The sequence below is a fragment of the Neisseria subflava genome, from assembly GCF_024205745.1.
In the GTDB taxonomy this organism is placed as follows: domain Bacteria; phylum Pseudomonadota; class Gammaproteobacteria; order Burkholderiales; family Neisseriaceae; genus Neisseria; species Neisseria flavescens_B.
Genome location: NZ_CP073117.1, coordinates 1,149,021 through 1,264,363, shown reverse-complemented (window position 1 = coordinate 1,264,363; position 115,343 = coordinate 1,149,021). Strand labels below are relative to the sequence as shown.

Genomic DNA, 115,343 nt, shown 5'->3' with positions numbered 1-115,343 from the left:
TCCAGTCTTTGCTGAACACGCCGCCGCGCAGGAGGAATTCATGGTCAGCTTTGAGGGCGGCCAGTGCTTCTTCCAAAGAGGCGCAGACGGTTGGGACGAGTGCGTCTTCTTCCGGTGGCAGGTCGTACAGGTTTTTATCTGCAGGATCGCCCGGGTGGATTTTGTTTTGAATACCGTCCAAACCGGCCATCAACAAAGCGGCAAATGCCAAGTATGGGTTGGCAGTCGGATCAGGGAAACGCGCTTCGATGCGGCGTGCTTTGCTGCTGTTCACGGACGGAATGCGGATGGAAGCGGAACGGTTTTTGGCGGAATATGCCAGTTTGGTCGGCGCTTCAAAGTGCGGCACGAGACGTTTGTAGGAGTTGGTGGACGGATTGGTAATCGCGTTCAGGGCTTTGGCGTGTTTGATAATGCCGCCGATGTAATAAAGGGCGGTATCGGACAAACCGGCATAGCCGTCGCCTGAAAACAGGTTTTGACCATCTTTCCAAATGGATTGGTGAACGTGCATACCGCTGCCGTTGTCGCCCATGATGGGTTTAGGCATGAAGGTGGCGGTTTTGCCGAAGTTGTGGGCAACGTTTTGAATCACGTATTTCATGTCTTGGGTTTGGTCGGCGCGTTTAACCAAAGTGGCAAAACGGGTACCGATTTCCATTTGGCTGCCGGTACCGACTTCAGAATGATGGACTTCCACTTCGATGCCGAGCTCTTCCAAAACATTGACCATGGCAGAACGCAGGTCTTGGCCGCAGTCAATCGGCGCAACAGGTGCGTAACCGCCTTTGACGGTAGGGCGGTGGCCGGTGTTTTGACCGTCCAAATGCAGGCCGCTTGACCATGCGCCGCTTTCGGAAGTGATTTCGTAACGGGTTTTGTGCATATCGGTTTCAAATTCTACGCCGTCAAAAACGAAGAATTCAGGCTCGGGGCCGAAATAGGCGGTGTCGCCGATACCGGAAGATTTCAAATAGGCTTCGGCGCGGCGTGCGATAGAACGAGGGTCGCGGTCATAGCCTTGGCCGTCGGCCGGATCGATAACGTCGCAAGTAAAGACAACGGTGGTATCGTCATAGAAAGGATCGACGAAGGCTGTAGACGCATCGGGACGCAACTGCATATCGGAAGCCTGAATACCTTTCCAACCGCCGATGGACGAACCGTCAAACGCTTGACCGTTTTCGAACCATTCTTCGGGATCGTCGAGGACGATACGTGCGGGGATGGTAAAGTGGTGCTGCTTGCCTTTGGTATCGGTAAAGCGCAAATCTACGAAGCGGGCTTTGCTTTCTTCAATCAGTTTTACAGCGTCTTTGATGGACATCTTCAGCTCCTGAGGGAATGGGTTTAAGTTGTTATTCTACCACGGTAAGGCCGTCTGAAATACATCAGGGCACCCGTTTTTACGCAATGAAATATAGTTTCAGACTGTTTAATTGTCAACAATTTTACATTACGCTTTCTTAACATAAAGACCGCTATAATAAGCACTCTTTTCTTTTGTTTTTTCAGACCCGTTTTATGAACAACACCCCGCGTTACGCCGTTTTCGGCAATCCCGTTGCACACAGTAAATCGCCGCAAATCCATCAGCAATTTGCGCTGCAGGAAGGTGCGGCCATCGAATATGGACGCATTTGTGCCGAAATCGGCGGTTTTGCCGAGGCTGTTGCAGCGTTTCGCGCCGAGGGCGGGCAAGGTGCGAATGTAACCGTTCCATTCAAGCAGGAAGCTTTTGCACTGGCGGACGAACATTCCGAACGCGCTTTGGCTGCCGGCGCGGTCAATACGCTGGTGTGGTTGGAAGACGGCAGAATACGCGGCGACAACACTGACGGTATCGGTTTGGCCAACGACATCACGCAGGTTAAAAACATTGCCATCGAGGACAAAACCATTTTGCTTTTGGGCGCAGGCGGCGCGGTGCGCGGCGTGATTCCGGTTTTGAAAGAACACCGCCCTGCCCGTATCGTCATTGCCAACCGTACCCACGCCAAAGCCGATGAATTGGCGCAGCTTTTCGGCATTGAAGCCGTCCCGATGGCGGATTTGAACGGCGGTTTCGATATCATCATCAACGGTACGTCCGGCGGCTTGAGCGGTCAGCTTCCTGCCGTCAGCCCTGAAATTTTCCGCGACTGCCGCCTTGCCTACGATATGGTTTACGGCGAAGCGGCGCAGGCGTTTTTGAACTTTGCCCAAAGCAACGGTGCGGCCGAAGTTTCAGACGGCCTGGGCATGCTGGTCGGTCAGGCTGCCGCTTCTTACCATATTTGGCGCGGATTTACGCCCGATATCCGCCCTGTTATCGAATACATGAAAGCCCTGTAACCATGTTCCGCATCATCAAATGGCTTATTGCCCTCCCCATCGGCATCTTCATTTTCTTCAACGCTTATGTGTACGGCAACATCATTACCTACCGCGCCGTCGCGCCCAGCAAAACTGCCTTCATGTCCATGCGCATGAGCCAATTTGCAAAAGAAGGCCGCGATGTCGAGCTGGATTACCGCTGGGTGCCTTACGACCAAATTTCCGTCAACCTCAAAAAAGCCCTGATTGCTTCCGAAGACGCCAACTTTGCCGAACACAGCGGCTTTGACTGGAACGGCATCAAATACGCCATGAAACGCAATAAACAAAGCGGCGAAGTCAAAGCCGGCGGTTCGACCATCAGCCAGCAACTGGCAAAAAACCTGTTTCTCAACGAAAGCCGAAGCTACATCCGCAAAGGCGAAGAAGCGGCGATTACGGCGATGATGGAAGCCGTTACCGACAAAGACCGCATTTTTGAGCTGTATCTGAACTCAATCGAATGGCACTACGGCGTATTCGGCGCGGAAGCGGCATCCCAGTATTTCTACAAAAAACCTGCCTCCGCCCTCACCCGCCAACAAGCCGCCAAGCTCACGGCGCGCGTTCCGGCTCCGCTGTTTTACGCAGACCACCCTAAGAGCAAACGGATGCACAACAAAACCAATATCATCCTGCGCCGCATGGGTTCGGCAGAATTACCTGAAAGCGATATGGATTAATTAAAAAGGCCGTCTGAATATTTCAGACGGCCTTTGTTTTTAAGCTTTCTCTTCCGGCTCCGGTACGTCAAACACTTGGCGCAGGTAAGCGAGGAAGGTGTTGTTGGTAGTCATGGTTTTGCCCGGGGAGTCAGAGAGCTTGGCAACGGATTGGCCGTTACACTCGACAAGCTTCAAGACAATATTCAAAGGCGTATGTCCCAAATCATTGGTCAGGTTGGTACCGATACCGAAACTGGTTTTGAAACGGTCTTTGAAGTATTGGTGCAACGCCCATGAACGCTCAATATCGAGGCCGTCTGAAAAGGTCAGCATTTTGGTGCGGCTGTCGATTTTGAGTTTTTTGTAATGCTCGTAGGCTTTGTCGCCCCAAACATAAGGATCGCCGCTGTCGTGGCGCAGGCCGTCAAAGAGTTTGGCGAAGTACAGATCGAAGTCGCGCAAGAAGGCATCCATGCCGACCACGTCGGTCAGTGCGATACCGAGGTCGCCGCGATATTCGTGTACCCAGCTTTCCAGCGCGGCTTTTTGGAAATTGCGCAAACGTACGTCCAAGGCTTGGAAGGCTTGGAGGAACTCGTGCGCCATGGTGCCGATTGGTGTAATGCCGATTTTTTTGGCCAGATAAACATTGCTGGTACCGCGCACAATGTCGGGAGCGGCTTCTAATAAGGTGCGGATAACGTGTTCCTGCCATGCAAGGGTGTAGCGGCGGCGCGTACCGAAATCAGAAATAAGGAACGGCGGATCATTCGGATTTTGTGTAGCTGCAATTTCTTTCAGCTGTTGTGCTTTGGCCTGCAAACGGCGCTCGCCTTCTTCAATGACGGCAGGCGTTTCCAAGCGGCGGAAATAGAGTTCGTTGACGATGGCAAGAATGAAAATCTCGAAGAACATCGCCTGTATCATTGGGCCTTCGATGCGGATATTCAGACGGCCTTGATCGTCGGGGTTGACTTGGACGAAGCGGCGTTGGAGCTGGAAAAGTTCGAGATAATCGACAAAGTCGCTTTTGATAAAGCGCAGACTGCGCAGATAGTCGAGTTCGTCATGAGTGAAGCGCAGCTGGCACAGGGCGTCGAGTTCGCGTTCCAAGTCTTCTTGAATATCGGCCAGAGGATACACCATCTCTTTGTTGCGGCAACGGAATTCGTAGAGGCTGTGGGTTTGCGGGAATTGATGCAACACGACTTGCAGCATGGTGAATTTGTACAGGTCGGTATCAAGCAGGGATTGGATAATGGGCTGATAAGCAGGCATAAGTTTTCTCTGAGTAAACGTGGGCTTGATGAGGATATCGATTTTAATAGGAAAGGCCGTCTGAAAGAAACCTTATTCAGACGGCCTTTATCTTATTTAATCCAACTGCGCTACGGAAACCGGCAAAGAACGGATGGCAGACAACATCGTGCTGGCATCTTTTTGCTGTTTGCGGAACGCGGCCATATTGGTCGGGGTCAATTTCGGCGTCGGCAGAGCGACGGTAGTCGGGTTGACCGGCTGGCCGTTGACGCGTGCTTCGTAGTGCAGGTGCGGACCGGTCGAACGGCCGGTTGTGCCGACAAAACCAATCACTTCACCGGCACGGACTCTGCCGTCGGCAGGGCTGAACGCGCTCATGTGGCCGTACAGGGTTTCCACACCGTTGGCATGTCGAATCATCACGGTATTACCGTAGCCGCCTTTCCAACCTTTGAAAATCACTTCGCCGTCGGCAGCGGCCTTAATCGGCGTACCGGTCGGCGCGGCATAGTCGATACCGGTGTGCATACGGACGGTATGCAGGACCGGGTGGACACGGTAGCCGAACGGGGAAGAAATGCGCGTGTATGCAACAGGCTCGGTATTAAAGCCTTCTTTTTGTTGCAGGGACTTACCGTTTTGGTCGTAGTAGCTACCGCTTTCTTCGTCGCCTTTGCCTTGGCTGTAATAATAGGCTTGGTAGGTTTTGCCGTCTTTAACCACTTCAGCCGCCAAAATATCGCCGACCGCCATTTGTTGGCCACGGAAATACATGCTGTTGTACAAAAGACGCACGGTATCGCCTTCGCCCAAGTCACTCATATTGAACGAATCGGCAAAGATTTCTTTGAGCTGGATATACACTTCGGAAGGAATTTCGGCACGGAGCATATCGCCGATGGCGGAAGTACGGATTTGCACGGAGCGCAGGGTCGGCATGGTTTTCATGTCGATTTCGGCATTGGAGATGCGCCATTTGCCTTTGACTTTTTCCAAAGCGACCAAGTTGCGTTCCAATTCTTCATCGGTAAAGAATTGAACGTCGGTCACTTGGCCTGAAGAATCGATGCGGATGTTGACGGATTGGTTGGTCCGCAGGTTTTTCATGTCGAGGTTGGCATTGTTTTTCGCCATGATTTGCTTGATGTCTTCTTGGTTGACACCCATGCGCGTCAAAACGTCTGCCAAAGAGTCACCGGCTTGGACAACTTCTTGCACCCAATAGCTGGATTGATAGGTATTGGTTTCCACATAAACGGCAGGCAGCTCTTCGGAAATACGCTCGACTTTGAAATCGGTCTGTGCTGGTTGAGGGTCGGTAATGGCGTATGCAGTCATGATGCCTGAAGCCGGCAGCAGAAACGCTAAGAGGGTTGCTTTGAATCGAGTGGAATATTTGTTTTTAATCACGCGTTATCCTTAATGGGGCGGTCTGTTTTTTTAAAGTTTGCAGAATGCCGGCACATCCGGCCTGCCGCGACCGCCTGCTGGTTTAAACAGTTTTGGGGATAAAGGACTTTGAGTCTTTTTTTCCGATCTGAAAATCAGGTTTTCATTCGGAATGAATGAGGTTGTGTTTGAGATTGACGTTATTATCAGGGCTATTGTGTTGATTTACACCCTGTTTTTCTGAAATTTACGCCTTGCATTCTAGCATGACAGCCCGTTTTTTCCAAACCGGCCGTCTGACCGGCTCTTTTTCAGGGCGTAAAAGCAAGGTTCCGAAACGCATCATTTGTCGCGTAAAATAACGGTTTTCCTATCTATTTGCGCTTATGAAGCTGACCCTCGCCCTCCCCTCGCTCAACCGCTTTGCCGACGAATCCATTCCTGAGCTTACCTTACCTGCTTTTAACCGTCTTTTGCGTTACGGCATATTACGCAAAGAAACACTCAGGCCGTCTGAATTTTACGGCCGCCATTTGTGGAACGGCAGCCTCATTACCCAAGTGCAACGTTTACGCCACACAAGCCAAAAACACACAGCCGCTTTTGCCTCTCCGGTTTGGCAACAAATGGGCATGCACCATGTCAACATTATCAGCGGCGAGTTTATCGGCATCCAAACAGAGGAGGCGCAACGGTTATGTGCGGATTTGTCGGCGTTTTATCAAGATAAAGATTGGCAATTCAAGCCGCTTTGCGAAAGCATGTGGCTGCTCAGTATGCCGGAACTTGAAGATTGGGGTGCGGAATGTGTTTTGGATGTGTGCGGGCAGCCGGAAATGGACGGTCAGGCACACGGCAAAGATGCGGTGTCTTGGTTGGCCATGCAGACGGAAATCCAAATGTTTCTCCACACGCATCCGATTAACCAAGCGCGTGAACAACAAGGCTTGCCGGAAATCAACGGTTTGTGGCTGTGGAATGATGCGGACGGTACACAATCTGCGGATATCGTCGCCTCAGACAGCGCATGGGCGCGTTTTTCGGATACGCCCAAACTAGATGCGCCGTATGATTTGAAGGCTTGGTTTGAGATGGTTCAAGAAACAGGCAATACGGTTTCAGACGGCCTTATTTTTTTGGACGACTTGGTTTCCACCTTACAGACAGGCGATGTTTGGGCATACAAAGATATTTTGGAAAGCTGGGAAACCCGTTGGTTTGCGCCTTTATGGGACGCACTCGCTTCAGGCCGTCTGAAAACCGTGTGCATTGCTACAGACGGCGAAAACGGCGGCACGCTGGAAATCGGCCGCCGTTCCAAATGGGCATTTTGGCGCAAAGCTAAAACGTTTAACGGATCGTGGTAAGCGGTGTTAAGCCTCCAATGCCTCCAATTTGGCAGAAATTTTGTCCCATACATCCTGCAACGGAATCGCTTTCAACAGACGTGTCGGATCGTTGGTATCGATACTGTCAGGATGGGGCAATTTGGCATAATCGCCGGCATAAATGACTTCCGCTTGCTCGGAATACGGACGCCATTTATCCACCCATGACGCACCAAACAAAGCGATTTGCGGTTTATCCAAAGCAGCGGCAATGTGCATCGGTGCGGAATCGACACCGACAAACAGTTTGGCGCCCTCAATGGCCGCCGCCAATTCACGCAAACTCAAGCATCCGGACAACACATATACTTTTCTGCCTTCCGGAATATTCAGACGGCCTATAATTTCCTGAAGCATGTATTGTTCGACAGTGTCGGGAGAAGCGGTCAACACGACATTCTGCCCACTGTTGAGCAGAAGCTGTACGATGGCGGCGTTTTTGCCGTCTTCCCAACATTTGAAATGCCAACGCGCACCCGGGTGCAGCAACACATAATCTTCGCCGTTCCAACCCTGCTCACGCAATTTCTGCCGCATGCTTTCCCTTGCATCTTGTGCCACCCAAAGGCGTACCTTCGCATCGGCTACGTCTTCGGGCTGGATAAGCGGCGCAAGGATATTCAACTGGTTTTCAACGATATGATGGCTGGGATCCAGCTCATGGTTGATAAAATCATGACAGAAACGCCACCAGAAACCGTCACGCTTGATGCAGTCCAAACCCACGCTGCAACGGGCGCACAGTTTGGCGATTATTGCCGCGCGCCATTGGTCGGACAGGTTGAAAGCCCAGTCGTAATCGCGCGCCTTCAGCTTTGAAAAAAGATTTTTCTCACACGCCAACTGCTTGAATACGCCCAGCTTCTTCCAATTTCGATCAATGGTAAAAATCTGCGCAATCTGCGGATTATCGGCAATCAGCTGCTCCGTACCGGCGTATACCAGCATATCGATTTCGCAATCAGGGAAACGGGTTTTCAGCGCATCGACCACCGGCGTGCTCAAAAGCACATCGCCATGATGGCGCAATTTGATGATCAGAATACGTTTGGGTTGGGCTAAAGACATACAAAACTTTCAGACGGCCTGTTGATTGGTTGCTATTGTAAAGCGGAAAACAGGTTTCATAAAATACAAAACAGGCCGTCTGAAAGCTATCCTGCTGATTCATCGCTATAAAATCCGCACAAGCCATGCAATTTATATTACAATCCGCACCCCGTGGTTCGAAAACCTCCCACATTAAAAAACTAAGGAAACCTCATGTCCCGCAACAACGAAGAGCTGCAAGGTATCTCCCTTTTGGGCAACCAGAAAACCCAATACCCGAGCGAATACGCACCTGAAATTTTGGAAGCGTTCGACAACAAACATCCCGACAACGACTATTTCGTCAAATTCGTCTGCCCCGAGTTCACCAGCCTCTGCCCGATGACCGGCCAGCCCGACTTTGCCACCATCTACATCCGCTACATTCCCCATATCAAAATGGTGGAAAGCAAATCACTGAAACTCTACCTCTTCAGTTTCCGCAACCACGGCGACTTCCATGAAGACTGCGTCAACATCATCATGAAAGACCTCATCGCCCTGATGGATCCGAAATACATCGAAGTATTCGGCGAATTCACACCGCGCGGCGGCATCGCCATTCATCCGTTTGCCAACTACGGCAAAGCAGGCACAGAGTTTGAAGCTTTGGCACGCAAACGCCTGTTTAAACACGATGCACAATAATCCCGTTCAGACGGCCTAACCGCCCTTTTTATTGCGCGACTTTATTTATTGCACGGTCTCGCAAGGCTTCATGCCGTCTGAAAAAACTTCCGAAAGATTTCCATGTACGAATTTACTGCCGCACAGCAGAAGAAAGCGCTCTTCTGGCTGGTGCTTTTCCATATTTTTATTATTGCCGCCAGCAACTATCTGGTACAGTTCCCCTTTCAAATTTTCGGTATTTTTACCACTTGGGGCGCATTTTCCTTCCCCTTTATCTTCCTCGCTACCGACCTGACCGTGCGCATTTTCGGCGCGCCGTTGGCGAGACGGATTATTTTTTGGGTGATGTTCCCCGCCCTGCTGCTCTCTTACGTCTTCTCCGTCCTCTTTCATGACGGCAACTGGACAGGCTGGGCATCGTTAACTGAATTTAACATCTTCGTCGGCCGCATCGCATTGGCCAGCTTTTCCGCCTATGCGCTTGGACAAATCCTCGATATTTTTGTGTTCAACAGATTACGCCGTCTGAAATCATGGTGGATTGCCCCCACCGCTTCCACCGTGGTCGGCAACGCTTTGGATACGCTGGTGTTTTTCGCCGTTGCCTTTTACGCGAGCAACGATGAATTTATGGCGGCAAACTGGCAGAGCATCGCATTTGTTGATTATCTGTTCAAACTTGCCATCTGCACCCTCTTCTTCCTGCCTGCCTACGGCATCGTATTGAGCATCTTGACCAAAAAACTGACTTCCTTAAACGTCCGTCAAGAAATGCCCGAATCGGTTTTAGCCAAATAAACAATAGATAAAAAACAAGGCCGTCTGAAACTTTAATCGTTCAGACGGCCTTTTATGTTTTAAACAATTAACCGGTTAATTGTTTGGTAATCAGTTTTTTCAGCGGCGGGAAGTTATTGCTTGCACGCAATACCAAACCGCGCAACAGTTTCGCCGGAGCAGTTTCATTGGTAAAGAGTTTCAGCAGCATATTAGTGCCGTGGTAAATCGGATGGGCGTGGAACATATGCTTGGTGCTGTATTTTTCCAGCAGGCTCTTCGCACCAATATCCTGACCGCGTTGCTCGGCTTCGAGAACCAATTTAGCCAAAAGATCGGCACTTGCCAGACCCAAGTTGAAGCCGTGCGCAGTAACCGGATGCATACCGACTGCGGCATCGCCGATCAACGCGCTGCGTTTGCCATAGAACCGTTGGGCAATCATACCGACCAAAGGATAATTGTGAATGGTGCTGACCAATTCCATATCGCCCAAACGGCCTTTGAGTTGCTCTTTCACGCTGGCTGCCAATTCTTCCGGCGACATGTTTTTAATCGTTTCGGCTTTATCGCTGTCCACCGTAATCACTGTATTGGTCAAGTGTTCTTCCAAAGGCAGCAATGCAATGGTACGGCCGTAGTGGAAGCATTCATATGCAGTATGCAGGTTGGACAAAGTATGCTTCATGCGGCACACAAACATGGTACGGCTGTAATCGTGCATATCGGAAGAAATGCCCAATTGACGGCGCGTTTGCGAGAAGCGGCTATCGGCGGCCAACAACAGACGGCCGGTCAATACTTCGCCGCTTTCCAAAATAACTTGCGCCTCATCGTCAGAAGTTTTGACTTCTTTAACATTGGTGCCGGTCAGAATTTTCACGTTGTTCAATTTGGACACGACTTCATAAGCGGCTTTGCGGATATTGTGGTTGGAGATCAAATAGCCCAAGCAGTCCGCAGGCTCGCCGCGCGCCTGAGTCGGTTGCGGGAAATGGAGCTGGTAATCGGAATGACCATTCAACACTTTGGCATCGCGCAAAGGATAAATTTCGTCTTTTGGAATCAAATCCCACATACCCAATCGCTGCATGATTTCGCGCGACAGATGCGTCAGTGCGATTTCACGGCCGTCATACGGCGGATTTTGCAACACTTCTAAAGGACTTCTTTCAATCAGGGTTATGTTCAAACCGCTTCCGGCCAACTCTGCGGCAAAACTTAATCCGGCAGGGCCTGCGCCGACGACGAGAATATCACTGTGTAAGCTCATGGGAGGAATTCCTTGTATTCAACTGATACGGATTTTTTCAGACGGCCTTAAGTTTACTGTGTTTAGCTACAAGAGGGTAAATCAAAGGCATTTGATAGATTATATAGAAAGAGTTGATAGAATAAAACAAAGGCCATCGATTATAAGCACGTTTTTACTTTGGCCTTAATATAAATCAAGCTTCACGACATACAGATTTTATCAAACAGACAAAACCGTCAAATAAACAAAAACCGCATTCCGAAAAGGAATGCGGCTTTCAATCGTAAAACGATTATTCTTCAGAACCGGTGTAAGGACGGATGCTGACGGTTTTACGGTTCAGCGCGCCTTTGGTTTTGAATTCAACGTAACCGTCGACTTTAGCAAACAAAGTGTGGTCTTTGCCCATGCCTACGTTGTCACCTGCGTGGAATTTAGTACCACGTTGACGAACGATGATAGAGCCTGCCGGAATCAGCTCGTTGCCGTAGGCTTTAACGCCCAAGCGTTTGGCTTCTGAATCGCGACCGTTGCGGGTGCTACCGCCTGCTTTTTTACTTGCCATTTGTAATACTCCTGAACTTACTTGAAATTAGGCGATTGCCACGATTTCGATTTGGGTGAAATTTTGGCGATGGCCTTGGCGTTTTTGGTAGTGTTTGCGACGACGCATTTTGAAAATACGTACTTTCTCGCCACGACCATGAGCAACGACTTTAGCTGTTACTTTTGCGCCTTCGATAAAAGGTGCGCCTACTTTTACAGATTCGCCGTCAGCAATCATCAAAACTTCAGTCAGTTCGATTTGGCTGTCGAGTTCGGCTGGTATCTGTTCTACTTTCAATTTTTCGCCAACGGAAACTTTATATTGTTTACCGCCGGTTTTTACGACCGCGTACATACTCAACTCCATGAGAATTAGGTTAACATTCCGCACACCATGTGCGGAACGAGCTATTCTATTTCTATTTGCCTGTTTTGTCAAAATTTATTTTATTTACAAGTGAAAAGGCCGTCTGAAAGATATGTTGCATGCTTTTTAACTGATATAATCACGCGCTGGATTGCTGATATCTTTATGCAACGTTATTACCCCGACCGAATGTACGGGTTTAAACAGATTCATTGGAGCCCCGCTCCGTTTTGTCAACAGAGAATGTTTTATGCTCGAAAACCTGCCTTACTTCCAACGCCACCTGCCCGATGACCTTGCCAAAGTTAATGCGGTCATCAACCAAGCTGTTCAATCCGATGTCGCGCTGATTTCGCAAATCGGCACATACATCATCAGCGCGGGCGGTAAACGCCTGCGTCCGATTATTACCATTTTGGCAGGCAAAGCAGTCGGGCATGACGATGAAAAACTGTACTCGCTGGCAGCAATGGTGGAATTCATCCACACCTCCACCCTCCTGCACGACGATGTCGTCGATGAAAGCGAGTTGCGCCGCGGCCGTAAAACCGCAAACAACCTCTTCGGCAACGCGGCGGCTGTTTTGGTCGGCGACTTCCTATATACACGTGCCTTCCAACTGATGGTTGGTTCGGGCAGCATGCGTATTTTGGAAGTGATGGCAGACGCGACCAACATCATCGCCGAAGGCGAAGTCATGCAGCTGATGAACATCGGCAATACCGATATTACCGAAGAGCAATACGTCCAAGTTATCCAATACAAAACAGCAAAACTGTTTGAAGCGGCAGCGCAAGTCGGCGCAATTTTGGGCAAGGCTTCCCCCGAACACGAGCAAGCCTTGAAAGACTACGGTATGTACGTCGGTACGGCTTTCCAAATCATTGATGATGTATTGGACTATTCAGGCGAAACCGAAGAAATCGGCAAAAACGTCGGCGACGATTTGGCAGAAGGCAAACCTACCCTGCCATTGATTTACCTGATAAGAAACGGCTCCGAGCAGGCAGCCAACGATGTGCGCCACGCTTTGGAAAATGCCGACCGCAGCTATTTTGAAAAAATCCACGACTATGTCGTCAACTCCGACGCTTTGCCGTATTCGATTTCCGAGGCGAAAAAAGCCGTCGACAAAGCCATCGCTTCATTGGACGTGTTGCCTGATAGCGAAGTCAAAGAAGCCATGATTCAACTGGCAAAAGAATCCTTGGCCCGAGTATCTTAATCCGATGAATTTCAGCTTTGTCCCTTTGTTTCTGGTTACGCTGATTTTTTTGGGCGTTGTCAGTAACAACAACTCGATTACGATTTCGGCGGCCGTCTTATTGCTGATGCAGCAAACCGCTTTGTCGCAATACATTCCCTTCGTGGAAAAACACGGCTTGCAAGTGGGCATTATTATACTGACCATCGGCGTATTGAGTCCGCTGGTTTCAGGCAAAATACAGATTCCGCCGCTGTCCGAGTTTCTCAATTTCAAAATGATTGCCGCCGTCCTTATCGGCATCTTCGTCGCTTGGCTTGCCGGACGCGGCGTTCCATTGATGAGCGAACAGCCTGTTTTGGTAACCGGATTATTAATCGGCACCGTCATCGGCGTTGCTTTTGTCGGCGGTATCCCGGTCGGCCCTTTGATTGCCGCCGGCTTATTGTCTTTTTTTGCCGGAAAGGTTTAAAATCCCCTCCTTTAACGCCTCGCCATAGTTCAACGGATAGAACGTATGCCTCCTAAGCGTAAAATACAGGTTCGATTCCTGTTGGCGAGGCCACAGTTTCAATAAAAGCCTTTCATACTTTGAAAGGCTTTTTTATTATCAATAAATAAAGGCCGTCTGAAACTTTTCAGACGGCCTGAGACCTTTGCAAAATTCCTTTTCCCCCAAACAGCCGAAATCCAAACACAGGTTTTCGGCTGTTTTTGTTTCGAATATCCACTGATTCTACTCAGACACCCCCTTAATCCCCCTTGGATACCTGATCAATCAGGCATCCGGCCGCCTTTTAGGCAGCAACAGGCGCACTTAGCCTGTTGGCGGCTTTCAAAAGGTTCAAACACATCGCCTTCAGATGGCTTTGCGCACTCACTTTGAGCAGCCCGAAATAGGCTGCCCGCGCATAGCGGAATTTACGGTGCAGCGTACCGAAGCTTTGTTCGACCACATAACGGGTCTTCGACAAATATCGGTTGCGTTTGGTTTGCGCTTCCGTCAGCGGATGTTTACGGTGGGCTTTGCGCATAATGCCGTCCTGCAGTCGACGCTCTTCCAGATATTGACGGTTTTCCTCACTGTCATAGCCTTTGTCGGCATAGACGGTTGTACCTTTGGGCAAGCCTTCCAACAAAGGCGACAGATGTTTGCACTCATGGGCATTGGCGGGGGTAATGTGCAGTTTCTCGATATAGCCTTCCGCATCGGTACGGGTATGTTGTTTGTAACCGAGTCTGTAGAGGCCGTTTTTCTTTATCCAACGGGCATCGCTGTCTTTACTCGGTGTGGTTTGGCCGCTGACTTGTCCTTCCTCGTCGACTTCTATGGCCTGGCGCTGTTTGCTGCCGGCGGTCTGGATAATGGTGGCGTCAATGACGGCGGCGGATGCTTTCTCTACTTTTAGGCCTTTTTCGGTCAGTTGGCGGTTAATCAGTTCCAGCAATTCGGACAGGGTGTCGTCTTGCGCCAGCCAGTTGCGGTAGCGGCATAAGGTGCTGTAATCGGGGATGCTCAGTTCGTCAAAACGGCAAAACAGGTTGAAATCGATGCGGGTGATGAGGCTGTGTTCGAGTTCGGGATCGGAGAGGCTGTGCCATTGTCCGAGCAGGATAGCTTTGAACATGGACAACAGGGGATAGGCGGGACGGCCGCGGTGGTCTCTAAGGTAACGGGTTCTTTGACGATTCAGGTATTGTTCGATCGGCTGCCAATCAATCACCTGATCCAACTTCAATAGTGGGAAACGGTCGATGTGTTTGGCGATCATGACTTGGGCGGTTTGCTGGAAGAAGGTGCTCATGAGAAATCCCCTAAATGTCTTGGTGGGAATTTAGGGGATTTTGGGGAATTTTGCAAAGGTCTCGGCCTTTTCATTTTGCCAAACCGTTAACCCGGACGACCATCCGAACGCGGACGGATCAACCAAGGAATATATTTCCATGCGTACAACAGCAGAGATACGGCGAACAAAGCGGCGGAGCAACGGATACTGTGCGTGTATGCCGTACCGCTCACAAAGGTAGCCAAAACACGGATAACCGTTGCGGCAATCATCAGCCAAAAGGCGACAGGAACCACTTTAGGCGGCGGATAAATAGAGTTGCCGGTATGGCCAAGCGCAGTTCGTGCCATCATACCCAAAGTCAGCACGCCGATACCGCCAACGCCGATAAGGTGTACGCCCAGATTCAAGAAGCTTGGAATCCAATAAGAAATACCGACCGCAATCAAGCCCAAGCCTGTAAACAGATAGCCGGCAAACAAAATCCAAAGCATAGGCTCTTTCAGTACGGCTTTATACCACCAACGGTACACCTGCACGGTAAAAATCGCACCGGCAGCAATAGAGAACAAAGCGGCCAATCCCGGCAATATGTTATGAGCCATCATCATAGCAATCAGCATAGGCAGCCAAAGCGATGCGTGCGCTACCCATTGAGGGCTGGGAATTTGCGGCACGTTCAAACGTTTGGACGTAAAGAACGAGATAATCCGCATACCGATCAAACCGATAAAACCGGCCACCATAATCAAACCGGATTGCAAACCGGTCATCAACGCAATGGCATCAAACGGCTGCATTTTCATATGGAACGCAAAATGGGTGCCGCCCAAAACAAAAATAGCAAATACGGCAACATAGTTGCGCTTATTTTGAGAACGGATTACCGGCAAAGCCATGCACACCGCGCCATACCAGAAAAAGATCGTGCCGAATATGCCGCTTGCCGTTGCACCCCAGCCGGGAATAAACACACACAAACGCGCAAGCAGCCAAAATGCGGTCAAACCTGCCAACGCCTTACCGCGCGTGGGCGGCTGGCCAGTCCAAGTTGCCACGGCCGTCAGCAAGAATGCAATGACAACCAATCCGGCGTAGCCCCAAATCATTTCATGGGCATGCCAATAAAAACCCGGCAACTCAGGCGTACCCTGATAGCCAAAGCCCCAAAGCAATATAGACAATGCGCCATACAAAGCCGCCAACGAATAAAACGGGCGGAAGGCCATTGCCCATACAGGATGTTTGAACAAATCGCTCATGGTGGTTCCTTCAATTTTTATATCATCATAAGACAGCAACAGAGGCCGTCTGAAACTTTTCAGACGGCCATCGATTCCCTTCCCTATCACACATTCTCAGGTAAAGGCAAAAAAGGTTCAATCGCAGGAAAAAGCTCGCGCTCCTCAAAACGCGCATGATCACGCAAAGTTACCGCAAAATCCTTATTCCATGATTCATTCATATATTCAGGATGAGCCATCATCGCACGCAGCTTGGCATGATCGCCTTCAAAACGCTGCCTCAACGCCGGATCAACCTTATCCCAATACGGCGCAAACATGGTTTCCTCTTCCAAAAAATGTGGCTCAAGTTCCGCAAAATGAGAATCCAGCTCCGCTTGATGGCTTTGCTCCGGCGTACGTAGAACACGGACGCACAACGACAGCGAGCCATGATGCTCACGGGAAAGTTCTATTAATGCAGGGTGGCGTTTCAAGGGTTTCATAAGTTCGTTATAATGGCAACAGTTTGTCAAACTGGATTAATTTAAATGTTTCAGATATTATGAAACCCAATCCCACATAAAGTCAAACAACCCTTTACCAAACACTACCCTTTTGACATATAAGAAAAAAATATTCAAAGAACCAGCCATGTATCTGACCCAACATACCGATTACGGATTGCGCGTATTGGTTTATACCGCCATCAATGATGACACCCTCGTCAATATCAGCACCATTGCCGAGACTTACAATATTTCCAAAAGCCATTTAATGAAAGTGGTTACCTCATTAGTCAAAGGCGGATTTCTGGTCAGCGTGCGCGGCAAAGGCGGCGGTTTGCGCTTGGCGGATGTTCCTGAAAAAATCAACATCGGCGCAGTCGTCCGCCATCTTGAGCCGATGCAGGTTGTCGAATGCATGGGCGACAACAACGAATGCCTTATCACCCCATCCTGCCGACTAACCGGCATCATTACCGGCGCCATCAAAGCCTTCTTCAACCATTTAGATCAATACTCCCTGCGAGATCTTCTGGACAAACCAACCTACGACATACTCTATACCCCGCGTATCCCCATCAACGAAATACGCAAAATGGTTGATTAAGTCTTCAGGTCGTCTGAAAAATAGTCCAGCTATATCGAAATAATCATCAGCCTCTCAACATAGGGCATGTGGTATTACTCGGAAAAATAAAAAATACCGTCTGAAATTAAGATTTTCATACGGCATTGATTTACAAAACACTCTACAGCTTAAATAAACGACTTTCATTTGATAGGTTAATTTTTATACCAAATATGTCGAATATAAGACAACAGAAAAACATAAAATAAGAATAATCATAGCAACCGTAAAATTTATTCTTAATATTTTCAGATAAAATTTATTGGATATTTTTTGTATTCCAAACAGCACCCTGAAAAATTTAAATTGCATAATTCCAATAAATAGATATTCAAAAAAACCTATATTCCAACCCTTCACAAACCAATAAATGCAAAAATGCCCGGAGCCAAAAGCCTCGGGCATTTTTAATATTTGGTGGGTCCGGTGGGTTTCGAACCCACGACCAAGGGATTATGAGTCCCCTGCTCTAACCCCTGAGCTACAGACCCGTCAAGAGTAAAAGCGGATTATAGCATAACTTGTTGCTTGTTCAAGATGCCGGGCAAATGTTTCAGACGGCCTGTTGGTTTTCTATTTGGGCATTATGCCGATATGCCCAATGCTTCCCAAACTTTCAAAGCGTCCGATGTTGCTTTGACATCGTGAACACGGATGATTTGCGCACCTCGGGCGACAGTGGCCAAAGCGGCTGCGACGCTGCCGTGTACGCGTTTGGCGGCATTTTGTTCGCCTGTCAGCTCGCCGATCATACTTTTGCGCGATATGCCGATCAGGAGTGGGAATCCGGTTGCGTCCATCAATTCAGGCAAATGTTGTATCAGGGTAATGTTGTGTTGCAGGTTTTTGCCGAAACCGAAGCCGGGGTCGAGCGTGATGCGTTCAGGGGCAATGCCTGCTCGAACGCATTCTGCCGCGCGTGCTTTTAAATAACGCGCGACTTCTTCGACGACATCTTGATATTGCGGATTCAGCTGCATGGTTTTGGGCAAGCCCTGCATGTGCATGAGGCACACGCCTGTCTTCGGCTGTTGCGCCAATAATGCGACTGCGCCTTCATCACTCAATGCGGCAACATCGTTGATAATATCGACGCCGCCTTGCGCCAAGGCTTTTTCCATGATTGCCGTGTGGCGCGTGTCCAAGCTGACGGGAACATTCCACTTGGCCACTTCCGCCAAAACCGGCTGCACTCTGGCCCATTCTTCTTCGAGAGAAACACCATCCGAACCCGGGCGGGTAGATTCGCCGCCGATATCAAGAATATCCGCGCCGTCTTTCAGCAGCTGCTCGGCATGTGCCAATGCTATTGAGACATTTTGCGAATAGGTGCCGCCATCGGATAATGAATCGGGGGTCAGATTGACGATGCCCATGATTTTCGGTTTGTCCAAGGCGATTTCAAATCGGCCTGCCTGCCAAATGCGTGTGTTCATAATGCGTCCATTGATGAAATAATAGGATAGAGGCTGTCTGAAATTTTTCAGACGGCCTTTAGGTTTTGACTTCAAACAGTCAATTACATTCCGCCGTAATTCGGCCCGCTTGCGCCTTCGGGACAAATCCAAGTGATGTTTTGCGTCGGGTCTTTGATGTCGCACGTTTTGCAGTGTACGCAGTTGGCGGCATTGATTTGCAGGCGCGGGCTGCCGTTTTCTTCGACGATTTCATATACACCAGCCGGACAATAGCGGGTTTCGGGCGAGGCGTATTCTTTGTAGTTTACGTCTATCATGACCTGCGGATTTTTCAGCACCAAATGGTCGGGCTGGTTTTCTTCGTGCGCAAGGTTGGCAAGGAACACGCTGCTCAAGCGGTCGAAGGTCAACACGCCGTCGGGCTTCGGATAATCAATCGGTTTGCATTCGGCTGCTTTTTTGAGCTGCTCGTTGTCTTTGCCGTGATGTTTCAAAGTCCACGGGGCTTTGCCTCTGAAAATCATCTGGTCGATACCGGTATAGATTGAGCCGAGGTAAACGCCCCATTTGAATGACGGACGGACATTGCGCGCGGCGTAAAGCTCTTGATACAGCCAGCTTTGTTCAAAACGTTGCTGATAATCCACTGCCTCTTTGCCGCTGTCGAAGCTTTCCACTTCTTCAAGGTTTTCCAACAAGGGGAACACGGCTTCTGCGGCGAGCATAGCGGATTTCATCGCAGTATGAATACCTTTGATACGCGGCATATTGAGGAAACCCGCCGCATCGCCGACCAAAACGCCGCCTTTGAACGAGAGTTTCGGCAGGCTTTGCAAACCACCTTCAATCAGCGAACGCGCGCCATACGCGATACGGCGGCCGCCTTCAAAGGTTTTGCGGATTTCAGGATGGGTTTTGAAACGTTGGAACTCTTCAAACGGCGACAGATAAGGGTTTTGATAATCCAAACCAACCACAAAGCCGACAGCGACTTTGTTGTCGTCAAAATGATAAATAAACGAGCCGCCGTAGGTTTTGCTGTCTAGCGGCCAGCCTGCACTGTGCATGACCAAACCGGGCTGATGTTTTTCAGACGGCACTTCCCAAATTTCTTTAATGCCCAAGCCGTAAGTTTGCGGCTCGCTGTTTTGGTCGAGCTTAAATTGTTCAATGACTTGCTTGGAAAGCGAGCCGCGACAGCCTTCGGCAAATATGGTTTGCTGCGCCCAAAGCTCCATGCCGGGCTGGAATGAATCGGTCGGTTCGCCGTCTTTACCTACGCCCATATTGCCGGTTGCAATGCCTTTGACCGAACCGTCTTCGTGATAAAGCACTTCGGCGGCGGCAAAACCCGGATAGATTTCCACGCCTAAATTTTCCGCCTGCTCTGCCAACCAGCGGACAACTTCGCCCAAGCTGGCGATGTAGTTCGCATGGTTGTCAAAATTAGGGGTAATCGGCAGGTTGAACGCTTTTTTCTCGGTCAGGAATACAACCCTGTCCTTCGTCACTGTGCGTGTCAGCGGCGCGCCTTTTTCTTTCCAATCAGGAATCAGCTCATTCAAAGAAATCGGATCGATGATGGCACCGGCAAGCGAGTGCGCACCGGCCTCCGAACCTTTCTCCACCACACAAACGCTGATTTCGCGTCCATTCTTTTCGGCAAGCTGCTTGAGTTTGATGGCGGCGGACAAACCCGACGGGCCTGCGCCGACAATCACGACATCATATTGCATACTGTCGCGTTCGATGGTTTCTGTCATGGCGGTTCCTGTATTGTCGTTATTGAATTTAATCCGCTAATTATACAGCCTGGACATATAGTTACCAAATACAACAAAAGGCCGTCTGAAACTTTACTCAAATTTCAGACGGCCTTTACTGTGTTCAAAAGATTATTGCGCTTTGGTTTCCGTTACAAAACCGATTTTGCTGATACCGGCTTCGCGCGCCGCTTGCAGGGCTTGGTTGACGTAATCGTATTCAACCGTTTTATCCGCCGCAATTGCCACAATCACATCTTCGTTTTTCGCTTTAGCCTCTTTCAGCTTGGCGGTTACCGTTGCCAAATCCACTTTGGTATCCGAATCGCCGCCAACGACATAAGCACCACTGGCATCAATGCTCAAACGCAAAGGATCTTTAGGCTGCTGCTTATCCTCTTTTGCTGCTTTTTCCGAAGCAGTCGGCAACTCCAAAGGAATCGAGTGGGTCAGCACCGGCATGGTAATCATAAATACAATCAGCAACACCAGCATCACGTCCACCAAAGGTGTAACGTTGATATCCGACATCGGCGCATCATCGCCGGAATTCATTGATCCGAAAGCCATGGTTTAATCCTTTTGGTTCAGAAGGCGGACATGCAGGTCATGTGCAAATGCGTCCATATCTTGCGCGATGGTTTTTGTACCGCGATTAAGGAAGTTGTACGCCAATACGGCCGGAATCGCCACAAACAGGCCAACAGCAGTCGATACCAAAGCTTCGCCAATCGGACCGGCGACCGCAGCAATGCTCATTTGGCCGCTTTCGCTGATGCCGATCAGGGCATGGTAAATACCCCAAACAGTACCCAACAGGCCGATAAACGGAGCTGTTGCACCAATAGAGGCCAAAGCGGTCATACCGTAGTCGAACTGGCGCATGGTTTGGGTCAAACTGTTACGGATGTGAACGACCAAGTATTCGTTCAAAGGCAATTCGTCAATCAGCGATTCGCTCGTCGTTTGACGGTAGTTTTGGTATGCGCGCAGAGACTCATCGGCAACACTGCTCATCGGTGCTTCTACCGCTTTGGCTTTTTGTACGGCATCAGCCAGCGTAAACGCATTCAGCATCAACTCTTTTACCTGAGCATTGCCTTTTTTCGCTTTGCGGTATTTGATGCAGCGGATCACAATGACGCTCCAAGTTACCACACTCATCAACAACATCAGGACAAATACACCAATCAGTACCACATCACCTGATTTGAAAACTAAACTTAAATCCATAATCTTTCCAAGTTAAAAATAAAATTAAAATTTCTATCGGGTCATTTAAAATCATTTCCCAACAGCATATATTTTCTAATCAATCAGCTTAGGCCTAGATACTTATTCGAGCGTGAATTTGACAGGTACTTTAAATTCAGTCCAAACGCTTGCATGACAGCTACCATCTTTAACGGCTTTACGCGCTGCATTATCCAGACGATTATAACCACTTGATTTATTCACACTGATTGAATCCACTTTACCGCCGGGACCAACCAAGACTTTCAAAACAACCAAGCCCTCTTCACCATTTTCAGTGGATAGTGAAGGATACGGAGGTCTTGGAATATGGCAGGTTCCTTTTGCAGGATTGCCTTTACTGCTGCCAACACCTGTACCACTGCCACCACCTCCGCCACCTGTGCCGGAGCCATGTTCGCCTTTCGCACCGCCGCTGCCGGATCCGCTGCCTTCGCCACGGCCGCTGCCTGTACCTTTCGTACCGCCGCCGTTACCTTTTCCTTCTCCACCCAAGGCTTTGCCTTCACCGTTACCTTTACCGTTTTCCGCAGTATTCGGTCCGGTTTTGCTGCCTGAGTATTCAGATGCTTTGGGAGATGGTTTAGGTTCCGCCTTCGGCTCTGGTTTTGGTTCAGGTTTTGGCTCGGGCTTCGGTTCAGGTTTGGGTTCCGGCTTAGGCTCGGGCTTAGGTTTTTCGATAGGTTTCGGTTTTTCCTTTTGCTGTACGATATCCGCTTTTTCTTTTTTCGTTACCACAGGTTTGATAACGGGTTTAGGCGGCTCGACAGGCTTAGGTTTGGGCTTCGGCTTGGGTTTTGGTTGTTCGGGGGTAGGCTCGGGGGCGGCAGGTGCACCTTCGCCTTCAGGGCTGCCGTCGCCACCGCCGAAATCGCCCAAATCGACAAATTCAATATTCGCCATTTCGACAGGAGGCGGTTTGTGCGCGTGCCATAAAAGTGCAACCAAGCCGACGTGAATCAACGCAACGGAAGTCACGACGGCTGGAGTTAAAATTCGTTTTTTATCCATAATTCCGTTATGTTAATAGCAACAATTCCCGTTTGCAAGTCGTTTTACAGTCAAAATAAGCATTAATGCTTATATAGAAAGTTTATAGACCTGCTGTTTTAAAGGCTGCATATCATAATATGATATTAGCTCTCATTACTAATATTATCAAACAAGCGGTCGTCTGAAAAGATAAACGGTATTGCAAAAGCCATCGTCTCTTACAATCTTTATGCCATCCGCACATCAGACCAATATTGAAACCTCATCAGACCGATAAAAATTCAAATGGTTTCAAACCATCTGTATTTTTATCCATAAAACATCAGGCCGTCTGAAAACATTCTTTCAGACGGCCTGACTCAAACAAAATCATTTTTTCCGTTTCGCCCTTGGGTGCGCTTCATCATAAACGCGCGCCAAATGGTCGAAATCCAGCTTGGTATAAACTTGCGTAGCGGAAAGATTGCTGTGTCCCAACAATTCCTGCACAGCGCGGATATCGCCCGATGCCTGCAAAAGATGGGTTGCATAGCTGTGGCGCATCATGTGCGGCGAGATATGGCTGGCACTGCCCACGCGCACCGCCCACGCCTGCAGGCGTTTTTGGATTTGACGTTGCCCCAGCCTGCCGCCGTTCTTATTGGTGAACAAGGCCTGCTCGCCCACTTTGGCAATACGCACTGCCAGATAATCACGCAATGCCGCAATGCTTTTAGCCACCAAAGGCACTTGCCGCTGCTTGCCGCCTTTACCCTTCACACTGACCCAGCCTTCGTCCAAAACGATACCGTCCAGATTCAAACCTTGTATCTCGCTCAAGCGCAAACCGCTGCCATACATCAATTCAAACATGGCCTTATCGCGCACGTCCAACTCGTCATCAACAGGCGCATGGTCAAGGATATAGTTTAAAGGTTCTTGCGGCAGCGCTTTGGGCAGGCGTTCGGGCAGGCGCGGCGCTTTCATATTAAATGTCGGGTCGCTTTCCATGACTTCTGTCTGCACCAGCCAACTGCAATACTGCCGCCACACCGACAATTTCCGCGCCAAGCTGCTTTCGCTCAAGCCCTTTTGCGACAGCTTTTTCAATACCGCCACAAAATCACGGCGCGTCGGCAGGCCGTTTTCAAGATTATCGGGCAACAGGCGCATCAACTCACTCAAATCGCGCCGATAAGCGGAAACGGTATGTTCCGACTTGCCTTGTTGCAGCAAGGTTTTCAGATAGCGTTCAAAATGGAGCGCAAAATTGTTTGATTCCGCCATTTCAGACGGCCTCCAATACCGTTTTCAATGCCGAAGGCAAACGGCAGACGCGCTGTTTGCCATAATCGAAACACACCATGCCTGTCTGCACTTTCGCCAGCACAAGGCCGTCTGAAATCCTGCGGATACGGTACAGCAAAGAAAAGCCCACACCGGCCACGCCCGACGCTCCCATTTCCACCGACAGCTCATCGCCATGATGGCCTTGCGCCAAATACTGCACCGCCGCATCCGCCATAATCAGGCCTGCCCCTCCGGCGTCCATTTCACTCCAACCCAGCTTCGCCAGCCAACGCATCCTCACTTCATGGCACAAACGCAACACCGCATCGTTCGCCAGATGACCGCCATAGTTCACATCTCCCACCTGCACCGTCAAGGCCGTCTGAAACAAAGGCTTATCACACTCGGCCACCGAAATCCTATCCATTTTGCACACCCGTTTTCAATACCACGCCATTATAAACCGAGACCCTGTTCGTTAATATATAAAAACAATGTAGCAGCTTGTAGTTTTTCATTTCAAAAAACATTATAATTTATCGGATAAATTTACCCTTCACTACTTCAGGAGCTCCTCATGGCACTCGTATCCATGCGCCAATTATTGGACCATGCTGCCGAAAACAGCTACGGTCTGCCCGCATTCAACGTTAACAACCTCGAACAGATGCGCGCCATCATGGAGGCGGCCGACCAAGTCAACGCCCCCGTTATCGTTCAAGCATCCGCAGGCGCACGCAAATACGCAGGTGCCCCATTCCTACGCCATCTGATTTTGGCCGCAGTCGAAGAATTCCCGCACATCCCCGTTGTGATGCACCAAGACCACGGCGCATCTCCTGATGTGTGCCAACGCTCTATCCAACTGGGTTTCTCCTCCGTGATGATGGACGGCTCGCTGATGGAAGACGGCAAAACTCCGTCCACCTACGAATACAACGTCAACGCCACCCGTACCGTGGTTAACTTCTCCCACGCTTGCGGCGTGTCTGTTGAAGGTGAAATCGGCGTATTGGGCAACCTCGAAACCGGCGAAGCCGGCGAAGAAGACGGCGTAGGCGCAGTGGGCAAACTTTCCCACGACCAAATGCTGACCAGCGTCGAAGATGCCGTACGTTTCGTTAAAGATACCGGCGTTGACGCATTGGCTATTGCCGTCGGCACCAGCCACGGCGCATACAAATTCACCCGTCCGCCCACAGGCGATGTATTGCGTATCGACCGTATCAAAGAAATCCACCAAGCCCTGCCTAATACCCACATCGTGATGCACGGCTCCAGCTCCGTTCCGCAAGAATGGCTGAAAGTCATCAACGAACACGGCGGCAAAATCGGTGAAACCTACGGCGTACCGGTTGAAGAAATCGTCGAAGGCATCAAACACGGCGTGCGCAAAGTCAACATCGACACCGACTTGCGCCTCGCCTCTACCGGTGCCATCCGCCGCTTCATGGCAGAAAACCCATCCGAATTCGACCCGCGCAAATACTTGAGCAAAACCGTCGAAGCCATGAAACAAATCTGTCTTGACCGCTACCTCGCATTCGGTTGCGAAGGCCAAGCAGACAAAATCAAACCGATTTCTTTGGAAAAAATGGCAACCAAATACGCCAAAGGCGAATTGAACCAAATCGTTAAATAATCCGTATATCGGATTCACACTAAGGCCGTCTAAAAACTTGGCAATAAGGTTTCAGACGGCCTTAGTTTTTGAGAAATTTATAGTAAAATCTTCCACCGACCACACATCAAAACACATCGAAAGCAAACATGAAACTCGCCGTTATTCTGCCGGCCTATTGTGCCGAAGCTTATTTGCCCGAATGCTTGGATTCGGTATTGAATCAAACATTCCGCGACTTTTTCGTCATCGCCATCAACGATGCTTCAACAGACAAAACCGGCGAAATCCTCGAGGCTTACACAGCCAAAGATTCACGTTTACAGGTTTTCCATCTTCCGGAAAATAAGGGCGAGCCGTTTGCCTGCCAATTTGCCATGGATATGCTCAAAGACGTAGAGGTCGAATATGTGGCACGAATGGACGCGGACGATATTTGCGCCTTGGATCGTTTTGAAAAACAGATTCAGTTTTTAGACAGCCATCCCGAAATCGATATTGTCGGCAGCCAAGCCACCATCTTTTTCAACGACCAAACCGGAAGAGAACCCGTTTTAAGCGACCTCCCCCTGCTCGACAAAGACATTAAAGCCTTTCTCTCCTTTGCCGCCCAAAACATGTTCAACCCCACAACCATGTGGCGGCACGACAGTATTAAAAACCTCGGGATAAACTACACCGCGACAGAAACTGCGCCCGATTTCCATATGTGGGTGCAATGCGCCCTACATGGAAAAACCTTTGCCAACCTGCCCGAGCCTTTATTGTCTTACAGGATACACACCGCTCAAGAAAGCAAAAAAAGAGACAAAATCAACAGATCCGTCCAATACACCATGGAATTATGGTTCAGCCACCTTTTCCCTGAATTAAACCCAGTAGAAGTCACTCTCTTAAGTCGAATCTTGCATGAAAAGCAACTGCGTTTAACCACCGAAGAACTGAAAACCATTTTTGCCGCTTATGACAGAATCAGCAAAGACCGCAGCATCTCTTTGTTTGGCGAAGACCGCAATACGTTGTTCGGTATGATAGACCAGTTCTTCAATTTCTTAAAAAGCCGGTTGAAATTCACTTAAATCATAAAAGGCCGTCTGAAACCTCGGTTTCAGACGGCCTTTATCTATTTCAATATCAATCTAAATCAGAACAAGCCGTGAATCACTCCTTCTGCGTCCACATCGATTTTCTCGGCAGCCGGAACTTTCGGCAGACCCGGCATTTTCATCATATTGCCGCACAATGCAACGATGAAGCCTGCACCGGAAGAAACGGTAATGCCGCGTACGGTAATGCGGAAGCCTTCGGGGCAGCCCAAAAGTTTGGCGTTGTCGCTCAAAGAATATTGGGTTTTCGCCATGCAGACCGGCATTTTGTCCAAGCCCAGTTTTTCCAGTGAAGCGATTTCGGCAGACGCTTCCGCGCTGAAATCAACATCTTCCGCGCCGTACACTTTTTGAGCAATCGCACGGATTTTGTCTTTAATGCTCAACTCAACATCGTAGGCAAAGCCAAAGTTATTCGGTTGATTTTCGATGGCGTTGACAACTTTGTGCGCCAAGTCTGCACCACCTGCGCCGCCTTTGCCCCATACTTCAGTCAAAGAAACTTCAACGCCGTGTTCCGCGCAAGCTTTTTCAATCATAGCCAACTCGGCATCAGAGTCGGATACGAAGCGGTTGATGGCAACCACCACAGGCAGGCCGAATACGTTTTTCAGATTGGAAATGTGTTTCAAGAGATTAGGCAGACCTTTTGCCAAAGCGTCGAGGTTTTCTTCGCCGAGGTTGGCACGTTCTACGCCGCCGTTGTATTTCAACGCGCGGACAGTGGCGACAACGACAGCCGCATCAGGTTTCAAATCTGCCAGACGGCATTTGATGTCGCAGAATTTTTCCGCACCCAAATCCGCGCCGAAGCCTGCTTCGGTTACGGCGTAATCGGCAAGGTGTTTCGCCAGTCGGGTGGCGGTAACGGAGTTGCAGCCGTGGGCGATGTTGGCGAACGGGCCGCCGTGTACAAAGGCCGGCGTACCTTCGATGGTTTGCACCAAGTTAGGCTTAATCGCATCTTTGAGCAATGCCGCCATCGCGCCATTCGCTTTCAAATCTTTGGCGTAAACGGGGCTGCCGTCTTTGGCGTAGGCGACGAGGATGTTGCCCAAACGCTCTTTTAAATCGCTGATGTCTTTAGCAAGACAGAATACCGCCATCACTTCGGACGCAACGGTAATGTCAAAACCGTCGGGACGCATCACGCCGTCAACAGGTTTGCCCATGCCGTCGATGATGTTGCGCAACTGACGGTCGTTCATATCGACCACGCGACGCCACAGCACGCGTTTCGGATCGATGTTCAACTCGTTGCCTTGGTAGATGTGGTTGTCGAGCATGGCGGCGAGCAAGTTATTCGCCGCGCCGATGGCATGGAAGTCTCCAGTAAAGTGCAGGTTGATGTCTTCCATCGGCAAAACTTGAGCATAGCCGCCGCCTGCCGCACCGCCTTTAACACCAAACACCGGACCCAAAGAAGGCTCGCGCAGGGCGATAACCGAGTCTTTGCCGATATGGCGCAACGCGTCCGCCAAACCGATGGTTACAGTGGTTTTACCTTCGCCCGCCGGAGTCGGGTTGATGGCGGTAACCAAAATCAGACGGCCTTGTTTTTGCGGCAGTTTGAACGCTTCGGCAGGGTTGATTTTAGCTTTGTAGTGACCATAGGGCTCGATGTTGTCAACGTTCAAACCCAGCTTGGCGGCAATTTCACCAATCGGGCGCATGGTGGAAGACTGGGCAATTTCAGCATCGGTTTTGAAGCTCATGATTTTCCTTTATTGAGAGAGGGAAAGGCCGTCTGAAACAATACCATTAAAGACAGCTGGAAGAAAAAGAATATTAGTTCTATTATAGCGTTTTCCAAAGACAAACCGCAGTGAAAATTTTGATATTTCCTCAACAAGCGGATTCATATTGTCAACAATTTGAAACAAAGGAATAAAACATGAGCAGCAACGCATGGCTGTTTTGGGCATTGGCATCGGCAGGCTTCGCCTCATTGACTGCCATTTTTGCCAAAATGGGTTTGCAGGGCATAGATTCGGATTTCGCCACCTTTATCCGCACCTTGGTCATCCTCGCCGCTTTGGTACTGTTTTTAACCTACACCGGCAAATGGCAGGGCGTGAACGGCTTTACCGGCCGCAACTGGACATTCCTCATCCTATCCGGCCTCGCCACCGGCGCCTCTTGGCTCGCCTACTTCAAAGCCCTGCAACTGGGCAACGCCTCGCAAGTTGCACCCGTCGATAAATTCAGCCTGGTCTTAGTCGCTCTGATGGCTGTCGTTTTCTTAGACGAACGCCCAAGCACGCAGGAGTGGGTAGGTTTAGGCTTGGTAACCGCAGGCGTATTGACTTTGGCTTTGAAACGATAAAGATTGGGACATCAAAAAAGGCCGTCTGAAAAAATTCAGACGGCCTTCGTTTCAAACAATCAGCTCAATATTAATTTGAACCGACTTTGATTTTTTGCCACAAGTTGACAGACAGTTTTTTCGCATCTGCGCTCATTTGAGGCATGACGAAACCGTCTTTCATATCTTGCTCGTTCGGGAAAATAGAACGTGTGTTCACCAGCTCGGCAGGCATTTTTTCGCGTGCAGGTTTGCTGGCCGGCGCGAAGGTTACGGCGATACCGTTTTTCGCAGCCACTTCGGGATCCAGCGTGTAGTTGATGTACTTGTGGGCATTGACGACGTTTTTCGCATCGGCCGGAATCAGCCAAGATTCAATCCAGAAGCCCATGCCTTTCGGAGTCAACACTTCGATGCCGACATTGTTTTTCACTTCTTCAGAACGCGCTTTGGCCAAATTCAAGTCGCCGCCGTTACCTGCCGCCAAGCAGATGTCGCCGCGCGCCAATTCGTCAATGATGGAAGGGCTGAAACGTTTCACGTCAGGACGGATGGTTTTCAAAACTTCCGCCGCCGCTTTCAAATCTTCAGGATTCGAGCCTTTAGGATCTTTACCCAAGTAGTTCAACAAGATTGGGAACATTTCGCTCGGAGTATCCCACAAAGCGATACCGCAAGATTTCAGCTTATTGGTGTATTCAGGTTTAAACAGCAAATCCCAGCCGTTTTCAGGCAGCTTGCCGCCCAAAAGCTCTTTACCTTTCGCAGTAATCGCCAAAGTGTTCACACCGGAGAAATAAGGAACGGCGTATTGATTGCCCGGGTCGGCGGTTTCCAACATCTTCAGTAATTCAGGGTCGATATTTTTGTAGTTCGGAATCAGATCCTTATTAATTTTTTGGTATGCACCTGCCTCAATTTGGCGCGGCAGGAAGGCAATACCGGGCACAACCAAGTCATAGCCGGATTTACCGGTCAGCATTTTGGCTTCCAGCGTTTCGTTGTTTTCATACAAATCGTAAGTCAGCTTCAAATTATTGGCTTTTTTGAAGTCTTCGACTGTACTTTCGTCAACGTAGTTTGACCAGTTGTAAATATTCAAAGTATCGGTAGCGGCTGCCTCGGCATTGGCAGCAGGCGCGCTGCCTGCTTGAGGTTGCTCGGCTTTTTTCTCGCCACCGCCGCACGCGGCCAAAGACAATGCGGCCAATACGGCTAATACAGATTTTTTCATACGGGCAGATTCCTGATGAAAGAGTGGTTAATGTCAATAAATAAGAAACCCTGCACCCCATAAACACCCCGGCGCAGAGTTAGGCTATTGTAATGGAAACGTAAGCAAACGAAAAGCAATATCCATCTGATTTTTATTGAAATAAGGCAAAGCAACATCATCTTTTTCCCAAAAGCGTTGCACCGGCTGTCGTTTTTGGGCAAAATACGGCTGATTTGCGCGCGTTTATAGAGAAAAAGCTTGCACACAAGGAAATCTGTCTTTAAAATTGCGCGTTTACAGAATTTATTTTTCAGGAGATATTCAATATGGCAAACAGCGCACAAGCCCGTAAACGTGCCCGCCAGTCGGTTAAACAACGCGCCCACAACGCCAGCCTGCGTACTGCATTCCGTACCGCTGTGAAAAAAGTGTTGAAAGCAGTTGAAGCCGGCGACAAAGCTGCTGCTCAAGCAGTTTACCAAGAATCCGTTAAAGTCATCGACCGCATTGCTGACAAAGGCGTATTCCACAAAAACAAAGCAGCCCGTCATAAAAGCCGTCTGTCTGCTAAAGTAAAAGCTTTGGCTTAATACTGACGCAGATGCCGGAAATCCTGACAACCAAAGCAGGATAATCGAGCTGATACGATGCCCCTGAGGTCTTGCCTTTCAGGGGCATTGCCGTATTCACAATTCAAACCGACTGAATAAACCATTTACCCTCTCATCAGGCCGTCTGAAAAACAACGGAAACTCTCATGAACAAGATGTTGAAACATTCCCTAAGTATCGGATTCATTGCTGCCGCCCCACTGGCCGCCGCCGATACCGCCGCCCTACACTGCACCACCATTCAAGACAATGCCACCCGTTTGGCGTGTTACGACAACATCTACTCGGCGCAATTCCCCCCTCAATCCCCACTGCCGCAAGCGCAAACCGAAACCGCCAAAACACCGGTTGACCTCGAACAAAGCGTCCGCAAGAGCATTGAGAAAAAAGAAGCGGCCATCGTATTCGACAACCCTACCCATCCGAATATTTCAGACGACGTATTAAGCGAAACTGCCGACAGCTACACGCCTTTAAGCCTGATGTACGATTTGGATAAAAACGACACACGCGGCCTGTTGAGCGTACGCGAGCATAATCCTATGTACCTCATGCCCGTTTGGTACAACAGCAGCCCCAACTACTACCCGGAATCCCCCAGTCGCGGCGTAACCACGCAGGAAAAATTCAGCGAGCAGAAACGCCTCGAAACCAAAATGCAGGTTTCCTTCAAAAGCAAGATTGCCGAAGATTTATTCAAAACCCGTGCCGATGTATGGTTTGGCTACACCCAAAAATCCGACTGGCAAATCTTCAACCAAGGCCGCAAATCCGCACCGTTCCGCAATACCGACTACGAGCCCGAAATCTTCATTACCCAACCCGTTAAAGCAGACCTGCCTTTCGGTGGCAAACTGCGTATGGTTGGCGCAGGTTTTGTTCACCAGTCCAACGGTCAAAGCCGCCCCGAATCCCGCTCATGGAACCGGGTTTACGCCATGGCAGGCATGGAATGGGGCAAGCTGACCGTCATTCCTAGAGTTTGGATGCGCGCCTTCGACCAAAAAGGAGATGACGACGACAATCCGGACATCAACAAATACATGGGCTACGGCGACTTGAAAGTCCAATACCGCTTCAACGATAAGCAAAATGTTTATTCCGTCCTGCGTTACAACCCCAAAAGCGGACGCGGTGCCGTTGAAGCTGCTTATACCTTCCCAATTAAAGGCAAACTCAAAGGCGTTGTCCGCGGTTTCCACGGCTACGGCGAAAGCCTGATTGACTACAACCACAAACAAAACGGCATCGGCTTCGGCCTGATGTTCAACGACTGGGACGGAATCTAATTCCCCCCATATTGTTCAGACGGCCTGTGCAATCAAGGCGGCCGTCTGAAACAATAAAACAAAACAAGCCATTCGTTTAAAATACTCGTTTCCTAGCGCCCAAACGCGTATAATGCAAAGTTTGGGCAAAACTTGCCGGAATGAAACAAAGATGACAGAAGCCGCAGCCGAAAGCGGAAAAATCGCCAAGGCTTTAAAGAAATACCTGATTACAGGCGTACTGGTTTGGTTGCCGATTGCCGTAACCATCTGGGCGATGACCTACATCATATCCGCCGCCGACAGACTGATCAGCCTATTGCCGGAAAGCTGGCAGCCCCAGCATTTCTGGGGATTTAATGTACCCGGTTTGGGCATTGTTGCCGCCACCGTCGTCTTGTTCGTTACCGGCGTATTTGCCGCCAACGTTTTAGGCAGACGGATTCTCGGCGCGTGGGACAGCCTTTTGGGACGCATTCCCGTCGTCAAATCCATCTACTCCAGCGTTAAAAAAGTTTCCGAATCCCTACTCTCCGACAGCAGCCGCTCGTTCAAAACCCCCGTACTGGTTCCCTTTCCGCAACCGGGCATTTGGACGATAGCCTTTGTTTCCGGCCATATCCCCGACAAACTCAAAGGCAGCCTGCCGCAAGATGACGACTATATTTCCGTTTACGTCCCAACCACGCCCAACCCGACCGGCGGCTATTACATCATGGTTAAAAAAAGCGACGTTCGCGAGCTGAACATGAGTGTGGATCAGGCATTGAAATATGTAATTTCGCTGGGCATGGTGATGCCGGACGACTTACCGGTTAAAGCCCTACCCGCTCAAAAACCGTCTAAAGACGGTGATACCGAACATAACAATTAAGGTCTTCTTTTTTCAGACGGCCTTTCCTTCTTTTTCAAATTGAACAATATAAAAAGGTGATTTTATGCGTACCAACTATTGCGGCCTTATCAGCGAGCAATACTTAGACCAAACCGTTACCGTCAAAGGCTGGGTACACCGCCGACGCGACCACGGCGGTGTGATTTTTATCGACCTGCGCGACCGCGAAGGCATCGTTCAAGTCGTTATCGACCCTGACACTCCGGAAGCATTTGCCGCTGCCGATTCTTCCCGCAACGAATACGTTTTGAGCATTACCGGCCGCGTACGCAACCGTCCTGAAGGTACCACCAATGACAAAATGATTTCCGGCAAAATCGAAATTCTTGCCAAAGAAATCGAAGTCTTGAACGCTGCCGCTACGCCTCCGTTCCAAATCGACGATGAAAACATCAGCGAAAACGTTCGCCTGACCAACCGCGTTATCGACTTGCGCCGTCCTACTATGCAACGCAACCTGCGTCTGCGTTACCAAGTCGCTATGGGCGTTCGCCGCTACTTGGACGCACAAGGCTTCATCGATATCGAAACTCCGATGCTGACCCGCTCCACTCCGGAAGGCGCACGCGACTATCTCGTACCAAGCCGCGTTCATCCGGGCGAATTCTTCGCTCTGCCGCAATCTCCACAATTGTTCAAACAATTGCTGATGGTGGCCGGTTTCGACCGTTACTACCAAATTACCAAATGTTTCCGTGACGAAGACTTGCGTGCCGACCGCCAACCTGAATTCACTCAAATCGACTTGGAAACCTCGTTCCTGAACGAGGATGAAATCATGGACATCACCGAAGGCATGGCCAAACAAGTCTTCAAAGATGCCTTGAACGTAGATTTAGGCGACTTCCCACGCATGCCTTACTCTGAAGCCATGTTCTACTACGGCTCTGACAAACCGGATATGCGCATCAACCTGAAATTTACCGAGTTGACCGACCTGATGAAAACGGAAGAATTCAAAGTCTTCCGTGGCGCAGCTGACATGAAAGGTGGCCGAGTGGTCGCTCTGCGCGTGCCTAACGGCGCGAAATTCAGCCGCAAAGAAATTGATGAGTACACTAAATTTGTCGGCATCTACGGCGCGAAAGGTCTGGCATACATCAAAGTAAACGATGTGAGCAACCTCTCCAACGGCGAAGACAGCGGCCTGCAATCTCCAATCGTGAAATTCCTGTCCGAAAACGCCCTGAAAGAAATCATTGCGCGTACCGGCGCGCAAAACGGCGACATCATCTTCTTCGGTGCGGACAAAACCAAAGTCGTGAACGAAGCCATCGGCGCATTGCGCATTAAAGTCGGCTTGGAACACGGCAAAGACAACGGCTACTTCGTAGACGAATGGAAGCCTTTGTGGGTGGTCGACTTCCCAATGTTCGAATACGACGAAGAAGCTGACCGCTACGTTGCCGTACACCATCCGTTTACCGCTCCTAAAGAAGGTCATGAAGACCTGATGGTTTCCGACCCTGCAAACTGCTTGGCCCGCGCCTACGACATGGTATTGAACGGCTGGGAAATCGGCGGTGGCTCTATCCGTATCCACCGCGCAGACGTACAAGAGAAAGTATTTGCCGCGCTGAAAATCAGTCCTGAAGAGCAACAAGAGAAATTCGGCTTCCTCTTGGACAACCTGAAATTCGGTGCGCCTCCTCACGGCGGCCTTGCATTCGGTCTCGACCGTCTGGTTACCCTGATGACCGGTGCCGAATCTATCCGCGACGTGATTGCCTTCCCGAAAACACAACGTGCACAATGTCTGCTGACAAATGCACCTAATGTGGTCGACGACAAACAACTTCGCGAGTTGGGCCTGCGTCTGCGTCAGAAAACAGTTGAAACAAAAGAAGCATAATTTACCGGCTTAACCTTTAAAATATCAAGGCCGTCTGAAATTTTTGAAATTTCTTTCAAATTTTTCAGACGGCCTTTCTACATTTTAGTCGTTTATATATAATCAACCCGCAAACTGTTTTATTTTAAATGTTCACTTTAATGACGTTAGGGTGTGAAAATTAACCGTTTGTAATAAAAACAAACAAATAATCTTCGCAAGCAATATCATAGCTGTTATACGATAAAGGAACCTGACAATGTTTCTAATACTAACGGGGCTGATACTGACTTTTTTTGTTACATTGCTTATTATTACTTCAATTATTCATAAAAAACAGTTTGCCTACAACACACACCAAGACTATAACTATCCCTCCCTTCCCTCTACCGCGCATGCTACCCTCAAGGGTGGCAGCCTGACTTTACCCGCTGCTATCAGCGGACAAGATACCGTTATTGCCAAAATCCGTATCAAATCCACTTGGGCAGGATTGCTGGTATTGCCTTTTGTGGAAACCATTTCATCTAAAGGCAAATGGAAGCAATATTTCGAGTACGGTGCAAAAGGCGTGCGCTATATCAATCTGAGCGATACTTTCTCCGACAGCGACAAAACCATCCGCCTGGAAGGCAAATACCTAACCTTGCCCGACCAAGAAATCGAACTCTCTGTTTATCCGCGTGAAAACCTCGACGGCAAAAAAATCCTTGTCCTCGCGCCTCATGCTGACGATGCTGAACTCAGCGCATACGGTTTGTACGAAAAACACGCCGCCAATTCAATGATCTGCACCTTAACCGCCAGCGAAGGCGGCAGCTTCCACTATGGCAATCTTTACGGCCAATGCGACTGCGACACTCAGGCACAATATCTGCAAAAAGGCAGGATGCGCGTTTGGAACAGCCTGACCGTTCCCCTTTTAGCCGGAGTGCCGTCTGAAAATATCCTGCAACTGGGCTACTTCGACAGCACATTGACCGCCATGCGCCAAAATCCGGAAAAAGAGATTAAATCGACCAAAATCGATACGACCGACGTCGACATTTTCCGCCGTGCCAACACCTCCTCATTGGCGCAACAACTCAAGCCCGGCTCAACCTGGAACAGCTTGGTGGACAATCTCGGCTACCTGATAGAAACATTCCAGCCGGACATTATCGTGTCGCCTTCCCCCAATATTGACACGCATCCCGACCACCAACACACAACGCTGGCCGCCATCGAAGCCCTGCGCAAAATCAATTACCGCCGCGGCAATCTGTTTTTGCACACCATCCATTATCTGAGCGACGACTTCCCAATCGGCAAAGTAGGCTCTTCCCTCAGCCTGCCACCGCTTGCCGAACAGCCGTTTTACTTCCAAAGCATCTATTCCCATCCTTTGGACAAAGAGGAGCAAAACCGCAAACTCCTCGCCCTTGACGCCATGAACGACATCCGCCCCAATTCAGACGGCTATATGCGTTGGAGCACCATGATATTCAAAGGCCTAAACAAACTGCGGCACCACGTCCTCCACATCGACAAAGACTTGGTCAACCGCTTTGTCCGCAGCAACGAATTCTTCTATAGCGTCCCCATTACCGACCTGTACCAAGAAGAGACGCTGAAAAAAATCACCTATCAGGGCAAAGCCCAATAAACCATAAAGGCCGTCTGAAAAGATGTTTCAGACGGCCTTTATCACACCCAATCAAAACAACAAAATCACCGCATTACAAACGAAAAACACCAAGCCCAAATCCAAACGCGACAACCCAAGTTATAATAAAACCCTTCCCATACGCCCCACATCATCATGCCGATTTACTTCATCGCCGATTTGCACCTGAGCGAATCCCATCCTCAGTTGACCGCTCTCTTCCAAAAATTTATCCAAGAAAAAGCCGCCCGCGCCCAAGCCGTGTACATCCTCGGCGACCTTTTCGATTTTTGGATCGGCGATGACGAAAACAGCCCTTTGGTGCAAACCATCAAGCAAACCATCCGTAGCCTGACCGAGCGCGGCGTCGCCTGCTATTTTATCCATGGCAACCGCGACTTCCTCATCGGCAAAACCTTCGCCCGCGATACCGGCATGACCTTACTGCCCGAGTACACCGTGATTGACCTATTCGGCATGCCCACCCTACTCTGTCACGGCGACACCCTCTGCACCGACGACCATTCTTATCAAAAATTCCGCCGTACCGTCCATCAAAAATGGCTGCAACGCCTGTTCCTGCTCCTGCCGCTCACACTCCGACTGAACATCGCCACCAAAATCCGCAAGCAGAGCAAACAGGACAAGCAACACAAAACTGCCGACATCATGGACGTCAATCCAGCCTTTACCCACGAAACCGTCCAACGCTTCCACACGCCCCTGCTCATCCACGGTCATACCCACCGCGAAAACATCCATCGTAACGCCGATTACACCCGCATCGTACTCGGCGACTGGCGCGACAATTACGCCTCCATTCTCGAAGTCGATGCCGAAGGCTACCGTTTTATCGCCTTATAAAACATCAGGCCGTCTGAAAACCGGTTTCCCGATTGTTCAGACGGCCTGACTGACAAACATCCTCAAACGGTTTACGCAAACCAACCGCGTATCCGCTCCAAACCACCAAAGCGCACACACGCATCCGCATTCGCTTCGGTTTTCGGTTTCGCCCGATAAGCAATGCCGAATCCCGCCTCCCGTATCATCGGAATATCGTTCGCACCATCACCCATAGCCACCACCTGCCACGAAGCCAAACCCAGACGTTCACGGTATTCACGCAATAAATCCGTCTTAGCCTGCGCATCGATAATCCGCCCTTTCAGACGGCCTGTCAGCTTGCCGTTTTCCACTTCCAACACATTCGCAAAATGGAAATCTAAGCCCAAACGCTGTTGCAGACGTTCCGTAAAGAACGTAAATCCGCCCGACACCAGCATAAACTTCACATCATTCCGTTTGCACTCTTCCAACAAAAATTCCGCGCCCAGCGACAGCTGCAACACATTCTCGTACACCTCTTCCAACACGCGCTCGTCCAAACCGGCCAGCAAAGCCACACGCTTACGCAAAGACTGCTCAAAGTCCAGCTCGCCGCGCATCGACTGCTCCGTAATCGCTGCCACCTCATCCTTCAACCCGACACCGGCCGCAATCTCATCCACACACTCAATCGTAATCAGCGTCGAATCCATATCGCTGACAATCAGTCCCAAATCAGCAAAAGCCACATCCGGCAACACCGCGCCATCTATCTGCTGCGCAATCAACGCCGCACGCATCTCGTCCGTCAATTCAAAATCATCATCAACCGGCACACGCAACACCGACTTCCCTGATGGCGCAGACACCAAACCGCCAAATGCCGACCAGTCGCAAGCGCCCAAATCCCCATGTTGCAACACCAAAACTTTCTTCATCTCATTCTCCTCATACCCCAAGACCTTTACAAACATATCGGGTACACATTCAGTCTAAAACAACGAAACCGTATTTTTGCAAAGGCCTTAAAAAACCAAAACAGCATTATAGCCGAACAACCCCGGCAATTTTCAGACGGCCTGTAAACAATTCAACTAGAGCTACCAATACCAATCCCTGCATCAACTAAACAAGTCATGACTCAAAAATTTGATTTAGGACAAGCTGTTTAAAAAACTTTGCAAGCAACAGACAACTTGTTATTGCTTTTTCTTACAGTTTCGATATAGTTCTTTATGGCTAGTTTGGCACTACCCCTTATATCTAGCTTTCATTGCATTACCACCTCCATTCGTTGCCAACGGCTCCCTTTCCGATGGCAACCTTTTTTTGACCCGATGGGTTGACAATATTAAAATTGAATCAAATAAAATGATTCGAGGATTTATATTTAATTATTAAAACAAAACGGCTTATAAAAAATAACGGCTCAATTTAAACAGATATTGCTGCCAATATTTAAAAACAAACAGACCTTTCTTTATCAAGGACCTCATAAAATGCATCATTCTAAGAAACTATTCAAACTAAGCACACTTGCCCTCTACCTTGCTGCATTACCCCAAGCCGCACAAGCTGCCGAAGAGATACAACAGGCTGAAGTGGAGCAAGTTACCGTAGTGGGTAAAAACAAAAGCCTGCGCACTGAAAGTCAAAACAGCTACACCGTATCCGCCCTGCGCTCAACCACAGGGCTGGTGCTCTCTCCGCGGGAAATTCCCCAATCTGTCAGCGTCATTACTAAAAAACAAATTGAAGACCAGGGCATCACCGACTTAGAAGGTGCGTTGCAAAACGCTACGGGCATCAATGTTTTCAAAAGCGGCGGACGCACGCATTTCATGTCGCGCGGCTATTTTATCGAACAGTTTGAAGAAGACGGCATTGCCACGCAACTCGGCTCTCCCGGCGGATTCGGCTTAGGCGGCCCGGCCGGCGACCCGACCAGTGCAACTGATATGGCAATGTACGACCACATTGAAGTGGTGCGCGGTGCGGCAGGTTTGACACAGGCAAACAACGAACCCGGCGGCACGGTAAACGCCGTCCGCAAAAAGCCGACTGCAAAACGCCAGCTTTCCGCCGATTTGATGGCAAACTCATGGGGCAAAGTAAACAGCGTCTTTGATGCATCCGGCACCTTAAGCCAAGAACACGGCCTACGCGGACGCTTTGTCGGCTCGGTTGGCAGCAACAAAACCTTCAAAGACCAATCCGGTGGCCGCGACGTCCTTCTGTATGGCGTAATGGACAAAGACATCGGCGACAACAGCAAACTTACTTGGGGCGCAAGCTATCTCAACCAAACCGAAACACCCGATCCGGACGGCCTGCCTATGCGTGCAGACGGCAAAGAGTGGAAACGCAGCCGCTATCTGGGTGCGGATTGGAACGAAGCCCGCCTGAAAAAATACAATCTTTTTACCGAGTTTGAACATTATTTCAACGACAACTGGAAACTGAGCAGCAAGTTGGACTGGCGTAAGAACACCAGTTCAAAAGAATATTACACGCTGGGCGGCACAGGTAACGGCATCGGTACAGACGGCCTGGGAACCACATACAGCTTCGACCGTTACGATGCTGGCAACCGCCAGTTCACTTTCCAAAACAACCTGACCGGCCGCATCTTTGCTTTCGGCCAAAATCACGATCTCTTCTTCATGCACAGCTATTCCAAAGAGAACGTGAACTCAAGCAACCGCTGGTTTGATGACAGCAGTACCTATGACGCAGATGCCTTTAACGGCAGCGAAAAAGCCAAACCCGATTGGGATTCCGCCACAGCCAAAGCCCGTGGCGGTGACGGCCGTTATACTACCCATGCCTTTGGTTTGGGCGCGCGCATCAATCCTACCGACAAACTGCACATCATCGCAGGCGGACGCTATACCAGCTGGAAACGCGACTTCTATTGGGATCGCGACCTCAAAGACGGGGTAGCAGGTTCATCAGACTCGCTCAAACGCAACCGCTTCGTTCCTTATGCCGGCATCACTTACGACATCACGCCTAAACAAAGCGTTTACGCCGCCTATACGTCCATCTTCAAACAAACGATGAACCGCGACTACAACGACAACCTGCTGCCTCCGATTATGGGACGCAACTACGAACTCGGCTGGAAAGGCGAATGGAACGAAGGCCGTCTGAACACCTCGGTCGCCCTCTACCGCACCGACAAAGACAACAACAACCAACGCGTCAATGCCAAACCGCACGCCTACTGGGAACCGCTCAACCAAAGCAGCCGTGGACTGGACGCCGAAATCTCCGGCAGCCTGAGCGACCGTTGGCAAGTTTACGCAGGCTACACCTTCAACCGCAGCACCAACCGCAGCAGCGTTACCGGCAATGTTGAATCGCGCCAAAAAGGCTACAACTTCAGCAGCCATACGCCGAAGCATATGTTCCGCCTCTACACCAGCTATGTCCTGCCGGTGGATGACGGCAAATGGACGGTCGGTCTTGGCTTGAAGAGCAGCAGCAAAACCGCCAATTCCTACGGCTCCATCAAGCAAGGCGGCTACACCATTTGGAATACCAACGTCCAATACCGTCCGAGCAAAAACCTGCAACTGGGACTGGCAATCAACAACCTGACCGACAAACGCTACTACGAAAACCAATACAGCCGTGCCGCCAACAGCGGCAACTTCTACGGCGAACCGCGCAATGCCGTGTTCAGCCTGAAATGGAAGATGTAGTCCGTCTGCGGTAGCAAAATTTTAAAAAAAACAATAACTAAATCATATTCGGCAATCTACCCGACCTGCTCCTGACAGACAGGGAACAATTGCCGTTGTTGTAAAAGTAAGGGGTCGTCTGAAAACTGCCGTTTGAGTTTTCGGACGACCCCTTTTTCCATAAAAACCTCTTAACCCCCACCTGAAGGAGCTGTAATGAACCATCCGATTCGTTATGCCTACCTGCTTGCCGCCGTCCCGCTGCAACTTTCCGCCCAAACCACCGAACAGACGGAACATGTTGACCTGCCCACCGTTAACGTAATCGGACAAAGCCGTACTGCTTCGCGCGACAGTTATACCGTGCCGGTCATGTCCACCGCCACCGGCCTGCCGATCTCCCCAAAAGACACGCCGCAATCCGTCAGCGTCATTACGCGCAAACAAATGGACGATTCGGGCGCGACCACGCTGGAAGAAGCGTTGAAAACCACCACAGGGCTGAATATTTACAAACAGGGTTTCCAAACCCGCTTTCAATCCAGAGGCTTCGACATCGCTCAGATCAGCGAAGACGGTGTCAATTCGACTGTCTGTACCATGTGCGGCAATAATCCGCACGATGCCAAACAACTGACCGATACCGCACTTTACGACCGCATCGAAGTCGTGCGCGGAGCAACAGGTCTGCGTAAAGCGCAAAGCGAGCCGGGCGGCAGCATCAATGCCATCCGCAAACGCCCGACCGCTGCGCCGCTGCTTGAATTTGATGCAACTGCCGACCGCTTCGGCACGCTGCGCTCTTCCGCCGATGTATCGGGATTTCTCAGTCACGACAATGGCTTGCGCGGGCGCGCGGTTGCCGTACTTGAAAAAAATAAAAGCTGGCGTAAAAACAGCGACGGCAATAAAGGGATCATTTACGGCGTTATCGACAAGCAAGTCGGTGAAAACGATATGCTGACGTTGAGTGCGATGTACCACCGTGAAAAAGATGTACCTTCCCTGTTCGGGCTGCCTGCCAATCCCGACGGCAGCGACCTACGATTGCCGCGCGACAGCTATTTGGGTGCGAACTGGAATCGTGCGGATTACAAAAAAGCCAATATATTCGCCGAATGGAAGCACTATTTCGGCGATCGTTGGAATCTGACCACTTCCGTTGATTACCGCCGCAACAAATCCGTTACCGAATATGGTTACGTCCCGCAGCGGCAAAATATTTCGCCCGCAGGCACATTGAGTGACGGTTATACTGGCAGAAGCGATCGCAACAACAGTCAATGGACTGTGCAAAGCGATTTAGAAGGAAAATTTGATTGGTTCGGCCGCGAACATGAGTTTTACGCGGGCTATGAATACACCAAAGAAAAATTCGATAATATGTGGAGAGGCACACCCTTGAAAGATGGCAACTATCCTGTTTTTTCTTGGACGGGTGATGAAATTGCCAAACCTGATTGGAACACGACCCGCAATCTCGAAATTCGTAAAACCGTTCCCGACACCCACACAGCGACCATAGCCACCCGCCTGAACATTGCTGATAAATGGCACATCCTGCTCGGTACAAGTTACAGCCGCTGGCGGCAATCACAATATCTGTCATGGATGAAAACCCCCGACAGCCACTATAAAAAAGGCCGTTTCATCCCCTACGCAGGCATTACCTACGATATCACCCCGCAACAAAACCTATATGCCAGCTACACCAGCATTTTCAAATACTCGGGCGATTATTACGACATCAATGACAAGCTCTTGCCGCCTGTAATGGGCAACAGCTACGAAATCGGCTGGAAAGGCGCGTGGAACAACAACGGGCTGAACACCACCCTCTCCTTGTTTCAAACCGAAAAACACAACCAACCCACAGATACATGGTTGGGTAAAGACCTTGCAACGGGCAATATCCGTCCTTGGGTACGCGGCGACCGCGCCATCTACACGCCTGTACGCATGGAAAGCCGCGGTATTGATGCCGAAATTGCCGGCAACATCACCGACGACTGGCAGATTTTTGCGGGCTATACCTTCAACAAAAGGCGTTATACCTCCACTGCTGCCGCCAAAACCGCAGAGCGCAACGGTCGCGGGGTCGATTTCAGCCAGCACACGCCCCAACATATCTTCCGCCTCAATACCATGTACCGCCTGCCCGGTGCGGCGCACAAATGGACGGTGGGCGGAGGTGTGAACGTCCAAAGCAAATCCAGCCCGATTATGGTGAACGGAGAGAAACAATATTTGGGCGGTTACGCCGTTTGGCATGCAACCGTACAATACGAGCCCTCCAAACACACCAAGCTCAGCCTGAAAGTCGACAACCTGACCGACAAACGCTATTACGAAAGCTATGCCCACCGCGCTACCTACCAAGGACATTTCTACGGACAGCCGCGCAATGTAACCTTGAACTTCAAGTGGAAGATGTAGCCATTGTATGAAGCGAGGTCGTCTGAAAACACAATCCGGCTTTCAGACGACCTCTTACCCCTGCCGTCATACCCGTTCATACCGACATGACGGCATCGGTATTTTCATTTGAACATCTGCAAACAGTCGTCTAAAACCCATCAGGAAACAAAAGTTTCGGATAGCGTGTCTGATACCGTTACCCCGCCAATGTAGATTTTCAGACAACCTCCCGTTATTTGTACCAACACACCATCCATGAACATCCTCAAAAAATTCTTTTACCTTGCCCGCCCTTTTTGGTCGGGGGCACACGGCCGCCTCCAATGGCTGATGCTCGCCGTTTTGATAGGGTTTACCCTATTCTCCATCACCATCAGCGTTTGGATTGCCGCATGGGACAAACGCTTCTACGACGCGCTGGCCGCGTTTGACGGCGCATCTATGCCTTCGCTCATTGTCGAATACCTCGGCTATATGGCGATGGTTATCGGCTGTATCGTTTGTGCCGACTGGCTGCAAAAACGCCTCATCTTCCGTTGGCGTACCCATCTGACCGAGCAATTTCAAAAAAACTGGCTCGAAGGCCACAAACACTATCGCCTGCGCCTGACCGGCGAACCGGACAACCCCGACCAACGTATCGCCGAAGACATCTACCTCCTTGCCGACAAAAGCATCAGCCTCTTTCGCTCCTTCATCAATAATATTGCCAAATTCAGCGCGTTCGTCGCCGTACTGTGGACGCTCTCCGGCGTACAGACTTTCAACATCGGCGGATACAGCATTACCGTTTACGGCTACCTTGTTTGGGTTGCACTGATTTATTCCATCTTCAGCACCATCATCGCCCATCTTGTCGGCCGAAACCTGAAAAACCTCAACATCGACCGCCAACACCGAGAAGCCGACTACCGCGCAGCCCTTTTACGCGTGCGCGACCATGCCGAACAAATCGCCTTCTACAACGGTGGCGAAGCCGAAACAGGCCGTCTGAAACAGCGCTACCTCCGCATCCGCGACAACTGGCGACGATTGACCAACTGCGAATTTCGCCAAGAAACCTTTTGGGCGACCTATGTGCGCATCAGCATCTTCATCCCCATCCTCGCCACCCTGCCCATGTACCTCGCCAAAACCATGACCTTCGGCGACATGATGCAGACCCGCACATCGTTTGCCCGCGTCCAAGACAGTTTCGGCTGGTTTACTGACGCATACCGCCGCCTGATTGAATGGGCGGCAGTCGTCGAACGGCTTTCCGATTTTCAGACGGCCTTGGAACAAGTAGAACAGGAAGGCAGAAGCACCGCCCGCTCAACGTCCGCATCTGCCCCAACTTTAAACAACCACCGCCACAGCGGCATCCTCGCTCTGCAAAACCTCACCATCCACACCCAAATCGGCAGCCCCCTGCTTACCGACATCAACCTCGAAGCCCACGCTCCCGAATGGGTATTACTCGAAGGCAGAAGCGGCATCGGTAAATCCACCCTGCTGCGCGCCCTCGCAGGCTTGTGGCCGTATTACCAAGGCAACTTCGCCCTCGAAGGTAGCCGCCTGTTCTTCCCGCAACGCCCTTACCTACCTGCGGACACATTGCGTCAAACTGTCAGCTATCCCTATACGGCCTGCCAAGACGACCATTTGATTCAAACCGTCTTGGAACAAGTCGGCTTAAGCAGCCCCACGGGTAGGTTGCACACGTTGATGAACGATTTGGACACTTCATACGAATGGCACGGCATCCTTTCCGGCGGAGAGCAGCAACGCCTCAGCCTCGCCCGCGCACTGCTGCACAAACCGCAGATCCTGTTCCTAGATGAAGCCACCAACCAGCTCGATGACGAATCCGCCTTGATGTTGATGCAGACCCTCAAGCAACATTTGCCCGATACTTTGGTCATCGGTATTAGCCACCAATCCAAGATTCAAGCCCTGTTTGATAGCTCTCTGAATTTGAATGAAAAAATTATTTAAATGTTAAAATGTGCAAAACGCTTGCTTTCAATCCTAACAAGGGATATAGTACTAAGTAACTAGTTCTTATTGATGAGAGCTACTCCTTGGATACTTGCCTCCGGTTCTCCAACCCGGGGGCGTTTTTTTGCGTTTTTATTTTGTGTTTGTATGAATAGGATAAAGACGGAATATAAAAGGTTTTAAAAACACGAGGCCTATAATCTTTATAAAAGATTGACTATAAATAAAAAACACCAATCTCAAATCGATAGTCAAATAAAACCGCAAACCGCGTTTTCCCAAACTTTCAGGCCGTCTGAAATCCTCTCTTCAATATCGTTAATCCCATATTTCAGACGGCCTGTTTAACCCTCTATTGCAAAGCTTGGCACAAGCACCGCTGACCGACGGCAATTAATTACTATATAATCAAACGCATTGTTACCCTACAAAGGAGCCACACCATGACCACAAAAATTAAAATTGGTATCGTCGGTGCAACCGGTTACACAGGCGTTGAATTGTTACGCCTTCTCAGCAGCCACCCCAACGCAGAAGTCACTGCCGTCACCAGCCGAAGCGAAGCCGGTATTGCGGTTGCCAACTACTTTCCCAGCCTTCGAGGCATTTACGACCTTGCATTCCAAACGCCTGAAGATGCCGGGCTTGACCGTTGCGACCTCGTATTCTTCGCCACGCCCAATGGCGTGGCCATGAAAGAAGCACCGGCCCTTGTGGAAAAAGGTGTACGCGTGATTGACCTGTCTGCCGACTTCCGCATCCACGACATCCCCACATGGGAACAATGGTACAAAATGACCCATGCCGCGCCGCAACTCGTTTCCCAAGCGGTGTACGGCTTGTGCGAACTTTACAAAGACGACATCGCCAAAGCCATGTTGGTGGCCAATCCGGGCTGCTACCCTACCTGCGTTTCCCTGCCCTTATTGCCACTGCTTCAGGCTGGCCGTCTGAAGGCCAACGCGCCTTTAATTGCCGACTGTAAATCCGGTGTTTCCGGTGCAGGCCGAAAAGCCAGCACCCACGCCCTATTGTGCGAAGCTGGCGACAACTTCAAAGCCTACGGCGTCGGCGGCCACCGCCATTTGCCAGAAATCCGACAAACTTTGTCCGGACTGCAAGACCATGTTTCAGACGGCCTAATTTTCGTGCCACACCTTGTTCCGATGATACGCGGCATGCATGCCACCCTGTATCTGCACCTGCAAGAACATACCGATCCTGAAGCCTTGCTGCGCGAATATTACCGCAACAGTCCTTTTGTTGATATTTTGCCTTCAGGTTCGACACCTGAAACCCGCAGCGTGCGCGGCGCCAACCTTTGCCGTATCAGCGTTCAAAGAGCGCCCAATCAAGACGATGTGTGGATTGTTCTTTCCGTCATCGACAACTTGGTTAAAGGCGCAGCCGGTCAAGCCGTGCAGAATATGAACATCATGTTCGGCCTGCCCGAAACCACCGGCCTGACTAATGCACCATTGATGCCTTAATATCATCTTATTGAAAACACAAGGCCGTCTGAAACTTTGATCGTTCAGACGGCCTTTATCGATTCATTCACAAACATCACTCATACACCACGCCGGCAAGCATTTCTTCTTCATTCAAGTTGCCGTACTGTTGCTCCCAATCATGGGTAGCCTCCACCATATCGCATTCTTTGGCAAAAGCCAGCAGCCTGCCATCCATCTGATCCAGACTCAAGCTGCCCAAGCGTTCGCATTCCGAAGCCGTCAGATTACCGTCCGCCTCATGCGCCTCCGAAGATCCGAAAGGCAGAGCAAAAAAACCCAGTACCAACGCCAGCAGCACCCAAAAAATATTTTTACGCGAACGAGTCATTTCACACCTCTCATCATAATCATATAGCAGGTCTAAATCAGAAAAACTAAACCAAATAAAATTAAACTAAGAAAAATCGAATAGAAAATTAGAAATATCGATTTATATAAGACAAAACGAATAGTACTAAGAAAAAATAGAATACGCAATACTTTTTCTTAGATGAAGTAATTTTTTTCTTACAATTTTATAAAAACTAAGGTAAAATACACTCAAATCGTCCAAACCATATAAAAAACATACCTCCATAAAGGCATAAACATGGATACCTTTAAAGACCGCCTGGCTTTCTTATGGAAAGATGAAGCCCGCCAAGCCAAAATTGCCGCCGACATCGATATGACCATCGCCGGATTCAGCCGTATCTGGAACGAAGGCGGCCTGCCGAAATCGGAAACGCTAAAAAAAATCAAACAACTTAAAGGCTGCAGCATAGACTGGCTTTTGACAGGCGAAGGTTCTCCCTTCCCCGATTCCGAAGCCCCAAAAGCCACGGCAACTGACACACTGGGCAACCCTGTCGACATAGACGAATTTGTCTTCGTACCGCGTTACGACATCCAGGCCGCGGCCGGACACGGCCAGCTCGTCGGCGATGAGCAACCCATATTTGCCATGGCGTTCCGACGCTATTGGATTGAAAATTATGTAACGCGAGACATCAAAAACCTTTCCGTTATCTCAGTCAAAGGCGACTCGATGGAAGGCGTACTGAATGATGGCGACACCATCCTCATCAACCACGGCCAAACCACACCGCGCGACGGCCTCTATGTTTTACGCCTCAACGAAAACCTTTTGGTCAAACGCCTGCAACTGATACCCGGCGGCATCGTCAACGTCATTTCTGCCAACGAGGCCTACCCTACTTTTGAAATCGACTTGAAAAACCCGACCGACGACGTTGCCATCATCGGCCGTGTAGAATGGTTTGGCAGAAGCATCTAAATCTGACATACTGGTGCTTGAAATTTCTGCCATGCCCTCCATGTAAGCTGGCAGACCCTGTCTGCACAAACTTGCCTTGACTAACGGTTTGCGCGACAATAGTAAAAATATTCATATAAAAGGAATCACATCATGTCAGACGAAAGCCCTATTATCTTTACTGACAGCTGCTGCACCAAAGTTGCCGACCTGATTGCCGAAGAGAACAATCCCGATTTGAAATTGCGCGTATTCGTCAACGGCGGCGGTTGCTCCGGCTTCCAATATGGTTTTACCTTTGATGAAATCAAAAACGACGACGATTTTGAAATCCAGAAAAACGGCCTGACGTTCTTGGTTGACCCGATGAGCTACCAATATCTGGTTGGTGCGGAAATCGACTACACCGAAAGCCTGCAAGGTTCTCAATTCGTCATCCGCAATCCGAATGCAGAGACAACTTGCGGTTGTGGCTCATCCTTCTCCGTATAAACAATCCGTTTTTGCCATAAAAAACAGGCCGTCTGTATCTTCAGACGGCCTTTTGTGTGAATTTATTTTAAACAATATCAGATTTACCTTATAATAATAATATCGGGCGTGAATATTTACTCTACAATAGACATAACATTGGACATGCATATTGCCATATAAATAAAAAATTATTGTCCAGCCGATTAACGACACAAAGGCAAACCGTATTTGGTCTGCCTGAGACTGCAGCCTCTGTTATGGCTCGTATCATAAGCCAAAACAGCTCAAACACAATAACAAAACCTTAGGCTAAACCCATTTGGTTGACGCAGTCGAAATACTCATGGGATATCAATGAGCAAACAAGAAAAATTTTTCGACGTATACGTTTCCTATCCGCCGAACACGGATAGGGAGCGCATCCATGCCTGCCTGTATGACAACCTGCCTGAAAACGAAGTCGAGAGCCTGATTCAAGCCTTGGCTGAGCGTCCGCAAGCCATTGTGGCCGAGAAATGCACCCAAGACGAGCGCGAAAATGCGCAGCATTACTTCAGCTATTTGGGTTTGGACGTTATCGTCCGTCAAGCTATGGAATTGGAAGCGGTTGAAGAAGAACCCGTATTGGCAGTCAACACTCCCGACCCTATCCAATGCCCCGTCTGCATGACGATTATTGATGAATTAGACGCACAGGAATGTAAAACCTGCCACTTTGATTTGACAGAGAAAAATGAGCTGGCTATCCAGCGCAAGCGCATTGAATGGCAGGAAAAAATCTCTTTCGAGCATAAAAAACAAACCGAAATTGCCCACAAGCTCAAATACGAACGTGAGCAGGAAGAGAAAAAGCTGCGCAAAAAAATCCGTGCCGAATTGGAATCTCAACTACGCGAAGAATTAGGCCAAAATCCTGAACTGGCTGCACTTGCAGCGAGGAAGAAAACACAGTTTCTGCTTACAATGGCTATCGTATTCGCCGTTTTGAGCCTGCTTGCACTCGGCTATATCGCTGCAAAATTCTTCTAAACTGATTCAAAAACTTAAGGCCGTCTGAAAACAGATTTTCAGACGGCCTTTTATTTCCTTATTGATTGAATCATTTCAATCAAGCCTCTTGCACATCAACGTCCACCGACCATCTGATTTTACCGTCGCGATTTTGCTGCAACACCTGCACCCACAAACTCACGGCGCGGTGCAAATCCTGTCGGGATGTCGATTCGAGGAATATTTGCGCGCGTTCGCGTTCGGCGAGGCGAACCATCAGCATCGGGGCGGCGCCGAACTGTGAGACGCTTTCGGGCAACAGCGGGGCAAGGGTTTCTTTGGCGGCGTTGAGAAATTCCATCGCATCAGCAACACGCGGCGCATCGGCACGGACGGCGGTCTGAAAACCGAAAGGCGGCATAGTAAACATTTGCCGCTCGTTCAATTCGTTTTCGGCAAATACGGCGTAGTCCTGCGCTTTGACGGCGGCGAAGACGGGATGCTCGGGCAGTTGCGTCTGTATCAACACCTTGCCGGGTTTGTCGGCGCGCCCCGCCCTGCCGGACACTTGCATCAGCTCGGCGAACAGCCTTTCCGGCGCACGAAAGTCCGCGCTATACAGGCTGCCGTCGGCGTTCAATACAATAACAAGGTTGAGCCGCGCGAAATCATGACCTTTGGCGAGCATCTGCGTGCCGACCAGAATGTCGATTTCGTTGTCGGCAATGCGGCGGTACAAATCCGCCCAATCGTTTTTGTGCGCAGTGCTGTCCCTGTCAACGCGGACGATGGTTGCTTTAAGGAGAAAGGCGCGCAGGGTTTCTTCGACGCGCTGCGTGCCGTGGCCGACGGCGGTCAGGTCTTGGTTGCCGCAGTCGGGGCATTTGAACGGGATGGGTTCGCGGTGGTCGCAGTGGTGGCAGCGCAGTTGACGGGCGCGTTGGTGCAACACCATTTTGGCGGAGCAATTCGGACAGCCGAAGGTATGGCCGCAGTCGCCGCAAAACAGCGCGGGCGCGAAGCCGCGCCGGTTGAGGTACACTAGCGACATGCCGCCTGCTTCAAAGTTCTGTTTCAAAAGCTGCAAAGCTTGCGGCGAGAAACCGTTGTCAAGTTTCAGACGGCCTACGTTGAGAATTTCTACTTGCGGCAGTTGTGCGGAAACATGGGCGCGCTCGGTCAGTTGCAGCAGGCGGTACGCGCCGCTTTGCGCCTTGTGCCAACTCTCCAAGCTGGGCGTGGCACTGCCCAATATGATGGGACAGCCGCTCTGTTTCGCCCGCCACACCGCCAAATCTCGGGCGTGGTAGCGCAATTCGTTGTCCTGTTTGAACGAGCCGTCGTGTTCCTCATCGACCACAATCAGCCCGACATCAGGCAAAGGCGTGAACACCGCCAGCCGAGTGCCGATCACCAGCTTCGCCTGCCCCAACATCGCGCGCAAATAATCCTGCGTGCGCTTGCCTGCCGCCATTTGGCTGTGCAACATAGCGGTCGGCACGTCGGTAAAACGGTCTTCCACCCGCTTCAAAAGCTGCGGCGTGAGGTTGATTTCGGGCAATAGAAACAACACCTGCCGCCCCTGCGCCAACACTTTCGCCATCGCATCGAAATACACTTCGGTCTTGCCGCTGCCGGTAATGCCGTACAGCAAAAACGGCTGAAATTTACCAAAGGCCGTCTGAATTTCATCGGAAGCCTTCTGCTGGTCGGCATTTAATACAAATTCAGAGTGCGAAGCCTGCCCATTGCACGATCTTAAAACGGGCTTTGCCGCTTCCGTCGTTTCAATCCAGCCTTGTTCCGCCCAATCTTCGATTAATTTCGCCGCCTGCGCGTTCACCTGCTTCAACGCCGCCATCGTCATTCCGCCCGACAGCAACGCGTCCCATAAAGCCGCTTTTTTGTTGAACCGAGCCGGCGGCGGCGTTTGCGCCCTGCCCGCTTCGTTCAAAGCGTAAAACAACGGTGGCTGCGGCATTTCCACCGCGCGTGTTTCCTTCAAACCTTGCGGCAATGCGGCAAATACTGCCTGCCCGGTCGGATAGTGGTAATAACGCGACGTAAACGCCAACAAATCACGCCAGCTTTGAGGCAACGGCTTTTCTTCCACAAAGGCCGTCTGAACACTCAAAATTCGCGCCGTATCCATATCGGGCGCAATATCCGTTTCCCACACAATCCCGACAACGGTTTTATTGCGAAAAGGCACAAGCACCCGCGTTCCCGGAGGAAGCGGCTCAGAATAGGAATACGTCAAAAGGCCGTCTGAAAGCGGCACGTTTACGGCAATACGGTGGTAGAACATACAAACAATCAAATTATTTTTTCGTATTTTAACAGCCGAAAGCTATTTTCAGACGATAATTTGAGCCTGAGTACAATGCAGACATGACAGAGGTTTGATACAATGCCTTACTTTCAACACACGCAAGTCTCTCGCATGAAAACCAAGTTAATCAAAATCTTAACACCGTTTGCCGTCCTTCCTTTGTTGGCATGCGGTCAACCTGCCGTATCCAACGCCAACGCGGCGCCTGCACCGGCTGCCAAAGCGGAAGCGCCTGCCGACAAATCTGTTGCCGCTTCTTTGAAAGCGCGTTTGGAAAAAGTCTATGCCGCCCAGGATTTGAAAGTTTTGAGCGTCAGTGAAACACCGATTAAAGGCATTTATGAAGTTGTCGTCAGCGGCAAACAAATCATCTATACCGACGCCAAAGGCGACTATATGCTCGTTGGCGACCTTATCAACGTCAACACGCGCCAAAGCATGACTGAAGAACGCGCCGCCGATTTGAACAAAATCGACTTCGCTTCACTGCCTTTGGACAAAGCCATCAAAGAAGTGCGCGGCAACGGCAAACTGAAAGTCGCTGTTTTCTCCGATCCGGACTGCCCGTACTGCAAACGCTTGGAGCATGAATTTGAAAAAATGACCGACATCACGATTTATACCTTCATGATGCCGATTCCAAGCCTGCACCCTGATGCCGCGCGTAAAGCCGAGCTGTTGTGGTGTCAACCTAATCCGACCCAGGCATGGATCGACTGGATGCGCAAAGGCAAACTCCCAAGCGGCAAAGCAAACTGCGAAAACCCTGTTGCTGAAACCACTTCATTGGGCGAACAATTCGGCTTCAACGGCACACCGACCGTGGTCTTCCCTAACGGTCGCAGCCAAAGCGGTTACAGCCCTATGCCTCACCTCAAAGAAATCATCGAGAAAAACCAGTAATACAGGGTTTAATCTCCATAAAGGACGCTTTACGCGTCCTTTTTTCATGCGGCCCGCCATCAACTGCCTTCAGACGGCCTCGGATACAGACAAATACAAAAAAGGACGTGTCCAACACGTCCTTTTTTCCCTTTACCTTACAGGTAGAATTTTTCAATCACTTTCAGGTTTTCATCCAATTTGTACACCAGCGGCTGACCGGTTGGGATTTCCAAGCCCATGATGTCTTCGTCGGAAATGCCTTCGATGTGTTTTGCCAACGCACGCAGGGAGTTACCGTGTGCCGCAACCAATACACGTTTGCCGCTCAAGATGGCCGGAGCGATTTGGTCTTCCCAGAAAGGCAGGACGCGCTCGAGGGTAACTTTAAGGTTTTCGCCATCAGGTACGACATCGCTAGGCAGATTGGCGTAGCGGCGGTCGTTGTGGGCGGAGTGAGGGTCTTTAGGATCCAGCAGCGGAGGCAAGGTGTCGTAGCTGCGGCGCCAGATGTGGACTTGTTCGTCGCCGTATTTTTCTGCGGTTTGTTTTTTATCCATACCTTGCAGCTGACCGTAGTGGCGCTCGTTCAAGCGCCATGATTTGATTTGTGGAACAAACAGTTGGTCGGATTCTTCCAAAACGATGTTACAGGTTTTGATGGCACGGGTCAGAACGGAAGTAAAGGCGATGTCAAACTCATAGCCCTTCTCTTTCAGCTTTTTACCTGCTGCCGCGGCTTCTGCCAAACCTTGCTCGCTCAGCTTGACGTCGCGCCAGCCGGTGAAAAGGTTTTTCGCGTTCCATTCGCTTTGTCCGTGACGGATGAATACTAATTCCATGATGGTTTGCTCCAATAAAGTTTGGGAAAGGGTATTTATATCACACTTTGCCGTCGCGCTGATAACGCCGGCGGTTTCTTTTGATATGTTGCAAGTTTGCTTCTAGTCTTCAGACGGCCTTGTCGGAAGGTAAACGTCAAAACGCGTGCTTTTGCCTGTGTATTGATAAGCAGGTTTGCGCCCGTCGAGAAATTCGCCCAAGCGCGGGCGTTTGACGACAATGCGTTTTTTGGCGGTATTCAACGCTACATCCAGAAGCTCGGCTTCGTCTTGTGCCGCACCGACCAAGTCGTGAAAGTAAGCCATTTCTTTTTTCACAGCGGCGGTTTTGCGGCGTTCCGGATACATCGGGTCGAGGTACACCACATCGGGTCTGCCTTTTCGCGCGGCCAATTCCTGCATTAAATCACTGGCATTGCCGAAGTACAAAGTAATGCGTTGGGCAATCTCCCGTGTCTCTTCACTTTGCCTTGCCCTGTTGAGGCCGTCTGAAAGTAGACAGGCAACGGCGGGATTTTGTTCAAAAGTGTGTACATTCAAACCCAACGAGGCAAGCACAAAACTGTCGCGTCCCAGTCCGCCGGTAGCGTCCCAGACAGTCGGTTGCGCAGTATGGTTGACTGCTTTGGCAATCAACTCGCCTCCGCCTTTAGTGCGCCGATAATGGGCGGTACCGCCATCAAAATCAACGCGGACACGGCCTTTTTCACCGGCGCGGCACAAGCTGATGCCGCTTTCGTCAGCGATAAGGAAACTGCCTTCTTCAGGCTGCCGGTCGATAACGGTCAGCCCGAAAGGCGCGGCAAGGCTGCGAAGTTCGACAGATGCGGTTTCGTCAAAATAAATCTTGTACATAAGGCTTATGTTTCAGACGGCCTTGAAAACTCAGGCCGTCTGAACGTTTTAATTGATGTCCAAGCGTTCCATGCGGTAGCGCATGGAGCGGAAGCTGATGCCCAAAAGTTTGGCGGCCTGGGTACGGTTGTAACGAGTTTGCTGCAAAGCCTGCTCGATGATGCTGCGCTCCACTTGGTCGAGGTAATCCTGTATCTGCATGGTCCGCGGATCAAACGGCGGAATGGGGCTGTGATTGAGTGTAGTTTCGCGTGCGTCAGGTTCGGCAATATCATCAAAAGAGAAGCCGCTGCGTTCAGCCTTAACCTGTGGGGCGTTTTGAATCTGCAAGTCGTCCACTTGTATCACTTGGCCGACCGTCAGCGCGACAGCGCGTTCGAGGATATTTTCCAACTCGCGGAAGTTGCCGGGGTAGCTGTAATGCAACAGGGCTTCTTGGGCTTTGGGACTGAGTTTGTAGGTTTGATTGCCGTGACGGTGTTTGTACAGCAAATACAGAATCAGCGCGCCCAAGTCTTCGCGCATTTCGCGCAAAGGTGGCATATGCAGGGAAACTACGTTGAGGCGGTAATACAAGTCCTGACGGAATGCGCCGCTTTCAACCAAGGCTTCGAGATTTTTGTGGGTTGCACAAATAATGCGCACATCCACAGTGGTTTCCCGCGCATCGCCGATACGGCGCACAGCTTTTTCTTGAATGGCGCGCAGGAGTTTGACCTGCATGGCAAGCGGCAAATCAGCAACTTCATCAAGGAACAAAGTGCCGCCGTCAGCGTGTTGGAAAAAACCTAAACGGTCTTGATCCGCGCCGGTAAAGCTGCCTTTTTTGTAGCCGAAAAATTCGCTTTCCATCAGGTTTTCAGGAATGGCTCCGCAGTTGACGGCAATAAATGGTTTGTCAGCGCGGTCGGACAGCTCGTGAATCGTGCGCGCCGCCTGCTCTTTACCCGTACCGGACTCGCCGGAGATATAAACAGGAACAAGGCTGTGGGCCAATCTGCGAATCAGGTGGCGCACTTCGACCATTTGCGGCGAAGTACCCAACAGGCGCGGCATATCGTCCTCGCCTTCCAATATAGGTGCATCTTGTTGCAGAGCAGGATTGATGCTACCAGCCGAAAAACGCTCTTTTAAGGAATTGAGCCCTTCTGGAACAGTCAAAGGCCGGTTAAATTCGCTCTGTACACTCTTAGGAGGCGTAACGACAGGCTTGGCCGGCTGAGGTTCGGGTTTATACAGGGCGGCAGAAACAGGCGCAGGCTGCGATTTGACTTTTTCAGACGGCGTGGGTTCGGCAGTATTGTCGGAAACCGATACTGCCGATTTAACCAATGAACGCAACTGCGACAGCGTAATCGGTTTTTGCAGATAATCAAATGCCCCTGCTTTCAAGGCTTCAACGGCTTGGTCGGCATTGCCGAAAGCCGTAATCACGGCGACGGGCGTGTCAAGCATCAGTTCATCAATGTATTGGACCACCTCGAGGCCGGAGCCGTCGGGCATACGCATATCGGTCAACACCAGCGAATAATCGTTGTTGTCCAGCTTGTCTTTGGCCTCTTCAACACCAGCCGCAGTATCGACGCGCAGACCCATTTTCATCAGGGTCATTTCCATTAGGTCGCGGATGTCTGCCTCGTCATCGACAACCAAAACCGGCTCTTGCAATTTATTCATCCTGCGCTTGCTCCTTCGGTAAAATCAGTTCAAACCCGTTCATTTCAGGGTGATAATGTAGCTGCCCCATATTGGCATGTGCCAACTCGCGTGCGACGTAAAGCCCCAAGCCGGTACCTTGTTTTTCGGTGGTGTAAAACGGCTCGAACAGATGATTTCGTACATCGGGCGGCACGCCTTTGCCGTTGTCCGCCACTACGATAGAAATATGCATCCTGCCGCTAGAGCGGATAAGAACGGTAATGGCGTTTTCGTCCTGACGGCTGTGTCGCCAAGCGTTGTTGCACAAGTTCCACATCACTTGCTGCAAATGCATGGGGTCAACCAATACGGTCAGGTTGTTGCCGTCCATATTCATGCGTAGACAACCGATGGCATCGGGATTGTTCAAGGTAAATTCCTGCTTGAACTCCAACCAGAATTTCATCAGATTAATCGGCTGGCGGCTGATGTTGTCTCGTTTGTTAAGCAGGGATACATCTTCCAACATCTTGTCGATGCGTTGGATATTGCTGTCGATGATGTTGTAGAGCTTAGCCTTGAGCGGATCTGCCTCGTCGCCCTCTTGCAACAAATCGCTGGCATGACGGATGGCGGACATCGGGTTACGGATTTCGTGTGCAAGATTGGCAGTCAACTGTCCGAGCGAAGTCAGCTTGGTGGACATGGCCTCCGCAGCCACTTCACGCAATGAGCGGACGTACAACATCAGCAGCTCGGTTTGCTCCTGAATCAGCGGAACGGCACGGACGTGCATGGCGTGTTGGAAAATATGGATATCGGTTTCAAAAGGTTTGTCGGGTTGACGCTGCCAGCGTGCCACCAGTTCGCCAAACACGATTTCCTGCTGATCGATAATCAAGCTGGGGAAATAGATTTTTGCCTGCTTGTTAAACAGCCACACGCGTTGGGTCGCATCAATCACCACAACCGCTTCCTGCACGCGGTTCAAAACCAAATGGTTCAAACCGCTGATACGGCGGTAGGCCAGTTGATGGCGGCTGGCGGACTCTGTGGCCTGCTCCAAATAACGGGCGGCAAACGATGTCAGCATCGCCACCAGATAGCCTGCGCCGATCAGCATCAAAGAATTCAACATTGATTTCGCGTCCCAATTAAACGAATCGAAACGCATACTGCCGTCTAAAAACAGGTTCAAAATAAACAACATTGCCGTATAACCTGCGTACAGCATGGGATAATGGCCATAACTGAGCAGACACGACGTGGCGACAAACGGCAAAACCAAAATCCCGAAACCGGAAGCCGTACCGCCGGAGATATACACTAAAACCATCATCATGGTGATATCGACCACGGCGCTGGCATTGGGCAAATCCAAAGACTGCCACTGCCAGCCCGGGCGGAACACAGAGAGCATAATTAGGAAGAAATACAGCGTTACCCAGATATAAAACTCAATGTCCGGCAACGAAACGCCAATCAGGTTGCCGCCCGTGTAGCTGCCGAAAGCGTGCAAAACCAAAAGCGGTAAGACGATGGCTATTCGGGCAATGTTGATTACACCGGGAATCCGCTCCCTCAGATTACCCAGTTCTTGAAAATTGGCTCTGTTCATAAGTGAACCTTTTTTTATTATCATGCAATGTCGTATAAATTTAATTTATTTAGATATATTTGTTCTTGTTTCAGAACAAACTTTTCAGACGGCCTGAGATTTCCAATACCTTGCCTTTTTTACCGCGTTTACCGTCAATATCGGCAATACGCAGTTTTTCCTGATGTTCTGCACCGCGTCGGCCGACCGATACAACGGTAAATTCAGGAGAGGTCGTTACCATGATGTGTTCCAAAGATGCACCCTCGGCCAACGACATCAGCTGCAAACCGCGGCCTTTAGGCATGACTTTGAGTTCGCCAATGGAAAACGCCAAGAGACGGTGGTCGCTGCTGGCCAGTACGACTTTGCAGTCAGGATTAATCAGTGAAGAAGCATAGACGGCAACCGGCGGCAGGACGGTTTCGCCGCTATCCACGGTCATGACCACTTTACCCGCTTTCACGCGTCCGACCATATCGGCCAACTTGGTAATGAAGCCGTAGCCACCACTGCCTGAGAGCAGGTAATGTTGTTCGGGCTGGCCGGTGAGCATGGCGACGGGTTTCGCGCCGTTTTGCAACTCGATTAACGATGAAACCGGCACACCATCGCCGCGTCCGCCGGGGATTTCGGCGGCATCGAGCGTGTAGGTTCTGCCCAATGAATCCAAGATGACAACGGGTAAAACAGTGCGGCCTTCGAGGGTTTGTTTGAGGCGGTCGCCTTCTTTGAACGCAGTCTGGCTCAAGTCGAGGTTGTGTCCGGCTCGGCTGCGTATCCAGCCTTTTTCCGACAGAATCAGCGTGATCGGCTCATCGGCGGTAGTCTGCGTCAACACGGCGCGTCCGGCCTCTTCCACCAGCGTGCGGCGTGCGTCGCCGAACTGCTTCATGTCCGCTTGCATCTCTTTGATAGTCAGCTTGCGCTTTTCGTTTTCGTCGCCCAAAAGGATATTCAGACGGCCTTGTTCTTCGCGCAACTCGTTCAATTCTTTTTCGAGTTTGAAACCTTCCAAACGCGCCAACTGGCGCAGGCGGATTTCCAAAATGTCTTCTGCTTGGATTTCGGTCAGTCCGAACGCCGCCATCAGGTCGGCTTTCGGATCGTCTGATTCGCGGATGACTTTAATCACTTCATCAATGTGCAGAAAGACTTTCAGACGGCCTTCGAGGATGTGCAGCCGTTTTTCCACTTGGTTCAAACGGAATTTCAGACGACGTGTTACGGTCACGACGCGGAAATCCAACCATTCCTGCAAAATCGTTTTCAGGTTTTTCTGCGCGGGGCGGTTGTCCAAACCCATCATTACCAAATTCATAGACACATTGCCTTCCAGCGAAGTCTGTGCCATCAGCGTGTTGATGAAGGTGTCGGTATCGATGCGGCTGGATTTCGGCTCGAACACCAGTCGCACGGGATGTTCGCCGTCGGACTCGTCGCGCACGCGGTCGATTAAATCCAGCATCAGCTTTTTGGTGTTGAGCTGGTCTTGGTTCAGCTGCTTTTTGCCCGCTTTCGGTTTCGGGTTGGTCTGTTCTTCGATTTCGGCAAGGATTTTGGCTGAATTGGCGTTCGGCGGCAGCTCGGTCACAATCACGCGCCATTGTCCGCGCGCCAGCTTCTCGATTTCGTAACGTGCACGCACGCGCACGCTGCCCTTGCCGGTTTCGTAAATCCGGCGCAATTCGTCCGCCGGCGTGATGATTTGACCGCCCCCGGCAAAGTCGGGCGCGGGGATGTACTGCATCAGGTCGGAGGTTTCCAGCGTCGGCTTTTTCAACAACGCAATCGCCGCCTGCGTGACTTCGTTCAAATTGTGCGACGGAATTTCGGTCGCCATTCCCACCGCGATGCCCGACGCGCCGTTGAGCAACACCATAGGCAGGCGGGCGGGCAGGTGCAGCGGTTCGTCAAACGCGCCGTCGTAGTTCGGCACGAAATCTACCGTCCCCTGATTGATTTCGGACAACAGCAATTCCGCAATCGGCGTCAGCCGTGCTTCGGTATAACGCATCGCCGCCGCCCCGTCGCCGTCGCGCGAACCGAAGTTGCCGATGCCGTCGATCAAGGGATAGCGCAAGGTAAAATCCTGCGCCATGCGAACCATCGCTTCATAGGCAGAACTGTCGCCGTGCGGGTGGTATTTACCTAAAATCTCGCCGACCACGCGCGCGGATTTCACCGGCTTCGCCCCCGCCGTCAAACCCATATCGCGCATGGCAAACAAAATGCGCCGTTGTACAGGCTTTTGGCCGTCTGAAACTTCAGGCAGCGCGCGACCTTTAACCACGCTCATGGCGTATTCGAGATAGGCGCGTTCAGCGTATTGACCTAACAGCAGGTAGTCTTCGCCGATAGGAGATGGGCTTGGAGCGGAAATGTGTTCTGTCATCAGGATGGTAAAACGAAATAAATTAAAGAAGGATATTGTAAAGCAAAATCGGTAGTCATAGCCAATTTGAGTGATGAACGGTAGTGCAGCGACAATAAGGCTTACCGAATCAGGTCAGCAAATGGAATCCGTTTCGACAAAAAAGGCCGTCTGAAACCCTTTCATGTTTCAGACGGCCTTTTCATTTTGGTTTTAAATCAAAACTTCATTATTCTGCAGTAGCCGGTTTGGCCGCAGTTTTAATGGTTAAGGTCAACGCGGCGGCGATGGCAAGGAAAACACCGGCAAAAGTCATCGCGTTGGCAGGGTCTGCGCCAAGCAACTTCTCATAAACTTTACTAAAAGTAAGAGTTTGAATAAACATCGGAATAACGATCATCATGTTGACGATGCCCATATACACACCGTAACGCTCTTTCGGAATGGAATTTACCACAATCATAAACGGTACACCCATCATACTTGCCCAACCGACACCAAAACCAATCATTGGAACAAACATTAAGTATTTATTACCGATGTGCGGAATGCTAAGCAAGGCCAGTGCGGCAAGGGTTACGGCAAAGGCGTGAACATATTTGGCGGCGTATTTGCGTGCCATCCACATCAAGCCAAAAGCAGAGATAAAAGTTACAACATTATAGAAACCATTTACCAAACCGGTCCATGCAACCGCCTCCTGATAAGCAACCTTATCAGCAGAGTTGGAATCCCAAACAGATTTAACAAGACTGTGTGAAATGTATTGCCAATAAATAAAAAGTGCATACCATTGGAAAAGATAAACTGAAGCAAGCTGCCACAAAGGTTTAGGCATTTCTTTGATGGCACTAAAGATCTCTTTGACGGCATGAACAGGACCTCTTGGCTGAGCTTTAATTGCTGCCATTTCTTGAGGTGAAGGTTCACGTTCAGGAGTAGTTAATACAGTTACTAGGACAGAACCAATAGAGCAAACCGCACCAATATAGAATGAGCCAAACACCCAATACGGAATACCCACTTCAGAAGTTTGGTTCAACCAACCAACTTGTTTAAGGAGATAAAGAGAAATGTTAGCAAGGGTAATACCCAAACCGGTAAACACAGACTGCATCAAGAAACCGGTGGATTGCTGATTCTCAGGAACCGTATCGGCAATAAATGCACGGAAAGGTTCCATTGCGGTGTTGTTACTGATGTCCAAGAGCCACAGCAGCAATACAGCCATCCACAAGGCAGTAACGTGCGGATACAAGAATAAGCATAAACTGCAACCGATCGCACCAATTAAGAAATACGGACGGCGGCGCCCCAATCCCGGTACCCATGTTCGGTCGCTCATTGCACCAATAATAGGTTGTACGATTAAGCCAGTAACCGGGCCAGCCATATTAAGGTAAGGCAATATGCTGGGATCTGGGTTAAGAAAGTTGAAAATCGGATTAATCGCAGTTTGCTGCAACCCGAAGCTATATTGAATACCGAAGAAACCGAAGTTCATCAGCATAATCTGGCGAAGTGTCATCGCCACTTGTGGGGAGATTTTCATAGGAAGGCTACTCCTGGGTAATAAACTATGGAAACAACAAACTCCAATTTCAGCGGTATGACGCTTTTATTATATTTGGGCTGCCCTTTTTACTGAGGCAACTCCGTTTTCAGACGGCCTTTATTTTGACCGTTTGCATGATTCTTATTTTGATGTGTGTTTGTGTTGTTTAAAGCTTATTTTCAGGCCGTCTGAAACTATTTATTAATCACAGACTGACGCCAGATGGTTTCCCCAACGACCTTGACTGGCTGAACCGCGCCGGTCGGGTGTTCAATGTGTTGAAACAGCAAATCCGCCGCCATCGCGCCCATGCGCAAATAGGGCAACTCGGTACTGGTCAACGGCGGAAACAGCGTTTCCGCAATCGCGCTGTGGTTATCATAGCCGGCAACCGAAACTTGCTCGGGAACCCGCACGCCGCGCGTCCTCAAAATTCCGTACACGCGCACCGCCATTTCATCGTTGCCGCAACAAATTACCGTCGGCGGAAGCGGCAAAGACAGCAGCTTCAAAATAGCCGAAATCAAAGACCCGCTGTCGTTGCTGAAGTCAGGATAACCAGTTTGTACCAAATCAGGATCGAAGACAATATCCGAATCAGCCAAAGCACGGCGGTATCCGGCCAATCTCAAACGCGTCGCTTCCACGCCCGGCTGCAAAGTCACATAAGCAATCCGTTTGTGTCCACTTTGGATAATCCGGCGCACCAAGCCATACTGCCCTGCTTCGTCGTCCGGCAAAACCGCAGGTGTACCCGCCGAATCAAAGCAGTTGACCAACACCATCGGGCAACGGTTGGGCACTTCCGGCAGCAATACTTCCTGATGGAAACCTGCCACATATAAAATCCCCTCGGCACGATGCTCCATAAAGGTACGGATTAGCGGCTCCATCTGACCGGGCTGCCCCGGCTTATTGTCGATGTCGGCAATCATCAAAATCTTGCCTTGTGCGCGAATCTGCTGCTGAATGCCCTTAATCAAGAACATATCCGGCATACCGTGTCCGCCCGTACTCTCACCTGTCCGCGAAATGGCGCCGGTAATCAGACCGACCAATCCGGAACGGTGTGACCGCATAATCCGCGCCGCAGAAGACGGGATATAGCCCAAAGCAGCAATCGCTGTTTCTACTTTGGAACGGGTTTTATCACTGACCGGCGCATCGCCGTTAATTACCCGGCTGACCGTCTTGGGAGATACCCCGGCATAAGCAGCAACATCATAAATTGTAGCCATCTTACGGACCCGCCCCGACAAGATTTCAATAATGTTACATAGGATAACACAGCAGACATCGGTGTCATACCCCCTTTTTTACAGAAACTTGATGATAATCAACCGTTTCTATTGCATTTTGCATACATTTCTTAAACAAAACCGACCCTACTATCTCCCAAAAGTTGTTCAAATTTGTTAAACTACAAACAACTACAAAAAGCAGAAAATAGATACCCTGCTTGTTTACCGTTACATACTAAGGAAACGAAATGTCCGCATACTCAGACGCATGGCAGGCTTTGGAAGCCCATCATGCCGATACTCAACACGTTACCCTGCGCGAACGCTTCGCTGCAGATGCCGAACGTTTCAACAATATGCACGAAATTCTGCACGGTTTGTTATTTGATTACAGCAAAAACCGCCTAGATGAAAACACCCTTGATTTATTGTGCCAACTGGCCGAAGCAGCCGATTTGCCACAATATATGCAGGCCATGAGCAGCGGTGAAAAAATCAACACCAGCGAACACCGCGCCGTCCTCCACACTGCCCTGCGCCTGCCTGCCAATGCCAAACCTGTTTACGTTGACGGCGAAAACATCGTGCCCAATATTCATCACGAACTCAACCGCGCACTCGAGTTCGCACGCCAACTTTTAGACGGCACGCACGCAGGCATTACCGGCAAACCGATTACCGACTTGGTTCACATCGGTATCGGCGGCTCCGATTTAGGACCGCGCATGGCCACACAGGCGCTGCAGCCTTATTGGCAAAACATCCGCGTCCACTTTGTCAGCAATTCCGATGATGCCGACTTGACCCAAACCCTTCTCGGCCTCAACCCCGAAACCACCGTATTCAGCATTGCCAGCAAATCGTTCCGCACACCGGAAACCCTGCTCAATGCCTATGCGGCGCGTACTTGGTATCGCGATGCAGGTTTGCCCGATTCCGGCATCTACCGCCACTTCTGCGCCATTTCTGCCGATGTGGCCGCCGCCCAAAACTTCGGCATCTCCCCCGACAAAGTCTTCGCCATGTCCGACTGGGTCGGCGGCCGCTATTCTGTCTGGTCGCCCATCGGCCTGCCATTGATGGTTGCCGTCGGTGAAAAAGCATTCCGCAAAATGCTGGCTGGCGCACACGCGATGGATACCCACTTCTTCGAAACGCCATTCCGCCACAACATTCCCGTCCTGATGGCGCTCATCAACGTTTGGTACAACAACTTCCAACATTCAGACGGCCAAACCGTTGTCCCATACAGCCACAACATGCGCCTCTTCACACCATGGCTCAACCAGCTCGATATGGAAAGCCTCGGCAAACAGCGTACTTCAGACGGCCAACCCGTTTCCTGCACCACTGGCGGCATTGTCTTCGGCGATGAAGGCGTCAACTGCCAACATGCCTACTTCCAGCTTCTGCACCAAGGCACGCGTCTGATTCCCGTCGACTTCATCGTCCCCATGACCACAGTCTACGGCAACCACCGCCAACACCGCTTTACCGTTGCCAATGCCTTCGCCCAAGCCGAAGCGCTGATGAAAGGCAAAACCTTAGACGAAGTGCAAATCGAATTGGCCGCCCTACCCCAAGACGAACGCGACCGCCTTGCACCGCAAAAAGAATTCCCCGGCAACCGTCCGAGCAACAGCCTGCTCATCGACAGCCTGACGCCTTTCAACCTCGGCATGCTGATGGCTGCTTACGAACATCGTACTTTCGTTCAAGGCGTGATTTGGCGTATCAACCCCTTCGACCAATGGGGCGTGGAATACGGTAAAGAGCTGGCCAAAACCATCGAACCCGAACTCGAACGCGGCACGCCTGCACACGACAGCTCCACCAACGGTCTGATCGCCTTCTACCGCAACTGCAACGCAAGATCGAAGGCCGTCTGAAAATAAAATGCCCGTAAGACAAGCATATCTGCCTGTCTTACGGGCATTTCAAAACCTAATCGGCGGTAAGAATGAACCGTTAAAGCACCGCACTTTTAGACAAAAGTAGCTAGATTTTGATATAAAAAAAGGCTAAATCGATAATGACTTAGCCTTTTTCATCAGACTTGATTAGTTGTTTGTTGTTAATGCGCCTAAATCTTTATCAACTAAGAACAAACCTTTACCATCTTCACCAAGAAGATTTAATTTATCCAAAATTCCACTGAATAATTTTTCTTCTTCATGTTGTTCAGCCACATACCATTGTAAGAAGTTAAAGGCAGAGTAGTCTTTCTCTTCAAAAGTTCTACCAACTAATTCATTGATTTTAGAGGTAATTAACTTTTCATGTTCATAAGTTAATTCAAGTACTTGTTTCAATGATGAAAATTGATGAGGTGGTTCATCAATTTGTGTGATGATAGCCAATGCGCCGGTCTCATTTAAATAAGTGAAGAGTTTACGCATATGCTGCATTTCCTCAGCCGCATGCTCTGATAAAAATTTTGCAGCTCCTTCGAAACCTTGTTGTTCGCACCAGGCGCTCATTTGTAAATATAAGTTAGAAGAATAAAACTCTAAATTCATTTGATCATTTAATAGTTTAATCACGCTATTTGATAACATTTTATTTCTCCTATTCTTATAAAGTTTTTAATTCACGATCAATGTAGTAGAGCGCTGTACCACTTTCACCAAGAAGTTTGAATTTATCAACAATACTGTTAAATAATTTTTCTTCTTCATGCTGTTCAGCTACATACCATTGTAAGAAGTTAAAAGTAGAGTAATCCTTTTCTGCAAAAGTACTCTCAACTAACTCATTAATTTTAGATGTCACTAGTTTTTCGTGTTCAAGTGTTGTTTCAAAAACTTCTTTTAATGAAGCGTAATCGTGTTTAGGGGCGTCAATTTTACCTAACAAAGGCATTCCACTGGTTTCGCTCACATAAGTAAACAACTTTTGCATATGTTCCAATTCTTCATCGGCATGACGAAGTAAAAATGCTGCAGCGCCTTCATAACCATGTTTATGGCACCATGCACTCATTTGCAAATAGACATTTGATGAATACAACTCGAGATTAATTTGTTCGTTTAATTTTGCTGTAATTGACTTACTTAGCATAACTAACTCCTTTTCTTAATGCGGTTAATAGATGTATCACAATACAAAATTTGTATTTGCGGATGAATTTTACTCATTTTATTGAGAATAGTCAATTTTATTTTATCAATTTTTATTGTAACCCATTAATTTAAAAGGATTTTATAAATAAATCATTCTCATTCTCATTTGGTTCTATTTAATGAAATGAGTTATCAATATCGCCTTTGCCTAAATTCTCTAGAGAAATGATGAGGTGTTGGAAGGAGAATCGTAGATTTCCAAAGTTTTTTGCTCTCACTTATCAACTCCAAAATACTGGATAAATAGAAAACATGAAAATTCAATGTTTTTTATAGAATTACGCATCAAAGCGATATAGTTTCAAAGTAGGTTATCCTTAATATTTGAATGTGACAATTACCATTTATTATTTAACATAATATACATATTGTTGAAAAATCTACTGGTTAACTTCAATCAGGGAAAGCATGAAGAAGTTAGGAAGTTGGTTGGAAAGTTGATTAGGGTAGATTTTATTCAAATGAAAGACTAGGCTATGAAATCAAAATTTGTGTATAAGTTACTGGTAATTTCAAAGTACCTGTACATTTTAATTTGTATATCAATACCAATCGTTTTTATTTATGAAAGCTACCAAGGAGATAATGTTGATTTTATGATTTATATTCATGCTTTTATTATTTTTTCCATATTGGGTGTATTGACTCAATATTCTACATCTAATTTTTTTGAAAAGGAAAAATAACATGATTGAACTATCCATTGAGGATCTGGAACTAATTTATGGAGGAGGCTTAGGAGAGAGAATCCTTCAAGGAGGAGCAAATGGTGCAGGTATTGGTCTGGGTGTCGGTATAGCTTTTGGCAGTATTCCTGCCGGACCAGCTATTATGGTCGGTGGCACAATTGGTGCTGCTGTTGGTGCTGCAACTGGTATGGGTGTTGCAGCATATGAGTATTACCAAGAAACTCAGCCTAAAGGGACAGTAACGGTCGGTCCGATTTCTGCTTTTGCTGTGGACAAATCAGGAAACGGCTACACTGACGGCACAAATTACCACTGATATTTCTCATCGTTCAAACGATCTCTAGGGGTCGTCTGAAACTTTCTTAACTTCAATTTTATGAATACACCCAAGCAACCCTTCTTCCGTCCTGAAGTCTCCGTTGCCCGCCAAACCAGTTGTTCCAACAAAAGGCCGTCTGAAACTTAATTTGTCAAAGTTTCAGACGGCCTTTATTCAATAAAGATAGCAGAAGTTAATTCGCCATATCCCCATCTTTGCTACAATATCCCTTTTCTTTTTTATTGATTCCACTATGACAACCGCACCCCAACCCAGCACTATGCAGCGAATTTTCTCGCGCAAAATGCTGATCTGCATTTTCACAGGCTTCACTTCGGGGTTGCCGCTTTATTTTCTATACAGCCTGCTTCCGGCATGGCTGCGTAGCGAACACATTGATTTGAAAATCATCGGCCTATTTGCATTGATTGGTTTCCCCTACACTTGGAAATTCATCTGGTCCCCTCTATTGGACACCGTACGCCTGCCATTTTTAGGTTTACGGCGCAGTTGGATGCTGATTACCCAAATAGCACTCCTATTGCTTTTGGCTTCCTATGCATTTGTCCGACCGCAAGAGCATTTATCCATCATCTTAGGCTTAGCTTGTGCTACAGCATTCTTCTCTGCCAGCCAAGATATTGTGATTGATGCATTCCGACGCGAAGTACTGTCAGATGAAGAATTGGTATTAGGCAACTCGCTGTATGTGAATGCCTACCGTATTTCTTCATTAATTCCGGCCTCATTAAGTCTGATTTTGGCCGACAGATTGCCTTGGTCAACCGTCTTCATCATTACTTCCCTGTTTATGATCCCAGGTTTACTTGCGACCTTATTCATAGCGCGCGAGCCAGATCACTCAACTCTTGAAACCAAAGGCTTAAAAGAAACCGTTATCGAACCATTTCACGATTTCTTTACCCGACAAAGTGTAAAGCAGGCTTTGACTATTTTGGCGTTCATCTTACTGTATAAACTGGGCGACAGCATGGCAGTTGCTTTGGCTCAACCGTTTTATCTCGATATGGGCTTCTCTAAAACCGATATTGGTCTGATTGTAAAAAACGCAGGTTTATGGCCGGCTGTAATTTTTGGCGTTATCGGCGGCGTTTGGATCACCAAACTCGGGGTTAATCGTGCCCTGTGGTTATTCGGTTTGGTACAGTGGGTCACCATTTTAGGCTTTGCATGGCTGGCAAGCTTCGGACATTTTGACCATGTCGGAGCATCGGAACGAATCTTTTTGGCGGTTGTAATTGCGGCTGAAGCAATCGGCGTCGGCTTAGGCACAGCAGCGTTTGTCTCGTATATGGCGCAACAAGCCAATACGGCATTTACGGCCACACAATTAGCCCTTTTTACCAGCCTTTCCGCTGTACCGCGTACATTCATGAATGCAACGGCAGGCTATCTGATTGAAGCGATGGGTTACTTCAATTTCTACTGGCTATGTTTTGCTTTGGGCATACCGGGCATGTTGCTGCTGTTTAAAGTGGCACCATGGAATGGCGAAAAAGCAAACAGTTAAACTCTTCTTTAAATCCTTAAAAACAAAAGGCCGTCTGAATGTTCAGACGGCCTTTATCATACAAAAACTTTATTCGGCAGCAGGTTTGACAGTACTGCGGACATCACCGCTTTTTTCTTTATGTTTCAAAACAGCGCGGTCGAGCTTATCCATCAAAACATCAATCGCTGCGTACATATCCTGTTCGATTGCTTCAACGTGCAAATCTTTGCCTGCCAGATGCGCATCGGCTTCGGCTTTTTGATTGACTTTTTCCACCGAGAGTGTAATGGTCACGGAGATGATGTTGTCGGCGTGGCGATTGATTCGTGCCAACTTGTCGGAAACATAGTTTTTGATGGCTTCGGTAACATCAAAATTCAGACCGGTGATTTTCAGATTCATGATACAGCTCCTTCGGTTGATTAGTCCGTCAAAACGGATCGGAATATATCTACTCGGTAAATTTTCGTTTGTGTGCCGGTGGTATGTCTAATGATTCTCTATATTTAGCAACTGTACGTCTGGCGATTTCAATGCCGCGTTGTTTTAATAATTTGACGAGGGTCTCGTCCGAATAGGGTTTGCTGCTGTCTTCACTTTCAATCAGCTGGCTTAATACGGCTTTGATTGCGCCTTGGCTGAACCCTTCGCCGTCATCATCGGCATTCACTGCCTGTGTGAAGAAATAGCGTAACGCAAACAGGCCGCGCGGGCAAGACAAATATTTCTGATTGGCAGCGCGCGAGATGGTGCTTTCCGCCAAACCCAATTCGGCGGCGGCATCTTTCATCAGCATGGGCGACAGGCCGATTTCTCCGAAGATGAAAAAATCTTCCTGATTTTTGACGATATACTCGGCAAGGCGGAGAACCGTGCTTTTCCGCAGCTCCAAAGAATCAATGCGCTGTTTGGCTTCACTGATTTTTTCCTTCCACTCCGGTGCGCCCTCTTCCGCCGATTTCATCAGGTCGCAATATTCCTGATTAAGCTGCAGCTTCGGCCAAGCCGCCTCGTTGCTGATGACTTCCCAGCCGTCCTTGCCCTCTTTGACCCAAACGTCAGGCTGAATATAAGGCGTAGGCGTGGCAGAGGCGAAACCGTAGGCCGGATAGGGATTGAGCCCGGCAATCATATCGAGTGCAGCTTCTATGGTTTCGCTGTCGGTATCGGGATAGAGTTTGCGGAAACGCAGAACGTTTTGTTTGCGGTTTTTGCCTAAATCTTGAAGCGAACTTTGCACCAAATGCGCGGCCATTTGTCTGGCCGGAGAAGCCGGCAAACGCATCAGCTGCAGCATGAGCGACTCGGTCAAATCGGCTGCCGCCACACCGGGCGGATCAAAGGTTTGCAATACATCCAGCGCGTTTTGCAGGGCTTCTTCGTCCAGCATCCATTCCAACGGCGTGTGGTCGATGATTTCTTCGAGGCTGTCGGTGAGGTAGCCTTGTTCGTCCAAAAAATCAATCAAGACATGAACATAGGCCGCTTCCACTTGCGAGAGCGGATGCTCGCACACTTGGGCATGCAGATAGTGTTTGAAGTCCTCTTCTTCGGCGATGTTGCTCCAAATATCTTCGGCATCGTCGCCGCTCAACTGCTGACCAGAGCGCGGCATGGTAACGGCACGGTTGAGCCCGCTATCGGCAAACTCTTCGGTTTCCGGACGCTCAAGCAGAGGATTGTCTAATAACCAGTCTTCCACTTCGCGCTCAAGCTCAAGACCCGACATTTGCAAGATGCGCAGAGACTGCTGCAGCCGCTGGTTGAGCTGCTGGGTCTGTTTGAGTTTAAGGACGAGTGAAGACATAGTGTTTTTTCGAAGTGTATGGATAGTTTTTCAGACGGCCTTTGTACGGAGGGCCGTCTGAAAAACTAGGTTATCGGTATTATATTTGTATTCTTAGTAATTATTTCAATATTTACAGATACCCTCAATTGAAATGAGAGCCTCGTGTGAAACCGGTTTTACGATTGCCGTCAAATATGCATTCAATATTTGAAATTTTCACCCAAGTAAACCGAACGGACTTGTTCATTGTTGACCAAATCATCCGGCTTGCCTGAAGCCAATACCGTACCGTCGCTGATAATGTAGGCACGGTCGCATATGCTGAGGGTTTCGCGCACGTTGTGGTCGGTAATCAGTACGCCGATACCGCGTGATTTGAGAAACTCGATGATTTTCTGAATATCGATCACGGCAATCGGGTCAACGCCGGCAAAAGGTTCGTCCAGCAAAATGAAACGCGGCTGCATGGCCAACACACGCGCGATTTCTACACGGCGGCGTTCACCACCGGACAAGGACGGCGCAGGGTTGTTGCGCAGGCGCTCGATGTTCAAATCGGCCAACAGTTTTTCAAGTTCGGCATCGATGCGGCTTTTGTCCTTCATGCTGATTTCCAAAATGGCGCGGATATTTTGTTCCACGGTCATTTTGCGGAAAATCGAGGCCTCCTGCGGCAGATAGCCGACGCCGAGGCGGGCGCGTTCGTGAATGGGCAGGTGACGCAACTCTTGTCCGTCCAGCATCACGCTGCCTGCATCGGCGGCAATCAGACCGACAATCATGTAAAAGCTGGTGGTCTTACCCGCGCCGTTGGGACCGAGCAGGCCGATGACTTCGCCGCTTTCGATTTCAAGGGAGAAGCTTTTGACGACTTGGCGTTTTTTGAAACTTTTTTGCAGGTTTTGAACCACAAGACGGCTGTTGTTTGCGCTCATATTCTGTTGACTTTCGATATTGACCTCAGGCCGTCTGAACCTTTTTCAGACGGCCTTTTTGTGTGTTTTCTTATTTGTTTCTCTGCGTGCTGGACGGCTGGATGACAACGCTGACGCGGCCGGATTTGGCGGCGGATTTCACACCGGATTTGGCGCTGCCGTTGATGGTGTAAACCTCGGTTTTGGTGTTGTAAGTGATGACCGCACCTTCAGCCACATCGCCGCCGCGCTGTACTTTGGCATTGCCGGTCAGGGTAACCAGACTGGCTGCGGAAGAATACGTGACGGTATTGGCTTGGCCGTTGACCACGCCTTTGCCGCCGTCCAACTCTTGGCTGAATTTGACGGGCGAGCCGGTTGCTTTCATCAACTGCTCGCTTTTGTCGTTGCGCGAAACGGTCACGCTGCCGGCGCGGATATTGAGCGTGCCTTGTTTGATGATGACGTTGCCGGAAAAAGTGGTACTTTGGTTGTTTTGGTCAAGCGAGCCTTGGTCGGCTTCGATTTGAATCGGCTGCTTGCTGTCGCTTTGCAGGGCAAAGGCCGGGCTGGCGGCAAAAACGGCAACAAGGGCTAAGGTTTTACAAATTTTTTGTATCATAAATTGTGGCTTTCACTTTGGAAGGGAAATTCAGCAAACCGGTTTTGTGGTCATAAGTCATGCCGTTTGCCTGACCGCCGGACTGTCCGTATTGGAAAGTAACGGGGCTGTCGGTATGGGCGTATTGCGCTTCGGTATCGACATTCAAACGTTCGGTTTTGACGATGCCGGCCAAACGCTTGGCATCTGCCGCTTTGTTTAAGACAACATTCTGTTCAAAAACGACTTTCTTGTTTTGAATATTGTACACAGCCTTGTCGCTGCCGACTTCGTACAGCAGGCTACCGTCGCGGTAAAACGAAAGATGCGGTTTGTCCAAATGCACGTCCGCGCTATTCGGATATTGGACGGCATCGACCGCGCTCAGGTTTTCTTTCAGACGGCCTTCTTGGTCAAAACGTTTGCCGTTGATGCCTTTCATCGAATATTGCGGCTCATTCGGATTGAGGACGACTTCTTCGACCTGCACTTCGCTGATGCGGCCGAGCCACGCCGCCAATGCGCCGAGTGAGACGGCCAACACCAGCGGAAAGGCGATTCCGTAACGCCATCTGATTTTCATCGTACATACTCTTTCAAAGCAGGTTCAAGCGTACCTTGCGCCTGCATAATCAAATCGCACACTTCACGCACCGCGCCTGCGCCGCCGGAACGCCGAGTTACATAATGGGCGTATTGCAAAGTAAACCAATGCGCTTCGGGGACGGCGGCCGCCAATCCGCAACGCACCATCACGGGCAAATCGACAACATCGTCGCCGACAAAGGCGCACTCATGCTCCTCCACACCGGCCTGTTCGCGTAATTGGGCGTAGGCGGCACGTTTGTCATGAATGCCTTTGAAGTAATAGTTGATACCGAGCTGTTTCACGCGGATACCGACGGAAGGCGCATCGCGGCCGGTAATAATCGCTGTTTGCACGCCACTGGCCTGAAGCATTTTCAAACCGTGTCCGTCCAAAGTGTGGAACGATTTGATTTCTTCGCCGTTGTCGCGGATAAAAATACGGCCGTCAGTCAAAACGCCGTCCACATCCAGTATCAGCAGTTTGATACCTAAAGCGCGTTGTTGCAGGTCGGAAGAGAGGTTTTGCATAAGGTTTCCTTATTTCAGACGGCCTATTCTAGCATAAGGCCGTCTGAAAACGTTTTTGCCGTCGTTTCAGACAATTCGTGCCATCAATAAATCGTGCATATTCAGCGCGCCAATCAGCACGCCGTTTTCTTCGATTACCAGCAAACCGTTCACATGGCCGCTTTGCATAGCTTTCAAAGCTTCAGTGGCAAGGTGGTCGGCGGAGATGGTTTTCGGCGAAGCGTGCATGATGTCGTCCACTTTCAAACCGGCAAAGCTGTCGCGTTCTTGAAACAGACGGCGCAAGTCGCCATCGGTAAATACGCCTTTCAGACGGCCTTCGGCATCGGTTACCGCCAACATGCCCAAGCCTTTTTCACTCATGCGGACAATGGCTTCTTTCAACGGCGTACCCAACAAAACGGCAGGCAGGGCTTCATCTTTATGCATGATATCCGCCACACGCAGCAACAGGCGTTTGCCTAAGCTGCCGGCCGGATGGCTTAAAGCAAAATCATCCGGCGTAAACGCACGCGCCTGCAATAAAACCACCGCCAGCGCATCGCCCAACGCCATCACGGCGGTCGTACTGGAAGTCGGTGCCAAACCGAGCGGACAGGCTTCTTTGGAAACCGCCGCGGTAATATGGATATCGGCATGGCGCGCCATGGTGGAAGTCGGATGAGCAGTGATACAAATAAGCGTGATGTTTTTGCGTTTCAACGCCGGAATAATCGCCGCAATTTCATCGCTTTCGCCGGAGTTGGAAATGGCAACCACGACATCGTGATCCACAATCATGCCCAAATCGCCGTGCGCCGCTTCGGCAGGATGGACGAAAAACGCAGGCGTGCCAGTGGAAGCCATGGTTGCCGCCATTTTGCGGCCGATGTGTCCGGACTTGCCCATGCCGGTAATGACGACCCTGCCCTTGCAGTGCAACAACGCTTCCGCCGCACGGACAAAATCATGGTCTAAAGCCGCCGCAATTTCACGCAAACCTTCGGCTTCCGTATCCAATACATCGCGCGCCCAGTCGAGATAAAGTATGTTTTCCGCCATCAAAGCCACCTTTCGTGCTTGAATTTAGGTTTGTTTTGCCCAAATTAATCGGCTGTAAACTGTTCAAATTCATCGAATCGGCGTAGCATTATCGCCACTTCACAAACAAACCTATTATGTAAAAGGAATCAGAGATGACTATTTTATCGGACGTTAAAGCATTAGGACAACAAATCTGGTTGGACAATCTCTCCCGTTCGCTGGTACAAAGCGGCGAATTGGCAGAAATGCTGAAGCAAGGTGTGTGCGGCGTAACTTCCAATCCTGCCATTTTCCAAAAAGCCTTTGCCGGAGACTCCCTGTACGCCGATGAAGTAGCCGCGCTCAAACAACAAGACCTGACCCCGAAACAACGCTACGAAACCATGGCGGTTGCCGATGTGCAAGCCGCTTGCGACGTATGCCTTGCCGAACACGAATCCACCGGCGGCAAAACCGGCTTCGTCAGCCTCGAAGTTTCGCCTGAATTGTCCAAAAACGCACAAGGCACGGTTGAAGAAGCGCGCCGCCTGCACGCCGCCATCGGCCGTAAAAATGTCATGATTAAAGTACCGGCAACCGACGAAGGTATCGAAGCGCTTGAAACCCTTGTTTCAGACGGCATCAGCGTCAACCTGACCCTGCTCTTCTCCCGCACCCAAACCCTCAAAGCCTATGCAGCCTACACGCGCGGCATTGCCAAACGTTTGGAAGAGGGACACGACGTTTCCCATATCCAAGTTGTCGCCAGCTTCTTTATTTCCCGTGTCGATGCTGCATTGGACGCCACCCTGCCCGACCATCTCAAAGGTAAAGTTGCCATTGCGCTGGCCAAAGCCGCCTATCAAGATTGGGCGCAATACTTCGGCAGCAGCGAATTTGCCGCACTTGCCGAAAAAGGTGCCAACCGCGTACAACTTTTATGGGCATCTACCGGCGTGAAAAACCCTGCCTATCCTGACACGTTGTACGTTGACAGCCTGATTGGCGCCCATACCGTCAACACCGTTCCCGATGCGACACTCAAAGCCTTTATCGACCACGGCACCGCCAAAGCCACGTTGACCGAAGGTGTAGACGAAGCCCAAGCGCAGCTTGCCGAAACCGCCAAACTCGGCATTGATGTCGAAACTTTGGCAACGCGTTTGCAGGAAGACGGTTTGAAACAATTTGAAGACGCTTTCGCCAAACTGCTGGCTCCCTTGGCTTAAGCAGATTAAACAGACGGCCGATTGAAACTTAAATCATTTTGAAAAGTCTCAGGCCGTCTGAAACCCAAATTCGGGCGTGTACGGCACGCCCTTTTCTATCACGATTTGAATACCGTGCAGGCATACTGCCCCTGCCCTACACAAACACCCTGCCATGTATATAGGACGTTTCGCCCCCAGCCCTACCGGCCTGCTTCATATCGGCTCCCTGCTGACCGCCGTCGCCTCCTATGCCGACGCGCGCGCCCATCAGGGCAAATGGCTGGTCCGCATTGAAGACCTTGACCCCCCGCGCGAAATGCCCGGCGCCGCTGCCGACATTTTGCGCACGCTTGAGGCTTTCGGTTTTGAGTGGGACGGCGAAGTCGCCTATCAAAGCCGCCGTTACGACCTGTATCAAGACACACTCGACCGCCTCAAAACAGCCGGGCTGGTGTATCCCTGCTACTGCAGCCGCAAAGACTGGCAGGCGGCGGCAACACATGGCGCAGACGGGTTTGTATATAACGGCCGTTGCCGCAATCCTCAGCAAAGACCCGATACGCAAAACAAAACTCCGGCATGGCGCATTCAAGTTCCCGATCGCGTAATCGGTTTTTCAGACGGCATTGTCGGACATTACGCACAAAATCTGGCACACGACATCGGCGATTTTGTCCTGCTTCGTGCCGACGGCTATTGGGCATATCAGCTTGCCGTGATTGCCGACGATGCCGATCAAGGCATAACGCATATTGTCCGCGGTCAAGACTTGCTCGTCTCTACGCCGCGCCAAATCTACCTGCAACAATGCCTCGGCGTTCCTACACCGGCCTACGCCCACCTTCCGCTATTGACCAACAACCAAGGGCAAAAATGGTCGAAACAAACCCTTGCCCCGGCTTTGGATTTGAATCAAAAAGAACAGCTTCTCCGCCAAATCCTAACCTACCTCAACCTACCTGATGCACCTACCGTGAACCATCCTCAAGAATTGCTCGATTGGGCGGTGGTACACTGGCAAATGGCCAAAATCCCCAAATCGTCCATTATCACGGACTGAATTAGCACGATTACAACAAAATTACTCTAGGTATTACAATATTTCATAAAATTATGTAAGTAATCTTCCGATCCATCCCAAACCATGCCCAAGAAGCGAAAAATCATGTATATTTCAAAAATTTCCTAAAATTGTCACAAACTGATAATTTCAAGGTTGTAACAACATACGGCTGACGCGTTATTGAGGATGACAAAGCGCGACAGATCTCCCACGATACAACAAAAAGAATACCGCTATGCCAAGTGCCATTATTGTAGAAGACGAAGTATTAGCAGCAGAACGCTTACGTGTATTATTGGAAGAGTGCAACGTCGTACTGCTCAACGTCTTTCACCATGCCATGCCAGCATTGGAGTGGCTGAGCGTCCACGAAGTCGACATCGTCTTTGCCGACATCGGTATGCCGGAAATCGACGGTCTCGAATTTGTCGAACGCATTAAGCGTACCGCCAAGCGCCAGCCGGAAATTGTATTCACCACAGCCTACGAAGAACACGCCCTGCGCGCGTTTGAGCTGGCTGCCGCAGACTATCTGCTCAAACCGATCAAAATGACTCGTCTGCAAACCGCGCTTGACCGCATCATCGAGAAAAACCGCGAAAAAGCAGACAGTTTCACTCATTTCAAAGTGTACAACCGCGAGCGTATGGTTGAAATCCCATGGCAACAGGTGCGTTATCTGATGGCGGAACACAAAACCGTCTATCTGTTTACCGGCGACGGCCATAGCTACGAATTACCGAAGACATTGGTTTACTGGGAAGAATTGCTGGGCGATAAAGTCATCCGCATCCACCGCAATGCCCTCGTCTTCCGCCACACCCTCGACAGCCTGATTCGACTGGACGATGACGAAAACGACGAATCCGCATCCACATGGGGCGCAAAAATTCTCGATATTCCGACCCCGCTGCCCGTCAGCCGCCGACAACTGTCCACCCTGCGGAAAATCATTAAAAACAGCATCTAACAATGCATTCCTTGACTGGCTCTTTTTAAATCAAAGGCCGTCTGAAAATATCTTTTCAGACGGCCTTTTAACTTCTCAGCCAAATGGTAGAAATTTAAAAAAGAATAGTTCAAATCTGTCGTTTAGCTCTGTCCAAGCTTTCAATTTGATCAAACCCTGTTATGTCCACAAACAAACTTTTCCATTTTTTAATCCAGCATCTCTCATTACTGCCTCTCAACAAAAAAGGCCGTCTGAAAAATTCAGACGGCCTCGATACTTAAGCCTTACCAATTAAAAGAACAATTCACGCCAGCTGATGCGTTTGAGTCCGCATGTACGGCCTTGTACTTCCAGGCTGTCCAATTGATTGGACAAGAGACTGCGATCACCTTTGGTTGCAAAACATTTATTGTTTGGCACGCTCGGCGTAGCATTCAACTCCTTATCCGTACCTGTGCCGCCGCTATCGCCATCGGCAGTAACCGGAGAATCGTCGGCTTTGCTGGAATTCATATAAGTAAAGTTGATAACACCATCAAAAGTCATACCGTTGGCGTAATAAATCTGGCCATTATTTTCACGTTTGATAAATGTGCGATCCTTGCTGGAAATACGCGCATCACGCAAGCCCAAACGGCCGCCGTTTTCAGCATTTACACCCAAAATAATCGTTTTCGCTGTCGTTTGTGTGGACGTACTGTCCGGCAAACAAACATCGGTACTGGAAGAGTCAGTATGAATTGTTTTGGTTTCATACTTGCGGATGGTCACAACAGCGGTACGCAAAATCATCGTTGGTTTGACGGTCACACGTTCATTCGGATCTAAAGTCAGGCTCCATCCTTTTTTGCCTTCGCCTACCTTATTGTCGCTGACATAAATGTGTTCGCCGTCACTTTCTCTGGTTTGCTGTTCCAACTCACTGCTGTTTGCCAAAACTGCTTTTTTGGATTCATCAGTAGACACATCGTCGTAAATACCGTAAACGGCATTGATTTGGCCGTTGGTACCTTCTAATTCATTCTGATAAATCTCACTACCCGTACCAAAAATAACGACATACTTGTCTTTACTGCGGCGTGATACCGCAGGCGCAGACGTAATCGGTTGATTACCCAAACCTTGGAAAATCATTTGCGCAGACCATTTGGACGGAGTTTCACCACTCAAGTCAAAGCGGAACATATTGCCGTAACGGTCACCGGCATAAGCAATATCGACAATACCGTCAAAATCAGTGTCTACCAAAGTGGGAGTAGAGAGGCCACCTTTGCCATTCGGCGCAGGAATTTTAGCCAAGAGATTACCGGCACTAGAAACATTTTTACCGGTATCTTGCGTACCCGCTTCTTTACCTGTCATATCATAGATATACAAAGCCGTTTCATTGTCGGCACTGTTCACATCTTCAGTACGATAGCCGCTGGCCAAGAAACCCGCATAGCGCACATCAGATTTGAGATTGACCGGAGTGGTATCGCGCTTGATGGAAACACGGCCGATTTGTGTCGAACCAATGGTATAACCCAGCTTATTGTCAGAGCCTTTTTTTGTTTCAAACAGAGGCACAGTCGTATTCCAACCACTACGATCACTGTTAGCTACTGCACCAATATTCAACGCATACGCACCGCGTCCGCCCTGACCCATCGCACCAAACATAAAGGTTTGCTTATCAGGTGTTTGACGAAGAACAAAGCCACCATTGACCATATAACGGTGTGGCGTGCCGGAGCCGTAACCATCGCGTGCAATATCTTTCAGAACTTTGCCCAAAGTTGTTGCTTGACCTTGATCATCCTCGCGCTCCATACCTGCTGGAATATAGCTGAGTTTCAAGTCATAAGGATTGCTAGACGTACCATTACGGAAAATATGTACCATGCCGTCATTGGCAGCGGCGACCAAAAACTCTTGACGGTTGTCGCGCTTATCGCCAATAGCCGCAACCGAACCATCTAAAATATCGCCCAAATTACGTTCATCTTTATTTGGATCCTTAGGGTCAGTCGGACGGATACGATAAGACTGGCTATAACCTTTTGCTCCTGCATCCGCTTTAATGGCTTCATCACTCTCTGCTCGGCCAGTCCATTTCAGCAATGCATTTTTCCATTCCAACTTACCTTCCGCACTGCCGTCTGAAATGCCAAAATCAGCATTTGACGCCTTATCATCTGCAACGCTATCGATGAAATAGGTCTTACTGCCATCCTTAACCAAAGTAAGACGGTTATTAAATGATGGCTGGTCAAACTTTGTCATATTAGGCGTACCATCGCGGTTTAATTTATAAAACCGCAACTGACTGCTCCAAGAGCCGGTATTCAAATGAACCGTTGCCGCCATATTGGGAATACCTGTACTGGTCGTTGCCGGTGCAGTTGAAGATACTCCTTCAAATTTCGTATTTTTACTGTCATTTTCAATATTGTCGACAATGGTCTTGAAAGCATCGAGCAACTTTTCAGGTTTTGAGGCATTAAAATACCATTCTGGGCGACTGGCGCCCTTTTCCAGATATTCTCTCCCGACTTTAGAAACTCCCTCACCGAAGCCCACGGTAAAAGTCTGAACCAATTGCTTGCTATAATCTACGCCTTTAGGATCGCTTGGATCACCATCCCAGCTCTTGCCTGCAGCATCTTTGCCATCTTTTTCTGTTTTGATGTCTTTTTCTGCCAAAGTCTGACTAAAGAAACGCATACCGCGTTTCTCATTACCATAGTTTCTATCCCAAATAGGAACAATGATTTCGCCGCTACCTATCCACATTCGCCTACGATAATAATCGCTATACCCGAATTTATAATCGGTATATTGGCACATCACTTTTTTTTCATGCTCCGGGATATGGGCATCATATTGATAAAGTGGCAGGTCAAAGTATCCACTAAAGCCATGGCCATCGTTGAAAAATTCACCTTTTCCATATTTATCGTCATAAGCCTTCGCTGCAGACGGCCCGAAATATTGGTATGCAGGCGTATCCGCGCTATGTTCGATGGCGCGGTAGTAGTTTGAATAGTAATAATCTCGATCGTAGTTGAAGCTGGTATTGCGCGATAAGCGAGGATCCTCACCGGCATCCTGATTGCTACAACTCATATTGGCATCACCATCAGATACCACGACAACATAGGACTTCTGGCAACGGTATTTGATATTGGGGATAACGAAATTTTTGACGACTTCATAATAACGGCGCGTTGTCGGCGTACCTTGATAAGCCAACATCTCGTCTACCTTCTTACTGACATATTCCCAATTGCGACCTGCGGAACCATCCGTAAAGCCTTCAGAATCCTTCATATCGCCTTTGGTATCGTCGGGACTAGGCAATTCTGCATATGCGTAAATAGCATTATTCTCTTTCCTTTTTTTCTCATCCCATTTCCAATACCGAGGATTATTGTGCAAAGTCTGCAAACCCCAGTTAAACTGATCTTTATATTGCGCTAAAACCTGCTTTAATGCCGATTTTGCAATATTGATTTTTTATTCTCATCACGGACATGATAATCACCCTTAGCATCAGCCAACATACTGCCCGAGTCATCAATCAAAAACATAATATTGTGTTTGACTTTAGGCTGGCCGCTGACGTCGGTTTTGTTTTGCAGGTAAAAAGGAGTTTGGGCAAATTGCTGCGTATTTGCCTGAACGGAAATACTGATGAGTGCTAAAGCGGAAGCGACGCTTGCATGAATGAGGCGATGGCGGCCTGATGGAGCGTTTTGCATAATGTGTTCTTTTTTCATCGGATAATCTCAGTTAAAAATGACGTTGTTTTTATTTTTTATAAGGTTACGATTCTAGCATAAACAGCCTGTTTCATGTTTGATTCGGCTGAATTTCCCTACACCTGCATTTCAAACACAACAAAAATGAAACAATCTGCCTGCTCAGCTTTCAGACGACCTGACTGAATATTTAGTTCAACCTTATTCATCAAGCATTCCAAAAGCAAGGGACTGTACCGTAAAGATAAAACGTTTTTAAATTATCGATTATTTGCTCTACGCTTGAAATTCCTATTACTTTGACTTAAAATACACTGCTTCTACGGCATAGACCGCTATGTCTGAAAAAGCACGTTACACAGCAAAATCAAAGCTGCGGAGCGTGTTTTTTTTTAGCCGAGATTTCCGAAGGCTGTCTTTTTTGTAAACAATTTTTATTTTTCAGACGGCCTGACCCATTTTTTTCGAACCGACCATCATCAGGCAAACAGGATTCCATCATGACCACTCCGGCTCTTCTCGTTCTCGCTGACGGCAGCGTATTTCACGGCACATCAATCGGTTACGAAGGTTCGACTTCCGGCGAAGTCGTGTTCAACACTTCCATGACCGGCTATCAGGAAATCCTGACCGACCCGTCCTACTGCAAACAAATCGTTACCCTCACCTACCCACACATCGGCAACACCGGCACCAACGCCGAAGATGAAGAAAGCCGCAGCGTTTACGCCGCCGGTTTGATTATCCGCGACCTGCCGCTCTTGCACAGCAACTTCCGCGCATCCGAAAGCCTGCACGACTATTTGGTACGCAACAAAACCGTCGCCATCGCCGACATTGATACCCGCCGCCTGACCACCCTGTTGCGTGAAAAAGGTTCACAAGGCGGTGCAATCTTGACCGGTGCGGATGCCACCGTTGAAAAAGCACAAGAACTGATTGCCGCATTCGGTAGCATGGTCGGCAAAGACTTGGCAAAAGAAGTTTCCTGCACAGAAACTTACGAATGGACAGAAGGCGAATGGGAATTGGGCAAAGGTTTTGTTACACCTTCCGAACAGCCTTACCACGTCGTTGCCTACGATTTCGGCGTCAAAACCAACATCCTGCGCATGCTCGCCTCACGCGGCTGCCGCCTGACCGTTGTTCCCGCACAAACCAGCGCGGAAGATGTCTTGGCACTCAATCCTGACGGCATATTCCTGTCTAACGGCCCCGGCGACCCCGAGCCTTGCGACTACGCCATCAAAGCCGTACAAAAACTGATGGAAAGCGGCAAACCGATTTTCGGCATTTGCTTAGGACACCAACTGATCAGCCTCGCCATCGGTGCGAAAACCCTGAAAATGCGCTTCAGCCATCACGGTGCCAACCACCCTGTACAAGATTTAGACAGCGGCAAAGTCGTCATCACCAGCCAAAACCACGGTTTCGCCGTCGATGCCGACACTCTGCCCACCAACGCACGCATTACCCACAAATCCTTGTTCGACAACACCTTGCAAGGCATCGAACTGACAGACAAACCTGTATTCTGCTTCCAAGGCCACCCCGAAGCCAGCCCGGGCCCGCAAGACGTCGGCTATCTATTCGACAAATTCATTGACAATATCAAAGCAGCAAAACAATAAAGCTGATTTTTTCAGACGGCCACACTCAACTCGACAACAGGCCGTCTGAAAACCAAACTTCAAAAATATAAATTCAGCCCCCTCTCAACATCTGTACAGCCTGAAAACCCAATCGTCTAATCAGAAAGGAAAACCAATGACTGAAAAACAAATGCACATTCTTTCCGTCACCGCCACCCTGGCCAGCGTCGGTATGTACGTTTCTTATATCCCGCAAATCCAAAACAACCTTGCCGGCAACCCCGGCTCGCCGTTGCAACCCCTCGTCGCCGCCATCAACTGCACATTATGGTTTGCCTACGGCTTTTTGAAAGAAAAACGCGACTACCCCATCATACTGGCAAACGCCCCAGGCATTATTTTGGGTTTGATTACATTTATCACTAGTTTTTAAGGAAGTTTTCAGACGGCCTGTGCAAATCAACATCTGTACAGCCTGAAAACCCAATCGTCTAATCAGAAAGGAAAACCAATGACTGAAAAACAAATGCACATTCTTTCCGTCACCGCCACCCTGGCCGGCGTCGGTATGTACGTTTCTTATATCCCGCAAATCCAAAACAACCTTGCCGGCAACCCCGGCTCGCCGTTGCAACCCCTCGTCGCCGCCATCAACTGCACATTATGGTTTGCCTACGGCTTTTTGAAAGAAAAACGCGACTACCCCATCATACTGGCAAACGCCCCAGGCATTATTTTGGGTTTGATTACATTTATCACTAGTTTTTAAGGAAGTTTTCAGACGGCCTGTGCAAAATAAAAACGCAAACGGTCGTCTGAAAAAAGTGGCCAAAATATCAATAGCAGGAATTTTTCAGGTAGTTTTTTATCGCAAGGCAGATGGAACAAACCCCGCGAGCGTTTTTTCAGACGGCCTTTGAACCCATCGGTAGGGTGTGTGCCGCAAGGCGCGCATGCGGTGGATTGGGGTTGCAGGGACAATGGAAAACGCGTGCGTGCGTACCGCACACACCCTACATGCGGGCTACGGCTTGCTTGTTTAATTATGATTAATAGGAGATTATGTTATGAGCCCTACAGACTTTGTGTTAAGTATTATTGCCAGTATTCTTGCAAATAAGGTAGGAAATTCCAACGATATTACACAAAATCAAAATACTGAAGAAAGAGCAAAAGAGCTCATAAAGAATACTGAAATATCTGATGTTAATGACACATCTAAAAAGTCTGAAAAAAGCCGATTCATATCTTTTGATCAAGGTAAAATTTTTGAATACATTCCATTACTTGAAGAACCAAGAATACATATTCTTTTTGAATCAGAACCAAGTACTTTTTATCATTTACCAGCAATAGTATTAGAGTGTATTAAAACAAAACAATGGTATGTATTCAGACGAGGAAGAATCGCTGCTGAAGGAATTGGAGGAGGATGGAACAACTTCCAAAATTATGTTAATTCATTCAAAAAACAAAATATTAATTGTTATTTATGGCTGATTGAACAAAACTTATTAAATGATTTAGAAAGTGGCTTGAAATTATGGACTGAAATATCTTCATCAAAAATTCCATTATTAGCTACAAAATTAAGCCACTTAAACGATAGATTTAATGAAATAAAATAAGAGACCCACCATGCCCAAACGTACCGACCTAAAATCCATCCTTATCATCGGCGCCGGCCCTATCGTTATCGGTCAGGCCTGCGAATTTGACTATTCGGGCGCACAGGCCTGCAAAGCCTTGCGTGAAGAAGGCTATAAAGTCATTTTGGTAAACTCCAACCCCGCCACGATTATGACCGACCCTGAAATGGCGGATGTTACCTACATCGAGCCGATTATGTGGCAGACGGTGGAAAAAATTATCGCCAAAGAGCGTCCTGACGCAATTCTGCCCACGATGGGCGGTCAGACTGCGCTGAACTGTGCGCTGGATTTGGCGCGCAACGGCGTGTTGGCGAAATACAATGTCGAGTTAATCGGCGCAACGGAAGACGCGATCGACAAGGCGGAAGACCGCGGCCGCTTTAAGGAGGCGATGGAGAAAATCGGCCTCTCCTGCCCGAAATCCTTTGTCTGCCACACGATGAACGAAGCCTTGGCGGCGCAGGAACAGGTCGGCTTCCCGACGCTGATTCGTCCTTCTTTCACCATGGGCGGTTCGGGCGGCGGTATTGCCTACAATAAAGACGAATTTTTGGCAATTTGCGAACGCGGTTTTGATGCGTCGCCTACGCATGAATTGCTGATTGAGCAGTCCGTTCTCGGCTGGAAAGAGTACGAAATGGAAGTTGTACGCGATAAAAACGACAACTGCATCATTATCTGCTCGATTGAAAACTTTGACCCGATGGGCGTGCATACCGGCGACTCTATTACTGTTGCGCCTGCACAAACATTGACTGACAAAGAATACCAAATCATGCGTAATGCTTCGTTGGCAGTATTGCGCGAAATTGGTGTGGACACGGGCGGCTCGAACGTGCAGTTTGCGGTGAACCCTGAAAACGGCGAGATGATTGTGATCGAGATGAACCCGCGCGTGAGCCGTTCTTCCGCGTTGGCATCTAAAGCAACGGGCTTCCCGATTGCCAAAGTAGCAGCCAAACTGGCGGTCGGCTTTACGCTGGACGAGTTGCGCAACGACATTACCGGCGGTCGCACTCCTGCGTCATTCGAGCCTTCCATCGACTATGTGGTAACCAAAATCCCGCGTTTTGCGTTTGAAAAATTCCCCGCTGCAGACGACCGCCTGACCACGCAGATGAAATCGGTGGGCGAAGTGATGGCGATGGGCCGCACGATTCAGGAAAGCTTCCAAAAAGCCTTGCGCGGCTTGGAAACAGGCTTGTGCGGCTTCAATCCGCGCAGCGAAGACAAAGCGGAAATCCGCCGCGAACTGGCCAACCCGGGCCCTGAGCGTATGCTGTTTGTAGCCGATGCGTTCCGTGCAGGCTTTACTCTAGAAGAAATCCACGAAATCTGCGCCATCGACCCTTGGTTCTTGGCGCAAATTGAAGACTTGGTGAAAGAGGAAAAATCAGTTTCAGACGGCCAGTTGCAAGACTTGGATTATGCCGCTTTACGCCGTCTGAAACGCAAAGGTTTCTCTGACAAACGTTTGGCACAATTGTTGAACGTAAGCGAAAAAGAAGTCCGCGAACACCGTTACGCACTGAACCTGCATCCGGTTTACAAACGCGTCGACACCTGTGCCGCCGAGTTTGCCACCGAAACCGCCTATCTCTACTCCACTTACGAAGAAGAATGCGAATCCCGTCCTTCCGACCGTAAAAAAGTGATGATTCTCGGCGGCGGTCCAAACCGTATCGGCCAAGGTATCGAATTTGACTACTGCTGCGTTCACGCCGCACTCGCCCTGCGCGAATCCGGTTTTGAAACCATCATGGTCAACTGCAACCCGGAAACCGTATCCACCGACTTCGACACCAGCGACCGCCTATACTTCGAGCCGCTGACATTGGAAGACGTGCTGGAAATCGTCCGCACTGAAAACCCATGGGGCGTGATTGTTCATTACGGCGGTCAAACCCCGCTCAAACTCGCCAACGCATTGGTTGAAAACGGCGTAAACATCATCGGCACATCTGCCGACAGCATCGACGCCGCCGAAGACCGCGAACGCTTCCAAAAAGTGTTGAACGACTTAGGCCTGCGTCAACCGCCCAACCGCATCGCCCACAACGAAGAAGAAGCCCTCGTTAAAGCCGAAGAAATCGGTTATCCGTTGGTTGTCCGTCCTTCTTACGTACTCGGCGGCCGCGCCATGCAGATTGTTCACTCTGCCGAAGAGTTGCAAAAATACATGCGCGAAGCCGTACAAGTTTCCGAAGACAGCCCTGTATTGCTCGACTTCTTCTTGAACAACGCCATCGAAGTGGACGTAGACTGCGTTTCAGACGGCCAAGACGTCGTGATCGGCGGCATCATGCAACACGTCGAACAAGCAGGTATCCACTCCGGCGACTCCGGCTGTTCATTGCCTCCATACTCATTGGATGAAGAAATTCAAGATGAAATCCGTCGTCAAACCAAAGCCATGGCATACGCACTGGGCGTAGTCGGCTTGATGAACGTACAGTTTGCCGTACAAGACGGCGTAGTCTTCGTACTGGAAGTGAACCCACGCGCCAGCCGTACCGTACCGTTCGTATCCAAAGCCACCGGCGTACCGCTCGCCAAAGTTGGCGCACGCGTGATGGCAGGCATTTCGCTGAAAGAGCAAGGCGTAGAAAAAGAAGTCATCCCAGACTTCTACGCCGTAAAAGAAGCCGTGTTCCCATTCATCAAATTCCCGGGTGTGGACACCATTCTCGGCCCTGAAATGCGCTCTACCGGCGAAGTGATGGGCGTAGGCGCAAGCTTCGGCGAAGCCTACTTCAAAGCCCAACTCGGCGCTGGCGAACGCTTGAGCACAACAGGCAAAGTGTTCCTCGCCGTACGCGACGAAGACAAACCGCTCATCGTCAAAACCGCACAAAACTTCCAAGCACTCGGCTACGGTGTCTGCGCCACACGCGGTACCGCCGAATACTTGAAAGAACACGGCATCATCGTGCAAGCGGTCAACAAAGTGCAGGAAGGCCGCCCACATATCGTGGACGCAATTAAAAACGGCGAAATCGCCCTGGTGGTCAACACCGTCGGCAGCACAGTACAATCTGTTACCGACAGCCACAGCATCCGCCGCACTTCCCTTACCCAACGCGTACCGCAATACACCACCATCGCCGGCGGCGAAGCCATGAGCGAAGGCGCAAAAAGCCGCGAGCACTTAGGCGTATACAGCGTACAGGAATTGCATGGCCGTCTGAAAAACAAAGCCTAATCAATCCTATCGGATTTAAATAGTTAAAAGGCCGTCTGAAATCTGATTGCTCAGTTTCAGACGGCCTTTTCATATTTCAAATTCCAACCGTCTGTCCATCAAAACAACCTTTTCTGCCATCTCTAAACAAGCAATAGCAACATGAAATATAATTTCGTTATTGATTGGATTCATACGACAAAATTGTTGTTTTTTCATCATAATCCAAAAATATCGAGTTTAACGCCTATTCTCCTTGCTTTATAATGGCCGTCTGAAATAAAAATACAATTAAAGCAGAAGCATGTCTTTGCCACTTAAGCAGATTTGCATAATTAAATATATGCTTTAATCATAATAATGATAAAATAATACGGCTTTCCTCTAAATTAAAGGGAAAACTGCACAAGAAACGGAAAATAAAATGAGTGTCGGATTATTGCGTGTTTTGGTTCAAAGCCAGACCATCTCAAATCAACAAGCGGAACATTACAACAGCCTTTTACAATCAGGCAAAGAAATCCTGCCCAACCTGTTTTCAGACGGCATCATCTCCCCTAAAGCTTTGGGAGAGTTAGTCGCGCGCGTATTCAGTTATCCCCTTTTGGATTTGCGCTACTACCCGCGCAATAATGTAGTCAGCGACATTCTGACGGAAGAGCAAATGGTGCAAAACCGTTGCATTCCGATTTTCAAACGCGGACGCAAGGTTTATTTCGCCGTATCCGATCCGACCCAAATCCAAAACTTCCAAAAAATCGCTTTTGCTTCAGGTTTAAGTGTCGACTTGGTAGTGGTTCCCGACGACCAGCTCAGCTCATTGCTGGAATGGCTGGGTCAACGCTCAACCACCATTCTGAAAGAAATCAACGACGAACATGAAGCAACCCAGCAATCGCAATCGCTTTATATCGATAACGAAGAAGCTGAAGACGGCCCTATCCCCCGTTTCATCCACAAAACCTTATCCGATGCCCTGAACGCGGGTGCATCGGATATCCACTTTGAATTCTACGAACAAATGGCGCGCGTTCGTTTCCGTGTGGACGGACAATTGCGCGAAGTCGTACAACCTCCTGTCGCAGTGCGCGGCCAGTTGGCATCGCGTATCAAAGTGATGGCGCGTTTGGATATTTCCGAAAAACGTATTCCGCAAGACGGCAGAATTCAAATTGCCTTCCATAAACACGGCCGTCCGATTGACTTCCGTGTCAGCACTTTGCCGACATTGTTTGGCGAAAAAGTGGTGATGCGTATCCTAAATTCCGATGGTACATCGCTCAATATCGACCAGCTCGGTTTAGAGACTTTCCAAAAAAAAATGCTGTTGGAAGCCATCAACCGCCCTTACGGCATGGTATTGGTTACCGGTCCGACAGGTTCGGGCAAAACCGTTTCGCTCTATACCTGCCTGAGTATTTTAAACACGGAAGATGTGAACATTTCGACGGCAGAAGATCCGGCCGAGATTAACCTACCGGGCGTCAACCAAGTCAACGTCAATGAGAAACAAGGTCTGACGTTTGCCGCCGCACTCCGGTCCTTCTTACGTCAAGATCCTGATATTATTATGGTCGGTGAGATTCGTGACTTGGAAACCGCCGATATCGCCATTAAAGCCGCCCAAACCGGCCACATGGTTTTCTCGACCCTGCATACCAATAATGCACCGGCCACGCTGTCCCGCCTTTTGAACATGGGTGTAGCGCCTTTCAATATCGCCAGCTCGGTCAGCCTGATTATGGCGCAAAGGCTGTTGCGCAGACTGTGTCCAAACTGCAAACGCGAAGTTGAACGCCCGCCGGTTCCGGCATTGAAAAAAGCTGGCTTTACCGATGCGGACTTGGCTCAAGATTGGAAACTCTACCGCCCGGTTGGTTGCGACAGCTGCCGCGGCAAAGGCTTTAAAGGCCGCGTCGGTATTTATGAAGTCATGCCGGTCAGCGATGAAATGCAAAAAGTCATTATGAACAACGGTACAGAAGTTGATATCATGAACATGGCCTATCAGGAAGGCATGGTAGACTTGCGTCGTGCCGGCCTCATGAAAGTCATGCAAGGCCTGACCTCGTTGGAAGAAGTAACTGCTCATACCAATGACTAAACTGCCATATTTTCAAAATTAAAATAAAGCGGCACGGGGAAACAGTCCGCTTTATTTCTTACTAACAAGGGATAACTCATGGCTCAAGCAGAGCAAAAAAGAAGTCTGTTCGGCTCAAGAAGCAAAGGCAAGCGTTTTACATTTGAAGGAAAAAATACCGAGACCGAACGTCTTGTTCGTGGTGAAGTAGTTGCCAAAGACGAAGAAGAAGCACGCAAAAAACTCCAACGCAGAGGCATTCGTCCTTTGCGTATCAGCAAAGTCAAAACCGCACGCAAACGCCGTATTACCCAAGAAGACATTACAGTGTTCACCCGCCAACTGGCAACGATGATGAAGGCAGGCTTACCGCTGATGCAGGCTTTTGAAATCGTTGCGCGCGGCCACTCCAACCCGAGCATGACCGAAATGCTGATGCAGGTTCGTTCCGATGTCGAACAAGGCAGCGCATTGGGTAAATCGTTCTCCAAATATCCAAAATATTTCGACCGTTTCTATTGCAATCTGGTCAGCGCAGGCGAGTCCGGCGGCGTATTGGAAAGCCTATTGGACAAACTGGCTGTTTATAAAGAAAAAACCCAAGCCATTAAGAAAAAGGTTAAAACCGCGCTGACCTACCCGATTGCTATTATCGTGGTAGCCATCGCGCTTATCTTCATCATGATGATGTTTGTACTGCCTGCCTTTAAAGAAGTTTATGCCAATATGGGTGCAGAGCTGCCAGACCTTACCCAACTCGTCATGAACTTGTCTGATTTATTTGTCGATTACGGCTGGATTATGATCATCCTTTTGATTGCTTCCGCCTTCGGCCTGTACAAACTCCATGAGAAATCGCCCACCTTCCAAAAACGAATCGATGCTTTGATTTTGAGGCTGCCTGTTTTTGGCGCCATCGTCCGAAAAGCGACCATTGCCCGTTGGGCGCGTACGACTTCTACCCTCTTCGCAGCCGGCGTTCCTTTGGTGGAAGTATTAGATTCAGTTGCAGGCGCATCCGGCAATATTCTCTATGAAGAAGCCACTCAAGACATCCGCGCCAAGGTAACCCAAGGTCTGTCGCTGACATCCAGTATGCAAAGTACAGATATGTTCCCCAACATGGTGATCCAAATGGCGGCCATCGGCGAAGAGTCAGGCTCTTTGGACGATATGCTGAACAAAGCAGCCGAATTCTACGAAGATGAAGTAGACAACTCCGTCACCCGATTGTCTCACTTGATGGAGCCTATCATCATGGTGGTATTGGGTTCGCTCATCGGTATTTTGCTGATTGCCATGTATCTGCCGCTGTTTAACTTGGGTAATGTCGTAGGTTGATATGCTTGATAGTATTTACTCTGCCATCGACGCCCTCTCCGTTCTTGCGCCATTCGCTATTCCTTTAGCCGTTATTTTAGGATTACTGATTGGTAGCTTTCTGAACGTCGTCATTTATCGCACGCCGATAATGATGGAGCGTGAATGGACACAATTTTCCAAAGAGCATTTGGGCATCGAGCTGACAGATGAAGAAAAACAGCCATTTAATCTACGCAAACCGGATTCACGCTGCCCAAAATGCAAAAGTCCGATCAGAGTTTGGCAAAATATACCCATCCTCAGCTATGTTTTCCTAGGTGGGAAATGCCACGCCTGCAAAACCCATATCAGCATACGCTATCCGTTGATTGAGCTGCTGACAGGTGTCTTATTCGGTATTGTCGCGTGGCAATACGGCTGGTCATGGGCAACTATTGGCGGATTAATTCTGACTGCCATATTGATTGCGCTGACCTTTATCGATGCCGATACGCAATATTTGCCCGACAGCCTGACTCAGCCCCTAATTTGGATCGGTCTGCTATTTAATCTGAATGACACATTCGTGCCCCTGCATTCAGCCGTTTGGGGAGCGATCGCAGGCTATATGAGCCTTTATACTTTATGCGCCGTCTATAAACTTCTGACCGGTAAAATCGGCATGGGCAATGGCGACTTCAAACTTTTGGCCGCACTCGGGGCATGGCTGGGCGTAGGTATATTGCCTGTTCTGATCTTCATGGCTGCCTTAGTCGGTCTGGTGGGCGCACTCATTGCCCGTGTCGGCAAAGGCCAATATTTTGCTTTTGGTCCCAGCCTTGCTGTGGCAGGATGGATTATTTTGGTTGCCAATGCACCTATTACCCAACTGGTACAATGGTGGCTCGTACAATCAGGATTCCGATAATGACATTATGGATAGGCTTAACCGGCGGTATCGGTAGCGGCAAATCATCTATCGCCCAAATGTTTGCCGAACTTGGCGTACCCATTATCGATGCCGATGCCATCAGCCGCTCACTGACCGCTGAAAACGGCGAAGCCCTTCCTGCCATCCGCGAGTTTTTTGGCGATGAGTTTTTTGATCATGAAGGCCGTCTGAATCGTATGGCTTTACGAGAAGAAGTTTTCAGACGGCCTCAATCCAAAAAACAACTGGAAAACCTGCTTCTGCCATTAATCTTAAACAAAATCCAACAGCAGAAACAACAACTTACCTCCTCCATATACAGCATTGTCGATGTGCCGCTTTTGATCGAGAATCCGGCATTTAAAGCGGAGACCGACCGTATTTTGGTCGTAGATGTTCCAGAGTCCGTCCAAATCGAACGCGTACACCAACGCAATGGTTTCTCAGAAGAACAAACGCGTCAAATCATGGCCACCCAAGCTTCTCGAACTGACAGACTGCTGCATGCCGACGATGTATTGGATAATACCCATAGCATGGAAGAAGCAAAAATCAAGGTTGCCCGCTTGCATCGATACTATCAATCCATTGCACAATCACTGAAAGAAACTGCATGACCGCTCCTGTTGTAAAATGTCCAACCTGCCACAAAGAAGTCGTTTGGAACACCGACAGCCCCTACCGCCCTTTCTGCAGCAAACGGTGTAAACTCATTGATTTAGGCGAATGGGCACAAGAAAAATACACTGTTTCTTCGGAAGACGATCCCTTTTCAGACCTGTTGGACGGCAAATAAACTACGCCGCTTCCTTCAGCCTATCCAAAACAGGCTCAAAACAGTAAAATACCCTCTTTATTCCAATCTATTCCATCCACCATGCTCACCTTCCAACAAATTATTTTCAAATTACAAAACTACTGGGCAGACAAAGGCTGCACCGTTATCCAACCTTTCGATATGGAAGTCGGTGCCGGTACTTCGCATCCAGCCACCTGCCTGCGCGCATTAGGCCCAGAGCCTTGGTTTGCCGCTTACGTTCAACCCAGCCGCCGCCCCAAAGACGGCCGCTATGGCGACAACCCCAACCGCCTGCAACACTACTATCAATTCCAAGTTGCACTCAAACCTGCACCAGCCAATATTCAAGACCTATACCTCGATTCCCTGCGCGAATTGGGTATCGACCCTAAAGTACACGACATCCGCTTTGTCGAAGACGACTGGGAAAACCCTACTCTCGGCGCTTGGGGTTTGGGTTGGGAAGTTTGGCTCAACGGCATGGAAGTAACCCAATTCACCTACTTCCAACAAGTCGGCGGTATCGACTGCTCCCCTGTACTTGGCGAAATCACCTACGGTATCGAGCGTCTCGCCATGTATCTGCAAGGCGTGGAAAACGTGTACGACCTCGTTTGGGCAAAAACCCTTGATGGCAACATCGTAACTTACGGCGACGTTTATCATCAAAACGAAGTCGAACAATCCACCTACAACTTCGAATACAGCGATGCCGATTGGCTCTTGCACCAATTCAACGACTATGAAGAACAAGCCAAACGCCTGCTTGCAGTTGAAGACACCAGTCTTGCCCTGCCTGCTTACGAGCTTGTACTCAAAGCCGGTCATACGTTCAACCTCTTGGATGCACGCGGTGCCATTTCCGTTACCGAACGTGCAACCTATATTGGCCGTATTCGTGCACTGAGCCGTATCGTTGCACAAAAATTCGTTGAAAGCCGCGAAAAACTGGGCTTCCCATTGCTTAAGAACCAATAAGCCCGCACATGCTTACTACGCCGCCCTTTGATACATTCAAGTGGCGGCGTTTCTATTTTCAGACGGCCTTGACGTCGATGCCATCGCAAACACTTCCTGCCTGCTTTCAGGTAAAATAAGCCCTTTATTACATAAGCCGTCTGAAAACATGAGTTCATCCTCTTCTGCAAAAACTCCCTTTTTCTTACTTTCCCTCGTTGCCATCATTCTTGACCAACTGAGCAAATGGGAAATCTTGAAACACTTTACCGAAGGCGAACGCCTCAATATCATTCCAGACTTTTTTGACCTGACCCTTGCCTATAATCCAGGCGCGGCATTCAGTTTTTTGGCCGACCAAGGTGGCTGGCAAAAATTCTTCTTTTTAGGTCTGGCCGTCGTTATCAGCCTGTATTTGACCCGTGCCATCTGGCGTGATGAGTTTGGCCGCTGGGGCAAACTGGGGGCTGCCATGATTATCGGCGGCGCGATTGGCAATGTGGTTGACCGTCTGATTCACGGCCACGTTGTCGATTTTCTGCTTTTCTATTGGCAAAACTGGTTTTACCCAGCATTTAACATTGCCGACAGCTTTATCTGCGTTGGCGCAGTTTGCTTGGTATTAGATGGTTTGCTGCACAAAAAAACACCTTCAAACGACACAAAGGCCGTCTGAAAACGGAACACACATGACTCAAAAAACCATTATCCTTGCCAATCCCCGCGGCTTCTGTGCCGGTGTTGACCGTGCCATCAGCATTGTTGAACGTGCAATCGAAGAATTCGGTGCACCTATTTACGTCCGCCATGAAGTTGTTCACAACAAATTCGTCGTGGACAATCTGCGGGCAAAAGGTGCCGTATTTGTCGATAACTTGGCGGATGTCCCAAAGGGTGCCACACTGATTTACTCTGCTCACGGCGTATCCAAAGCCGTACAGGAAGAAGCGGCGCAACGTGGTTTCCGCGTTTTTGATGCTACCTGCCCTCTGGTAACCAAAGTCCATAAAGAAGTAGCCCGCCTTGATGAGCAAGATTACGAAATCATTATGATCGGCCACAAAGGCCACGTCGAAGTTGAAGGCACGATGGGACAATTACCCCCGGGCAAAATGTTTCTGGTTGAGACAGTGGAAGATGTGGCCGGACTGAACGTCAAAAATCCTGACAAACTTGCCTACGTCAGCCAAACCACTTTATCGGTGGATGAAACCAAAGACATCATTGCGGCCTTAAATCAACGCTTTCCCAATATCCGCAATCCGCACAAAGAAGACATCTGCTACGCTACAACCAACCGCCAAACTGCCGTTAAAGAATTGGCTGAAGAATGCGATATCGTAATTGTTGTCGGCTCGCCCAATTCTTCCAACAGCAACCGCTTGCGTGAAGTAGCCGCATTGCGCGGAGTTGATGCCTATATGGTCGATAATGCTTCCTATCTGAAAAAAGAATGGTTTGAAAACAAAACCAAAGTCGGTGTCACTGCCGGTGCATCCGCACCCGAAGTCTTGGTTCGAGAAGTATTACAAACCATTCAAGACTGGGGACATGAAACTATACGCGAAGGTGAAGGTACAGAAGAAAGCATTGTTTTTGTCTTGCCTAAAGAGTTGCGTCGCGAGGGTGAAAACAAGCAAATCCTAAATAAAGGGTAAGTTTGTTATTTACTTTATTTGAAAACTTAAGGCCGAGACCTTTGCAAAATTCCTTTTCCCCCAAACAGCCGAAATCCAAACACAGGTTTTCGGCTGTTTTCATCCAAAATCGCTTCTGATTCTACTCAAATACCCCCCTTAATCCTCTTTGAATACCTGATAATCAGGCATCCGGCCGCCTTTTAGGCAGCTACAGGCGCACTTAGCCTGTTGGCGGCTTTCAACAGATTCAAACACATCGCCTTTAGATGGCTTTGTGCACTCACTTTGCTCAGTCCGAAATAGGCTGCCCGGGCGTAGCGGAATTTACGGTGCAACGTACCAAAGCTTTGTTCGACCACATAACGGGTCTTCGACAAATATCGGTTGCGTTTGGTTTGCGCTTCCGTCAGCGGATGTTTACGGTGGGCTTTGCGCATAATGCCGTCCTGCAGTCGACGCTCTTCCAGATATTGACGGTTTTCCGCACTGTCATAGCCTTTATCGGCATAGATAGTCGTGCCTTCGGCTATCCCTTCTAGCAAAGGCGACAGATGTTTGCACTCATGGGCATTGGCGGGGGTAATGTGCAGTTTCTCGATATAGCCTTCCCCATCGGTACGGGTATGTTGTTTGTAACCGAGTTTGTAGAGGCCGTTTTTCTTTATCCAACGGGCATCGCTGTCTTTACTCGGTGTGGTTTGGCTGCTGACTTGTCCTTCTTCATCGACTTCTATGGCCTGGCGCTGTTTGCTGCCGGCGGTCTGGATAATGGTGGCGTCAATGACGGCGGCGGATGCTTTCTCTACTTTTAAGCCTTTTTCGGTCAGTTGGCGGTTGATCAGTTCCAATAATTCGGACAGGGTGTTGTCTTGCGCAAGCCAGTTGCGGTAACGGCATAAGGTGCTGTAATCGGGGATGCTCAGTTCGTCAAAACGGCAAAACAGGTTGAAATCGATGCGGGTGATGAGGCTGTGTTCGAGTTCGGGATCGGAGAGGCTGTGCCATTGTCCGAGCAGGATAGCTTTGAACATGGACAACAGGGGATAGGCGGGACGGCCGCGGTGGTCTCTAAGGTAACGGGTTCTTTGACGATTCAGGTATTGTTCGATCGGCTGCCAATCAATCACCTGATCCAACTTCAATAGTGGGAAACGGTCGATGTGTTTGGCAATCATGGCTTGTGCGGTTTGCTGGAAGAAGGTGCTCATGAGAAATCCCCTAAATGTCTTGGTGGGAATTTAGGGGATTTTGGGGAATTTTGCAAAGGTCTCAGGCCGTCTGAAAATTTTCAGACGGCCTTAAGTTTATTTTACTAATAAAAAAACCTGCCCTTAAGGCAGGTCTTTTTATACATAATCCTGATTATTTATCAGAAGTATGTTGCTGACGGCGCAAGATAGCCGGAATTTCAAAGTCATCCAGTACAGACTGGTTGCTGAAATCAGCCGCAGTCAGATTCATAGAACGGATATTGCGGTTGGTACGAACCAGGCTTTCAGCACTGCTTTGGCTTTGAGCTTGAGGCGCTTCTTCCGCACCGCGTACCAATTGTTGGGTACGGGCAGCAGCGCGCAGTTGGTTGTCAGTACCGTTTTCTTTCAAGCCGGTAGCAATAATGGTAATACGGATAGCGTCTTCGCTCATGCTCTCGTCTTCGGCAGCACCAAATTTGCATTCCACTTCAGGGTGTGCATTTTGGTTGACGATACGCATAATCTCGTTGAACTCAGACATTTTCAGGCAGCCAGGAGCAGTGGTAATGTTTACCAATACACCGCGTGCACCATCCAAAGTAACGTTATCCAAGAGCGGACTGGAGATAGCTTGATCAGTAGCCAAACGGGCACGGTCGATACCTTGCGCGAAACCTGAACCCATCATGGCGATACCGCGATTGCTCATCACGGTTTTCACGTCGGCGAAGTCCAAGTTGATCATGTCGCTAGGGCAAGTCACCACTTCGGAAATACCGGCAACCGCATCACGCAGTACATTGTCGGCCGCACGGAAAGCTTCACGCATGGTCACGTCTTCGCCCAAGGCAGTCATCAATTTGTCATTCGGGATAATAATTAGGGAATCAACGCGCTCTTTAAGCTGATCCAAACCTGCTTGAGCGATGTGTACGCGTTTGCCTTCGTAAGCAAACGGACGGGTCACAACCGCAACGGTCAGGATACCCATTTCTTTAGCGATTTCAGCCACAACAGGAGCAGAGCCGGTACCGGTACCACCACCCATACCGGTAGTAATGAACAGCATGTTCGCACCGCGGATGGCATCTTCGATGGCTTCGCGATCTTCTTGAGCAGCGGCACGGCCGATTTCAGGATTCGCACCGGCACCCAAACCGCGAGTCAGGTTTGTACCCAATTGAATGCGTTTAGCCGCATTGTTTTTAGCCAATGATTGCGCATCAGTATTGGCGCTGATGAACTCAACACCATGGATAGTGTTGGCAACCATGTTGTTGATGGCATTACAGCCGCCGCCACCCAGACCGATAACTTTAATAACAGCAGGGCTCGTTGCTGATTCTGCTACGTCGTAAACAAATTCCATTCAATAATCCTCCGCGCCCCGCTTTATAAGGACGGTTCAAAAATAACTTATTATCCGTATTATATAAGAAGTATCCAGATACTGGCAAAAATCTTCTTACCATTCGGCTGTCGGCGTTATATTTTTACTACATTTTTTAACAGAAAATATACAAGTTTTAAATTACCCACTTGGCAATTATTTAAAACCGTTTAATTTCACTTAAATATTCAGGACAAACGGTTGCTACACTGCCTGCCCTGAAACTTTTATCAGAAATTGTCTCTGAAGAATCTTTGGATTTTTTCCCACAGACCCATTTTTTTGCCTGAATCATTCAGTGCAATCGCACCGGTTCGGCTAGTTTGCTCACCCTCTTCGGCAGCATAGGCCGTCTGAAGCAGGCCGATCGCTGTTGAATAGCGTGGATTGCGGATACGCTCGGATACGCCGCCCATTTCTTGCGGAACACCGATACGCGCCGGCAGGCTGAAGACTTCTTCCGCCAACTCAACAATACCGGTCAACATAGAAGCGCCACCGGTCAAAACGATACCGGAAGTCAGCACTTCTTCTGGGAAGCCGGATCGACGCAATTCGTTCAGCGTCAATTCCAAAATTTCTTCTACGCGTGGGCCGATGATTTCAGCCAATACACGGCGTGAAATTTGACGTGATTGACGGTCGCCAACGCTAGGAACTTCAATCATTTCATCCAAGCCATCCATAGTCGGAATCGCGGCGCCGTAATGGATTTTGATGTACTCAGCGGCACTGTGCGGCGTACGCAAGGCTTGTGCCAAGTCTTTGGTAATCAAATCGCCGGCAACGGGAATAACCGCAGTATGGCGGATGGCGCCATTGGTATAAACCGCGATGTCGGTTGTACCGCCACCGATATCGATGACGCACACACCCAAATCTTTTTCGTCTTCAGTCAAAACGGCGTGACCGCTTGCCAAAGGCTGAAGCATGATTTGATCCATTTGCAGGCCGCAGCGTTGGATACATTTTTGGATATTTTGCAAAGCAGTGTTCGCACCGGTAATGATGTGTACACGGGTATCCAAACGCACGCCGCTCATACCGATAGGCTCTTTCACACCGGGTTGGTTGTCGATGATGTACTCTTGAACCACGGTATGCAAGATGTTGTGATCAGGCGGAATATTGATGGCTTTGGCCGTTTCGATGGCACGATCGATGTCGGCTTGCGATACTTCGCCATCTTTAATTTTGACCACGCCTTGTGAATTCAGGCTGCGGATATGGTTACCGGCAATACCGGTGACGACGTGGGAAATTTTGGTATCTGCCATCAGCTCGGCATCTTCTACCGCCTGACGAATGGCTTGCGCAGTGGCGTCAATATTGGTCACCATACCTGCACGCAAACCGCGTGAAGGGCTTTGACCCAAGCCAACAATGTGGATTTCGTTATCTTCCCGAATCTCACCGATTAAGGCGATGACCTTGGACGTACCAATGTCTAAGGCACTGATATATTTATTTTGTTGTTGTTCCATAATTGCTCGTTCGCTATGTTGTCTGACTGACGGTTTGATTATTTTTGAAACAAGATTGCTTCACGTCTAATCGGCTATTCACTGTCGGAAGGGTTTTCAGACGGCCTGTAACGGACTGAAAAACCATCCTTATAACGCATATCGACATACTCGATATGACTTTGTTTTTTACGCAGCAGCGATGGCCAAATCTGGGCAAACTGCTGCAAACGTTTGATTTCGTTTTCACGCCCCAAGCGCACGGTAATGCCGTTGTTCAATACAAGCAGCCATGCCGAACGCGGCGTGTAGATCAATTCTTTGATGGTCAGTTTCAACGGACTCAAAATACCGGAAAAGTCCGCATAATGTTTGACCATGTCTTTGCCTGTCCCCTGCTGCCCTTCAAATATAGGCAGGTCCTGTTTCAGGCTTGCGGCAAACACATTGCCCTTACTGTCCACCAGGCCGCCAGCGCGCCAGTGTGCAACCGGCACGCGCTCGGTTAGGATAATTTCCACGGTTTCCGGAAAACGGCGGCGTACCATTGCCGAGTCAATCCAAGGCAACTCCTGAAAAGCGGCCTGCGCCGAATCAATATCGGCGCGGAACATATTACCCCTGATATGCTCTCGTGCAACGGTTTGCAATTCTTTGCTGGAAGCATATTTCAGCTTGCCCTGAATGGCAATCTGTTTCACAGGGAAATATTTGGAATTGTAAAGCCAAGCTATGCCCGAACCTATCAGCAGAAAGGTCATCAGCACCAATAGCCGGCGGGTCAACCGACCCAGTGCGCCTGCATCATCCCACATGAGCGGTCTTCAAAATCTCAATACATAAATCAGCAAAATCTACGCCGGTATGGCCTGCAGATTTTGGCACCAAACTGTGGCTGGTCATACCGGGCAAGGTATTGATTTCCAAGAGATACAGTTTACCGTCCGTATCTTTCAGAAAGTCCACGCGCGAACAACCTTCCGCACCAATCGCCTGCGCGCCACGCACGGCGAGTTCGCGCATCAGGTTTTCCTCCGCCTCGCTCAAATCTTCCGACGGGCATTGATAAACCGTATCATCGCGGTTGTATTTGGCTTCGTAGTCGTAAAACTCAGTAGCCGGAATAATATGAATGCTCGGCAGACCTTTGCCGTTCAATACCGGGCAAGAATACTCGCCGCCGCCGATAAAGCGTTCGGCAATGATTTCGCCCTGCAAGTGTTTCAATTCTTCGTAAACACTTTTCAGACGGCCTTTTTCCTTTACTTTTACCACACCCACGCTGCTGCCTTCAGCTGCAGGTTTCACAAACATCGGCAAGCCCAATTTCTCTTCAACAGCATTAAAGTCGCTGTCATCATGCAATACGGAAAATTCAGGAACAGGCAAACCCAAGGCCTGCCAAATTAGTTTGCAGCGGTATTTATCCATACCCAGCGCAGAAGCGGCCACGCCGCTGCCGGTGTAAGGAATACCCATCAGTTCCAACGCGCCTTGAATCGCGCCATCTTCGCCGAAAGTGCCGTGCAGAATATTGAAGGCCGTCTGAAAACCTTGTGTTTTCAACTCAGACAACGGGGTTTCTTTGGGGTCGAACGCATGGGCATCGACCCCTTTGCTTTTCAAGGCAGCCAAAATAGCAGCGCCGCTATCCAGCGAAACTTCGCGCTCGCTGGAGAAGCCACCCATCAACACGGCCACTTTGCCAAAATTCTGCATAATTTCCACTTTCTTAAATACTGATACAGGCCGTCTGAATATTATTCAGACGACCTATCTGTCCTCAAAGGCCAATATGCCTGTTTATTATGATTGTTTCGACAATTCCACCAATGCAGACGGAACGCGGTTGATGCTGCCGGCACCCATATTCAGAACTACATCGCCGTCTTGCAAAACATTCAGCAGCATTTGCGGCAGGTCGGCAACATTTTCGCAGTAAATAGGCTCAAGTTTGCCCAATACGCGGATGGCGCGCGCCAAGGCGCGGGAATCGGCTGCGGCAATCGGCTCTTCGCCTGCGGCATAAACTTCGGTCAACACCAGCGCATCAACGGTATTGAGGACTTTAGTAAAGTCTTCAAACAAATCGCGTGTACGGGTATAGCGGTGTGGTTGGAAAGCCAAGACCAAGCGTTTTTCAGGGTATGCACCGCGCGCGGCGGAAAGGGTTGCCGCCATTTCGACAGGATGGTGGCCATAATCGTCCACCAGCAAAGCGGTTCCGCCGTTTGGCAATTTGATGTCGCCATATTTTTGGAAGCGGCGGCCGACGCCTTCAAAGCCAAGCAAGCCTTTTTGGATCGCTTCAACCGATGCGCCAACTTCCAGCGCAACGCCAATAGCCGCCAACGCATTGAGGACGTTGTGGCGGCCTGGCATATTCAAAACAACCTCAAACGGCTCTTGCTCATGTCCTTTCATTTGAACATGAACGGTAAATTTCATTTGCGCGCCGATGTTTTCAATATCGGTTGCGTAGATATCGGCAGTATCGTCCAAGCCGTAAGTAGCATAAGGTTTGCTCACTTTGGGCAAAATCGCGCGGACGTGTTCGCTGTCGATACACAAAAACGCTTTGCCGTAGAACGGCATACGGTGGATGAAATCGACAAATGCCTGATGCAGTTTCTCAACGCTGTGGCCGTAAGTGTCCATGTGGTCTTCGTCGATATTGGTCACAACGGACATAATCGGGGTCAGGTACAGGAAAGAAGCATCGGATTCGTCGGCTTCTGCGACGATGTATTCGCCTTTACCCAAACGGGCGTTGGTACCTGCGGCATTGAGCTTGCCACCGATAACAAAAGTAGGGTCAAGACCTGCTGCGCCGAGAATAGAAGCGGTCAGGCTGGTTGTCGTGGTTTTGCCGTGCGTACCGGCAATGGCGATGCCGTCACGGAAGCGCATCAATTCTGCCAACATCAGCGCGCGCGGAATCACGGGAATCTGCTGCTCCAACGCGGCAACAACTTCAGGATTGTCTTTTTTAACGGCAGTAGAGGTAACAACCACATCGGCACCGTTGACATGTTCGGCAGTATGGCCGGGGTAAACTTGGATGCCGAGAGCGCTCAAATGCTCAGTAACGGCGTTACGCGCCTGATCCGAACCGGAAACTTTAAAGCCCAAATTGTGTAAAACTTCGGCAATACCGCTCATGCCGACACCGCCGATTCCGACAAAATGGATGTTGGTAACTCGATTTTTCATCATAACGTTGCGTTCCGGTTGGTTTTTAGTGCGTAAAGGCGTTATTTTAAAGGGCTATCCGCTTCTGCGCTATGCTTTTATTGTAAAGGAATTTTAACAAAAGCAATAAAGGCCGTCTGAAACGCCTTTAATCAACTTTTCAGACGGCCTTTAATCGAAGTCTGCCTGCTTATTCAGTACAGGATATGGCAATTTCCGCCACATCGTCCGCACTGTGCGGCAACGCCAAGGTACGGGCATTTTTCGCCCATTTCAGGCATTTTTCACGGTTCAATCCACCAAGGATTTCGGCTAGTTTTTCTGCCGTCAGTTGAGTTTGCGGCAACAGCAAACCAGCTTCGGCCTGCACCATAAAGCGCGCATTAGCTGTTTGATGGTCGTCCACTGCGTGCGGATACGGCACCAACAATGCACCCAAACCGGCAGCCGTCAGCTCGGCAATCGTCAGCGCGCCGGCACGACAAATCACCAAATCGGCATCGCGGTAGGCGGATACCATATCGGTAATAAATTCGACGCACTCAGCTTGCACACCCAACGCATCGTAATCCGCCTGCAGGTTGCCCAATTTATTGCGGCCGGACTGATGATACATTTGCGGACGGGCAGCCTCAGGCAACAATGCCAAAGCTTGCGGAACGGTTTTGTTCAACACATCTGCACCCAAACTGCCGCCCACCACCAAAACTTTCAGACGGCCCTGGCGGTTTTCAAAGCGTTCTTCAGGAACAGGCAATGCCGCAATATCGGCACGGACAGGGTTACCCACCAATCCGCCTTCATGTTGAAAGGCTTTGGGGAAAGCATACAGAACACGTTTTGCCCAACGCGACAGTTGGCGGTTGGACAAACCGGCTACGGCGTTTTGCTCGTGAATCACAATCGGCACACCGGAAATTTTTGCCGCCAAGCCGCCGGGGAAAGTAACGAAACCGCCAAAACCGATCACACACTCGACACGGTGTTTCTTAATAATCTGCTGCGCCGCACGGACGGTTTTATACAGCGTAAACGGCAACATCAGCTTGCGCTTAACACCGTTGCCGCGGATGCCTTTAATGGCCAGCGTTTCCAAGCGTATGCCGTATTGCGGCACGATACGCTCTTCCATCGAATCCTGACTGCCCAGCCAAATCACATGATGGCCGCGCTTTTGCAGCGACTCGGCAACCGCCAATGCAGGGAAAATATGACCGCCCGTACCGCCGGCCATCAGCATAAAAGTTTTACCGCTCATGGTTTTACTCCACCGAATAACCGCGCATTTTTTGGCGGTTTTCATAATCAATGCGCAATAACAAAGTAACGCACACCAGCATGATAAAGACAGCCGAACCGCCGTAAGACATAAACGGCAAAGTCAGGCCTTTAGTGGGTAGGATACCGATGTTTACACCGATATTGAAGAAACTTTGAATACCAATCCAAATACCGATACCGTTGGCAATGTACGCGCTGAACATTAAGCCCGAATCACGCGCCTGCTTGCCGATGGAAAACGCACGCCACACCAGCCAGCCGTAGCAGAACACCAAAACCAGCATCCCGACAAAGCCAAATTCCTCGCCGATAACGGCAAAAATAAAGTCCGTATGCGCTTCAGGCAGGTAGAAACGTTTTTCCAAACTCGCACCCAAGCCCTCGCCAAACCAGCCGCCGCGCGCAATCGCCATTAAGGAATGCGTCAGCTGATAGCCTTTACCCAAAGGGTCGCTCCAAGGGTCCAAAAACGCCGCCACACGCGCCATACGGTAAGGCGCGGCTAAAATCAACAAGCCCATACCGCTCACAACGGTCGCCACCAATACGGCAAAATACTTCCATGGGAAGCCTGCCAAAAACAGCATACCCATGGTAATCACGACAATCACGACAAACGAGCCAAAGTCCGGCTGACCCATAATCAAAACCAAACCGACCGCCACCAACATAATCGGCAGAATCAAGGTCTTAAACTTGCGGAAGCGTTCCTTTACCCTTACCCGAGCTTCACTTTTAAAAGGACTGCACACCAAATCGCCAATACCGGTAAACAAAGACGACCAACCCAAAGAATCCAAATCGCGCAACATTTCTTCACGGCGCGTAAACAGGCTGGACAAATACAAGACCGTCGCCAATTTGAAAAATTCAGTCGGTTGCAAGTTGAGTGGTCCGATATGAATCCAGCGTGTCGCGCCGTTAATCTCGCGGCCGACAAACAAAACCAGCAACAACAGCAAACCCGAAACAGCAAAATAAAACGGAATAATCCGCCGCCAGAAGCTCATTTTCAGCAGGAAAAGCGGCAAGCATATGGCCACCGTAAACAGGATAAACATTGCCTGCTTAGACACAAAAGAAAACTGGCTACCCCCTTCAGATGCCGCATACGCAATAGAAGCCGAATAAATCATAATCAGGCTGAAGACCGTCATTAAGACGACCATCCACAAGAGAGAAACATCAAACTTCCGACCATCGCGCGCAATCGGCCGGTCAAGCATTTTGGAAAGACTAATCATGAAAACATCCGTAACGGCTTGAATAAAATATTCAGACGGCCTGCTAATTGGGCAAGAGGCCGTCTGAAAAAATGAATTAACGTTATTTTAAAGGTTTATTTCCAAACCAACAATTCAGAATCTTTAAAGATGCCGGATTCCGACGTTCTTTGCGCCCTCCCCTACCCTTTGATACCGGCAAAAGGTCGTCTGAAAACGCTTTTATGTTCTCAGACAGCCTTGTATAAATCTTTTCTTCAGGAAAATAGGCTACTTTTTATCAAATGCAAACCCTAAGCCAACTGCGGTATTTCCGCCCACGGCTGTATCTGTTCCAACTGCGCGGCGAGGCTAAGCAGCGTGTCTTCGCGTCCGTGAGCGGCGGCAAACTGAGTACCGATGGGCAGCCCGTTATGCCGGTAAAGCGGCACGCTCATGGCGGGGTTGCCGCTCATGTTCAGCGGCGACGTATAACCGACGTATTGCAGCGCGGCGGCGGCTTCTTTTTCTAAAAACGGGTTGTTTTTCAACAGAAAACCCAAGCGCAGCGTGCCAAACAGCAGGCGCATGGCTTTTTGCGCGGCGGGTGGCGGCATCATCTCGCCGATTTTCGGCGTGGTGCGCGGGCAGACGGGCGTCATCAACACGTCGTAGCGCGTAAAAAATGCTTTGGCGGCACGTTCCTGCGCCAACATCACGTCGCGCGCCCAAGCCATTTCGCCCGCGCTGATTTGCCGCCCCTGCACAATCATTGCCCACGTTGTCGGCTCAAGCAGGCGGTGCGGCAGTTTTTGTCCGGTTTCGTATTGATATTGGTAGAACAGTTTTGCCGTTTCGCCCATGACGATGATGCGGGTGGCGCGGTTTAATTGTTCGGGCGGCGCAAAATCGGGGGTGGCTTCTTCCAATTCGTGTCCCGCGTTTTGCATCAGTTTCAAACTATGGGCGAACGCGGCTTCCGTGCCTTCGTCGTTGCCGCCGCCAAACCATGTCTGTTTCCAAAAAGCGATTTTCAGACGACCTGTTTCTTGTTTCAGTCTGTCTGCAAAACCGTTTTCGGGCGGCGGCGGGCAGGCATACAGGGCGCGGGCTTGGGTTTTGGCGGCGATGTCCAGCAAAACCGCGCTGTCGCGCACGCTGCGGGTCAACACATGGTCGCATACCAAACCTTGCCATGCCTCCGATGCGTTCGGCGCGTAACTGCTGCGGCCGCGCGTGGGTTTCAGCCCGAACACGCCGCAGTTGTGCGCGGGTAAGCGGATGGAGCCGCCGCCGTCGCTGCCGTGCGCTGCGGGGACGACGCCCGAAGCCACTGCCGCCGCCGCGCCTCCGCTGCTGCCGCCAGCGGTGTAATCCAAATGCCACGGATTGCGCGTGATGCCGTAAATTTCTATTTCGGTAACGGGATACGCGCCCCATTCGGGCGTGGTGGTTTTGCCGAACACGCGCAGCCCCGCATCGAGATAGGCTTGGGTCAAATCGCTGTTTTGCTTAGCAATGTAATGCTGCATCATGCGCGAACCCGACCATGTCGGCGCGCCTTCCCAATCCGCCAGCAGGTCTTTGAGCAAAAACGGCACGCCCGCCAGCGGCGTATCGGCATTTTCAGACGACCCCTGCCACGCCGCCGCGCGTTCGCGCAAATCGTGCGCCAACAGATTGAGCTTGGGATTGACTTCGTCCAAGCGGTTTAAAGCAGCCTGCAACACTTCATCAGCGGACACTTCTTTTTTGCGGATCAGCTCTGCCAAACCGACGGCATCGTAACGGATGTAGTCTTGAAAATTCATGGGTTTTCCTTTCGGATTGATAAACACACGTTTTGTCGGTCAGGCATGGCTGCCCGCCTTTTCGCCGTTTGCCCGCATAGGCAATTTTTAAGAAACAGTAACACCGGATAAAGGCAAAGAACAAGTTTGCCGTTGCTGCAAAAAGGTCGTCTGAAACTGCCTTAACGTTTTCAGACGACCTTTGAGGCAATGACGCACAAGGTTTACGGCAGAATCTCAATTTCCGCATTGTGTTTCACGCTGCGGTAGAGTTCGTCGATTTCCTCGTCCGTTACCGCGATGCAGCCGTTGGTCCAGTCTTTTTGCAGGTGTTTTTTGCCGATAAAACCCCAGCCGTTTTTCATGCCGTGGATTTTAATCAGCCCGCCCGGACTTTTGCCTTGTGCCGCCGCGTAGGCTTTGTCGGCTTCGTTGGGGTAGGAAACGCCGAGGTTTTTATGATAGCCGCTGTTGGGATTACGTTCATTGATGCGGTACTTCCCTTCGGGCGTTTTGCCGTCGCCTTCAAACTGTTTATGCCCGACCGGTTGCTTGCCCAACGAAATGGGATAGATTTTCAGCAACTTGCCTTGCGAGTACGCCGACATGGTGCGTTTGCTTTTATACACGACCAATCTGTCGATAACCGCATTTTCAGGCAACGGCGCTTCGCTTGGCGTGGTAACAGTTGTCGTGGAACGAATCGGCGCGACAAACCAAAACACCGAAGCGGCGACAGCCAAAAGCACAGCTGCCGCCACGCCGATTTTCAACCCGACTTTCATCTTTCAGACGGCCTTACAAAGCCTTAAACGCTTCAATAAACACTTCCGAACGGTGCGCATAGCCTTTAAACATATCAAAGCTCGCACAAGCTGGGCTGAGCAACACGATATCACCCGCTTCGGCTTGGGCGTATGCCGTCTGAACCGCTTCTTCCAAAGTGGCGCAGTCGGTCATATTCAGACCGCAGCCGTCCAAATCGCGGCGGATTTGCGGCGCATCGACGCCGATCAGGAACACGCCTTTTGCCTTGCCGGCAAGCGTGTCGCGCAGGGGCGTGAAGTCCTGCCCTTTGCCCATACCGCCCAAAATCACGAAGAGCGGATTTTGCAAACCGGCAATCGCGGCGGCGGTCGCGCCGACGTTCGTGCCTTTGCTGTCGTCGATGAACACCACGCCGTTTTTCTCGCCGATTTTTTCCACGCGGTGCGGCAGGCCTTGGAAGGTTTTGACGTGTTCGAGCAACTCGTCTCGTGGCAAGCCAATGGCCTCACACAAAGCAACGACAGCCATGACGTTGGCAGCGTTGTGCAAGCCTTGCAGCGGAATGTCTTGCGTAGCAATCAAATCTTCATTACCTTGTTTCAGGTGGCCTGTCTCGCGCTCCAACCAAAAATCGGCTTTATGTTCCAACGAAAACCATTTCACCTCGCGCCCGGCGCGTTTCATGGCGTGGCAGAACACATCGTCCGCATTCAAAACCTGCACGCCATCGCCACGGAAAATCTTATCCTTGGTATGCGCGTAATCGAGCAAGTCGTCGTAGCGGTCGAGATGGTCTTCGGAAATGTTCAGCACCGTCGCCGCAGTCGGGCGCAGGCTTTCAGTGTTTTCGAGTTGGAAGCTGGAAAGCTCCAACACCCACACGTCCGCCTTTTTGCCTTCGCGCTGCAATTCCGCTTCCAAAACCGGCGTGCCGATATTGCCCGCGATGACAGTATCCAGCCCGCACTTGATGCAGAGATAGCCGACCAAGCTCGTTACCGTGGTTTTGCCGTTGCTACCCGTGATCGCAATCACCTTGTCGCCGCGGCGGTTCACAATATCCGCCAGCAATTCGATGTCGCCCAACACGCGCCCGCCGTTTTGCTTGAACGCCTCAATATCCGGCTGCCGCTCGCTGATGCCGGGACTGAGCGCCAAAATATCGAAACCGTTGTTCAGCGCATCTTTCAGATGGCCCGTGTAAAACACCAGCCCGTCAAACATCTTACCGATTTGCGACACGCGCTCAGCTTTCAGCTCCGCATCATACGCAGCCACCTCCGCACCGTTTTTGCGCAGATAGGCAATCATGGAAATACCCGTACCACCAAGCCCGGCAACGAGGATTTTTTTATTTTGAAAAGTCATTTTGGTTTTGTCCTAAGTTTTTTCAGACGATGTTTTATTTCTTTCTCGGTTTTGCCTGACGATAGCCGTTACCGACATTTTTACCTGTATTGATACAAATGCGCCCTTCACATATGTAGGCATCCGACTCAGCAAATGCTTTGGCAGTTTCAATGGCATGTTCATAACTCTCCAATTCCGCACGCCTATCAGCCAAATCAACAACCGTATATCGCACCACCACAAACAATATAATGACAGCAATAGCTAATACTACGCCTATGCCGATATACCAGCTTTTGATAATTTTATTGAGTTTTCCCACTTCACGATTTAATTCATCAACTGCCTTCTTATACCCTTCACTTGCTAAGCCCAACGACTGCTCAGTTTCTTGACGGATAGTTTTCCCTGCATTGTCAACTATATTACCAACCTGTCGTCTGAATCGGTCAGACTCCTCCGACAAAGCACGCTGTTGCTCATTAATTCGGCCATCAATTTTTCGCCCCTGTTCGATAACGTCCGCCCGCAACATTACCAACACCTTTATAGCCTCATCAAATTTCTTATCGTCCATTTAAACCTTCCCCAATATACGGATTTAAAGCGTTCTGACCATTGCACGGCTTGAATGTACCAACTCCTGTTGCCGCTCCAATTCCTGCTGTTCTTTATATTCAGCCAACAGATTTTCTCCCTGCCTCAGCATACGCTGACCTTCTTCCGACTGCGCCAGACTTTTACCTAACATATCTAACTGACTGCTGTCCGCAGACAAAACTGCAGCGTATAAATCACTACCGTTCAAATTATTCCAGTCAGGCAAATTATAGTTGAAAGAGGACTCATCTTGAATTTGTTTGATAGGCTCTCCATTTATATCAGTAACCGTCTCACTTTCCACTGGCAAACCACGCTCATCTTGACGCAAATAATCAGTATTTACCGTCTTGATAGTTTCATTTTTTTCGTCGTAAGTTTTGACTGTTTTACCTATAAGGTTGCCATCTTGGTCGTAATGATTGGTTTGAGAATTGATGGGATTAGGTACAGAAACAAACATTGACTCACCGATATAATCAGGTCTTATTGGCTCATTATGAAATTTACTGACTATTTCGTTGGACATCGTTACAGCCAAATATTCAGGAGCGTTATAAAATTTATGTTTCTCGTCACCTGATGCAAAAGGCTTATTATAACTGTCCATTTCAACATCAGATTTTGCCAAATTAGGATCAGTTGCATGAACCAACTCATGAAACAAAACATTAGCAGCAGATTGGACTCCTAATGAAACTTTTTTCCCATTAATTTCAGAAAAAATCTCTGCCGATTGATTAGGGTTCCAAAAGATAATCCCATCAGTATTATTGGGTCTTAGTGGATAAAAAGTGTTATCTCCCTCTTTAAAGATTACGATATGAACACCCATATCAGAAGCCTTTTGAATCAGTGAATTAGCTTTTTCATTTTGCTGCAAATATTGCAAAGCCAAGTCTAATTTTTTGACATCATCCAAATCCGCAGGCATTAAAGCATTGACTTTTGTTTTATCAAACTCTTTCGACTTATTACTGTAAGCGTTATTTTCTATTAAAACTCTCCCAAAAGTTTCCTTATTTTGCACACTGGCAACAAAACCTTTTTTATTAAAATCCACACTGCTTGTCATAAATAGCTCCAACCTAAATTAATTATTTTAGGATATTTTGATTTGGATCGATCATATTAAATAACTCTTTTAATCCTTTTGAATCCAATAAAATCAAAAATCTCTCATCATTCTTAATAATTTTACTGAATAAAAAAGCTTCTCCCACTGCTGCCTCTCGAGTAAGTATTTGGACAGAATGGGTGTTATACTTAATTTCAATCAATATCAAATATACTGAATCAAATTGATCATAGGGATTTAATGTACTTTTAATTCTATTAAAACCAGAGAAAAAATGAGAATAGTCTTTTGGTTCTAAACGGTAATGGACAGATTTTGTACCAAATAAGTCTTTATAACCCAAACCTTCCCCTACTCTTTGTTTAATTTGCTCAGCAGTAGAAATGGGTGAAAATGATTCAACAAATCCATAAAGAGCATATACGTCGATAGATTTAACACCCTCACTAGGAATTTGTATCACCTCATCTAATTTTTTTGCATTCTTAGCAAAATAAGTATTCATATTCATATTATGCAACTCCTGTTTTTTCGAAATGTTCACATCTTTTACCAAAGTTTCTGTTTGGCAAGCTGATAATGTTATACAAAAACTAATTCCAAGTAGAAATCTCAACATAACTATCCTTTCTTATATCTTTTCCACAATTTTAAAAATATACGTAACTGGAACTTTAGAAATTTCCTCTCTATTCAATTCAGCATTTTACCTACTAATCTTAGACCACGATAACTACACATTCGTTTTCACAGCCTTTGATAAAAAACGACTTTGCCGTTTTAGGACTGGTAAGGAAAGAATGGTTATATACCTGCTGTCTAAATAAACCATGACCATAGCTCGGATTCTTGAATCTGAAATTTTAATATTCCCACGACAAGAGAAATAGAAACAGCGGCAATATCGGATGTTTTATCGGATACAAGTACCCTATTTACATCGAAACATGGTTTTCAGACGACCTCAAACGTTGTCTGAAAAGCAAATTCTATCCCTATTACCGCAAGACGGCTATTTCATTCCCCCCTCGGAATCCGCTCCCCACTGACGTACCAGTTCGCAAAACGCCTGCGCGTATCCTGCGTCGTGTTTTTGTTTGGCACGGATAAAGTTTTGGATGCGGGCGTAGTCGTGCAGGAAGGCGCGACAGCGGACAAGACGGTAGGCGTTTTCTTCGAGGAGTCCGTGCAACAGGGCTTCGGCGGCGGTGTTGCGCGCTTCGACGAGGGTTGTGAGGCTGTGACTGCCTTGCAGGTAGCCGTGCAGCAGGTTTTGTGCAGCGGGATTTTGGGAAACGGTATAGCTTTCTATGCCGCCGTCGGCGCGACTGCGGATGCTGAGGTTACCTGAAAGTCCGTGTTTTTTGAAATATGCGGCAATGTCAGCATAATCGGCCAAATCGGTATCGGACTGCATTGCCGCCTGCCCGAGCCACTGTCGTGCGTTGTACAGGTGCGGGTCGGCGTTTTCGGTTTCGATAAAGCGCAGGGTGAAGTTGTCGAAAGTCTGACGGGCGGAATGTTTGGTGTTGCGGTAGCCGGTTATGGCGACGATGGCGGCGATGGTGATGGAAATGACGGCGGTCAAATCGGCAAGGGCTAGAGTTTCGGTAATCTGCATGGCAGTGTCCTGGGATATATAGGTTGGAATAAGGAAGCCGTTTTTCAGACGGCCTTATGCTTCAAAATAACCGTCCACGCCGTATTGCTTTAAGACGTTTTTCAGTTCGGGGATGCGGATGGTGGGATCGACCGCCATCGGCGGCATGGGCGGTTCTACGCCTTCTTCGTTTTGGTTGCGCATCCAGTCCGCCATCGCAAAAATACGGATGAGGACTGGCTCGGCGAGGTCTTTGCTGATTTCCAGTTCGTTCATGGCTTGGGCGAAGCAGGCGACCCATTCGTCGCGTACCTGCATATTCACGGCAAAGGGCATGTGGCGCGCCCGCAGCATGGGATGGCCGTATTTCTGCTCGAACAAGGGTGGGCCGCCTAGCCAGCCGCTGAAAAATTCGTAGAGTTTTTCGCGAATCAGCGTCATGTCTTCGCCGTGCATTTGGCGCAAGGCTTGGTATTGCGGCTCGAGTTCCATCAAGTCGTAGAAACGGTCGGTCAGGGTGCGGATGCCGGTTGCGCCGCCAAAAGATTGGTACATGTTTGGGGACTTTCTGTGTGGATTATTGCGGGATTTATTTTGAGACGTAGGATTCAGGCAAGCATGCTTACCTTACATAATGGCCGTCTGAAACTTTCAGACGGCCTTTGGAGATTTAGCGGATTTTAAGGGTACTTAAACCAATCAGCACCAAGACAATGGTAATGATCCAGAAACGGACGACGACTTGGGTTTCTTTCCAGCCTTTTTGTTCGTAATGGTGATGAATCGGCGCCATCAGGAAGATGCGTTTTTTGGTGCGTTTGTACCAACCGACTTGCAACATAACGGAAATGGCTTCAACAACAAACAGGCCACCCATGATGACGAGGACAAATTCTTGTCGGATGATGACGGCAACGGTACCGAGTGCCGCACCGAGCGCGAGCGCGCCGACGTCGCCCATAAAGACTTGTGCCGGATAGGCGTTAAACCACAAAAAACCGAGACACGCACCACACATGGCGGTACAGAAAATCACCACTTCGTTTGCGCCGGCAACGTAAGGTAATTGCAGGTATTGGGCAAATTGGGAGTGGCCGCTGGCATAAGCAAAAATGGCAAGACCGGCTGCAACAAGTACAACGGGGAATGCGGCCAGACCGTCCAAACCGTCGGTCAGGTTAACGGCATTGGATGTGCCGACGATGGTCAGGTAGGACAATACCAAGAAGCCGACTACACCAAGCGGCAAGGCAACTTGTTTGAAGAAGGGAACAATCAGGATATTGTTGGCAGAGTTTGTCGCAAGGTAGAACAACGCCAAACCGGCGATGATGGCAACGCTGGACTGCCACACCATTTTAAATTTGGCAGACACGCCGTTAGGATCTTTATAAACCACTTTACGCCAGTCGTCGTAAAAACCGAGTGCGCCGGTAGCAAGCAAGACGCCTAAGAGAATCCAGATATAAGGATTTGCCCAGTTGCCCCACAAGATTGTGGACACGGTTATGGCGGTCAAAATCAGCGATCCGCCCATGGTTGGCGTACCGTTTTTGATCAGGTGGGTTTGAGGGCCGTCGGTACGGACGGCTTGGCCGACTTTAAGCGCAGTCAGCTTGCGGATGGTCCATGGACCAAGCAATAGGGAAAACGCCAAAGCAGTCAAAGCCGCCATAACGGCGCGGAATGTGGTGTATTGAAAAATATTCAGGCCGGTTAACCAGTTACTGAAATGTGCGAGCCATAAAAACATGGGGCTTCCTTTTTTGTTTTTGTTGTTACAGCGGGCTTATCGCCCAATTAAAAATTAATCGGTATGCCGTCTGAAATTTCAGACGGCCTTATTGAGTAAGATTATTTCTCTACCACGCAAATCGGATAGTTTCCGGGATTCTTTCCGCCGCCCAAATCCAAGCAGGTATCTTCATAGATAAATGCCTGTACTTTCATTCCGGCATAAAACGCGGCAATCAGCAAACCAGTCAATAGTAAAATCTTTTTCATATTTCAGACGGCCTTTTACGCAGTTGTTGTTGCCAACGCCTCGACTACTTCTTCCATCTTCATAAAGCGCGAGCCTTTGACCAATACAGTAGCGCGTTCAGGCAAGTCGTGGCTCAACACTTGAATCAGCGGATCTTTGTCAGCAAACCATAAACCTTCCGCGCCAAACGTTTCCGCTGCTTCAACGCTGTTGTCGCCGACAAAATATGCGGCCTCGATGCCTTTATCCCGTGCATACGCACCAACTTCGGCGTGCATGGCAGCGGCTTCATCCTCACCCAATTCGCCCATGTCGCCCATCACAAAAATACGCGGCGCAGGCATAGCGGCGAGCACATCAATGGCAGCTTTCATGCTGTCGGGGTTGGCATTATAAGTATCGTCAATCAAAGTCGCGCCTTTAATGCCTTGCTTGATATTCAGACGGCCTTTGATATTACTGAAATTTTTCAGGCCGTCTGAAACTTCGGCAAGACTCAAATCTGCCGCCAAAGCCAGAGCAGCCGCCGCTACGGCATTATGCACATTGTGTCGGCCGGGGACTGGCAACACCACGGCAACACGTTCATTGCCACGCACCAAATCAAATTCGCAGAACAACGGTTTCAACTCAATATTTTCTGCATGGACATCGCCACTGGCAACGCCGAAAGTCTGAGCGTTCAATTGCGCAGTAGCAGCTTCAAATGTAGCGATATTGGCATCTTCACACGGAATCAGCGCAATGCCGTCTGAAAGCAAACCTTCGTAGATTTCACTTTTAGCTTTAGCAATATCGCCGACGCCATCAAAACCGCAACCGACATGCGCGCGCAAAGCGTTATTAACCAAAGCAACATTCGGACCGGCGATTCGGGTCAACAAAGACAATTCGCCAAAATGGTTCATGCCCATTTCAATGACGGCATAGCGGTGTTTTTCATTCAGTTTCAACAAAGTCAGCGGCAGGCCGATATGATTATTGAAATTACCGGCAGTCGCCAACACAGCTTCATCACCGAATCGATGACGCAATACGCCGGCCAACATCTCTTTAACCGTCGTTTTGCCGGAAGAGCCGGTAATACCAAAGACAAACGGATTCACATTTTCACGCCACGCCTTCGCCAGTTTTTGCAAAGCCGCAAGCGTATCGTCAACCTTCAACGCGCCTTTCAAAGCCGCACAATCTTCGCGCGAAACCACAACTGCCGTTGCCCCCGCTGCCAAAACATCTTCAACAAAGTCATGCGCGTCAAAGCGTTCGCCGGCAAGCGCGAAAAATACATCGCCATCCTGAATATCGCGGCTGTCTGTAACAATACGCGAAACGGGTTGATTTTCAGACGGCATCGGAAGGCCGAGCGTTTGACAGATGAAATTTAGGTCTAGTGGTTTCATGGTTTCTTTCGTTTGTTTTTTTCAAACAGGCATTTTATTGTAAAGGCATTTTACATTTTGGCAGAAGGCAGCAACTCTTCGACAAGCACCTTTAAAGCGTGCCTTCCTTCTCGATTTCTGGTACTGGGATGAGGTGCTCGGTAACATATTATTTCC

Annotated in this window: 105 protein-coding genes, 2 tRNA genes and 1 riboswitch (2 of these 108 cut by a window edge); of the genes, 45 read left to right on the top strand and 62 right to left on the bottom strand. The window is 49.4% G+C overall.

Annotation, left to right across the window (positions count from 1 at the left end; genetic code table 11):
- A protein-coding gene (gene glnA / locus KCG55_RS06175) for a type I glutamate--ammonia ligase (RefSeq protein ID WP_254322383.1) crosses the window boundary here: on the bottom strand, positions 1-1,327 show its 5' portion. 92 nt of this gene lie to the left of the window's left edge; only the first 1,327 of its 1,419 coding nucleotides appear in the window; its start codon is at positions 1,325-1,327; the stop codon falls past the left edge of the window.
- 197 nt (positions 1,328-1,524) lie between these two features.
- Here glnA and aroE point away from each other — a divergent pair, with 197 nt between their 5' ends.
- On the top strand, positions 1,525-2,334 hold the full coding sequence (aroE, locus tag KCG55_RS06170) for a shikimate dehydrogenase (protein WP_254322382.1): 810 nt from the start codon (positions 1,525-1,527) through the stop codon (positions 2,332-2,334).
- Between the two features lie 2 nt (positions 2,335-2,336).
- Positions 2,337-3,038: a monofunctional biosynthetic peptidoglycan transglycosylase gene (gene mtgA, locus KCG55_RS06165; RefSeq protein ID WP_003684244.1), complete on the top strand. Its 702-nt coding sequence runs from the start codon at positions 2,337-2,339 to the stop codon at positions 3,036-3,038.
- Between the two features lie 39 nt (positions 3,039-3,077).
- On the opposite strand, the gene pncB is transcribed toward mtgA, so the two are convergent.
- Together pncB and KCG55_RS06155 are read right to left on the bottom strand one after the other, a co-directional pair.
- Positions 3,078-4,298: a nicotinate phosphoribosyltransferase gene (gene pncB / locus KCG55_RS06160; RefSeq protein WP_254322381.1), complete on the bottom strand. Its 1,221-nt coding sequence runs from the start codon at positions 4,296-4,298 to the stop codon at positions 3,078-3,080.
- A gap of 96 nt (positions 4,299-4,394) precedes the next feature.
- A complete protein-coding gene (locus KCG55_RS06155) occupies positions 4,395-5,690 on the bottom strand; it encodes a M23 family metallopeptidase (RefSeq protein ID WP_254322379.1) in 1,296 nt (431 codons plus the stop codon).
- 365 nt (positions 5,691-6,055) lie between these two features.
- Here KCG55_RS06155 and KCG55_RS06150 point away from each other — a divergent pair, with 365 nt between their 5' ends.
- Positions 6,056-7,036: a hypothetical protein gene (locus KCG55_RS06150; protein WP_254322378.1), complete on the top strand. Its 981-nt coding sequence runs from the start codon at positions 6,056-6,058 to the stop codon at positions 7,034-7,036.
- A gap of 6 nt (positions 7,037-7,042) precedes the next feature.
- Here KCG55_RS06150 and rfaQ read toward each other — a convergent pair whose 3' ends face one another.
- Entirely contained in the window at positions 7,043-8,125 is a 1,083-nt protein-coding gene (gene rfaQ, locus KCG55_RS06145) for a putative lipopolysaccharide heptosyltransferase III (RefSeq protein ID WP_254322377.1), read from the bottom strand.
- Between the two features lie 147 nt (positions 8,126-8,272).
- Positions 8,273-8,317, top strand: a riboswitch (PreQ1 riboswitch).
- 3 nt (positions 8,318-8,320) lie between these two features.
- Here rfaQ and queF point away from each other — a divergent pair.
- The gene (gene queF, locus KCG55_RS06140) at positions 8,321-8,794 is read left to right on the top strand and encodes a preQ(1) synthase (RefSeq protein WP_254322376.1); all 474 of its coding nucleotides are present in this window, start codon (positions 8,321-8,323) and stop codon (positions 8,792-8,794) included.
- Between the two features lie 102 nt (positions 8,795-8,896).
- Entirely contained in the window at positions 8,897-9,574 is a 678-nt protein-coding gene (locus KCG55_RS06135; RefSeq protein WP_254322374.1) for a 7-cyano-7-deazaguanine/7-aminomethyl-7-deazaguanine transporter, read from the top strand.
- 67 nt (positions 9,575-9,641) lie between these two features.
- Here the strand turns inward: KCG55_RS06135 and ubiM are convergent, their stop codons facing one another.
- The 3 genes from ubiM to rplU form a co-directional block, all read right to left on the bottom strand.
- A complete protein-coding gene (ubiM, locus tag KCG55_RS06130) occupies positions 9,642-10,826 on the bottom strand; it encodes a 5-demethoxyubiquinol-8 5-hydroxylase UbiM (RefSeq protein ID WP_254322372.1) in 1,185 nt (394 codons plus the stop codon).
- Positions 10,827-11,100: 274 nt separating this feature from the next.
- Positions 11,101-11,373: a 50S ribosomal protein L27 gene (gene rpmA, locus KCG55_RS06125; RefSeq protein ID WP_002212328.1), complete on the bottom strand. Its 273-nt coding sequence runs from the start codon at positions 11,371-11,373 to the stop codon at positions 11,101-11,103.
- Between the two features lie 27 nt (positions 11,374-11,400).
- Positions 11,401-11,709, bottom strand: coding sequence for a 50S ribosomal protein L21 (gene rplU / locus KCG55_RS06120; protein WP_002216394.1), 309 nt, complete (start codon positions 11,707-11,709; stop codon positions 11,401-11,403).
- A 262-nt stretch (positions 11,710-11,971) separates the two neighbouring features.
- Here rplU and ispB point away from each other — a divergent pair, with 262 nt between their 5' ends.
- From ispB to KCG55_RS06105, 3 genes are all read left to right on the top strand, one after another.
- Positions 11,972-12,946 (top strand): octaprenyl diphosphate synthase, encoded by a 975-nt coding sequence (ispB, locus tag KCG55_RS06115; RefSeq protein WP_254322370.1) that lies wholly within the window; start codon positions 11,972-11,974, stop codon positions 12,944-12,946.
- 4 nt (positions 12,947-12,950) lie between these two features.
- Positions 12,951-13,397, top strand: a complete 447-nt coding sequence (locus tag KCG55_RS06110; protein ID WP_254322369.1) for a DUF441 domain-containing protein — start codon at positions 12,951-12,953, stop codon at positions 13,395-13,397.
- Positions 13,398-13,415: 18 nt separating this feature from the next.
- Positions 13,416-13,490 (top strand) — tRNA-Arg (locus tag KCG55_RS06105).
- Between the two features lie 232 nt (positions 13,491-13,722).
- On the opposite strand, the gene KCG55_RS06100 is transcribed toward KCG55_RS06105, so the two are convergent.
- The 3 genes from KCG55_RS06100 to KCG55_RS06090 all read right to left on the bottom strand — a co-directional run bounded on the left by KCG55_RS06100 (position 13,723) and on the right by KCG55_RS06090 (position 16,441).
- Positions 13,723-14,730, bottom strand: coding sequence for an IS5 family transposase (locus tag KCG55_RS06100; RefSeq protein ID WP_254322367.1), 1,008 nt, complete (start codon positions 14,728-14,730; stop codon positions 13,723-13,725).
- Positions 14,731-14,816: 86 nt separating this feature from the next.
- Positions 14,817-15,974: an NnrS family protein gene (locus KCG55_RS06095; RefSeq protein ID WP_254322365.1), complete on the bottom strand. Its 1,158-nt coding sequence runs from the start codon at positions 15,972-15,974 to the stop codon at positions 14,817-14,819.
- Between the two features lie 86 nt (positions 15,975-16,060).
- Entirely contained in the window at positions 16,061-16,441 is a 381-nt protein-coding gene (locus tag KCG55_RS06090; RefSeq protein WP_254322363.1) for a hemerythrin domain-containing protein, read from the bottom strand.
- 148 nt (positions 16,442-16,589) lie between these two features.
- On the opposite strand from KCG55_RS06090, the gene KCG55_RS06085 reads away from it, so the two are divergent.
- Positions 16,590-17,048: an RrF2 family transcriptional regulator gene (locus tag KCG55_RS06085; RefSeq protein ID WP_254322361.1), complete on the top strand. Its 459-nt coding sequence runs from the start codon at positions 16,590-16,592 to the stop codon at positions 17,046-17,048.
- A 436-nt stretch (positions 17,049-17,484) separates the two neighbouring features.
- On the opposite strand, the gene KCG55_RS06080 is transcribed toward KCG55_RS06085, so the two are convergent.
- From KCG55_RS06080 to KCG55_RS06045, 8 genes are all read right to left on the bottom strand, one after another.
- Positions 17,485-17,560 (bottom strand) — tRNA-Ile (locus KCG55_RS06080).
- Between the two features lie 93 nt (positions 17,561-17,653).
- Positions 17,654-18,505 (bottom strand): dihydropteroate synthase, encoded by an 852-nt coding sequence (gene folP, locus KCG55_RS06075; RefSeq protein WP_188208694.1) that lies wholly within the window; start codon positions 18,503-18,505, stop codon positions 17,654-17,656.
- Between the two features lie 83 nt (positions 18,506-18,588).
- Positions 18,589-20,250 (bottom strand): electron transfer flavoprotein-ubiquinone oxidoreductase, encoded by a 1,662-nt coding sequence (locus KCG55_RS06070; protein ID WP_254322360.1) that lies wholly within the window; start codon positions 20,248-20,250, stop codon positions 18,589-18,591.
- A 132-nt stretch (positions 20,251-20,382) separates the two neighbouring features.
- The gene (locus KCG55_RS06065) at positions 20,383-20,820 is read right to left on the bottom strand and encodes an ExbD/TolR family protein (protein ID WP_254322359.1); all 438 of its coding nucleotides are present in this window, start codon (positions 20,818-20,820) and stop codon (positions 20,383-20,385) included.
- A gap of 3 nt (positions 20,821-20,823) precedes the next feature.
- Positions 20,824-21,483 carry a MotA/TolQ/ExbB proton channel family protein gene (locus KCG55_RS06060; RefSeq protein WP_254322357.1) on the bottom strand — a complete coding sequence of 220 codons (660 nt, stop codon included), beginning with the start codon at positions 21,481-21,483 and terminating at the stop codon, positions 20,824-20,826.
- 102 nt (positions 21,484-21,585) lie between these two features.
- A complete protein-coding gene (locus KCG55_RS06055) occupies positions 21,586-22,515 on the bottom strand; it encodes an energy transducer TonB (RefSeq protein WP_254322356.1) in 930 nt (309 codons plus the stop codon).
- Positions 22,516-22,866: 351 nt separating this feature from the next.
- Positions 22,867-23,763, bottom strand: a complete 897-nt coding sequence (locus KCG55_RS06050) for a tyrosine recombinase XerC (RefSeq protein ID WP_254322355.1) — start codon at positions 23,761-23,763, stop codon at positions 22,867-22,869.
- Between the two features lies 1 nt (position 23,764).
- Positions 23,765-24,193, bottom strand: coding sequence for an acyl-CoA thioesterase (locus KCG55_RS06045; RefSeq protein WP_254322354.1), 429 nt, complete (start codon positions 24,191-24,193; stop codon positions 23,765-23,767).
- Between the two features lie 150 nt (positions 24,194-24,343).
- On the opposite strand from KCG55_RS06045, the gene fba reads away from it, so the two are divergent.
- Both fba and KCG55_RS06035 read left to right on the top strand, forming a co-directional pair.
- Positions 24,344-25,408, top strand: coding sequence for a class II fructose-bisphosphate aldolase (fba, locus tag KCG55_RS06040; protein ID WP_254322353.1), 1,065 nt, complete (start codon positions 24,344-24,346; stop codon positions 25,406-25,408).
- 128 nt (positions 25,409-25,536) lie between these two features.
- The gene (locus tag KCG55_RS06035) at positions 25,537-26,466 is read left to right on the top strand and encodes a glycosyltransferase family 2 protein (protein WP_254322351.1); all 930 of its coding nucleotides are present in this window, start codon (positions 25,537-25,539) and stop codon (positions 26,464-26,466) included.
- Positions 26,467-26,531: 65 nt separating this feature from the next.
- Here KCG55_RS06035 and KCG55_RS06030 read toward each other — a convergent pair whose 3' ends face one another.
- Entirely contained in the window at positions 26,532-28,208 is a 1,677-nt protein-coding gene (locus tag KCG55_RS06030) for a formate--tetrahydrofolate ligase (protein WP_070589361.1), read from the bottom strand.
- A gap of 179 nt (positions 28,209-28,387) precedes the next feature.
- Between KCG55_RS06030 and KCG55_RS06025 the strand changes: the two genes are divergently transcribed.
- Positions 28,388-28,819: an EamA family transporter gene (locus KCG55_RS06025; protein WP_063076147.1), complete on the top strand. Its 432-nt coding sequence runs from the start codon at positions 28,388-28,390 to the stop codon at positions 28,817-28,819.
- 70 nt (positions 28,820-28,889) lie between these two features.
- On the opposite strand, the gene KCG55_RS06020 is transcribed toward KCG55_RS06025, so the two are convergent.
- Complete coding sequence (locus KCG55_RS06020) at positions 28,890-30,032, bottom strand: extracellular solute-binding protein (RefSeq protein ID WP_137041143.1); 1,143 nt, start codon at positions 30,030-30,032, stop codon at positions 28,890-28,892.
- Positions 30,033-30,340: 308 nt separating this feature from the next.
- Between KCG55_RS06020 and rpsT the strand changes: the two genes are divergently transcribed.
- The 6 genes from rpsT (at position 30,341) to lpxH (ending at position 37,128) form a co-directional block, all read left to right on the top strand.
- Positions 30,341-30,604 (top strand): 30S ribosomal protein S20, encoded by a 264-nt coding sequence (gene rpsT / locus KCG55_RS06015; protein WP_002212556.1) that lies wholly within the window; start codon positions 30,341-30,343, stop codon positions 30,602-30,604.
- 167 nt (positions 30,605-30,771) lie between these two features.
- Positions 30,772-31,914: a phospholipase A gene (locus KCG55_RS06010; protein ID WP_254322350.1), complete on the top strand. Its 1,143-nt coding sequence runs from the start codon at positions 30,772-30,774 to the stop codon at positions 31,912-31,914.
- 151 nt (positions 31,915-32,065) lie between these two features.
- Positions 32,066-32,767, top strand: a complete 702-nt coding sequence (locus KCG55_RS06005; protein WP_254322349.1) for a DUF502 domain-containing protein — start codon at positions 32,066-32,068, stop codon at positions 32,765-32,767.
- A 64-nt stretch (positions 32,768-32,831) separates the two neighbouring features.
- Complete coding sequence (aspS, locus tag KCG55_RS06000) at positions 32,832-34,640, top strand: aspartate--tRNA ligase (RefSeq protein ID WP_254322347.1); 1,809 nt, start codon at positions 32,832-32,834, stop codon at positions 34,638-34,640.
- A 238-nt stretch (positions 34,641-34,878) separates the two neighbouring features.
- Positions 34,879-36,264: a PIG-L deacetylase family protein gene (locus KCG55_RS05995; RefSeq protein WP_254322345.1), complete on the top strand. Its 1,386-nt coding sequence runs from the start codon at positions 34,879-34,881 to the stop codon at positions 36,262-36,264.
- Positions 36,265-36,417: 153 nt separating this feature from the next.
- Positions 36,418-37,128 carry a UDP-2,3-diacylglucosamine diphosphatase gene (lpxH, locus tag KCG55_RS05990; protein WP_254323642.1) on the top strand — a complete coding sequence of 237 codons (711 nt, stop codon included), beginning with the start codon at positions 36,418-36,420 and terminating at the stop codon, positions 37,126-37,128.
- A 71-nt stretch (positions 37,129-37,199) separates the two neighbouring features.
- On the opposite strand, the gene serB is transcribed toward lpxH, so the two are convergent.
- Entirely contained in the window at positions 37,200-38,030 is an 831-nt protein-coding gene (gene serB / locus KCG55_RS05985; RefSeq protein WP_254322343.1) for a phosphoserine phosphatase SerB, read from the bottom strand.
- A 561-nt stretch (positions 38,031-38,591) separates the two neighbouring features.
- On the opposite strand from serB, the gene KCG55_RS05980 reads away from it, so the two are divergent.
- The 4 genes from KCG55_RS05980 to argC all read left to right on the top strand — a co-directional run bounded on the left by KCG55_RS05980 (position 38,592) and on the right by argC (position 46,666).
- Positions 38,592-40,799 carry a TonB-dependent siderophore receptor gene (locus KCG55_RS05980; protein ID WP_254322341.1) on the top strand — a complete coding sequence of 736 codons (2,208 nt, stop codon included), beginning with the start codon at positions 38,592-38,594 and terminating at the stop codon, positions 40,797-40,799.
- A 195-nt stretch (positions 40,800-40,994) separates the two neighbouring features.
- Positions 40,995-43,214, top strand: coding sequence for a TonB-dependent siderophore receptor (locus KCG55_RS05975; protein ID WP_254322339.1), 2,220 nt, complete (start codon positions 40,995-40,997; stop codon positions 43,212-43,214).
- Positions 43,215-43,451: 237 nt separating this feature from the next.
- Complete coding sequence (locus KCG55_RS05970) at positions 43,452-45,173, top strand: ABC transporter ATP-binding protein/permease (RefSeq protein ID WP_254322337.1); 1,722 nt, start codon at positions 43,452-43,454, stop codon at positions 45,171-45,173.
- 446 nt (positions 45,174-45,619) lie between these two features.
- Positions 45,620-46,666, top strand: a complete 1,047-nt coding sequence (argC, locus tag KCG55_RS05965) for an N-acetyl-gamma-glutamyl-phosphate reductase (RefSeq protein ID WP_254322336.1) — start codon at positions 45,620-45,622, stop codon at positions 46,664-46,666.
- A 76-nt stretch (positions 46,667-46,742) separates the two neighbouring features.
- Here the strand turns inward: argC and KCG55_RS05960 are convergent, their stop codons facing one another.
- The gene (locus tag KCG55_RS05960) at positions 46,743-47,018 is read right to left on the bottom strand and encodes a hypothetical protein (protein WP_003748371.1); all 276 of its coding nucleotides are present in this window, start codon (positions 47,016-47,018) and stop codon (positions 46,743-46,745) included.
- A 261-nt stretch (positions 47,019-47,279) separates the two neighbouring features.
- On the opposite strand from KCG55_RS05960, the gene KCG55_RS05955 reads away from it, so the two are divergent.
- From KCG55_RS05955 to KCG55_RS05945, 3 genes are all read left to right on the top strand, one after another.
- Positions 47,280-47,966 (top strand): S24 family peptidase, encoded by a 687-nt coding sequence (locus KCG55_RS05955; RefSeq protein WP_004518834.1) that lies wholly within the window; start codon positions 47,280-47,282, stop codon positions 47,964-47,966.
- Between the two features lie 132 nt (positions 47,967-48,098).
- Complete coding sequence (gene erpA, locus KCG55_RS05950) at positions 48,099-48,437, top strand: iron-sulfur cluster insertion protein ErpA (protein ID WP_003680162.1); 339 nt, start codon at positions 48,099-48,101, stop codon at positions 48,435-48,437.
- 336 nt (positions 48,438-48,773) lie between these two features.
- Positions 48,774-49,448: a hypothetical protein gene (locus tag KCG55_RS05945; protein ID WP_004518836.1), complete on the top strand. Its 675-nt coding sequence runs from the start codon at positions 48,774-48,776 to the stop codon at positions 49,446-49,448.
- A 79-nt stretch (positions 49,449-49,527) separates the two neighbouring features.
- Here the strand turns inward: KCG55_RS05945 and KCG55_RS05940 are convergent, their stop codons facing one another.
- Positions 49,528-51,717 carry a primosomal protein N' gene (locus KCG55_RS05940; protein WP_254322335.1) on the bottom strand — a complete coding sequence of 730 codons (2,190 nt, stop codon included), beginning with the start codon at positions 51,715-51,717 and terminating at the stop codon, positions 49,528-49,530.
- Between the two features lie 135 nt (positions 51,718-51,852).
- Between KCG55_RS05940 and KCG55_RS05935 the strand changes: the two genes are divergently transcribed.
- On the top strand, positions 51,853-52,644 hold the full coding sequence (locus tag KCG55_RS05935) for a DsbC family protein (RefSeq protein ID WP_004518838.1): 792 nt from the start codon (positions 51,853-51,855) through the stop codon (positions 52,642-52,644).
- Positions 52,645-52,781: 137 nt separating this feature from the next.
- On the opposite strand, the gene KCG55_RS05930 is transcribed toward KCG55_RS05935, so the two are convergent.
- The 7 genes from KCG55_RS05930 to KCG55_RS05900 all read right to left on the bottom strand — a co-directional run bounded on the left by KCG55_RS05930 (position 52,782) and on the right by KCG55_RS05900 (position 62,722).
- Positions 52,782-53,465: a 2,3-diphosphoglycerate-dependent phosphoglycerate mutase gene (locus KCG55_RS05930; RefSeq protein WP_003679823.1), complete on the bottom strand. Its 684-nt coding sequence runs from the start codon at positions 53,463-53,465 to the stop codon at positions 52,782-52,784.
- Positions 53,466-53,567: 102 nt separating this feature from the next.
- Positions 53,568-54,320 (bottom strand): class I SAM-dependent methyltransferase, encoded by a 753-nt coding sequence (locus tag KCG55_RS05925; RefSeq protein ID WP_254322333.1) that lies wholly within the window; start codon positions 54,318-54,320, stop codon positions 53,568-53,570.
- A 48-nt stretch (positions 54,321-54,368) separates the two neighbouring features.
- Entirely contained in the window at positions 54,369-55,997 is a 1,629-nt protein-coding gene (locus KCG55_RS05920) for a sigma-54-dependent transcriptional regulator (protein WP_254322332.1), read from the bottom strand.
- A complete protein-coding gene (locus KCG55_RS05915; RefSeq protein WP_254322330.1) occupies positions 55,990-57,576 on the bottom strand; it encodes a two-component system sensor histidine kinase NtrB in 1,587 nt (528 codons plus the stop codon). The genes KCG55_RS05920 and KCG55_RS05915 overlap by 8 nt, the downstream gene beginning before the upstream one ends.
- A gap of 70 nt (positions 57,577-57,646) precedes the next feature.
- On the bottom strand, positions 57,647-59,950 hold the full coding sequence (gene parC, locus KCG55_RS05910; protein WP_254322328.1) for a DNA topoisomerase IV subunit A: 2,304 nt from the start codon (positions 59,948-59,950) through the stop codon (positions 57,647-57,649).
- Between the two features lie 208 nt (positions 59,951-60,158).
- Entirely contained in the window at positions 60,159-61,481 is a 1,323-nt protein-coding gene (locus KCG55_RS05905; RefSeq protein ID WP_254322326.1) for an MFS transporter, read from the bottom strand.
- Between the two features lie 197 nt (positions 61,482-61,678).
- Positions 61,679-62,722 (bottom strand): LacI family DNA-binding transcriptional regulator, encoded by a 1,044-nt coding sequence (locus tag KCG55_RS05900; protein WP_254322325.1) that lies wholly within the window; start codon positions 62,720-62,722, stop codon positions 61,679-61,681.
- 251 nt (positions 62,723-62,973) lie between these two features.
- Here KCG55_RS05900 and pgi point away from each other — a divergent pair, with 251 nt between their 5' ends.
- Positions 62,974-64,614 (top strand): glucose-6-phosphate isomerase, encoded by a 1,641-nt coding sequence (gene pgi, locus KCG55_RS05895; protein ID WP_254322324.1) that lies wholly within the window; start codon positions 62,974-62,976, stop codon positions 64,612-64,614.
- 171 nt (positions 64,615-64,785) lie between these two features.
- On the opposite strand, the gene ftnA (KCG55_RS05890) is transcribed toward pgi, so the two are convergent.
- Together ftnA (KCG55_RS05890) and ftnA (KCG55_RS05885) are read right to left on the bottom strand one after the other, a co-directional pair.
- Entirely contained in the window at positions 64,786-65,283 is a 498-nt protein-coding gene (gene ftnA / locus KCG55_RS05890) for a non-heme ferritin (RefSeq protein ID WP_003686798.1), read from the bottom strand.
- Positions 65,284-65,299: 16 nt separating this feature from the next.
- Entirely contained in the window at positions 65,300-65,785 is a 486-nt protein-coding gene (ftnA, locus tag KCG55_RS05885; protein ID WP_003686837.1) for a non-heme ferritin, read from the bottom strand.
- A 749-nt stretch (positions 65,786-66,534) separates the two neighbouring features.
- On the opposite strand from ftnA (KCG55_RS05885), the gene KCG55_RS05875 reads away from it, so the two are divergent.
- Together KCG55_RS05875 and KCG55_RS05870 are read left to right on the top strand one after the other, a co-directional pair.
- Complete coding sequence (locus KCG55_RS05875) at positions 66,535-66,852, top strand: bacteriocin transporter (protein ID WP_254322323.1); 318 nt, start codon at positions 66,535-66,537, stop codon at positions 66,850-66,852.
- A 283-nt stretch (positions 66,853-67,135) separates the two neighbouring features.
- Complete coding sequence (locus KCG55_RS05870) at positions 67,136-68,386, top strand: AmpG family muropeptide MFS transporter (protein ID WP_254323641.1); 1,251 nt, start codon at positions 67,136-67,138, stop codon at positions 68,384-68,386.
- 69 nt (positions 68,387-68,455) lie between these two features.
- On the opposite strand, the gene hpf is transcribed toward KCG55_RS05870, so the two are convergent.
- The 7 genes from hpf to KCG55_RS05835 all read right to left on the bottom strand — a co-directional run bounded on the left by hpf (position 68,456) and on the right by KCG55_RS05835 (position 73,829).
- Positions 68,456-68,770 carry a ribosome hibernation-promoting factor, HPF/YfiA family gene (gene hpf / locus KCG55_RS05865; protein ID WP_003679851.1) on the bottom strand — a complete coding sequence of 105 codons (315 nt, stop codon included), beginning with the start codon at positions 68,768-68,770 and terminating at the stop codon, positions 68,456-68,458.
- A gap of 49 nt (positions 68,771-68,819) precedes the next feature.
- Positions 68,820-70,175, bottom strand: coding sequence for an RNA polymerase factor sigma-54 (gene rpoN / locus KCG55_RS05860; RefSeq protein ID WP_254322322.1), 1,356 nt, complete (start codon positions 70,173-70,175; stop codon positions 68,820-68,822).
- Between the two features lie 182 nt (positions 70,176-70,357).
- Entirely contained in the window at positions 70,358-71,092 is a 735-nt protein-coding gene (gene lptB, locus KCG55_RS05855) for an LPS export ABC transporter ATP-binding protein (RefSeq protein WP_003679854.1), read from the bottom strand.
- A gap of 70 nt (positions 71,093-71,162) precedes the next feature.
- Entirely contained in the window at positions 71,163-71,693 is a 531-nt protein-coding gene (lptA, locus tag KCG55_RS05850) for a lipopolysaccharide transport periplasmic protein LptA (RefSeq protein ID WP_254322321.1), read from the bottom strand.
- Positions 71,674-72,255, bottom strand: a complete 582-nt coding sequence (gene lptC / locus KCG55_RS05845; RefSeq protein ID WP_070608492.1) for an LPS export ABC transporter periplasmic protein LptC — start codon at positions 72,253-72,255, stop codon at positions 71,674-71,676. The genes lptA and lptC overlap by 20 nt, the downstream gene beginning before the upstream one ends.
- Positions 72,252-72,788, bottom strand: a complete 537-nt coding sequence (locus KCG55_RS05840; RefSeq protein WP_254322320.1) for a KdsC family phosphatase — start codon at positions 72,786-72,788, stop codon at positions 72,252-72,254. The genes lptC and KCG55_RS05840 overlap by 4 nt, the downstream gene beginning before the upstream one ends.
- A gap of 66 nt (positions 72,789-72,854) precedes the next feature.
- On the bottom strand, positions 72,855-73,829 hold the full coding sequence (locus KCG55_RS05835; protein WP_254322318.1) for a KpsF/GutQ family sugar-phosphate isomerase: 975 nt from the start codon (positions 73,827-73,829) through the stop codon (positions 72,855-72,857).
- 134 nt (positions 73,830-73,963) lie between these two features.
- On the opposite strand from KCG55_RS05835, the gene tal reads away from it, so the two are divergent.
- The 3 genes from tal to KCG55_RS05820 all read left to right on the top strand — a co-directional run bounded on the left by tal (position 73,964) and on the right by KCG55_RS05820 (position 77,034).
- A complete protein-coding gene (gene tal / locus KCG55_RS05830; RefSeq protein WP_254322317.1) occupies positions 73,964-75,019 on the top strand; it encodes a transaldolase in 1,056 nt (351 codons plus the stop codon).
- Positions 75,020-75,173: 154 nt separating this feature from the next.
- A complete protein-coding gene (gene gluQRS / locus KCG55_RS05825; RefSeq protein ID WP_254322315.1) occupies positions 75,174-76,061 on the top strand; it encodes a tRNA glutamyl-Q(34) synthetase GluQRS in 888 nt (295 codons plus the stop codon).
- Positions 76,062-76,299: 238 nt separating this feature from the next.
- A complete protein-coding gene (locus KCG55_RS05820) occupies positions 76,300-77,034 on the top strand; it encodes a LytR/AlgR family response regulator transcription factor (RefSeq protein WP_188208779.1) in 735 nt (244 codons plus the stop codon).
- A gap of 273 nt (positions 77,035-77,307) precedes the next feature.
- On the opposite strand, the gene pilC is transcribed toward KCG55_RS05820, so the two are convergent.
- Complete coding sequence (pilC, locus tag KCG55_RS05815) at positions 77,308-80,328, bottom strand: PilC family type IV pilus tip adhesin (protein WP_254322314.1); 3,021 nt, start codon at positions 80,326-80,328, stop codon at positions 77,308-77,310.
- Between the two features lie 158 nt (positions 80,329-80,486).
- On the bottom strand, positions 80,487-80,759 hold the full coding sequence (locus tag KCG55_RS05810) for a hypothetical protein (RefSeq protein WP_254322312.1): 273 nt from the start codon (positions 80,757-80,759) through the stop codon (positions 80,487-80,489).
- A gap of 500 nt (positions 80,760-81,259) precedes the next feature.
- Here KCG55_RS05810 and carA point away from each other — a divergent pair, with 500 nt between their 5' ends.
- The 3 genes from carA (at position 81,260) to KCG55_RS05795 (ending at position 83,120) form a co-directional block, all read left to right on the top strand.
- The gene (gene carA, locus KCG55_RS05805; protein WP_254322311.1) at positions 81,260-82,390 is read left to right on the top strand and encodes a glutamine-hydrolyzing carbamoyl-phosphate synthase small subunit; all 1,131 of its coding nucleotides are present in this window, start codon (positions 81,260-81,262) and stop codon (positions 82,388-82,390) included.
- A gap of 136 nt (positions 82,391-82,526) precedes the next feature.
- Positions 82,527-82,784: an SWEET family sugar transporter gene (locus KCG55_RS05800; RefSeq protein WP_254322309.1), complete on the top strand. Its 258-nt coding sequence runs from the start codon at positions 82,527-82,529 to the stop codon at positions 82,782-82,784.
- Between the two features lie 78 nt (positions 82,785-82,862).
- The gene (locus KCG55_RS05795; protein ID WP_049225703.1) at positions 82,863-83,120 is read left to right on the top strand and encodes a SemiSWEET family transporter; all 258 of its coding nucleotides are present in this window, start codon (positions 82,863-82,865) and stop codon (positions 83,118-83,120) included.
- Between the two features lie 8 nt (positions 83,121-83,128).
- Here the strand turns inward: KCG55_RS05795 and KCG55_RS05790 are convergent, their stop codons facing one another.
- Positions 83,129-83,359 (bottom strand): hypothetical protein, encoded by a 231-nt coding sequence (locus KCG55_RS05790; protein ID WP_254322307.1) that lies wholly within the window; start codon positions 83,357-83,359, stop codon positions 83,129-83,131.
- A 59-nt stretch (positions 83,360-83,418) separates the two neighbouring features.
- Here KCG55_RS05790 and KCG55_RS05785 point away from each other — a divergent pair, with 59 nt between their 5' ends.
- The 10 genes from KCG55_RS05785 (at position 83,419) to ispH (ending at position 94,914) form a co-directional block, all read left to right on the top strand.
- Entirely contained in the window at positions 83,419-83,979 is a 561-nt protein-coding gene (locus tag KCG55_RS05785) for a hypothetical protein (protein WP_254322306.1), read from the top strand.
- A 10-nt stretch (positions 83,980-83,989) separates the two neighbouring features.
- Positions 83,990-87,205 (top strand): carbamoyl-phosphate synthase large subunit, encoded by a 3,216-nt coding sequence (gene carB, locus KCG55_RS05780; protein WP_063069315.1) that lies wholly within the window; start codon positions 83,990-83,992, stop codon positions 87,203-87,205.
- A gap of 403 nt (positions 87,206-87,608) precedes the next feature.
- Entirely contained in the window at positions 87,609-89,288 is a 1,680-nt protein-coding gene (gene pilB / locus KCG55_RS05775; protein ID WP_254322304.1) for a type IV-A pilus assembly ATPase PilB, read from the top strand.
- Positions 89,289-89,366: 78 nt separating this feature from the next.
- Positions 89,367-90,608, top strand: a complete 1,242-nt coding sequence (locus KCG55_RS05770) for a type II secretion system F family protein (RefSeq protein ID WP_254322302.1) — start codon at positions 89,367-89,369, stop codon at positions 90,606-90,608.
- A 1-nt stretch (position 90,609) separates the two neighbouring features.
- Positions 90,610-91,497 carry a prepilin peptidase gene (locus KCG55_RS05765; protein ID WP_254322300.1) on the top strand — a complete coding sequence of 296 codons (888 nt, stop codon included), beginning with the start codon at positions 90,610-90,612 and terminating at the stop codon, positions 91,495-91,497.
- Positions 91,497-92,117 carry a dephospho-CoA kinase gene (coaE, locus tag KCG55_RS05760; RefSeq protein WP_254322299.1) on the top strand — a complete coding sequence of 207 codons (621 nt, stop codon included), beginning with the start codon at positions 91,497-91,499 and terminating at the stop codon, positions 92,115-92,117. Before KCG55_RS05765 ends, coaE begins: the two co-directional genes overlap by 1 nt.
- Positions 92,114-92,296 carry a DNA gyrase inhibitor YacG gene (yacG, locus tag KCG55_RS05755; protein WP_003682475.1) on the top strand — a complete coding sequence of 61 codons (183 nt, stop codon included), beginning with the start codon at positions 92,114-92,116 and terminating at the stop codon, positions 92,294-92,296. The genes coaE and yacG overlap by 4 nt, the downstream gene beginning before the upstream one ends.
- An 81-nt stretch (positions 92,297-92,377) precedes the next feature.
- Complete coding sequence (glyQ, locus tag KCG55_RS05750) at positions 92,378-93,277, top strand: glycine--tRNA ligase subunit alpha (RefSeq protein WP_070824173.1); 900 nt, start codon at positions 92,378-92,380, stop codon at positions 93,275-93,277.
- A gap of 148 nt (positions 93,278-93,425) precedes the next feature.
- On the top strand, positions 93,426-93,932 hold the full coding sequence (gene lspA, locus KCG55_RS05745) for a signal peptidase II (protein ID WP_254322297.1): 507 nt from the start codon (positions 93,426-93,428) through the stop codon (positions 93,930-93,932).
- Between the two features lie 13 nt (positions 93,933-93,945).
- Positions 93,946-94,914 (top strand): 4-hydroxy-3-methylbut-2-enyl diphosphate reductase, encoded by a 969-nt coding sequence (gene ispH, locus KCG55_RS05740; protein WP_254322296.1) that lies wholly within the window; start codon positions 93,946-93,948, stop codon positions 94,912-94,914.
- A 182-nt stretch (positions 94,915-95,096) separates the two neighbouring features.
- On the opposite strand, the gene KCG55_RS05735 is transcribed toward ispH, so the two are convergent.
- The 20 genes from KCG55_RS05735 to KCG55_RS05640 form a co-directional block, all read right to left on the bottom strand.
- Positions 95,097-96,104: an IS5 family transposase gene (locus KCG55_RS05735; protein ID WP_254322294.1), complete on the bottom strand. Its 1,008-nt coding sequence runs from the start codon at positions 96,102-96,104 to the stop codon at positions 95,097-95,099.
- Between the two features lie 154 nt (positions 96,105-96,258).
- Complete coding sequence (gene ftsZ, locus KCG55_RS05730) at positions 96,259-97,458, bottom strand: cell division protein FtsZ (protein ID WP_063076120.1); 1,200 nt, start codon at positions 97,456-97,458, stop codon at positions 96,259-96,261.
- Positions 97,459-97,709: 251 nt separating this feature from the next.
- A complete protein-coding gene (gene ftsA, locus KCG55_RS05725; protein WP_254322292.1) occupies positions 97,710-98,963 on the bottom strand; it encodes a cell division protein FtsA in 1,254 nt (417 codons plus the stop codon).
- Positions 98,964-99,037: 74 nt separating this feature from the next.
- Complete coding sequence (locus tag KCG55_RS05720) at positions 99,038-99,757, bottom strand: cell division protein FtsQ/DivIB (RefSeq protein WP_254322290.1); 720 nt, start codon at positions 99,755-99,757, stop codon at positions 99,038-99,040.
- Positions 99,747-100,661, bottom strand: a complete 915-nt coding sequence (locus tag KCG55_RS05715; protein WP_254322288.1) for a D-alanine--D-alanine ligase — start codon at positions 100,659-100,661, stop codon at positions 99,747-99,749. Before KCG55_RS05715 ends, KCG55_RS05720 begins: the two co-directional genes overlap by 11 nt.
- 87 nt (positions 100,662-100,748) lie before the next feature.
- On the bottom strand, positions 100,749-102,158 hold the full coding sequence (gene murC, locus KCG55_RS05710) for a UDP-N-acetylmuramate--L-alanine ligase (protein WP_063076123.1): 1,410 nt from the start codon (positions 102,156-102,158) through the stop codon (positions 100,749-100,751).
- 166 nt (positions 102,159-102,324) lie between these two features.
- Positions 102,325-103,392: an undecaprenyldiphospho-muramoylpentapeptide beta-N-acetylglucosaminyltransferase gene (gene murG, locus KCG55_RS05705; protein ID WP_254322286.1), complete on the bottom strand. Its 1,068-nt coding sequence runs from the start codon at positions 103,390-103,392 to the stop codon at positions 102,325-102,327.
- A gap of 4 nt (positions 103,393-103,396) precedes the next feature.
- Positions 103,397-104,659 (bottom strand): FtsW/RodA/SpoVE family cell cycle protein, encoded by a 1,263-nt coding sequence (locus KCG55_RS05700; protein ID WP_070633173.1) that lies wholly within the window; start codon positions 104,657-104,659, stop codon positions 103,397-103,399.
- 272 nt (positions 104,660-104,931) lie between these two features.
- A complete protein-coding gene (locus tag KCG55_RS05695; protein WP_254322285.1) occupies positions 104,932-106,428 on the bottom strand; it encodes an amidase in 1,497 nt (498 codons plus the stop codon).
- Between the two features lie 203 nt (positions 106,429-106,631).
- The gene (locus KCG55_RS05690) at positions 106,632-107,192 is read right to left on the bottom strand and encodes a L,D-transpeptidase family protein (RefSeq protein WP_254322283.1); all 561 of its coding nucleotides are present in this window, start codon (positions 107,190-107,192) and stop codon (positions 106,632-106,634) included.
- A 13-nt stretch (positions 107,193-107,205) separates the two neighbouring features.
- On the bottom strand, positions 107,206-108,543 hold the full coding sequence (gene murD, locus KCG55_RS05685) for a UDP-N-acetylmuramoyl-L-alanine--D-glutamate ligase (protein WP_254322281.1): 1,338 nt from the start codon (positions 108,541-108,543) through the stop codon (positions 107,206-107,208).
- A gap of 34 nt (positions 108,544-108,577) precedes the next feature.
- On the bottom strand, positions 108,578-109,102 hold the full coding sequence (locus KCG55_RS05680) for a hypothetical protein (RefSeq protein ID WP_003685875.1): 525 nt from the start codon (positions 109,100-109,102) through the stop codon (positions 108,578-108,580).
- A 24-nt stretch (positions 109,103-109,126) separates the two neighbouring features.
- Positions 109,127-110,200: a hypothetical protein gene (locus KCG55_RS05675; RefSeq protein ID WP_003685836.1), complete on the bottom strand. Its 1,074-nt coding sequence runs from the start codon at positions 110,198-110,200 to the stop codon at positions 109,127-109,129.
- 22 nt (positions 110,201-110,222) lie between these two features.
- Entirely contained in the window at positions 110,223-110,714 is a 492-nt protein-coding gene (locus KCG55_RS05670) for a hypothetical protein (RefSeq protein ID WP_156474284.1), read from the bottom strand.
- A 501-nt stretch (positions 110,715-111,215) separates the two neighbouring features.
- Positions 111,216-111,824 carry a DUF4760 domain-containing protein gene (locus tag KCG55_RS05665; protein WP_254322279.1) on the bottom strand — a complete coding sequence of 203 codons (609 nt, stop codon included), beginning with the start codon at positions 111,822-111,824 and terminating at the stop codon, positions 111,216-111,218.
- A 54-nt stretch (positions 111,825-111,878) separates the two neighbouring features.
- A complete protein-coding gene (locus KCG55_RS05660) occupies positions 111,879-112,358 on the bottom strand; it encodes a group II truncated hemoglobin (protein WP_254322278.1) in 480 nt (159 codons plus the stop codon).
- Between the two features lie 115 nt (positions 112,359-112,473).
- Positions 112,474-113,556, bottom strand: a complete 1,083-nt coding sequence (gene mraY / locus KCG55_RS05655; RefSeq protein WP_004518887.1) for a phospho-N-acetylmuramoyl-pentapeptide-transferase — start codon at positions 113,554-113,556, stop codon at positions 112,474-112,476.
- 101 nt (positions 113,557-113,657) lie between these two features.
- A complete protein-coding gene (locus tag KCG55_RS05650) occupies positions 113,658-113,807 on the bottom strand; it encodes a hypothetical protein (protein WP_049335337.1) in 150 nt (49 codons plus the stop codon).
- Between the two features lie 15 nt (positions 113,808-113,822).
- Entirely contained in the window at positions 113,823-115,187 is a 1,365-nt protein-coding gene (locus KCG55_RS05645; protein ID WP_254322277.1) for a UDP-N-acetylmuramoyl-tripeptide--D-alanyl-D-alanine ligase, read from the bottom strand.
- A 50-nt stretch (positions 115,188-115,237) separates the two neighbouring features.
- Positions 115,238-115,343, bottom strand: the 3' end of a protein-coding gene (locus KCG55_RS05640; RefSeq protein WP_254322276.1) for a hypothetical protein. 626 nt of this gene lie beyond the right edge of the window; the window shows 106 of its 732 coding nt (coding positions 627-732); its start codon lies off the right edge, out of view; its stop codon occupies positions 115,238-115,240.

Excerpts from the sequence above, each read along its gene's own strand:
- aroE (WP_254322382.1), top strand. The coding sequence starts at position 1,525 with ATGAACAACACCCCGCGTTACGCCGTTTTCGGCAATCCCGTTGCACAC.
- mtgA (WP_003684244.1), top strand. The coding sequence starts at position 2,337 with ATGTTCCGCATCATCAAATGGCTTATTGCCCTCCCCATCGGCATCTTC.
- pncB (WP_254322381.1), bottom strand. The coding sequence starts at position 4,298 with ATGCCTGCTTATCAGCCCATTATCCAATCCCTGCTTGATACCGACCTG.
- KCG55_RS06150 (WP_254322378.1), top strand. The coding sequence starts at position 6,056 with ATGAAGCTGACCCTCGCCCTCCCCTCGCTCAACCGCTTTGCCGACGAA.
- rfaQ (WP_254322377.1), bottom strand. The coding sequence starts at position 8,125 with ATGTCTTTAGCCCAACCCAAACGTATTCTGATCATCAAATTGCGCCAT.
- queF (WP_254322376.1), top strand. The coding sequence starts at position 8,321 with ATGTCCCGCAACAACGAAGAGCTGCAAGGTATCTCCCTTTTGGGCAAC.
- KCG55_RS06135 (WP_254322374.1), top strand. The coding sequence starts at position 8,897 with ATGTACGAATTTACTGCCGCACAGCAGAAGAAAGCGCTCTTCTGGCTG.
- ubiM (WP_254322372.1), bottom strand. The coding sequence starts at position 10,826 with ATGAGCTTACACAGTGATATTCTCGTCGTCGGCGCAGGCCCTGCCGGA.
- rpmA (WP_002212328.1), bottom strand. The coding sequence starts at position 11,373 with ATGGCAAGTAAAAAAGCAGGCGGTAGCACCCGCAACGGTCGCGATTCA.
- rplU (WP_002216394.1), bottom strand. The coding sequence starts at position 11,709 with ATGTACGCGGTCGTAAAAACCGGCGGTAAACAATATAAAGTTTCCGTT.
- ispB (WP_254322370.1), top strand. The coding sequence starts at position 11,972 with ATGCTCGAAAACCTGCCTTACTTCCAACGCCACCTGCCCGATGACCTT.
- KCG55_RS06110 (WP_254322369.1), top strand. The coding sequence starts at position 12,951 with ATGAATTTCAGCTTTGTCCCTTTGTTTCTGGTTACGCTGATTTTTTTG.
- KCG55_RS06100 (WP_254322367.1), bottom strand. The coding sequence starts at position 14,730 with ATGAGCACCTTCTTCCAGCAAACCGCCCAAGTCATGATCGCCAAACAC.
- KCG55_RS06095 (WP_254322365.1), bottom strand. The coding sequence starts at position 15,974 with ATGAGCGATTTGTTCAAACATCCTGTATGGGCAATGGCCTTCCGCCCG.
- KCG55_RS06090 (WP_254322363.1), bottom strand. The coding sequence starts at position 16,441 with ATGAAACCCTTGAAACGCCACCCTGCATTAATAGAACTTTCCCGTGAG.
- KCG55_RS06085 (WP_254322361.1), top strand. The coding sequence starts at position 16,590 with ATGTATCTGACCCAACATACCGATTACGGATTGCGCGTATTGGTTTAT.
- folP (WP_188208694.1), bottom strand. The coding sequence starts at position 18,505 with ATGAACACACGCATTTGGCAGGCAGGCCGATTTGAAATCGCCTTGGAC.
- KCG55_RS06070 (WP_254322360.1), bottom strand. The coding sequence starts at position 20,250 with ATGACAGAAACCATCGAACGCGACAGTATGCAATATGATGTCGTGATT.
- KCG55_RS06065 (WP_254322359.1), bottom strand. The coding sequence starts at position 20,820 with ATGGCTTTCGGATCAATGAATTCCGGCGATGATGCGCCGATGTCGGAT.
- KCG55_RS06060 (WP_254322357.1), bottom strand. The coding sequence starts at position 21,483 with ATGGATTTAAGTTTAGTTTTCAAATCAGGTGATGTGGTACTGATTGGT.
- KCG55_RS06055 (WP_254322356.1), bottom strand. The coding sequence starts at position 22,515 with ATGGATAAAAAACGAATTTTAACTCCAGCCGTCGTGACTTCCGTTGCG.
- KCG55_RS06050 (WP_254322355.1), bottom strand. The coding sequence starts at position 23,763 with ATGGCGGAATCAAACAATTTTGCGCTCCATTTTGAACGCTATCTGAAA.
- KCG55_RS06045 (WP_254322354.1), bottom strand. The coding sequence starts at position 24,193 with ATGGATAGGATTTCGGTGGCCGAGTGTGATAAGCCTTTGTTTCAGACG.
- fba (WP_254322353.1), top strand. The coding sequence starts at position 24,344 with ATGGCACTCGTATCCATGCGCCAATTATTGGACCATGCTGCCGAAAAC.
- KCG55_RS06035 (WP_254322351.1), top strand. The coding sequence starts at position 25,537 with ATGAAACTCGCCGTTATTCTGCCGGCCTATTGTGCCGAAGCTTATTTG.
- KCG55_RS06030 (WP_070589361.1), bottom strand. The coding sequence starts at position 28,208 with ATGAGCTTCAAAACCGATGCTGAAATTGCCCAGTCTTCCACCATGCGC.
- KCG55_RS06025 (WP_063076147.1), top strand. The coding sequence starts at position 28,388 with ATGAGCAGCAACGCATGGCTGTTTTGGGCATTGGCATCGGCAGGCTTC.
- KCG55_RS06020 (WP_137041143.1), bottom strand. The coding sequence starts at position 30,032 with ATGAAAAAATCTGTATTAGCCGTATTGGCCGCATTGTCTTTGGCCGCG.
- rpsT (WP_002212556.1), top strand. The coding sequence starts at position 30,341 with ATGGCAAACAGCGCACAAGCCCGTAAACGTGCCCGCCAGTCGGTTAAA.
- KCG55_RS06010 (WP_254322350.1), top strand. The coding sequence starts at position 30,772 with ATGAACAAGATGTTGAAACATTCCCTAAGTATCGGATTCATTGCTGCC.
- KCG55_RS06005 (WP_254322349.1), top strand. The coding sequence starts at position 32,066 with ATGACAGAAGCCGCAGCCGAAAGCGGAAAAATCGCCAAGGCTTTAAAG.
- aspS (WP_254322347.1), top strand. The coding sequence starts at position 32,832 with ATGCGTACCAACTATTGCGGCCTTATCAGCGAGCAATACTTAGACCAA.
- KCG55_RS05995 (WP_254322345.1), top strand. The coding sequence starts at position 34,879 with ATGTTTCTAATACTAACGGGGCTGATACTGACTTTTTTTGTTACATTG.
- serB (WP_254322343.1), bottom strand. The coding sequence starts at position 38,030 with ATGAAGAAAGTTTTGGTGTTGCAACATGGGGATTTGGGCGCTTGCGAC.
- KCG55_RS05980 (WP_254322341.1), top strand. The coding sequence starts at position 38,592 with ATGCATCATTCTAAGAAACTATTCAAACTAAGCACACTTGCCCTCTAC.
- KCG55_RS05975 (WP_254322339.1), top strand. The coding sequence starts at position 40,995 with ATGAACCATCCGATTCGTTATGCCTACCTGCTTGCCGCCGTCCCGCTG.
- KCG55_RS05970 (WP_254322337.1), top strand. The coding sequence starts at position 43,452 with ATGAACATCCTCAAAAAATTCTTTTACCTTGCCCGCCCTTTTTGGTCG.
- argC (WP_254322336.1), top strand. The coding sequence starts at position 45,620 with ATGACCACAAAAATTAAAATTGGTATCGTCGGTGCAACCGGTTACACA.
- KCG55_RS05960 (WP_003748371.1), bottom strand. The coding sequence starts at position 47,018 with ATGACTCGTTCGCGTAAAAATATTTTTTGGGTGCTGCTGGCGTTGGTA.
- KCG55_RS05955 (WP_004518834.1), top strand. The coding sequence starts at position 47,280 with ATGGATACCTTTAAAGACCGCCTGGCTTTCTTATGGAAAGATGAAGCC.
- erpA (WP_003680162.1), top strand. The coding sequence starts at position 48,099 with ATGTCAGACGAAAGCCCTATTATCTTTACTGACAGCTGCTGCACCAAA.
- KCG55_RS05945 (WP_004518836.1), top strand. The coding sequence starts at position 48,774 with ATGAGCAAACAAGAAAAATTTTTCGACGTATACGTTTCCTATCCGCCG.
- KCG55_RS05940 (WP_254322335.1), bottom strand. The coding sequence starts at position 51,717 with ATGTTCTACCACCGTATTGCCGTAAACGTGCCGCTTTCAGACGGCCTT.
- KCG55_RS05935 (WP_004518838.1), top strand. The coding sequence starts at position 51,853 with ATGAAAACCAAGTTAATCAAAATCTTAACACCGTTTGCCGTCCTTCCT.
- KCG55_RS05930 (WP_003679823.1), bottom strand. The coding sequence starts at position 53,465 with ATGGAATTAGTATTCATCCGTCACGGACAAAGCGAATGGAACGCGAAA.
- KCG55_RS05925 (WP_254322333.1), bottom strand. The coding sequence starts at position 54,320 with ATGTACAAGATTTATTTTGACGAAACCGCATCTGTCGAACTTCGCAGC.
- KCG55_RS05920 (WP_254322332.1), bottom strand. The coding sequence starts at position 55,997 with ATGAATAAATTGCAAGAGCCGGTTTTGGTTGTCGATGACGAGGCAGAC.
- KCG55_RS05915 (WP_254322330.1), bottom strand. The coding sequence starts at position 57,576 with ATGAACAGAGCCAATTTTCAAGAACTGGGTAATCTGAGGGAGCGGATT.
- parC (WP_254322328.1), bottom strand. The coding sequence starts at position 59,950 with ATGACAGAACACATTTCCGCTCCAAGCCCATCTCCTATCGGCGAAGAC.
- KCG55_RS05905 (WP_254322326.1), bottom strand. The coding sequence starts at position 61,481 with ATGAAAATCTCCCCACAAGTGGCGATGACACTTCGCCAGATTATGCTG.
- KCG55_RS05900 (WP_254322325.1), bottom strand. The coding sequence starts at position 62,722 with ATGGCTACAATTTATGATGTTGCTGCTTATGCCGGGGTATCTCCCAAG.
- pgi (WP_254322324.1), top strand. The coding sequence starts at position 62,974 with ATGTCCGCATACTCAGACGCATGGCAGGCTTTGGAAGCCCATCATGCC.
- ftnA (WP_003686798.1), bottom strand. The coding sequence starts at position 65,283 with ATGTTATCAAATAGCGTGATTAAACTATTAAATGATCAAATGAATTTA.
- ftnA (WP_003686837.1), bottom strand. The coding sequence starts at position 65,785 with ATGCTAAGTAAGTCAATTACAGCAAAATTAAACGAACAAATTAATCTC.
- KCG55_RS05875 (WP_254322323.1), top strand. The coding sequence starts at position 66,535 with ATGATTGAACTATCCATTGAGGATCTGGAACTAATTTATGGAGGAGGC.
- KCG55_RS05870 (WP_254323641.1), top strand. The coding sequence starts at position 67,136 with ATGCAGCGAATTTTCTCGCGCAAAATGCTGATCTGCATTTTCACAGGC.
- hpf (WP_003679851.1), bottom strand. The coding sequence starts at position 68,770 with ATGAATCTGAAAATCACCGGTCTGAATTTTGATGTTACCGAAGCCATC.
- rpoN (WP_254322322.1), bottom strand. The coding sequence starts at position 70,175 with ATGTCTTCACTCGTCCTTAAACTCAAACAGACCCAGCAGCTCAACCAG.
- lptB (WP_003679854.1), bottom strand. The coding sequence starts at position 71,092 with ATGAGCGCAAACAACAGCCGTCTTGTGGTTCAAAACCTGCAAAAAAGT.
- lptA (WP_254322321.1), bottom strand. The coding sequence starts at position 71,693 with ATGATACAAAAAATTTGTAAAACCTTAGCCCTTGTTGCCGTTTTTGCC.
- lptC (WP_070608492.1), bottom strand. The coding sequence starts at position 72,255 with ATGAAAATCAGATGGCGTTACGGAATCGCCTTTCCGCTGGTGTTGGCC.
- KCG55_RS05840 (WP_254322320.1), bottom strand. The coding sequence starts at position 72,788 with ATGCAAAACCTCTCTTCCGACCTGCAACAACGCGCTTTAGGTATCAAA.
- KCG55_RS05835 (WP_254322318.1), bottom strand. The coding sequence starts at position 73,829 with ATGGCGGAAAACATACTTTATCTCGACTGGGCGCGCGATGTATTGGAT.
- tal (WP_254322317.1), top strand. The coding sequence starts at position 73,964 with ATGACTATTTTATCGGACGTTAAAGCATTAGGACAACAAATCTGGTTG.
- gluQRS (WP_254322315.1), top strand. The coding sequence starts at position 75,174 with ATGTATATAGGACGTTTCGCCCCCAGCCCTACCGGCCTGCTTCATATC.
- KCG55_RS05820 (WP_188208779.1), top strand. The coding sequence starts at position 76,300 with ATGCCAAGTGCCATTATTGTAGAAGACGAAGTATTAGCAGCAGAACGC.
- pilC (WP_254322314.1), bottom strand. The coding sequence starts at position 80,328 with ATGAAGGATTCTGAAGGCTTTACGGATGGTTCCGCAGGTCGCAATTGG.
- KCG55_RS05810 (WP_254322312.1), bottom strand. The coding sequence starts at position 80,759 with ATGCAAAACGCTCCATCAGGCCGCCATCGCCTCATTCATGCAAGCGTC.
- carA (WP_254322311.1), top strand. The coding sequence starts at position 81,260 with ATGACCACTCCGGCTCTTCTCGTTCTCGCTGACGGCAGCGTATTTCAC.
- KCG55_RS05800 (WP_254322309.1), top strand. The coding sequence starts at position 82,527 with ATGACTGAAAAACAAATGCACATTCTTTCCGTCACCGCCACCCTGGCC.
- KCG55_RS05795 (WP_049225703.1), top strand. The coding sequence starts at position 82,863 with ATGACTGAAAAACAAATGCACATTCTTTCCGTCACCGCCACCCTGGCC.
- KCG55_RS05785 (WP_254322306.1), top strand. The coding sequence starts at position 83,419 with ATGAGCCCTACAGACTTTGTGTTAAGTATTATTGCCAGTATTCTTGCA.
- carB (WP_063069315.1), top strand. The coding sequence starts at position 83,990 with ATGCCCAAACGTACCGACCTAAAATCCATCCTTATCATCGGCGCCGGC.
- pilB (WP_254322304.1), top strand. The coding sequence starts at position 87,609 with ATGAGTGTCGGATTATTGCGTGTTTTGGTTCAAAGCCAGACCATCTCA.
- KCG55_RS05770 (WP_254322302.1), top strand. The coding sequence starts at position 89,367 with ATGGCTCAAGCAGAGCAAAAAAGAAGTCTGTTCGGCTCAAGAAGCAAA.
- KCG55_RS05765 (WP_254322300.1), top strand. The coding sequence starts at position 90,610 with ATGCTTGATAGTATTTACTCTGCCATCGACGCCCTCTCCGTTCTTGCG.
- coaE (WP_254322299.1), top strand. The coding sequence starts at position 91,497 with ATGACATTATGGATAGGCTTAACCGGCGGTATCGGTAGCGGCAAATCA.
- yacG (WP_003682475.1), top strand. The coding sequence starts at position 92,114 with ATGACCGCTCCTGTTGTAAAATGTCCAACCTGCCACAAAGAAGTCGTT.
- glyQ (WP_070824173.1), top strand. The coding sequence starts at position 92,378 with ATGCTCACCTTCCAACAAATTATTTTCAAATTACAAAACTACTGGGCA.
- lspA (WP_254322297.1), top strand. The coding sequence starts at position 93,426 with ATGAGTTCATCCTCTTCTGCAAAAACTCCCTTTTTCTTACTTTCCCTC.
- ispH (WP_254322296.1), top strand. The coding sequence starts at position 93,946 with ATGACTCAAAAAACCATTATCCTTGCCAATCCCCGCGGCTTCTGTGCC.
- KCG55_RS05735 (WP_254322294.1), bottom strand. The coding sequence starts at position 96,104 with ATGAGCACCTTCTTCCAGCAAACCGCACAAGCCATGATTGCCAAACAC.
- ftsZ (WP_063076120.1), bottom strand. The coding sequence starts at position 97,458 with ATGGAATTTGTTTACGACGTAGCAGAATCAGCAACGAGCCCTGCTGTT.
- ftsA (WP_254322292.1), bottom strand. The coding sequence starts at position 98,963 with ATGGAACAACAACAAAATAAATATATCAGTGCCTTAGACATTGGTACG.
- KCG55_RS05720 (WP_254322290.1), bottom strand. The coding sequence starts at position 99,757 with ATGTGGGATGATGCAGGCGCACTGGGTCGGTTGACCCGCCGGCTATTG.
- KCG55_RS05715 (WP_254322288.1), bottom strand. The coding sequence starts at position 100,661 with ATGCAGAATTTTGGCAAAGTGGCCGTGTTGATGGGTGGCTTCTCCAGC.
- murC (WP_063076123.1), bottom strand. The coding sequence starts at position 102,158 with ATGATGAAAAATCGAGTTACCAACATCCATTTTGTCGGAATCGGCGGT.
- murG (WP_254322286.1), bottom strand. The coding sequence starts at position 103,392 with ATGAGCGGTAAAACTTTTATGCTGATGGCCGGCGGTACGGGCGGTCAT.
- KCG55_RS05700 (WP_070633173.1), bottom strand. The coding sequence starts at position 104,659 with ATGATTAGTCTTTCCAAAATGCTTGACCGGCCGATTGCGCGCGATGGT.
- KCG55_RS05695 (WP_254322285.1), bottom strand. The coding sequence starts at position 106,428 with ATGAATTTTCAAGACTACATCCGTTACGATGCCGTCGGTTTGGCAGAG.
- KCG55_RS05690 (WP_254322283.1), bottom strand. The coding sequence starts at position 107,192 with ATGAAAGTCGGGTTGAAAATCGGCGTGGCGGCAGCTGTGCTTTTGGCT.
- murD (WP_254322281.1), bottom strand. The coding sequence starts at position 108,543 with ATGACTTTTCAAAATAAAAAAATCCTCGTTGCCGGGCTTGGTGGTACG.
- KCG55_RS05680 (WP_003685875.1), bottom strand. The coding sequence starts at position 109,102 with ATGGACGATAAGAAATTTGATGAGGCTATAAAGGTGTTGGTAATGTTG.
- KCG55_RS05675 (WP_003685836.1), bottom strand. The coding sequence starts at position 110,200 with ATGACAAGCAGTGTGGATTTTAATAAAAAAGGTTTTGTTGCCAGTGTG.
- KCG55_RS05670 (WP_156474284.1), bottom strand. The coding sequence starts at position 110,714 with ATGAATATGAATACTTATTTTGCTAAGAATGCAAAAAAATTAGATGAG.
- KCG55_RS05665 (WP_254322279.1), bottom strand. The coding sequence starts at position 111,824 with ATGCAGATTACCGAAACTCTAGCCCTTGCCGATTTGACCGCCGTCATT.
- KCG55_RS05660 (WP_254322278.1), bottom strand. The coding sequence starts at position 112,358 with ATGTACCAATCTTTTGGCGGCGCAACCGGCATCCGCACCCTGACCGAC.
- mraY (WP_004518887.1), bottom strand. The coding sequence starts at position 113,556 with ATGTTTTTATGGCTCGCACATTTCAGTAACTGGTTAACCGGCCTGAAT.
- KCG55_RS05650 (WP_049335337.1), bottom strand. The coding sequence starts at position 113,807 with ATGAAAAAGATTTTACTATTGACTGGTTTGCTGATTGCCGCGTTTTAT.
- KCG55_RS05645 (WP_254322277.1), bottom strand. The coding sequence starts at position 115,187 with ATGAAACCACTAGACCTAAATTTCATCTGTCAAACGCTCGGCCTTCCG.